Below are 115,343 nucleotides of genomic sequence, written 5' to 3' on the forward strand. Positions count from 1 at the left end.
TGGTTTTGGCGTGAATCATATTTCAAGCTACGCTTTAACGGTAGAACCTAAAACGGCATTAGCTACTTTTATTAAAAAAGGAAGTTATCCACCAATAGACGAAGAGCTAGCATTAGAACATTTTAATCATTTGGTTGCCGAAACCGAAAAGCAAGGTTTTGTGCATTATGAAATTTCAAACTTCGGTAAACCCAACTATTTTTCTAAGCATAATACAAGTTACTGGCAAAGTAAAAGCTATTTAGGTATTGGTCCGTCGGCACATTCGTTTAACAAAACACAACGTAGTTGGAATGTTGCAAACAATACCAAATACATACAATCTATACAAAACAAAAAACTACCAAATACAGTAGAAATCTTAAGTGTTCAAGACCAATATAACGAATACGTAATGACAGGATTACGTACTATTTGGGGTGTTTCCTTACAAAAAGTAGAAAACGATTTTGGAGTAGATTATAAAAAATATTTATTGCAGGCTTCACAAAAATATATTGACGAAGGATTACTTGTCACTTCGAGTGATTTTGATGCGAATCAAAATAGTATCGAGAAGTTAAAAACAACGCAAAAAGGTAAGTTTTTAGTAGACGGAATTGCTTCGCAGCTATTTATGATTTAGTATATTTGGGTATAAAAATTAAAAATCACTAAAAAAAGAATTTATTAGATGATGGAATTATCTCAGACTAATTTAAAGTCAATTTATAAAAATGAGTAAAAAAAATTATTCAAAATTATCTATTATAATTTTTACTTTACTAATCTTTAATTGTAGTTCATCCCACGATAAAGATAATGAAAGTGTTTTAACCATTTCTAATAAAGCAAGAATTGCAGGTGTTTGGTCTGAATTTGGTCAATGTCAAGATCAAAATAGTTTTATGTTTAATGAAGATTTAAGTTATCAACTTCTAAATTCAGGAAATATAGATTGTAGTAATAATGAAACGAGTACTTATAAATACACAGGTACTTATAATATTGTAGATAATGAGTTATTTTTTTATCAATTAACCGATGGAATTATTATTCAAGGCAATGGCGTTTCTGTACAAGAATTTGAATTGTTTGCTTCTAGAAAACAGACAATAGAAGTGTTAGATGATTCATTTTTACAGATTAAAACGACTATAGTTACAGATTCCGGAGTAGCAACTTTTAGCGATGTTTATGAACGATAAAAAAGAATAAATGATAGCAACCATAGAAACCAATTCAAAAAAATATAAAATAGATTTTTCTAAACCATTAGATATTTCTATTCCGCTAATAGCATCTGTAAAAAATGTAAATGCATGGTATTTAAAGGAACCGACAATAGAGCCAGTTCAAGATAACGGTTGGATAGCAAGTGTAAAAGAAGGTGCAAGCATCAATTTTAATAATATATGTTTCAATCCGCATGCGCATGGTACACATACTGAATGTGTTGGTCATATTGTAGAAAAAGTACACTCTGTAAATACAAGTTTAAAGAAGTTTTTCTTTCTAGCGGAAGTCATTACTGTAGCTCCAGAAAAACTAGGTGACGACTTTGTAATCTCTAAAAAACAGATCCAATTTGCCTTAGGAAACAAAAAACGAAAAGCGGTAGTGATACGTACGTTGCCAAATACAAGTGAGAAATTGTCTGCGCAATATTCACATAGCAATCCGCCTTATTTATTAGAAGATGCAGCAGTTTATTTAAGAGAAAAAGGCGTGGAGCATTTACTTATAGATTTACCAAGTGTGGATAAAGAAAAAGATGAAGGCAAGCTTTTAGCGCATAATGCTTTTTGGAATACCAAAGGAAAAGTGCGATTGAGCGCAACCATAACCGAATTTATTTTTGTACCAAATAATGTGGAAGATGGCACGTATTTTCTTAATTTACAGATAGCTCCTTTTGAAAACGATGCTTCACCAAGTAAACCAATTTTATACGCACTTTTAAACGATTAATTTTTGGTACATTAATTGCTTATTATAGAATAAAACCAATCAAATAAATGGAAGCCTTTTTAGGAATTATTATAGGAGTATTAGCAAGTTTAGGTGTTGTTACTTATTTTAAATCGTTTAAAAATAAACAACTTGTAAACTCGCAATCGCTACTATTATTAGACAAAGTAAAAACAGTTTGTAAATTTATAACTGTGGAAGGCGATTTCGCTGAAATTTACCATTACGAAGATGTGAAAGAACGTTTTTTAAAAATGGTAAATAGTAAGAAGAAAGCATTAATAGTAATAAACGCTAAGGCATATGTTGGCTATGATTTAAGTAAAATTCAATTGGAAGCAGATAATAAAAACAAACGGATTATTCTAGCACATTTTCCGCAGCCAGAAGTATTATCTGTAGAAACGGATTTGAATTATTACGATAAAAAAGACGGTTACTTTAATAAGTTTGAAGCTTCCGATTTAACCGGATTAAACCAAGAGGCTAAACAACATATTTTAGACAAAGTTCCCGAAAGTGGTTTAATACAAGCCGCACAAAAAGAAGCTTTACAAACCATCAATTTAATGGAAAGTATAGTAGAAACTATTGGTTGGAAACTCGATTATTCCGCGTTAAAACTAGAAGAAGCTCCTGTGAAAAAATTGAAAAATTAAAATTCTCCTTTTCGCTGGAAAGGCTGGTGTGTTATTATGAATATAGAACAACTTCGAGAATATTGCCTAGCTAAAAAAGGAGTTACAGAACATTTTCCTTTTGATGAAACAACACTGGTATTTAAAGTGCTAGGTAAAATGTTTGCCTTAACTTCTTTAAAAGGTTGGGAAGTCGGTACGCAATCTATAAACTTAAAGTGTGATCCAGAGTATGCACAAGAACTTCGTGCAACATACCAAAGTATTGAACCAGGTTATCACATGAGTAAAAAACACTGGAATACCATACAAATACATACCACCGAATTACAACCTTCGTTTGTAATACAACTAATTAATCATTCTTATGACATGGTTGTTAAAGGGTTATCTAAAAAGCTTCGCGATTCTTTATCCTGATGTATGAATAATATTGCGATTTTTCGCATTCAACAATTTATACCGCAGTTCATCGAACATATTAGGTGTAACTAATAATAAATCACATATTTACAGAGATTGATAGCGCTTAATATTTTATAATTTAAAACATTTAAAAGATGGCACTAGAAATCACAAATTCACTTGACGCGTTTATAGTTACAGGAATTCTTAACAAAACAAACGTAAAAAAATTTCAAATTTATTTCAAAAATATATTTAGCACCACGAATGAATTGGTGATAAATATTGACGAACTTAAAAGTATAGATAATGAAGGCGTCTCTGCTTTCGAAGATATCTACAAACAATCCTTAAAAGCACATAAACCCTTTTTCATTACAGGTTTAGGTAGTAAAGAAATATTCGATCATATCACCACTATTGACGCAGCGTAATTAATAGTAAGTATTCGATTATAGCACCAAATTCTATTACTAAAAAACAAAACCATGAAACTTATAATTACAAATAATGACAATATATATAGGGTAAAAGGAAACCTGATAAAGATGAATATATCCATTTTTAAAAACGGATTAAAAGATATTTTTAATCAAGCAGATGATGTTATCTTAAATCTACAAGAATTAAGTGCAATAGATAATCAGGGCGTAGTTGCCATAGCGCAATTACATAACGAAGCACTTTCTAAAAACAAAAAACTCTCTATAGTTGGCTTGGGTAATGGTCAAGTATCCAATCGCTTTAAATCAAGTCAAGTGGCTTAACACCATTTCTTCTTGCTGTATTGTTGGAATAAACGTACTTTTGTTTTTCAAAAATTTACTGAAATGAGTTTAGAAAGAGAATTAAATAAACGAGCAGATGGCAAGTGTGAATTATGCCAAAATGAAGAGCATTTACAACTATATACTTTAGCGCCTAGAAAAGATCAAAGCCTAATAGAAACACTTACAGCTTGTAAAACATGTGTAGATCAAATAGAAGATCCAGAAAGTACAGATCCTAATCATTGGCGTTGTCTAAATGATAGTATGTGGAGCGAACACCAAGCAGTCCAAGTTGCAGCATGGCGAATGTTATCCCGTTTAAGAAAAGAAGGATGGCCACAAGATTTGTTAGACATGATGTATCTGGAAGAAGACGTTTTAGAATTTGCTAAATCTACAGGTGAAGGAGAAGATGAAGAAGGAAAACTAATTCACAGAGATGTAAATGGGGTTGTTCTAGAAACTGGAGATTCTGTAGTGTTAATAAAAGACCTTAAAATAAAAGGATCTAGCCAAGTTGCTAAACAAGGTACTGCTGTTAGAAATATACGTTTAGACCGCGATAACGAAACCTATATTGAAGGTAAAGTTGGTCCAACACTAACCGTTATAATTACAGAGTACGTTAAGAAAATATAATAGTATGACGTTAGCTTTTGCAATCCTACAAGGTGAAAAAATCTTGTAGGATTACAAAACGTCAGGCTATCTACTATATCTTTTTTACGAGTTCTCCATACCTTTTGTATTGCAAACACAAAACATGCGAACTAACCTGAAAAAGGCTAGAACTATCTATGGATAGTCGAATTTCTATTCTTAACGTAAATAGATTGTTATATATAAGTAAGTTAGAAATTAGACGAAGTTCTCTTTTCTAATACTTCCTAATTGTTTTTATTGCTTTTTAATTGCGACGGACTTTTTCCTTTTATCGCCTTAAACTGTCGGTTGAAATTCGAAATATTATTAAAACCCGAAAGCTCTGCTATTTCTGTAGTCGAATACCTGTTTCCTGAAAGTAAAAGTTTGCTCGCATGTTCAATGCGCAATTCATTTAAAAACTGAAAATACGTTTTATTCGTTCTCTTTTTAAAATACTTACAAAAGGCATTTTTGGTCATATTGGCAACTTCAGAAATAGAACTTAAAGTAACCTCTTTATTAAAATTATTCATCGTGTATTCAAAAACATTACGCATTCTATAGCCTTCATTGTCGCTATATTTCTTGTCATAAATAAAAGAAGATAAACTTTTGTAATTAGCTTTCGATGTAATTTCTAGTAGCTGAAATAGTGCAAGAAATCTATTTAGTTTCGATGCGTTTTCTAGTTGCAAAAACAAAGCCTTTATTTGCTCCTGTTTCGAGGTAACTCTAAAACCATGCCTTGCGCGTTTAAAAAAATGCTGTAGTTCTTTTAACTCTTCCAATTCAAAAAAAGGAGCACCAAAAGACTGTTTCGTGAAAAATAAAGAAAGCATATGTGATTTTTCAGATACCTTCGAATCGCTCTTAAAAACATGTGGAATATTGCTTCCTATAATTAAAATATCATCCTTCATATAATAGTTCACAGTATCTCCTACTACCAAAGTTCCTTCGCCTTCTACAATAAAACTTAACTGAATTTCTTCATGTTGGTGTAGCTTATCATAAAAAGATTCTCCTGCATCGATTTGAAAAATTAAAGCATCTTGCTCCGGTTTCGGTATTTTAAAAGGTAGTACTTTCATAGTACAAATATACGCAAATACTATTCCTATATAGTTTAAACATTTACAAATAGAATAATATAGTATCATATATGGATAAAACCTTATCAATAAATACAAACGTATTCTAGTAATTTCACCACTTTAAAACGTAGAAATTATGAGTATAAAATGGGAAGGCGCAATGCCAGCAGTAACGACAAAGTTTACAGAAAACGACGAGTTAGATCTTAAAACTTTTAAAATTAATATTCAGGCACAACTAGATGCAGGAGTACATGGTATTGTACTTGGTGGTACTTTAGGAGAAGCAAGTACTTTAACCGATAGTGAAAAAAGAATCCTAACCAGAGAAACCGTAGCGTTTGTGAATGGTAAAGTTCCAGTGCTAATAAATATTGCAGAACAGACTACAAAAGACGCTATTCAATGCGCGAAAAAAGCAGAAGAAGATGGTGCGCAAGGTTTAATGCTTTTGCCACCAATGCGTTATAATGCGGGAGATAGAGAAGTTGTAGAATACTTTAAAGCAATTGCAAATAGCACGAAACTTCCTATAATGATTTACAATAATCCTGTAGATTATAAAATTGAAGTAACGTTAGATATGTTCGAAGAACTTCTAGCAAGTTGTCCAAATATTCAAGCTGTAAAAGAATCAACTAGAGATACCACTAATATTACAAGAATTAAAAATCGCTTTGGAGACAGATTAAAAATTATGACAGGCGTAGATACAATCGCTCTAGAAAGCTTGATTCTGGGAGCCGATGGTTGGGTCGCAGGTTTAGTATGCGCATTTCCGGCCGAAACCGTTGCTATTTATGAACTCCAAAAAGAAGGAAGAATTCTAGAAGCCATAGAAATATACCGTTGGTTTATGCCATTATTAGAGCTAGATATAAATCCTAAATTAGTGCAAAACATTAAACTCGCCGAGGTGGCAACCGGAATAGGTACAGAAAACGTTAGAGCACCAAGATTACCGCTTCATGGCGAAGAGCGTATACACGTATTAAAAGTAATTGAAGAGGCACTAAAAAGTAGACCAACATTGCCAGATTATAAAAATTTGTAAAGGGTTTTGGGTGTTCCCAAACTTCGCTTAAGCTGCGTTTGGTCAGGCTTTACGCTATATCTTTTTTTGCCATATATGGCAGCAAAAAAAGGATGCCGCTGCAATCCTTAACACAAATACAGAACATGAAAGAAGCAAGTTAACAAACATAAAATAATGCTAGAAATAAGACCAACCTGCGAGAATTGTAATAAAAAACTACCATTCGATGCGCAAGATGCCATGATATGCAGTTTCGAGTGTACGTTCTGTAAAGAATGCGTAGATACTATTTTAGAACATGTTTGTCCGAATTGTGGTGGCGGATTTGAAAAACGACCAATCCGTCCAGAAGCAGTATTACAAAAATATCCAGTATCTACTAAATTGGTTCACAAACTAGTAGATATAGAAGCACATTTAAAACGAATGAATAACTAAAAGAAACCTTCCTTTTTTGGGAGATTTATAAGGGATTATGATAACAGGAAAAAACTACATAGGAAACAAACAGTCTGCATCTGGAGATAAAACATACAGAACATTTAATCCGCAATTAAATGTTGAAAATAAACATGTTTTTACAGAAGCAACTCCAGAAGAAATAGAGGAAGCAGTAACTTTAGCATCCAATGCTTTTAAAACTTTCCGAAATACTTCAGGAGAAAAAAAAGCAGCATTCTTAAATGCCATTGCCGATGAAATTTTAGCGTTAGATGACATATTAATTCAAACCTATTGTTCTGAAACTGGATTGCCAGAAGGACGTGCAAAAGGAGAAAGAGGCAGGACTGTTGGGCAATTGCGCAGTTTTTCAGACTTGGTAAAAGAGGGTTCTTGGGTAGAAGCAGCAATAGATACTGCGCAACCAGAACGTCAACCAATGCCAAGATCTGATATTCGTAAAATGCTAGTACCTTTAGGACCTGTAGTTGTTTTTGGTGCAAGCAATTTTCCGTTAGCATATTCTACTGCTGGTGGAGATACTGCAGCAGCATTTGCAGCTGGTTGTCCAGTACTTGTAAAATCGCATCCAATGCACGCAGGAACTGGAGAATTAGTGGCTTCTGCAATTCTAAAAGCAGCACAAAAAACAGGAATGCCTAATGGTGTTTTTTCCAATTTAAATTCTAGTGGTATCGAAGTCGGACAACAATTAGTAAAGCATCCTGGCGTAAAAGCGGTTGGCTTTACTGGTAGTATTCGTGGCGGACGTGCTTTATATGATTTGGCTGCAAAACGCGAAGAACCAATTCCTGTATTTGCAGAAATGGGAAGTGTCAATCCCGTAATAATACTTCCGGAAGCATTAAAAAATAGACAAGAAGGTTTAGCAAAAACATACGCAGGTTCTATCACTTTAGGAACAGGGCAATTTTGTACAAATCCTGGTTTATTACTTGGTATTGAAAGCGAAAATTTATCCAGCTTTATTCAGAATTTGTCCAATGAAATTATAAAGATAGAACCATCCGTAATGTTACATCCAAACATTAGTGCTGCGTATGAAAGCAATAAACAAAAAGCAATTTCACAAGCCGAATTAACGGTTACAGCGAATTATGGATCCGAAGTGAAAACTAATTATGCAAAACAAACGGTTACAACCGTTTCTGGTACAACATTTTTAGAAAACCCAACCTTGCATCAAGAGGTTTTTGGACCGTATTCTATAGTTGTACAATGTGAAAATGCCGAAGAATTAGAAACTATAATTTCTCAATTAGAAGGACAATTAACGGGGACTTTAATTGCCGATTCTGGAGAGGCTTCTAATTATCCTAAAGTAATTGCAGCATTACAAAATCGCGTCGGACGTGTTATTTTTAACGGTGTTCCAACAGGAGTGGAGGTTTGTCCTTCCATGGTACATGGCGGTCCATATCCATCCTCAACCGATAGTCGTTTTACAGCAGTTGGGATACATTCCATAAAACGTTGGGTACGACCTTTTAGCTATCAAGATTGGCCGAATGAATTACTACCAAACGAACTAAAAAATGAGAATCCGTTGCAGATTTCTAGATGTATAAATAACGAGCAAACCAAAACTTCAATCTAAAATTTCCTCATAGAGGAAGGTTAGGAAGTGTTATAAAAAATTATGAAAAATACATTTGTTTGTATTGATGCACATACTTGCGGAAATCCAGTACGCGTTATAAAAAGTGGTGGTCCAAATTTAATTGGAAATACCATGAGCGAAAAACGCCAGCATTTTTTAAAAGAATACGATTGGATTCGTAAAGGATTAATGTTGGAACCGCGCGGACATGATATGATGAGTGGAAGTATTTTATTTCCGCCGCATAACCCGGAAAATGATTTTGCAATTCTGTTTATAGAAACTTCTGGCTGCTTACCAATGTGCGGCCATGGCACCATCGGAACGATTACAATTGCTATTGAAGAAGGTTTGGTGGTGCCTAAAATACCAGGAAAAATTAAAATGGAAGCTCCTGCAGGTTTGGTAGAAATAGAATATCAGCAAACCAATAATAAAGTAGATTGGGTAAAACTTACCAATGTGAAAAGTTATTTAGCAGCTCAAGATTTAACGATTGAATGTCCAGAATTAGGAGAAATAATTTTTGATGTTGCTTATGGTGGAAACTATTATGCCATCGTAGATCCGCAAAAAAACTTTTCTGGAGTACAAGATTATACAGCTTCTAAAATCATTCAATATTCGCAAATAGTTAGAGATAGAATCCGTGAGAAATACCCTAATCAATTTATACATCCAGAAAATAAAACGATAAAAGATGTTACACATATGCTTTGGACAGGTAGTCCAATTGATGTAACTTCATCTGGCAGAAATGCTGTGTTTTATGGTGATAAAGCAATAGATAGAAGTCCTTGCGGAACAGGAACTTCTGCAAGGTTAGCACAGCTTTATGCAAAAGGAAAATTAAAAATTGGAGAAGCATTTGTACACGAAAGCTTTATAGGAAGTAAATTTATAGGGCGCGTGGAAGCCGAAACTCTTTTAGATGGCAAGAAAGCGATAGTGCCAAGTATTCAAGGTTGGGCAAAAGTATTCGGGTATAATACCATTACTATTGATGCTGCAGATGATCCATATGCGTTAGGATTTCAAGTGATTTAATTCTTCAGATCTTCGTGATTTTTTAAACGATAGAAGGTCTCTAAAAGGATACACTTTAAAAAAGTATTTTAAAGAAATGAGAATAAACAAGAGTGAAATTTTAGAAAAACATTGTTATACAGAATTGGTGTATCAAAGAATTAATAAGAAGCTGGGAACCCAATTTTCAAAAGAAGAAAGTGAGACGCTTATAAAAAAAGTGTTAAAAGAAACCGATCTAGAATACTATAAAAAAATAGGAAAGAACTTCTATATTTCAAATACCCAACATCAGATAAGAATCACAATAAATTCGAATACGTTTAGAGTGATTACTGTCGATAAAATTAAAAATAACGTAGCTTAAAATAAGGTAGCAAATGTCAAAAAATGTAGTGATTATTGGTGGCGGAATTATAGGTTTATGTTCTGCATATTATCTTCAAAAAGAAGGTTTTCAAATAACGATAATAGATCAGTCTAATCTGGATTCTGGTGCGTCCTATGTAAATGCTGGTTATTTATCACCAAGTCATCTTGTACCACTTTCGGCACCTGGAGTTATGAAAAAAGGCCTGAAATGGATGTTTGATTCTTCTAGTCCGTTATATATAAAACCAAGATTAGATGTCGATTTTTTTAAATGGACTTTAGCTTTTAATAAATCGTGCAACGCTAATCACGTTAAAAAAGCAATTCCAGCAATAAAAGAAATTACGCTATTAAGTCAGGATTTGTATGATGCTATTAAGCGTGATGAAAACTTTACATTCCATTATGAAAAGAAAGGATTACTAATGTTATGTCAAACGGAAGCGATGCTAGAAGAGGAAATGAAAACAGCGCATTTAGCAAAAAAGGAAGGTTTAGACGCCAAGGAATTGTCTATAGAAGAGTTGAAAAAAATAGAACCCAATGTAAACTTAAATGTAAAAGGAGCAACCTATTATCGATGTGACTCGCATACAACACCACAGGAATTTATGGAAGAAATGAAAGCGCATTTAAAAAATGTTGGCGTTACGTTTTATACCAATGAAAAAGTGGAAGATGTAAAAGTTTTAAACGGACGTATTTCGGAACTAAAAACAAATAAACAAATAGTAAAAGCAGATGAATTTGTGCTGGCTGCAGGTTCATGGAGTCCTATTTTAAGCAAGAAATTAGGAATTAAATTACTAATGCAAGCGGGAAAAGGGTACCGAATAAATACAACACAGCAAACAGGAATTACAATGCCGTCCATTTTGGCCGAAGCAAAAGTTGCTGTAACGCCAATGCGCGGTTTTACGCGTTTTGCAGGTACTATGGAGATTGCAGGAATAAATCACACTATTAATAAAGTTCGGGTAGATACTATTGCCAATGCAGCGACTCGTTTTTATCCAGAAATAAAACTCACGGAAGAAGAGAAAAACAGTGCAGCTGCTGGCTTACGACCAGTATCACCAGATGGATTGCCGTATATAGGTAAATCTACCAAATGTAACAATTTATCTATAGCTACAGGACACGCAATGATGGGTTGGAGTATGGCGACAGCAACGGGAAAATTAGTTTCCGAAATTATTTCAGATAAGAAAACTTCATTAAATTTACATTCTTTTCACCCAGATAGAAAATTTTAATATGAAATACCAACCAATTCCGAATACTTTATTCCAAAAAAATAGAAGTCATTTTATTTCTAAAATGGAACCAAATACAATTGCTATCCTAACATCCAATGACGTTAAGCATAATAATGCAGACGATGTTATGGGCTTTACACAGAACAATGATTTGTTTTACCTTTCGGGAATAGATCAAGAAGAAACCATTCTGGTTTTATATCCAGATGCGCATAAAAAAGAGAACAAAGCCATTCTTTTTGTCAAAGAAACCAATGAGCAAATAAAAATTTGGGATGGTGAAAAACTAACGAAAAATCAAGCAACGGATATTTCCGGGATTTCTCGAGTAGAATGGGTGCAAGACTTCGAAATGCTTTTACAATACATGGCTTTTGAAGCAGACGGTTTTTATCTTGGGCATAATGAATATTTAAAGCGTGCCACAAAAGATCAAGAAACCCAGCAAGATCGAATGATTCAATGGTGTAAAAAGAAATATCCTTTACACGCGTATCATAGAGCGGCAAAAATAACGAGAGATCTGCGTCCAATAAAATCGGAAGTAGAAATTGCACAAATGCAAAAAGCTGCAGATATTAGTGTTGTTAGCTTTAAGCGCGTTTTAAGTTCGTGTAAACCAAACATGATGGAATACGAGTTAGAAGCAGAACTAATCTATAATTTAGTGAAGTCTGGAGCTGTAAGACATGCCTTCAAACCTATTGTAGCTTCTGGTAAAAATGCTTGTGCGTTGCATTATAATACCAACGATGCTGTTTGTAAAGATGGTGAGATGATACTCATGGATTTTGGCGTTTGCTATGCGAATTATAATAGTGATACCACACGCTGTTTTCCGGTAAATGGCAAATTTAGCAAAAGACAAAAAGAAGTATATAGCGCTGTTTTACATTGTTTAAAAGAAGGATCTAAGCTTTTAAAACCTGGAGTACTTCCTGCAGATTACGAGTCTCAAATGGTAAGTTTAGTAGAAGTGGAACTGATAAAACTGGGATTGTTAGATGCAGATGCAGTAGCAAATCAGGATCCGGAAAAACCATTGTATAAAAAATATTTTATGCATGGTACTGCGCATCATATCGGATTAGATGTACATGATGTTGGCTTGTATTCTCGTCCGTTAGAAATAGGAATGGTACTTACTTGCGAGCCTGGGATTTATATTCCAGAGGAAGGAATTGGTTGCAGATTAGAAAACGATTATGTAATTACTGAAAACGGAAATAGCAATTTAACGGAAGCAATGCCAATAGAAATAGAAGACATTGAAGCTTTAATGAATAATAAAAAATAGTATGATAGGAATAGGAGGATCTACAATAAAAGCAGAATTAGCTGCAATTAAACCGACAGCGCATTTAGTACAGCCCATTCAAAAGGAAGAATTTCAGCAACGAATGGACAAAGCGTGTCGGATGATGCAAGAGCAAAATGTTCCTGCGTTGTATCTAAATGCGGGTACCAATTTATTCTACTTTACAGGAATGAAATGGAATGCAAGTGAGCGTATGGTTGGTGCTCTATTATTTCCAAATGGAAAGCTCATTTATATTGCTCCGGAATTTGAGAAGGGAACTATTTTCGATTTTATGTTAATAGAAGGAACGGTGCATGGTTGGGAAGAACACGAATCTCCTTACCAATTATTTGCAACACTTTTAGAGGCAAACGGCGTAGCGTCTGGAGCTATTGCTATGGATGAAGCAACACCATTTTTTGTTTTTGATGGGATTAGAAGTTGTCAAGATGCTTATGAATTAGTGAGTGCGAAAGCTATTACTGCAGGTTGTAGAATGATTAAATCGGAAGCAGAAATTGCTATTATGCAACATGCTATGAACATCACTTTAGAAGTACATAAAGCAGTAGCAAGAATTTTATACGTAGGAATTTCGGCAAAAGAAGTAACCGATTTTATTAACGATGCACATATAAAATATGGAGCGACTTCCGGATCTTATTTCTGTATTGTACTGTTTGGAGTAGATTCTTCTTTTCCGCATGGTGTAAAAACCCCAAAAGATCTAGAAGAAAACGAGGTGGTTTTGGTAGATACAGGTTGTATGCTGCATGATTATATTTCCGATATTACAAGAACTTATGTTTTTGGACAAGCAGATGAAGAACAAAAACGTATTTGGAACATTGAAAAGGAAACACAGCAAGCTGCTTTTGATGCTGCGCAATTAGGAAATACTTGTGCGGATGTGGATAATGCTTCTCGAGTGGTTTTAGAATCTCATGGATTAGGGCCAGATTATAAATTGCCAGGATTACCACATAGAACAGGACATGGCATCGGCTTAGGAATTCATGAATGGCCATATATTGTTAGAAACGACAAAACCGTTTTAGCAGCAGGAATGACTTTTAGTAATGAACCAATGATTTGCGTTCCAGACAAATTTGGAATCCGATTAGAAGATCATATTTACATGACTAATGATGGTCCGAAATGGTTTACAAAACCAATGCATAGTATCGATAATCCGTTTGGTATTTAGAGAAATCGGAAGAAAATGTATCGCTACTCATTTTCTACCTTATTCTTTTAACCAACCATCAATAATGCTGTAAATTTTAGTTTTGGTTTCCGGATCAAAACTTTTAATTCTTGTAGTGTGACTTCCTTTTGGATTTACAAATTTATAAACTTCTCTTTGGGAAGCATCTTTAGTAAGTTCCACAGCAGTTGCACTCCAAGAATCATATTCACCATAAATAAACAACATGTCTTCTGCAGAAGTATCTAAAAAAGATTTAATTTCTTGCATCGGTTTTAGATTGTAGTTTTTGGAAACGCCTTCCGGAAAAGCCCAATCAAATTTGTAAATTTCTTCGGTGTTTAAATAGGTTTTAAAAGGAGCGGTTTCATAACCATAAATCCCTTGTTCTGTTAAAGCAGCCCAAAAATAAGGTTGTAAACCTTCCACAGATTTTTCATCAAAAAAACCATAACCTACAACATCTATTAAGTGGTTGTAGATGTTTTCAATAGTTAGATTTTCGGTAGGAATACTATCTATTGGAGTTCCCCATTGCCAAAAAGCAAATGCGTATTCCAAGATGGTATAATCTATTGCTTTTTCTACACCAAACTCCCAAGTCATGCCTTTTTCTTCTCCAACATTTTTCATCCTTTCTAAAAGGGCGCTTCTGTTTTCAAAGCATACTTTTTGAAAGGCTGTAATCTTTTCACGAGCTTCTTTTGTGCCTACATTTTTTAGAAACGAATACACTCTAGGATCTTCTCTTTGGTAATTTAAAGGACCAACATAACAGACACTTGCATCTACATTTTTCGGAAAATATCTTCGGTGTGCCATCGTCGTTTGGCAACCTTTAGAAATTCCTGTCGTAACAAATTTGGCCTCAGGATATATTGCGTTTTTTATGGAAGTAATAATATATTCTTGGTCTTTCGCAGCGTTCGCAATGGTTAACGTATTCCAATCTATATTTTCAGGACGCGAATTATTAAAGTATCGATGTTCAATAGCTAATTGATTTGCTTGGTAATGATCTGCTAGTTCGCCGGCTTTTTCTGAGCCAATTCCGTAACCACGAAGCTCTACAATTACAGGTTTGTTTTTGTCTTCAAAACCTAAAAATACACGTTGTTTAAATGTGCCTTTAGATACGTCGTTATGGTCTATTGGTTGCTGAAACCAGATTTCGTAATTTTCATCAAAATGACTGGATTGCTCATGCTTTTCAATACTTACCACATTTTTTATGGAAGCCAATTTTTCGAAATTTGAAACTTCGATAGCAATTGCAGTCGGAGTTTTATCTGCAACTTGCGAAGTTTTACAACTAATAAATAATATTACTAAAGATATTAAAAAGTACGATCGAATATATTTCATGTTAGTCTTGTTTTTAGTTTTTCAGAAAATTAGCAAGAAGTATCTGCTACAATTTTCCATTCCCCATTTATTTTTTTAAATATAATCATAAAAACACCATTGGCATCTCCTACTTTTCGTTTTAAATAGTATGCTCCCATAACCCAATAATTGCCATTACTAATTTTTGAAATATCCTTTATTGTAAAGGTTAAAGTCCCAGCATGTTCTTTTGTAGGGTATCCTTTTTTGTAGTTGTCTAAAGTCTGTTGCCAACCTTTTGTGATACCGTTACTACCATAAAATTTTAAAGAATCACTTTTCCAATAGCCTTGCATAAAACCTTCCAAGTCATTATTCGACCAAGCTTTTTCTTGTAGTTTCATAACTGCTACAATAGCTTCTTGGTCTTCTTTTACCGTAGTTTGAGAATTACAAATGGTAACACTAATTAGACAAAGTAAAAGAATTATTTTTTTCATAGTTTGAAGTGTTATTTTAAAATAAATCCATCTTTCATGGGATCTTTAGGATCTACTAAAAAAGTTTGTATTCCTGTTGTATATGCGGTTCCTTCTACTTCTGGAATTACAGCTTTGAAAGTCGCATAATCTTCTTAAGAAATTATAGAACCTTTAAAAACAGAATCTGTAATACTTTCAATGGTACTAGTTTATCCGCCAGTAAACATTTCAATGGTTTTTAGATACACCAATTTTCGGGCGGAATAAAATCCGTTTTCCAAAGTGTATTTGGATATGCTTTATGCATTTGTAAATTTATTATAATAATAATTAGCGGCAGCTAAATCTTCTATAGCATGTCCAACAGATTTAAAAACCGTAATTTCATTTTCGTTCTGTCTGCCTTTGGTTGTGTTAGAAGTTAAGCCGAATAAATCGCCTTTTATGTCTTCCTCTTTAAGCGTGCCATTTTTTAGTGGAATAACAATGTCACCGCTTTCTTTTAATCCGCCTTGAAAAGTATCTACATAAACGGAAGCTTTTTTAATGGTAGCATCATCGGCTTCGCGCATGTCTACTTTATAAGCGCCAACTAAATCAATATGTTGTCCTTTTTTTAAATATGAACCTAAAATTAATGGTGTTTTAGAAAGTGTAGCACAGGACACAATATCTACATCCGCTATTTTTTCTTCTATAGTTTGGACGGCCTGAACGGTGAAGTTTTCATTTTTTAAGCTGGAAGCAATTGCTTTCGCTTTTTCATAATTTCTTCCCCAAATATAAACGGTTTGTATAGGCCTTACGGAAGCATGTGCTTGAATTAGATTAGCGGATAAAGCACCTGTTCCAATCATTAGCATGCTACTTGCATTTTGTTTGGATAAGTAAACGGATGCCAAAGCCGAAGCCGCTGCTGTGCGCTTAGCAGTTAAGCTTTTTGCTTCTAATATTGCCTTGATATTTCCTTTAATGGCATCTAAATAAATATAGACACCTTGAATAGCAGGTAAATTAAATGGACCGTTTTCTGGACTAACTGTAACTATTTTAACTCCAGCATTTTTATCGGGATTCCATGCAGGCATTAATAAAAGTGTAGAGTCTTTATGTACCGAAGGATTTGGAAAATCATGATGGTGACGCATAGGTACCATAATGCTCTTATTGGAAAAGCATTGTTTTATTTCTTGAATCAATTCTGTAAAAACAGTATTTTGTTCCATGAAATCCCCATCGATTTGTAGTATGTTTTTCATAACTTTAAAAGTAATGAAATCTTAAATTTTAATCACTATATATTCGGTAATCGAATAAAATTCTATTTATTATGGTTAATATAGTATTAGTTGGTGTTTTCTATTTTATAATATCTTCGTTTGTTTGGCATAAAAAGCATCTTGTTGTTTTTTCATAAGCTCTCGAGCGATTTCCTTTTTGTAAGCATAAAGTTCTTCCTCTTCTGCAATGTCTTTATACACTTTATCATTTAGCAGATTGTCTGCATGAAGCATTCTTTTTTCTTGGTTTACTTGCTGTGTGGTCCAGGTTCTAATTTTATGTTCTTCATTCTCAAACTTAAAGTCGTATTCTCCTTTTGGTGATAGTAATTTTGCGATAATAGGAGAGGTTTCAATTGCTAAAAACAATAAGAATATGAATAGACTTGGTAGCCATGGCAATTGATTTAATGCGTTTACTCGTGCCATTAAACCATCAAAACCATCAATAATAGGTTGTGTGTTTGTTACTTGTGTTTCGTAATCTGTTTTAAGCTGAACTATTTGCGTTTCGGTGGTTGCTATTTTTTCTTTGTTTGCAGTTTTTAATTCTTGTAATTCTGCTAAAGCAGCATCGTGCTTATCTCGCTTTTCTTTGTACACAGGACCTTTTCCTAAAAGCTTGGTTCCTGCTGTGCCTTCTGCTTCGTTAATAAAAATGGCATACAACGTGTTTACTGCTGCTTCTTTGGTTTCTATTTCTGTTTGTAGCGTTTTGATATTGCTTTCTAAAGCTTGGACTTCTGGAGTAAATTGTAAAGCAATCTGGTCTTGATTGGCTAGCGTAAGTTCGTTTTTTTGTTCTAAAAGGACTTGATTAATTTCCTTTTCGAAAATCTTTAATTCTAGCGGTTTTGAGATTACAATAGCGATGATTAATGCCAATACAATTCTTGGTGATGCTTGGGTAAATTCATCTATAAAACGTTCCCTTTTCTTTATGGTAGAAACAATAAAACGATCTAAATTAAAAATGAGTAATCCCCAGATTAAACCGAAAAAGATGGCAGCATATAGGTTATCGAAAACAGTAAAAAGTGCATAACTAGAAGCTATAAAAGCCATAACTGCTGTAAAAAACACAGTGGCTCCAATTCCTGCGTATTTGTTTTGCTCGCCATTCGAGCAGTCTTTTAAGATGTTGGTGTCTGCGCCAGAGCATATAATGAAAAATTGTTTTAACATGATTGGATTGATTTTGATGGATTGATGATTGTCTATTAGAACGCTAACTATACTATTTTGTTACAGTTTTTATCAAAAAAAAGACCCTTCAGGTTTTTAAAACCTGAAGGGTCTGCATATTAAAATGGATACCTCTAGTTTAAAAGCACTCCTTTTTCATTTACTTTTTTTCCATATCTATTGAAATAGGTGATTTTTTTGTTTTTAACCGTGTAGAAATAAGAGGTGCCATTTATGACTACATAGCCATTTCTGTTTTTCTGTGTATTCGATTTAACTTCTTGTATTGTTTCTACTTTAGTAATTACTTTTCCGTTATCATCGGTGATTACAGGTTGTGTAGTAATATTTACCATTGGTCTTTCTACATTTTTAGTTTGTGTAGAAATACTTAAGTCGTCATCATTTTTCACTATTTCAATGGCTTCATCGGAGGTTATTTTCTTTCCTTCATAATAAAAATCAGCATTTTCTTTTGCCATTTCTATAACGTGATCGATAGGTGATTTTGGTGGTGGAGGCGGAGGTGGTATTTGCTCTCTTACTCCTCCATTTTCTATGGTGTACTTCTTATTATATTCCTCATGAATCTTTTCATATTTCGCTTTTTGTTCTGGAGTTGCATTACTTGGAACTGGCGGTGGCGGTGGCGGAATAAGAGAAGCTTCTCCTTTTTTTACTTTAGGAGGATTTGGTGGTGGCGGAATATCGCTAATTTCTCCTTTTTTAACTTTTGGAGAATTAGAATAATTTTTGTCCCCTTTAGCTAGTAAATGGATTAGTATGGGTTGGAAACTTTCAGTTGTCGTTTTAATACTAAATAACTGAACCATTGTTCCTTTTTCTAAATCCTTTAATTGAATTTTTGCGCTTTTATTTAAGCTGTTTCCTGTTATTTTTACTGTTGGTTTTCCAGCAATTTTAAATAGGAAACTCTTTATTTCTTGATTGGTAGTTGTGCCCAGAATCAGGTTTTCTATTCCTTCTTTAGATAGATTTACAGTGCAACCATCACACGGAATTTTGTTTATAGTTGGTATTGTTTGTTGTTTTTCACTTGCAGTATTAGTTGAAGTAATATTTATCTTCGAATATCCAGCTCTTCTAAGCTTTTCTTTTACATCTGTTAAAAATCCCATTTCCAAATTATCTTCCAATTTAATGGTAACTACAACTGTTTTTTGTTTGTCTTCAAAAGTGAGTTTAGGATGAAATTCTTTAAGCGTGTTTTGTAAATTTTCTAAAGTTGTAGGTTTATTATTTACAAAAATATTCAGGTCTTTGGTGATAAATAATTCTAAGTCTTCGGAATTATGTATTACCTCAAAAGATATTTGATCATTTGTGTCGGCCTCTTTTTCTACTTGCTTTGTAGTACTAAAACTAAAAATTAAGATAGCTAATAATGGCAGTAGTAATAAACTACGAAGCCAAAAGGTCTGTTTGGATGTTTGTGTTTTCATAACTGTAAATCGTTTTTTGATGGATGAATAATTGATTGCGTGTTCTAAGGTTAATTCTTGCTGGTTTGATGAGAACGATAGCAAGGTTTTTTGATACGTTGTACTTTCTATTCCTTGATTTATAACAGCTTGGTCTGCTAGAAATTCATGGTTTAGTTTGATGTCTTTTTTTAATAAATATACTAATGGATGAAACCAAAATATAATTTGGAGCACCTCTATAAAAAGTATGTCTGCACTGTGTTTTTGTAGTGCATGTGTTTGCTCATGAAGTAAAACTTCTTTTGGGATTTCATTATTTTCAAATTTGATTTTGTTTAAAAATATGTAGTTGAAAAAAGTGTGCGGTATTACCAAATCTTTTAATAATACACTTATAAAACGCGAAGTTTTCTGTTTTGGATTGCGCTTTATTTTTATTAAAATTCCGGTGAGACTGTATATAAATCGGATGGAGAATAGCAATACACCAATTCCGTAAATACACCATAATATGATTGGTATATAACTAGTAGATTCTATTAAATCCGGATTTTGTATTTCCTGAAAAGGAGGGAATCCCGTAAAATTATTTACAATATTTTGTGGTTCTATATATTCTATAAAAGTGATAAAAGGAATTCCTACGGAAACCAAAACAACTCCTATTAAATACATGCGTTTAAAATGATGGTTGCTGGTTTGCTCTAAAAACACTTTATAAAAAGCGATAAATGCCAATAGACAGAGACTAGATTTTAAAAGCGCTATTTCCATAATTATTTAATGTGTTGATTCTATTTTTAACGATAAAACTACTGTGGTTTGTTTTCTATTTCTTGATCTATAATAGCTCTTAAATCCTCTAATTCTTTTTTAGAAAGGTTGGTTTCTTTGGTGAAAAAGGAAGCGAATTGCGAACTGCTATCGTTAAAAAAGTTTTTTATTAGTCCGTTTACATGTTTAGAGAAGTAGTCTTTTTTCTTGACTAGCGGAAAATATTCGCGGGAATTACCATAAAGTGTATAATTAATAAACCCTTTACCAGTCATACGCTTTAAAAGTGTTGCAACCGTAGTATTTGCAGGTTTAGGTTCTGGATACGCTTCTAGTAAATCTTTCATAAAAGCTTTTTCTAATTTCCAGAGGTGATTCATTAGATCTTCTTCTGTTTTTGATAATTGCATCTCTACATGTTTAGATTGTTCTCTACAAATGTAGAGAATAAAATTCAATTCTACAAGTGTAGAGTTGGAATATTTTTAATTGCATTACCTTTACTCTAAAAATTAGTGCATTTTATTTTATGAAAAAGGTATACTTTATTTTATGTTCTCTATTAATGAGTTCTTTTGTCAATGGTCAAACTATTACAGAAGTAATAAACCAAATGGATTTAGATTCTTTGCAACTTACTTTAAGAGAGTTTGCGGGAGAACAAGCAACAATTATTAATGGGGATGCGGTAACAATAACTAGTAGAGTGCATTCTAATAATGATTTGGCTGCAGATTATTTATATGAAAGATTAGATCGGTTGGAGAATCTTTCTGTGGCTAACCAATTAATTAATGGGGAAGCAGGAAGAAGAAATATTATAGCTACACAATTAGGAAAAACAAATCCGGATAACATATATATTATTTGTGCACATTATGATTCTGTTGCTCGTTATTGCGCAGATGATAATGCATCTGGTACAGCAACGGTTTTAGAAATTGCTAGAATATTATCAGCGCAATGTTTAGATAATACCATTGTATATGCGCTTTGGGATGAGGAAGAGATTGGCTTGGTTGGCGCTTCTCATTATGCAAATTTAGCTGCTGCTAACAATGACAATATTTTGGGTGTTTTAAATATTGATATGATGGGTTATGATGGAAATAATGACAATAATTTTGATATCGATGTTAGAGATATTGGCAATTCTTTAGCTATGAAAGATGATCTTATTTCTATTTTAAATAACCCGGATTACGGATTCACATTAGACGTTAATGTAGTAAACCCAGGAACTACAGCTAGTGATCATTCTAGATTTTGGAATCAGGGATTCTCTGCAGTGTTGGTAGGAGAATCTTGGGAAACCAATGACCAAACCCCTTTTTATCATAGTTCGGATGATAAATATAATACTTTAAATTTTCCGTATTATCATGAGCTTTCTAAGTTGATTATGGGATATATGGTAACCAAAGCTGGTCTTGTAAATGTAGATAATACAGTAACTCAAACAGGAAATACGTTAATTTCTAATCAAAATGCAGCTACTTACCAATGGGTCAATTGTGATACTAATGCAAATGTGACTGGAGAAACAAATCAAAGTTTTACTCCTTTAATAAATGGGAATTATGCGGTGGAAATAACTTTTGGATCCTGTGAAGAAAAGAGTACTTGTTTTGTGTTTGATGCGCTTGGATTAGAAGTGTTTGATGCAGATGAAATTACGTTATATCCTAATCCAGTGCACACAAATCTAGTTATGGAAAGGGTTTCTGTTTTAGAGGATGTAACTATGGAGTTGTATGATATTACAGGAAAAATTATATTAAATAAAACTTCTTCTGAAAGTAAAATAGTATTAGATGTAAGTGCTTTGAGCAATGGTGTTTATTTCATTAAAGCACGTTCTAATAATAAATATAGTATTACTAAAATAGTAAAAAACTAATCGTTCTTTTTGTTTTTAGAACGTACACTTTCTATAATAACAGTCGCTAGTATTAAAGAACCACCGATGTAGGTGTTAAATGTAGGTATTTCGGTTAGGAAAATATAGGCCAAAAGAATTCCGAAAATTGGTTGCGTACTACTAATAATACTTGCGGTACTCACACTAAAATATTTTAGCTTTTTAATAAATAGGGTATGTCCAATTGCTGTGGTTATGAAGGCTAGCATAATGACATAAGGATATTCTGTTTTTATGGTACTAGTGTCTTTGAAAAATAATACTGGCGCCAATAATACCGTGAGTATTAATAATTGATACACCATTAATGTAGTGCCATCATATTTAGCTACATGTTGTTTTAATATTAGAATTCGTAAAGCATAAAAAACAGCAGAAAGAAGACCTAAAAAGACTCCTTTTACATTTGAGTTTTCTAGATTAAAATCTGGGGCAAGAATATAAATACCCAAAAGCACCAGTATTCCTAATAGTATATGTATTGGATCGAATTTTATTTTAATAAATAAAGGTTCTAAAAGAGCAATTATAACAGGAAAAGTATACAAGGAAAGCATGCCTAAAGCTACATTGGATAATTTGAGCGCATAGAAATAGGAAATCCAATGTGCTCCCATAAAAAAGGCGCTTAGAATAAAAGGAAGCCTGTCTTTTTTAGAATGCAATTTTAGGTCTATTTTTTTATACCTGCAATACGTAAAAAGGATTATAAACGCTAATGCACTTCGCCACCAAACAAGCACTTCGGTAGGCATGTCTATATATTTACCTAAAACACCAGAAGTACTTATAAAGCAAGTTGCTAATGTAAGTTCTAATAGATGTTTAAAGTGACTATTCTTCATATAATAGTATGTTTGTTGCTGTGTTAGCAATTGCAATGGCATCCTTTTTTGTGAAGCTCTTATTCTTGAAATTTAAACATTTTAGTATTAATAAATTTATGTGTAAGATCCCAAAACAAGTTTGGGACTGCTTCGCAGAAAAGATATAATGAAAAGTGCGACCTCCTTATGCTTATTAAAAAAGCAGAAGGAGGTAACACCCAAATACTATTTATTTAATGCTGTAAAATAGTGGTAGAAATAAGGAATCGTTTCAATACCTTTTAGGTAATTCCATACGCCGAAATGCTCATTTGGCGAGTGAATGGCATCGCTGTCTAAACCAAATCCCATTAAAATAGTTTTACTTTTTAGTTCTTTTTCAAAAAGTGAAACAATAGGAATACTTCCTCCGCTACGTTGTGGAATTGGCGTTTTTCCAAAGGTTTCTGTATAGGCTTTACTTGCCGCTTTATAACCAATACTATCGATTGGTGTTACATAACCTTGTCCGCCATGATGCGGCGTCACTTTCACAGTCACCCCTTTAGGAGCAATACTTTCAAAGTGTTTTTTAAAGAGTTGGGTGATTTCTTCCCAGTCTTGATTTGGTACTAAACGCATCGAAATTTTAGCAAATGCCTGACTTGCAATTACCGTTTTTGCACCTTCACCTGTATAACCACCCCAAATACCGTTGACATCTAAAGTTGGTCTTATTGAGTTTCTTTCGTTGGTAGAATATCCTGCTTCCCCATAAACGGCATCAATATCTAATGCTTTTTTATAGTTGTCTAAAGAGAAAGGTGCTTTCGCCATTTCTGCTCTTTCTTCGGTACTAAGTTCTTCTACATTATCATAAAAACCAGGAATGGTAATATGATTGTTTTCATCATGTAACGAAGCAATCATTTTGGTTAATACGTTGATTGGGTTTGCAACTGCTCCACCATAAAGACCAGAATGTAAATCTCTATTCGGACCAGTAACTTCTACTTCTACGTAACTTAAACCACGTAACCCTGTGGTTATAGAAGGTGTGTCTTTGGCAATCATTCCAGTATCGGAAATTAAGATAACATCGTTACTTAGTTTTTCATGGTTTTCTTTTACAAAATCGGCAAGACTTGCACTACCAACTTCTTCTTCTCCTTCTATCATGAATTTCACGTTACAAGGCAATTGGTTGGTTTGCGTCATAAGCTCCATGGCTTTCACATGCATGTACATTTGTCCTTTGTCATCACAAGCACCACGAGCAAAAATAGCACCTTCTGGATGTAGTTCTGTTTTCTTGATTACAGGTTCGAATGGAGGAGAATCCCATAAGTTAATAGGATCTGGTGGTTGCACGTCATAATGACCATAAACGAGCACTGTTGGCAAGTTTTTATCTATAATTTTATCGCCATATACGATAGGATATCCTTTAGTTTGACAAATTTCTACGTTTTCACAGCCTGCTTTTTCAAGACTGGACTTAATTTCGTCTGCTGTTTTTAAAACGTCTTTCTTGTATGCGGAATCTGCGCTAATAGACGGAATTTTAAGTAGTTCGATCAATTCGTTTAAGAATCTATCCTTGTGCTGATCGATATATTTTTTAATGTCTTTCATAATAAATTTACGGTTTTTGTAAAAGTACAAAAAAGAGGTATAATTTTCTTTATTTAGATGTTATGAATATTAAAAGTATTGTTTATATTTGCAATCCGAAATTATCGGAATAAGTTGCAGGCGTGGTGGAATTGGTAGACACGCTAGACTTAGGATCTAGTGCCGCGAGGTGTGAGAGTTCGAGTCTCTCCGCCTGTACAGAGTAAAAAAGCTGACTTTAACGAGTTGGCTTTTTTGTTTTATAAGATTTTTGAAAGTATGGAGACGAGAAGTTTATGGGGAGCGCAGACGAAGTGAGTCTCTCCGCCTGTACATAATAGAAAAGCTAACTTTAACGAGTTGGCTTTTTGTTTTATAAGATTTTACAAGAAATGAGTATTTCTTTGGTTGAATGAAGCAAAGCAGATTTATAGCGCTTATTTAATTTTACGCTAATATTTTTAATATTGGATATTTTGACCAAATACTTGCAATAGTATGACTCTAAATTAGTTTATTTACAACTGAAATAGTAGGTGATTTGTTGGATAGCAATTCCATTATCACGTTATTTCCTTAAAATCACAATTCTGAATAATTATATTTATAAAAAAACAATATGTATCATCAAAGCATAACAAAGCAGTTCACTTATTTTTTTCTAATTTTATTTCTTTTCTCCACAGTGTATAGCTGTAAAAAGGGAGAGGATAAAAAATTATCTGAACCCGAAGCTGAATTTAAGCCAATTTCAAAAATCGAAGCACCTGAAGGAATGGTTTGGGTGCAAACAAAAACCTTTTTACAAGGAGCAAAAGAATCTGACAATTATGCCATGCCAAGAGAAAAACCAGCGCATATGGTAACTGTAGATGGTTTTTATATGGATATTACGGAAGTTACCAACAAGCAATTTAAAGCATTTGTTGCGGCTACAGATTATATTACCATTGCAGAACGCGAGATAGATTGGGAAGAAATGAAAAAAGAATTACCTCCGAATACACCAAAGCCGCACGATTCTATTCTACAACCAGGGAGTTTAATTTTTAATAAAGATGTAAATGCTGTGGTAAATATGGAAAACTATGGGCAATGGTGGGCATGGGAAACGGGAGCTGACTGGAGACATCCGGATGGGCCAGCATCTACTATTGAAGGGAAAGATGATTATCCTGTAGTTCATGTGGCGTACCAAGATGCTTTAGCGTATTGCAAATGGGCCAACAGACGATTACCTACTGAAGCAGAGTGGGAATCTGCTGCGCAAGGGACTAATGCCAATGCCATTTTTACTTGGGGAAATGATCCTACCCGTTTAGATGCTAATGCAAATACTTGGCAAGGTGTATTCCCTACTAAAAATGATTCTAAAGACGGATTCGAATTTATTTCTCCGGTAAAATCGTATCCTCCAAATAGTATTGGTTTATATGATATGGCTGGAAATGTATGGGAAATTACCAGTGATTTTTTCAGTGTAAAATATTATCGTGAATTAGATACTTCTAAAACTATTGTAAACCCTAAAGGAGCGGATGCGCATTTTAATCCTGATAATCCATATCAAGTAGAACACGTAATGAAAGGTGGGTCTTTTTTATGCCATGCTTCTTACTGTGCTAGTTTTAGAATTTCAGCAAAAATGGGTGTTTCTGAAGATTCTGGATCCGATCATATGGGCTTTAGAACGGTTGCTACACCAAATATGTTAGCGACTGAAGAATAATAAAGCTTTTGTATATATAACTAAAAAAAGGGAAAGTTGACTTTCCCTTTTTTTTATATTATAAAAATATTGGTAATACATAATAGGTATCACCATCTCTAAAACGGTTAGTCTATCAAAGAGAATTCTTTGGATACTCTTGTAACTCTCATATAAAAAGCACCCCAATCCACATCTTCATCCGTTGTAAACCAAGCACTCAAATCTGTTTCTCCTTTAGTGAAATTACCTTTAAAGGTTAATGCTTTAGCATCTTTTGTTACATCCATAGTTTGTTCCCAAGCACCAATTTTCACACCACCAGATTTGAAGTTCATTGTTCTACCTTCAGCAATAGCTTCGGTAGAAATAGTTCCTTCTTTTCCTGCTACTGCAGCATTAATGGCTAGGTCAGATTCGAATGGCCATCTGCTTAATTCAATAGTATACGTTCCAGACTGCTCAAATGCTACTGTAAATTCACCACCTATTGGATTCTTTTGTGCTTCTCTAATATAATTCTGATTCCACGGAATTTTTGAATCGTGAACATGTGTATCATGACAAGTTAATTCTATAGGATTTTGATTATCGGAACCTAAAACAATGATAGGAAACTGATTAAATTCTGTAGAAACAGAACTCCACCATGCATTATAATAGCCTCGCATTTGTTCTACTTTTTCAGGAAACTGCGCTGCTAGATCATTTTCTTGACCTGGATCTTTAGAAACATCGTACAATTCGGTACCATTAACCAATCTCATTTTGTCTGACATCACCGCACTTTTTCTCCATTTTATTGGACTTTGAACACGTTGCGAATCGGTGATAAGATAGTCTCTACCAATGGTTTCTTTTGTTCCTAAAATCAGTGAAGAAATATCGGAACCATCCATTGCTTTTTGTCCTTCAGGTAATTCTAAATTACATAAGGTGGCTAAGGTTGGTAAAATATCTAAATGTGCTGTTAAATCAGTCACATCTTTACCGCCGTTAATATTTTTTCCAGGATAGGATATAAAAAATGGCACGCGATGTCCACCTTCATATTCACTATTTTTAGTGCCTTTCATTCCTGCATTGAAACCATATAATTTACCTCCTACTGTTTTGTACCCAGAAGCTGTTCCATTATCCGTCATAAAAATAACAATCGTATTATCTGCAATTTTTAAATCTTCCAATTTCTTTTGAAGCTTCGCAAAGTTGTCATCGACATTGGTAATCATTCCATAAAATATTTTTTGAAACTCTGGAATGTCTAAATCTTTGTATTTGTTATAATAGGCTTCTGGCACATTATAGGGTAGGTGAGGTGCATTCAGAGAAATATAGGTGAAGAATGGTTCATCTTTCTTGTCTTCAATATATTTTATAGCTTCATCAAACCAAACATCTGTACAATACCCTTCAAACTTTGTAGGTACCCCATTTTTAAAATAAGTGTCATCAAAATAATCATTATCCCAATAATCTGGTGTCTGACCAACGCCACCACCACCATGTGTAATGGTGTATTTAAAGCCTTTGTCTTGCGGTCTAGAAGGGTAGGTGTCTCCTAAATGCCATTTCCCGAATATTGCGGTTTCGTAGCCATTTTCTTGAAACACATCTGCCATAGTAACTTCATCTTCTCTTAAAATAGAAACACCACCAATCGTGTGCCAAACACCAACTCTATTTGCATAACGTCCAGTCATTAAACCGGACCTTGAAGGCGCACAAGTTGGACCAACATGAAAGTCTGTTAAACGAACAGATTCATCATGAAATTTATCCAAAGCAGGAGTTTTTACTAAGGTGTTACCATGCGCACCTAAATCGCCATAACCTTGGTCATCTGTAATGATAACAATAACATTAGGCTGCTTTGTTTTTTCGGTCGTAACTGTTTTTGTTGATTGAGAGGTACATGAAAATGTAAATCCCATAAGTGCCATTAATACTACTATTTTTTTATTCATTTTAATGTTATTTATTGATACTAATCTATTTAGGTAATTCTTTTTTCCAATCTTTCCACAGACCTTTAAGTTCACTTACTCGTTGCTTATTAGTGTCTGCTATATTCGTTTTTTCAAATGGGTCTTTGGTAATATTGTAGAGTTCTTCTTTATTAATGTCTTCATTAAATAAAAGTTTCCAATCGCCTTTTCTAACAGCTCCTTGTGCCCAATGATCTGTTTTTACTTTTGGAAAACGCCATTCCCAAAATAAAGGTTTTGTTCGTGTAAAGCTATTATTTTCTAAAATAGAACTTATATTTTCGCCATCAATATTATAATTTTTTGGCAATTCGGTTTGAGCTAAGCTTGCAAAAGTTGGTAATAAATCTACTGTAGAAAGTATACTTGTAGAATCTACTTTATTTTCTTGAACGTGATTTTTCCATTTTACAATAAAAGGCACGACCACGCCTCCTTCATAAATATCCACTTTTCTTCCTTTTAAACCTGCTGTAGAACCAGCTTCCTTAGAAGGTCCCCATCCTGCAGGACCGTTATCACTTGAAAAAATAATTAATGTGTTGTCATCTAATCCCATTTCGGATATGGATTCTAATAATCTTCCAATATGAAAATCGGCATCTTTTAAAACCGCATAATACGTTTCTTTACTAGGTGATAAATCTTTAAAAGATTTGCGTTGTTCTTCGGAAGGCCACAAAGGTGTATGTGGATCTTTTAACCAAAGGTTCACAAACATGGGTTTTTGGCCTTTATTTCGTTTTATAAAATCGATCGTTTCATCTACAGCAATTCGACTCGAACTTTGTACCCAAAGCGTATCGGTATCCATAAATCGCGTGGTTGGCCATTTTTGATCTCCTTTCCAAGTTGGTCCATTTCCGTTCCAAACTCTGGTTTCGTCATAACCATATACTTTAGGTTCTGGTGCTGAAGGATCTCCATGAGGTTTGCCACCACCTCCTAAATGCCATTTACCAAAATGTGCGGTTTTATAACCCGCTTTTTGCATAGTTTGCGGTAGATAAGCAGGTAAAGAATCATTTAAATAATTGGGCATGTTACGTTTTGCGTTCACTTCATTTCCTGCAAAATGCCCATGAACTTGATGTCTTGCTGGATAGTGACCTGTTAACACCGAAGATCTGCTTGGAGAACACACACCACTTGTGACATGAAACTGTGTAAATCGTGTTCCTTCAGAAGCCATTTTATCTAGGTTAGGAGTGACCACTTCTGTATTTCCATACACTCCTAAATCTCCATAACCCCAATCATCTGCGAAAATAAAAATGATGTTTGGCCTAGTATCTTCTTGCGCTACTATAACTTCTTTTTTAGCGTTATTGCAAGAAAACAACATAATTGCAATCCCTAAAAGTGCGATATGTTTTAATAGACTTATTCTCATTTCCATATTAATTTTCAAACGTTTCTTTTTTCTGTTCCTTACTTAATACTGTTGCCAACTCATTGACTTTTTTAGGAAATTGACTAGCTAAATTAGTCTTTTGCCCAATATCATCTTTAAGGTTGAAAAGTTGTATGGTATCCTTATCGGTTTCAAAACGTTGCCCTTCTTTAAACCATTTTGGTATTCTAGCGTGATAACCATCTTTATTATTAATGTACAACCAATCGCCTTTTCTAACGGCGTATTTGGATGTATAGGTATTATGAATAATATTTTCTCTAACAGCCTTATTATTTTCAGTTAACCACAACTCAGAAAAATTATAACTATCATGATGAAAACCTTTTGGTAACTGACTATTTGTAATAGACGCTAAGGTATTTAGAATATCTATCTGACTAAATAATTGTGTGCTTTTCGTTCCTGGTTTAATGTTGTTTGGCCATTTTACGATAAAGGGCACATGATGTCCACCTTCATAAACATCTCTTTTTACACCTCTAAATGGATGCGAACTATCGTGATCGTAATTTTTAATACGATTATAGGCATAATGCTCAGAGCCATTATCTGATGTGAAAATTACAATGGTATTTTCATCAGCATTAATAGCTTTTAGGGCATTTAAAATTTGTCCAACAGCATCATCGGTTTGATACACCCAATCGCCATAAGGACCTGCATTACTTTTTCCTCTAAATTCTTCATTCGGAATTATTGGTGCATGCGGAGAAGGGAAAGCCATATATAAGAAGAACGGCTTTTCTGCTTTTTCTTGATTTTTTATAAAAGTGACAGCAGAACTTGTAACCGTTGGTAAAACATTATAAAAATCCCAATCCTTAACTGCTGGTCCTGGTCGTAATTCCCAATTGCCCTCTAATGCGAAATCTTCTTTTGGATGTTGTAAAGTCTCTGTTGGTGCTTCTTTAACTTTATCATTTTCTATCCAAGTATATGGTGGGAAATTAATAGTACCATCACCAAAATAGGAATCAAAACCAATAGATAAAGGTCCGTTAGGAATCCTTTTATTCCAATCATAAGCTTGCGCTGGCCAAATTTCGACGTCCTTCTTTCCGTGTTTCGCTTTTACTTTTTGCGTGAAATCTTTTTTTCGAATAGCTTCCCAGTTCCAACCTAAATGCCATTTTCCTATAGCTGCTGTATGATAACCGTTTTCTTGAAGAATTTTAGGTAAAGTCACCTGATTTTCTTTAAAAACAGATGCACCCATTGCATGTACAATGTCATTAAAATCTCTCCAATGATATCTACCCGATAAAAGCGCATATCTACTTGGCGTACAAACGCCAGAAGAACTATGGGCATCGGTCATTAAAAGACCTTCTTTGGCTAGTTGATCTAAATTTGGAGTTGGTATTTTGGATTGTGGATTTTGAATAGCTAAATCGCCATAACCCATATCGTCAGCATAAAATAGGATGATGTTGGGTCTATCCTTTTTCTCGGTTGGTTTTGCTGATTTTGTTTGTTGTTGACAAGCGGTTAAGCACACCAATATTAAAATATAAAAGTAGGCGCTTATTTTCATGGTTTTAGCTTTGTTTTTTCCAGTCAATGGTTGCTTTCTTATTTTCTAAATCGACCCAAATACTAGCATGCTCGTAATTTCGGGTTAAAATCCATTCATTTACCTGCATATCGTCTAAAGGTTTCCCTAAAGGTTGGTCAAATTCTGGATACCATAAAAGGGATCCCATATGTAAGCGATACCCCCAATTGTAACTAATATAAGAATGTTTTTGTGCTCCAGCTAAAAAAGAGGCTAATGCAAAAGTTAGATGTTCTTTAGAAAGTTTCTCTTTTTCTTTTTCAGATTTAGCCATAAATTTTTTGTCTACCCATGCATTCTCTGGCCATGTCTTAAACACTACAATTTTACCACTTTTACCTGCTTTTTCCATTTCTTGGATATCCTTAAGCATACTTTCTTTCGTTTTGCTATTAAAATATCCAAAATGTTCAATCATGATGGCATCTGTATAATCTGGAAAATCATTTCCGCTATTCCTAATTGGTGTGGAGCGTATTCCGTTATAAACGATCAATTTTTCCTCTCCAATTTTAGCTCTGGTTTCTTGAATTAAATCTTTTAAGCCTTGCTGAATGGCATCAAATTTTTCAGCTCCCCATAATTGTTTATTTCCTGGATTAGTTACTTGCACTAAGCCATCAAAGAAAACACCATCGATGTTTTTATTATTTAAATTGTCTTTAGCTACCTCTGACCACCAATCTCTAACTTCTGGATTAGATAAATCATAGCGCTTTATTTTTTCATTTTTTAAATCTAATTCGCCTGTTTTTGTTTTAAGCCACCAATCTGATTTTGTTTGATAGTCTTCATGCGCTTTATACATACTGTAATCTAAAAACGCATTCCAATAGAATACCACTTTCATATCTGGATTTAGATGCTTTAATACTTTCGCATCGGCAGCAATCGATTCTTCAGAATGTTTATATTTAGGAAAACCATGCGCCTTTTCTAATACCGTAAAGTTAGAATGAGACGCTATAAATTTTGCTTCCGATTTGGTTAAGAGATCCCCTTTTTTTCCGAAGTGAAAAGCTACAGGAACCTTGTCCCAACTAAATTCTGGAAAATGGGTATCACTTTGAGAAAAGGCTGTTTGAACTAAAAACAAACCAATTAAAAATAGACTTTTATGTAGAGTAGGGGACTGCATATGGTTACTTTATTGGTAAGATTTTAATAGACTTTAGACTTGATGTTTTTGAATCGCCTTCAACTAATGACGTTTTGATGATGTGATTACCAGCCGTTTTAAATTCTAAAATTCCCATTCTGCGATACGCGTATTTATCGGTTGCCGCTTGCTGGTTTTGAATTTTAACACCTTCATCTGTAGTCGTTTTCCATACTAAACGTCCTTCCCCTTTATATTCTAAATCTAAATAATAATAGCCAGGTTCTTGCACATTAACTTCCCAAGTCACTGTACCGTCTTTTTCCCAATTACTTACTTGGTTAGCATGTTTCCATTCCCCAAATTTTTCCATCCAACGCACGTTTTCTTGTACTGCGCCTTCCGCTTTTCCAAATTCGGTTAATAATCTAGTAGGTACATTTGGATAAATGCCCAAATGCGTTTCTACAATAGGTTCTGCATCTTCCAATGCAACCTGAATAACAGAAATTAATTCTTCTGGAGCTTTATAAGGCACATCGATAACTAACCAATCGTTGTCTTTAGAAAATTTAAGTGGACTACTTTGTGAGCCATCTAAAAGCGATATTTTTTTCACCTTTGATTTTAAACCTGGTACGTATAATTTACCATCCGTTGGCCATTCGCTTACAGACAAATAAAGAGAATTATTGTTTGTTGTAATATCTCCCCAAGGTAATGCATAACCCCAAGGGGAACTACCTGCATCATAAATTACTTGCGGATATTTTTGGATCCAACGACCAGATTCTTGTAAAAACTCTATTCCAATGTTTGGAATTGCTCCATTACTATCTGGACCTACATTAAATAAATACGTACCACCTCTAGCCACGGTTTCTATAACACGACCTAGAATTTTTTTAGGACTTTTAAAGTTGTTATCATACCAAGCATAAGACCAAGAATCGTTGTTTGTATCACAAGTTTCCCAAAGCCCTTCAACATTTCTAGTTGGTACTTCCATATCTCCAATACTCGCATAGTCACCCAAGCCATTAGGTTTTAAGGCAGGAAGAAAAGGAGTGTTTCAGGAGTGGCAAGTCTTAACAACTAAATTGAAAGAAGAGAAAGGGATTTCGCTTAATTCTGCCGCCGAAATGGCATATAACAGGTTGAGTTAATGAGGGAATAGGATACCGATTTCCATGAGGAAATGAAAAAAGTGGTAATGGATAGAATACACGAATGGGTAAACCTAATGTGGAAATATCAACCAGTGCTTCTTGTTGCAAAAAAAATAGAATAGTGCCTTTTAATACAGGACATTTATCCGTTGTAAAAAAAAATTATGGAATTAACAATTAACCCAAAATATCCATCTGTAGACGATTTACGTAAAAGAGCTATGGTGAAAATGCCAAAGTTTGCATTCGAGTACTTAGATGGAGGATGTAATGAAGATATCAATTTAGATAAAAATCGAACGGATTTACAGAAAATTGAACTAATGCCTCAATACCTGTCTAAGTTTGAGAAATCAGAAATGAAAACAGAGTTATTTGGACATACATATGATGCGCCTTTTGGAATTGCTCCTGTAGGTTTACAAGGATTGATGTGGCCAAATTCACCAGAAATTTTAGCTAAATCTGCAAAAAAAACATAATGTTCCATTTATTTTAAGTACGGTTACTACTTCCAGTATAGAACGAGTGGCAGAAATTACAGAAGGTAAATCTTGGTTTCAATTATATCATCCAGCTGAAGAAAAAGTAAAAAAAGATTTGTTAGATAGAGCTGCTGCTGCTGGTACAGATGTATTAGTTATTTTGGCAGATGTACCAACTTTTGGATACAGACCTAGAGATGTTCGTAATGGATTGGCAATGCCTCCAAGTATGAGTGTTAAAAATATTATTGAAGTAATGAAAAAGCCAGACTGGGCTTTACAGACTTTAATTCATGGGCAACCAAGTTTTAAGACTTTAGAAAAATATATGCCTAAAGGGCTTAATTTAAAAAAGTTAGGAGAATTTATGGATGCCACTTTTTCAGGGCGATTGAATGAAGATAGAATTGCTTCCATTCGTGATCAGTGGAAAGGTAAATTAGTTATTAAAGGTGTGGTTAGTGAAGAAGATGCTCAAAGAGCTATAAATTTAGGTGTCGATGGTATCATTGTATCGAATCATGGAGGTCGTCAATTAGACGCTGGACAATCTTCGATAGTACCAATGACTAATTTAGCTGAAAAATTTGGGAGTCAAACAAAAATCATGGTAGATTCAGGTTTACGAGGTGGTCCAGATATCGCTAGAGCAATGGCAAGTGGCGCAGAATTTACTTTTATGGGAAGAAGTTTTATGTATGGCGTTGGTGCTTTGGGTAAAAAAGGAGGAGATCATACGATATCTTTAATGAAACGAGAATTGTTGCAAGTTATGGAGCAAATTTGTTGTCAAAAAACAGGGGCTTTTAAACCGCATTTAATTAAATAAGTACCTGTTAATATGTAACGGGAATACTGAGGTGTCAAAATAATGATGGTGGTTTAATAGCAAATATTTATTCTTCCGAAGAACTTTTGAAATAACTTAAAAGTGGATTACTCCTTATAAAATGTAATCCACTTTTTTATGCTTGCAGGAATTTGATAAATTAATGTGGTTTTTAAGTCGATACATCTACAAAATAGGAGCTCAAAAGCCATGCGTTCTATGTGTTTTTTTTTACAAAGTGATAGATTAATGGACTGTTTTAGTTTTGATTTTAAAAGATATTAAGAGCTACTTTTGTTGTTTTCGGAAATTTGACTTCAACTTTATCTGACCCAAAAGGGTCTAGTTTCTTTCGGATTATATTTTGTTTTATGTCTTTGTTTATATGGGATTTAATAAGGGCTAAATGGTCATTACGGACGTTTCTGATAGTGAATGTTTATAGCTTAAGTATGTTATTCGTTTTTTCGAAAATACTGCATTATGTTATAGAAAGGAATAAAAGAAGTATTTTTGCAAAATAGTATAAATAATCAAATTCTAGTTATATGTCATCAAAAAGAACAACTTTAGCTTCTATTGCTCAAGCATTAGAGATTTCTGTATCTACAGTTTCTAAGGCGCTTTCCGATAGTTCAGAAATTGGTGCTGCAACAAAGAAAAGGGTTTTAGAATATGCTAAAGCAAATAATTATACGCCAAATAGCTTTGCTTCCAATTTTAGAAAAGGTACCACTAGTACCATCGGTTTAATAATTCCAAATATTTTAAATCCGTTTTATGCAAAAGTGCTAGTCGGCGTAGAAACGTATTTAGATGATAACGGGTATAAATTAATTACCTCCATTTCTAATGATTTAATTGAGAAGGAAACAAAAAATATTTCAGTAATGTCTAGTGGCTTTGTGGATGGGTTAATTATTTGCATATCTAAAGAAGCGGAACAGAAAAATGAACACCAACACATTAAAACCTTAATAGATAACGGTACTCCAATTGTAATGTTTGATAGGATTTGTGATGAATTGGAATGTGATAAAGTAATTACCGATGATTTTCAAGCAGCTTTTGATGCTACCGAGTTTCTTATAACAAATAGAAAATGTAAACATATAGTTATCACGGCTAAAACAAATAATCTACATCACTTAAATCTAAGAAGAAAAGGGTTTGAAGCGGCAATGAATAAACATATTGAGGATGTGAAATGTACGATTATTACAGATGAAAGATCTAAAGGATTAAAACAAAAACTTGGAGAATTATTAAAAGAAGACCCAAGTATTGATGGTGTTTTTGGTTTAAATGAAAAAAGTGTTTTGCACGCTATTTTATTAACGAACAAATTACAAAAAGAAGATAATGCAATTTCTATTGCAGGTTTTTGTAATGATATGCAATCGAAGTATGACGCTTCCCTTATTGTAATTAACCAAAACGCTAAGGAAATAGGTGTAACATGTGCCAAGCTTTTATTAGATAGAATAAAGAGTAAGGATAATACTAGTTTTCAAACAAAAACAATCGCTGTAAATCTATAGGTTTTAGTAATTTTAATATAATAAAAAAGCGCAATCAAGTATACTTGTTGCGCTTTTTTGGTTAGAACTTAAATTCTATTTAGGGATTAGAATTTAATTAGTTTAGTGGTACTTATTTGTTCTAACTGGTTTTTTACTTGTACTAAATACATACCTTTAGATAGTTCTGAAATATTGAAAGTGGCGTTTTTTGTAAAATCACCTTTGTATTCTTTTACTAGTTTTCCAGAGATATCAAATATTTGAAGATCTGTAATATCTTTATTTAATTGAAATGTATTGTCTGTTGGGTTTGGATATAGCGTTAGATTGGTAACCGTATCCAAATCCTCTATACTTAATGTAGGAGGGTTATTTCCAAAAATTCTAAACTGTCCGGCAGGAATAGTAATACTTGTTACTGTAGATTCTATGGTTGTATTTCCTGTTTCATCCATTAAATCATACCAAGTTCCACTTGTTGGAAAACTCGTGTTAACCGTTTGCGAAACCACATCAAAGTTTGCTAAAACAATAACATTTCTTAATGCTGTAGTTGGAATAGAAGTATCGTAAATATCGATTCTTGGTGTTAAGCTTCCTGAGTTAATAGTGTAATCTCCTTCAAAAACAGGTTCGTTTATTTTTAAATAATTCATTCTAGACCAATCTCTGTACACTTGACTTCTAGTAGCATCTGCTTCCCAGTTATCTGCCCATTGCGGTTGCGGTTTTGTATCTAATTTACAATCTCCATCTGTGCCACCTGGTTCATTTACCGTTCCGTTATTACAAGTAAATATGGAGTTTTCCATACCTAATTCCGCAAAGTGCCAAATCATTTTTGGACCAGGAATAGTTAAACTTACAGCGCCCAATGCCGACATTCTTGAAATTGCTACATTTAAATCCGTTACATCATGAGAAGCATTGGAAGCATTACCATATTGGAGGTTTTTATACATTAAACGTTCTTCATCATGGCTTTCTGCATAACCAACTAATCTCGGAGCATCAAAGCCTCTAGCAACATGGCCCATGCCGTCAAAATTATTATCCGAATTATAACCCATTGTTAATTGGTTATACGGATTAGTCAATTTCCCCCAAAGCATAATTCCTTTTGGTTCCGTATCGGTAAGCCTGTAGTTAGCCCATTCTGTTTCTTCTTGTGCGCTTCCGCCAAAACCTAAATGTTCAAAAATCACATAATGTGTTGGATCCAATGACCAAGAATAATCTGCATATTCTTTTAAAATAGCTACACGATCTGCTTGGTATGCGTTTGTTTGCGAATCACTACCGGTTGCATTTTGTGTAAATCCTTTAGTTAAATCCCAACGTAAACCATCAATTTTGAATTCTTCGACCCAATGTTTAACTACACGTTCCACGTAGTGTTGTGTTAATTCCGATTGGTGATTAAAATCGGAACCAACACTATAGCTATGTCTTGCTGTGGTGTTAAAATACGGGTTTTCTGTACTTGGTTCTCCCCAACCGTCGCCATCTGCATCGTTCATCCACATTCTATTCATAGGATTTCTACCAAAAGCATGGTTTAGAGCAACATCTAAAATTACTGCAATATCATTTTGGTGACATAAATCGATGAATTCTTTGAATTTGTCTTCCGTTCCATAAAACTTATCTAAAGCCAAGTGAAAAGAAGTGTTGTACCCCCAACTTTCATTACCTTCAAATTCCATTACTGGCATAAGTTGAATGGCATTCACGTTTAAATTTTTAAAATAATCTATTTTATCGATTAAGTCTTGATAGTTTCTATCGGCATCAAAATCTCTAATTAAAACTTCATAGATTACTAAGTCTTCTTTTTTAGGTTTTTCAAAATCTGTAACCACCCATGAATAATCTGTTTGTCCGGTTTGTAATACTGTTACTTCACGTTCTTGTCCAGCAGGATATGTTGGTAAGTTTGGATAAGTGGAAGCCGGAATCCATGGGTCATCAAAAGGTGATAATACTAAAGTAGAAAAAGGATCTGCTGTTTTTACCAAAGCAGGTGAATTAGCTATAGGAGATTGGTCCATAACCCAATATTGGTACGTTTCTATTTGATTAGGAGTTAAATTGGTAAGTTCCAACCAAAAGACACCAGTAGTTGGGTCTTTTTTCATTAAATCAGAATTAGTAGGTTGGTAGTTATTAAAACTACCGGCTACATATATATAATCTTTATTCGGAGCCTCTAAAACAAGAGTTGCTTTCGTGTTATCCGAAGTGTTGTAATTTATACCGTTGTCTAAGCCGTTAGGTACGTTTTCATTAACAGGTGTGGCATTTACTAGTGCCGAAAAATGTTTTATGATAGTATCAGAACCTTGGGTAATAGTTAAAGTATAGTACTGGTTTTCGGTAATGTTAGTATGTGTGAAATTATAGCTGGTCACGTCATTTAGCGTGTTTAAAACGCTACCGTTAGCGCTTAATATGTAGTTTGCATTTCCGTTTGTATTTGTAGCTTCTATATTTAAGTTACTTCCAGAGTTTAATTGTGTAATGCTATCTTCTAATGGAGTGGTTAAATTAACTTGAAATGTCCCTACATTATATATAAAGTCTGAACAACCATTATCTTTAAATTCTTGGCTTCCATTCTCATTTCTAAATACCATTCCCAATTTTGTGGCTGAAGATGCTTGTGCTGGAGATAAGGAATAATACGTTTCTGGGATAAAGGAAATACTCCAAGTACCATTTCCATTATTTGTCATTGCTCCAACACCATCGTCTTGTCCCCAGTTTCCAATGGCATTATAACCAAAGGCATTGGAGTTATCTCCAATTCCGGAGTGTAAATAAACGGTTGAAGGATTGTTAAAACCATTGCAATCTGTGTCTGTTGAGTTTGCATCTACAGTAATTGTAATGCTTTCATTTACATTAAAAGGAAGCGGTGAGATACTTACTTGAGCTTGCGCAAATAAAGAGACCAGCAATGCTAGTGAAAAGTAATATTTTTTCATTTTTAAAGAATTTTAAATGGAATAAAAAAGGCTTTGATAATATTCAAAGCCTTTAAAAAATAAAAGAGTATTAGTTTAAGGTTAAACTATAAGTGTAATTTCTTGGTGTGCTTAAATCTAAAACAATAGTGTAATTTCCTGCAGAAGGAACTGGAATATTTGTACTAGAATTTAATTCTAAAACACCATCACCTTCATCATCTCCGTAATTCCAATCCCAACCGTCATTCGATCTAAATTTAATTTCTTCGGCAGTTAAGTCCATAGTAAGTGTCCACGTAGAAGTTGCGCTATCGTAAGTCATATCTGTGTCATTATCCCAAGAACCTGTTGCAGAACCAATAACTCCCCAGTTATGGATTGTTTCTGAATATGTCAAAGCTTCTGTATCTGCTTGAATAAAGTAATATCCAGCACCATTTGGAGCACCAATATTACCTTCGCCATCTGCAATTAAAGCTTCTGTGTAAGTTCCATCTGCTCCAGATGCGTCACCCCAATCTGTATTTCCCCATTCAAAATTACCATCCGCATTGGTTGCGATAAATTTATGATCACCATCTAACCAAACATATCCTTCAAAGTCCGTTTCTCCATAAGCAGAAGCAAATAAACTAGGTGCTGTAGGTGCATCCCAACCTTGATGATTTCCAGGTACACCAATTTTCGGTGCTTCCGTTGTATATGGAGTAATAGATATAGTCACGATTTCTGAGAATACAGCTTCCGAACCATTAGTGCCCGTAGAAGATTTAATACGCATATCTACATCTCCAGGAGAAAAAGGAGTTAGACTTAGAGTCCCAACGGCTAGGCCATTTAGTTCTTCGTTAGTCCAAACTAAATAATTGGTGGTAGTCGTTGCTACATCAAAAGATGTTTCAAAATCTGTTCCTGCTGCGGCAAATTGTAATGTGTAATCTATGGCCGTTGGCACATTGTATACAGCATCTTCCCAAACTACAGTAGTTGCGGTGCCAGTAGGGTTTGCAATATCTAAAACAATGGAAGTTCCAGAAGTTGGTAAATTAATAATTGCGGCTCTTGATTCAGATGGAAGTATTTGAAAATTAGTATCATCTTCATCGCAAGAGTTAAAGCTAATTAATGCAATAGCTGCTATTAATACGATTTTTAAATTTTTCATTTTTATGTTTTTTAAATTAATAACCAAGATTTTGTGTTAGATTAGGATTTGCTTGTAAAGCGGTAGATGGAATAGGAAATACATTGTATGTGGAAGGAATAGAAGTACCATTAAGTGCGTTTCCTTTCCAAGGCCATAAGTAACTTCCTCCTGTAAACATACCAAAGCGTATTAAGTCGGAACGTCTATGTCCTTCTAAGTTTAGTTCTCTTCCTCTTTCATCTATTAAAAAGCTTAAAGTAAGATCACCCATTCCTACAGCATCTGCATTAGAGCGTGTTCTTACCATATTTACATAAGAAAGTGCGTCTGTCATACTTGCATTTGAAGCACCTCTAACAGCACATTCTGCATACATTAAATATGCATCTGCCAATCTAAATAGTGGAAAATCCGTACTTGAAAAAGAAGAAGGTAAGGAAGCACCACTAAAATTGGTGTTTCTAAATTTAATAGAAGGATAGCCATCCGTCCAAGTAGTGTAATCTGTCATTTCATATTCATGGCCGTCTGTCCAAAATAGACTTGCTCTTACATCATTTGAAGTAGATAAATCACCAAATAAACCATACCAGCCTTTGGAAGCTCTATGTCCTCCCCAACCTTCCGTTGCACCAAATTGGCTTAAAGGCATGGTATCCGAATTTAAATTTCCATTCACAATATAGGTTGTGTTTCCAAAACTCTGACTTACAACAGCATCGGCAATTAAAGGGAAAATGATTTCATTAGATGTATTATTATCTGCAGAAAACAAACTCACAAAATCATCTGCTAAGGTATGACTAGAAGCAATCACCACGTTTAAATAAGTAGCAGCATCATTGTATCTAGCAGTTCCTGTGTATACTTCAGCATTTAGATATAATTTAGATAGTAGCATGGCTGCTGCGCTTTCTGTAGCTCTACCATACGTGTTGGTTGCAGGTAAATCGGATTGAATAGCAAGTAATTCTGCTTCTGTAAAATCAAATAATTCTTGTCTTGACGCTTCTGGTAACGGATTTGTTTCCCCGAAGTTTTCCTGTGTTGCTAAAACACCTTTTCCAAATACATCAATTAGATAATAATATGCTAAAGATCTAATAAACCGTACTTCCGCAAGTATTTGTTCTTTATTTTCAACGTCTACATTTTCTAAAATAGAAAGTAGATTGTTACACTGAGGTATCGTAAAGAAAATTCTGTTATACATATATCTAAAAAACTTGTTTTCAGAATTCCAGTCAGAAGTTGTAGTTAATTGATCTAATCCATTATCTCCCCAACGGTTTTTCATACCATCAGCGGTAAAATCTTGTAGGTTCACAATTCCTCTTAAAAATGGAGATTCCCCCGGATCATCACTAATATCTGAACTTCCAGGTCCATCTGCACCAGAAAGTGCAAAAGATGCATAAAGTCTGGATAAAATACCTTCAACGGCATTTGGGTCTTGAGCTAATAGATCTTCTAAGGAAAGTTCTACTTTCGGCTCCGTATCTAAATCATTAGTACAACCTACAAAAAGCAGAATACTAAGACTAAATAAATATTTTAAAATGTTATTTTTCATATTTAATTTTTTAAAAATCAATGTTAACTCCTACATTATATACGGTTGCTCTTGGATAGAAATTGGTGTCAATTCCGCCAAAATTTTCAGGATCTTGTCCGCTATAATTTGTAATAATAAAAGCATTATTTACAGCGCCATATAATTTAATAGTTGTGTTTTTAAATAGGTTATTAGGAAGCGTATATCCTAAAACAATATTTTCACATCTTAAAAAAGCAGCCTTTTCTAAAAAGTAATCCGAATATTGCATAGGGTCTCTAATTTCGGTAAAGGCTAAATCTGCTTCCCCTGAATAATAGTCTAAAGTATTATTTAAAGATTGCTGATCTAAAGAAACTGCATTTTGAATAACTCCAGCAGTTAATCGTCTAGAATTATATACTTCTCCATCTAGCTGTCCTCTAAAACTAGCTCCAAGATCCCAGTTTTTATAATTCATATTTAAACCAAAACCAAAAGTCCAGTTAGGTTGTATTGCTCTATAGTATCTATCTTCTTCATTAATTTTATTATCCCCATTTAAATCTACAAAACTTCCAAGAATTGGACTTCCATCGGTGTCATATACTTGTTTTAATACCCACGCAGAACCTGCTTGTTCTCCAACGGCGTGTCTTAATAAGTTGTTACCTGTACCAATTGGTAAACCGCCACCTGCAGATATTTGCTCAATACCTTTTAAGTCGGTAACTTCATTTTTATTGTAAGAAATATTTCCGTTTAGGGATACTGCAAAATTATCGGTACTTATAGGATTTAAATTTAAACCTAATTCAAAACCTTTACTATCTGTAGAACCAACATTTTGTATTAATAAATCACTTAATGCTTGTCCTGGAGGCACATTCGTTACCACTAATAAGTCGGTTGTTTCTCTTTTAAAGATATCAAAAGAACCGCTTAAAAAGCTGTTTTTAAAGATGTCAAAATCTAAACCTACATTATAAGTAGTTGTTTTTTCCCAAGTTAAATCTGGATTAAACTCTTTAGCGTTATATAATGTTACGCCTTCTATAAATTGACTGTTTGGTGATCCAATTTCAAAAACAGGAATGGATGGGAAGAAACCTACTTGTCCGGAAACATCTTGGTTACCCGTTTTACCCCAACCTAATCTTACTTTTAAATCGTTGATAACGTTTACATTTTGTAAAAAAGATTCTTCTTTTAATTTCCATGCTAATGCAGCAGAAGGAAAATAACCCCAACGATTTTCTTCGGTAAAGAAAGAAGAACCATCCGCTCTCATCGATAGTGTTACTAAATATTTATCTCCTAAATTAATATTAGATCTTCCAAAGAAGGACTGTAAATTTAAAAGGCTGAAATATCTATTGTTAGGATTTGCAGTATCGATGTTTGGAATACGTACCCCAGAAACTTCATCGTTTCTAAATTCGTCTCTATTACCATCGTTTTTAAAATTTTGATAAGCATAACCTGCTTGCACATTATAGGAATTTATAAATCCATCTAAATCTTTGGCATAATCTAAATAAGATTCCCAAGTGGTATTCGTAATATGCTGACGTTCTCTACCTGCTACACCAGGATTAAAGATATACGTTCCTGTAGGTTCGTTGGGGTCTGGTACTAAAGTGTACGTTGCTAGGGCGTTCTCTTGAAAACTTTCTTTTGTTTTCGCTCTTGACGCTTCTAATCCAAAATTGGTAACCGCTCTTAATTCTGGTAGAAAATGAAATTTATAATCCAATTCTAAACTTCCTAAAATTCTATTTACACGTTGCGGGTTAGAACGTTGTTCTAATAACGCTAATGGATTACTCGATCCAACTCTTCCATTAGGTAAGTTAGTATCTGAAGCTGATAATATTTTACTGTAGTAACCACCAAAAATGGAGTTTGAATCGTAAACAGGTTTTGTTGGGTCCATAGAAATAGCTCCACCTAAAGCACCACCTTCGTCGATAGAACTTTTATTTACAAAAGTTCCTTTTGCATTAAAGTCAATCTTAAGGTGATCATCAAATAATTTTGGTGTTAATCTTAAGGAAGCGGTAACACGTTCGTAGTCATTTTCTTTTACAACACCTTCACTTTCATTGTAACCTACAGATGCTCTAAATGGTATTTTTTTAAATAAATTAGCTCTTACACCAAAGTTATAATCTTTATTAATTGCTGTTCTGTAAATAACATCTTGCCAGTTTGTATCATAAATTGCTCTAGGTCCATCAGGTGTATCAATAATTTGAGATACGTTTTCATTTGTAGAAACAGATCCAACAGGAACTCCTAAAAGACCAGTTTTTTCTGGGTAATACTCACTAATGAATCTAACAAAATTAGCGCTATCCATTACAGGTACATAGTTGTCATCACCAATATTACTTATAGATGTGCTAGCAGAAAAGTTGTATTTTACTTCGCCAGAGGTTCCTTTTTTAGTCGTAATAATAAGAACTCCATTAGATGCTCTCGATCCATAAATTGCCGTTGCCGAAGCATCTTTTAGAATACTAAAGCTTTCAATGTCATTAGGATTAATCAAGCTTAAAGGGTTTCCTACACCAGAAATACCGCCATTATCCATAGGAACTCCATCAATTACAATTAACGGGTCATTCTTTCCTCCTAATGATGTTCCTCCTCTAATTCTAATATTCGGAGAAGCATCTGGTTGTCCACCAGAACTTGTGATTCTAACACCTGCAGCTTTACCTCTTAAAAGCTGTTCTGCCGATTGAATGGAACCTTTATTGAAATCTTTTGAAGTGATAACTTCTACAGATCCCGTAAGATCTTTTTTCTTAACACTACCATAACCAATAACTACAACTTCATCTAAACTAGAAGGATCTTCTACTAGATTTACATTAATTGTTTGTTGTCCGTTATAAATAATTTCTTGCGCGATAAAGCCTATATAAGAAAAAACTAAAACGTCTCCGTTATTTACGTTAACTTGATATCTTCCATCAAAATCTGTAGCAGTTCCTCTAGATGTGTCTTTGATAATCACATTCACACTAGGAAGCGGTAAAGATGAGGATTGTTCAGTTACAGTTCCTTGTACCGTACTTTGTGCTATCATACACAAAGGAAAAACCAGTAGAAAAAACAATAAGCCATTTAACTTTGTTTTCATAAAATAATTTAATTAGTTATTAATTTAATTAGTTATATTTTCACTTCTCGATGTTAAAACTATGTAAATTTTATGTAAAGATTTAACCTAAGAAAAAGAAAACATTAGCGCAAACGTTTTCGTGTTGAAAACTTTTTGAAAAATGAGAGTTTTTACTAAAAAACACCTAAAAATTAACACTTTGCTAATTATTTAATACCTTAATTGCGCATTTAACAAACAATATGAAAAGAAAAGTAACCCTAAAACAAATAGCTAGAGAATTGGATGTATCCATTTCAACGGTTTCTAAAGCTCTAAGAAATAGTAAAGAAATTAGTGAAGATACTAGGCAAAAAGTACAAGCATTTGCTAAACTCTATAATTATAGGCCAAATAATATTGCACTTAGTTTAAAGAACCGAAAAACAAAAACGATAGGTATTATCATACCAGAAATTGTACATCATTTTTTCTCGAAAGTTATTCGAGGTATTGAGTTAGTTGCCAATAAACGAGGTTATAATGTTATTGTTGGGTTATCTAACGAGTCTTTCTCTAAAGAGGTTATAAATATGGAAATGCTTGCCAACGGTAGTATAGATGGTTTTATATTATCTATTGCAAAAGAAACGTTGCAACAGCAGGATTATCATCATTTTACCGAAACTATTAACCAAGGTATGCCTATTGTAATGTTTGATAGAGTTGTAAATGAAATAAAATGTGATAAAGTTATCGTTGATGATGCTGAAGGTGCCAAACAAGCAGTAACAAAGTTAATTAATAACGATTGTAAAGACATCGCGATTATTACAACAATGGATTATGTGAGTGTTGGTAAATTAAGAACCCAAGGCTATTTAGAAGCGCTAGAAGAACATAAAATCGATCCAAAAGCAAGTTTAATTTTAAAAGTTCATGACCAATTGTTATCTGAAGATCATTTAGATTCTTTAGAAATAGAAATAGAAAATTTATTTAAAAACAATAAAAATCTGGATGGTATTTTTGCAGTGAACGAACTCTATGCGCTTACCGCAATGAAGGTTGCCAGAAAGATGAATTTAAGAATTCCAGAAGACATTCAAATCATTGGTTTTACAGATGGTGTGCTCTCTAAACACGCGGTTCCTGCGCTAACAACTGTAAGTCAACATGGTCAAAAAATAGGAGAGAAAGCAGCCGAATTATTAATCAATAATTTAGAAAGAGAAGATGAAGAAGATATCTACGAAACTGTAGTTATTGAGACCGAATTGATAGAGCGAGAATCCACCAAATAAAAAAATAACACAGAATATTTAAAAACTTTTATATATTTACACCCAAATCAAAACTTATATTTTTACTTCTCAGGTAATTTAGTTTTGATAAGTAAAATGCTTGTCAGAATAGTATTAATTATAAAATATACTATTAATGAAAAAGCGCGCATTAGGTTTTTGGGAAATCTGGAACATGAGTTTCGGTTTCTTAGGAATACAATTCGGATTTGCACTACAAGGAGGCTTTATGTCTCGAATATTTCAAACGCTTGGAGCAGAAAAAGATGCCATTCCATTATTATGGATTGCTGCACCTTTAACTGGTTTATTAGTACAACCAATTATTGGTTATTTAAGCGACAGAACATGGAGTACCAAATGGGGAAGACGTAGACCGTACTTTCTAATAGGAGCAATTCTAAGTTCTATTGCATTATTCTTTGTTCCACACTCTCCAGCACTTTGGGTTGCCGCAGGATTTTTATGGATTCTAGATGCTTCCATAAATATTTCTATGGAACCATTTAGAGCTTTAGTAGCAGATAAACTGCCTGATTCGCAACGCTCTTACGGTTTTGTAATTCAAACCTTAATTATTGGTATTGGTACTTGGGTTGCAAGTAATTTACCGTGGATGGTTTCGCAACTTGGCGTTAGTAATTCTGCAGCTTCAGGTGTGGTGCCAATGTCTGTAAAAGTGGCTTTTGCTATTGGGGCTTTTGTGTTTTTAGCAAGTATATTATATACGGTTTTTACTACTACCGAATATCCTCCGGAAGACATGGAAGCATTCGAAAAAGAGAAAGCAAAGAAAAATCAATTCATTCCAGATATTTTAAATAATATAGGAAACATGCCACTAACTATGAAAAAGTTAGGTGTCATTCAGTTCTTTTCTTGGTTTGCTTTTTTCACGATGTGGAGTTTAGCAAATCCAGCACTAACAGAACATGTGTTTAACACACCAGCGCCGATTGAAAGTGCTTTCGATATGACAAATGCAGTACAAGCGGAAGCCTTTAAAATTGCAAACACCGCATTTCAAGAATCTTCCAATGCCGTTGGTTCTGCAATGGGTGTTTACGGATTATCCTCTATGGCATTCGCGTTATTATTAGTTTTATACACTGCCAAAAGACGTATCAATAGAAAATTAGTACATATGTCGGCTTTAATTCTAGGAGGCTTAGGTTTCTTATTAATGAGCTATACATCACCCGAAAATTTAAAATGGTGCTTTGTATTAATTGGTTTTGCTTGGGGAAGTATTCTTTCCATGCCTTATGCCATGCTATCTAGCTCTGTAGATCCCAAGAAAATGGGAGTGATTATGGGAATCTTCAATATGTTTATTGTAATCCCGCAAATAATTGCAGCACTTGGTGGAATTAATTTTGTTTCTGGATTATTAGGAGAGGAAGCAATAAATGCCATGACAGTAGCAGGAATAAGTTTAATCATTGCAGGACTTTGTAATTTACTTATTACCAATAAAAACGCCATTTCCTATCAAACAGAAGAGATTTAAAATGAGTAAAAAAGGATTCATATTCGACTTAGACGGTGTTATCGTAGACACTGCAAAATACCACTTTTTAGCTTGGAAAAAATTAGCTAATCAATTAGGTTTCGAATTTACAAAAGAACAAAACGAATTATTTAAAGGCGTTAGTAGAAAACGTTGTTTAGAAATTTTATTAGACATAGGAAAAAAAGAAGCTACACAAGAACAGTTCGATATTTGGATGATCGAAAAAAATGTAGACTACTTACAATATATAGAAAACATGGATGCTTCTGAGATTCTTCCAGATGTTCCTCGCGTTTTAGCGTTTCTAAAAGAAAATAACATTCCAATTGCATTAGGATCTGCTAGTAAAAATGCACGTCCCATTTTAGAGAAAGTAGATTTGCTACATTATTTCGATGCTATTGTAGATGGAAATAATGTGACAAAAGCAAAGCCTGATCCAGAAGTTTTTCTACTTGCAGCAGAACAGTTAGGAGTAAATCCGGAAGATTGTATCGTTTTTGAAGATGCAGTCGCAGGAGTAGAAGCTGCAAATGCAGCAAATATGATTTCCATTGGTATTGGAGAGCAAAACATATTAAAAGAAGCAAATTATATTTTTTCAGATTTTACAGAAATGGAAAACAGCTTCGTTCAAGAATTAATAAATAGATAATTAAGACGAAAGAAAAGAGAAGTTAGAAAAGAGAAATAAGATTTTTCTCATCGCTAATTCTTTTTTTAATCTTAAAATAAATTAAAGATCAAGAGTGAGTCTAGCAGCAAAGCGGTCTAGCATCTTTGTTCTAATATCTTAAAAAAAATGAATTTAGATTACATAAAACCAGATAATTGGTCCATTATTGAAGAAGGCTTTAACGCAGAAAATGTAAAGTCTTCAGAAAGCATATTTAGTATCGGAAATGGAGCAATGGGACAACGTGCTAATTTTGAAGAGCAGTATTCCGGACCAACATTTCAAGGTAGCTATATTGCAGGTGTTTATTATCCAGATAAAACACGTGTTGGCTGGTGGAAAAACGGGTACCCAGAATATTTTGCGAAAGTACTTAACGCACCAAATTGGATAGGTATTAATGTGCTTGTAAATAAGGAGCAACTGGATTTATTTGCCTGTAAGGAAGTGAAAAACTTTCGTAGAGAATTAAATATGAAAGAAGGTTGGCTTTCTAGAAGTTTTGTAGCAATGCTTCAAAATAATGTGGAAGTTGAAGTGACTACCAAACGTTTTTTAAGTCTAGATTTGGATGAGGTTGGTGCCATTAATTTCAATATTAAACCTTTAAATGAGGATGCCGAAATTACGTTTCAGCCGTATTTAGATGCAGGTATTACCAATGAAGACACCAATTGGGACGATAAATTTTGGAATACCCAAAACGTCAGTCAGGAAAATAATCAGGCTTTCATTCAAGCAACAACCATGAAAACGGATTTTCATACCTGTACTTTTATGGAATCTCATTTGTTTTTAAATAACGAAAAAGTAAGCATTACATCAAATATTAAACAAGAAGAGAATACCGTATCTTTTGCTTATACCAACCAAGTAAAACAAAATGAAACCTTTACTATTAACAAGTTTGGAGGTTATACAGTAGATAGAAATCATGATAAATCTGCTTTAGTTTCCGCAGCAAAAGAAGCATTACAAACAGCAACCGATTTAGGTTTTCAAGCTTTATTAGAAAATCAAAAACAAGCTTGGGCAAGTATCTGGAACATGTCTGATATTACCATCGATGGTGATGTAGAGGCACAACAAGGAATTCGTTTTAATATTTTTCAATTAAACCAAACCTATTTAGGTAAAGATTCTACTTTAAACATTGGCCCAAAAGGGTTTACGGGAGAAAAATATGGAGGAAGTACCTATTGGGATACCGAGGCATATTGTATTCCTTTTTACATGGCAACCAAAGACCAAAAAGTTGCTAGAAATTTATTAGAATATCGTTACAACCATTTAGAAAAAGCAATTGAAAATGCAGAGAAGTTAGGCTTTAAAAACGGCGCTGCTTTATATCCAATGGTTACTATGAATGGGGAAGAATGCCATAATGAATGGGAAATTACTTTCGAAGAAATTCATAGAAATGGTGCCATCGCTTTTGCTATTTATAACTACTACAGATATACTGGCGATTACAGTTATATTCCAGAAAAAGGATTAGAAGTCCTTATCGGAATTGCTCGTTTTTGGCAACAGCGTGCTACATTTTCTACAGATAAAAACCAATATGTTATTTTAGGTGTTACTGGACCAAATGAATACGAAAATAACGTTAACAATAACTGGTATACCAACTATATTGCACAATGGTGTATTCAATATGCCTTAGAAAATATTGCTAAAATCGAAAGCGAATATGCTTCCGATTATACCAGGATCATGAACAAAGCAAAACTTTCTAAAGAAGAATTAGAACAATGGAAAGCGGTTGCCGATAATATGTATTTTCCGTATTCGGAAGAGAAAGGTATTTACTTACAACAAGACGGATTTTTAGATAAAGAATTAATTACGGTTGCAGATTTACCAAAATCAGAAAGACCAATTAATCAAAAATGGTCTTGGGACAGAATTTTACGTTCGCCATATATCAAACAAGCAGATACTTTGCAAGGTTTTTATCTTTTTGAAGATCAGTTTACAGAAAAAGAACTAGAAAAGCATTTCGATTTTTACGAACCATTTACGGTACATGAAAGTTCGCTTTCTCCTTGTGTACATAGTATTCAAGCAGCGAAATTAGGTCGTATGGAGCAAGCTTATACTTTTTACTTACGTACTTCTCGTTTAGATTTAGATGATTATAATCATGAAGTAGAAGAAGGCTTACATATTACTTCTATGGCTGGAACTTGGATGAGTATTGTAGAAGGTTTTGGTGGTATGCGTGTTGTAGATGACAGCTTGTCGTTTACTCCAAAAATTCCAAAAAAATGGAAAGCGTATTCGTTTAAAGTAAACTTTAGAAATCGAATTTTAAAAGTGAATATCTGTCAGAATGATACCAAGTTTGAATTAGAAGGAGATCAAGATTTAGAGATTTTAGTAAATAATAAAAAGGTGACTATTACGCCAAACAATTTAGTGACAGTATAATTATATCCTGCAAGGCTTGTACCAAAATCGATTTGGTATCTAAACCTTGCAGGTATTTAGATAAGTAAATGAAAAAACTAATACTACTCTTTGTAATCAGTTTCTGTTTTTCTTGTAAAAAGGAAAAACCAGCTATTGCTTTGCAGGTTTCAAATACAAAATTGGAACGCGTAGAGCCACCGCATTGGTGGATTGGTTTTAAAGACGCAAAGTTTCAGTTATTGGTTAAAGAAGAAAACATAGGTAAAGCAATTCCCGAAATTATATACTCTGGAGTTACTATCGATGTGACGCATAAAGCGGATAGTCCTAATTATTTGTTTATCGATTTCAATATCGATAAAAATACGAAAGCAGGAAAATTCGATATTGTTTTTAATTTTGAAAATGGCGAACAGAAAACGCATACCTATGAGTTAAAAAACAGACAAAGAGATGCCGATGCATTTCAAGGTTTTGATAGTTCGGATGCTATTTATTTAATTACTCCAGATCGTTTTGCAAATGGTGATACTTCGAATGATATCTTTTTAGATACTTCCGGTATGAACGAAAATGGCGAAAAGGTTAGCCTTTTAAAAGAAGCGACCATCAATAGAAAGGATGATTACGCAAGACATGGTGGAGATATAAAAGGAATGATACAGCATCTCGATTATATAGAGGAGATGGGTTTTACGCAAATTTGGTCTTGTCCTTTGTTGACTAATGATATGCCAAAATCTTCGTATCATGGTTATGCGATGACAGATTTCTATGAAGTAGATCCTCGCTACGGAACATTAGAAGATTACAAAGCGTTTTCCGCGAAAGCGAGAGAAAGAAGTATTGGTGTCATCATGGATCAAGTAGCTAATCATTGCGGAAGCGGGCATTGGTGGATGCAAGATTTACCGTTTAAAGATTGGGTGAATCAACAAGGTAGTTTTGAGAATAACAAGCCATTAAAGAATTCCAATCACAGACGTACAAGTAATCAAGATCTGTACGCTTCCAAACGTGATAAAAAGGAAATGGCAGAAGGTTGGTTTGTATCGGAAATGCCAGATTTAAATCAGCGAAATCCGTTTATGTCCAAATACATTATTCAAAATAGTATTTGGTGGATTGAAACGCTAAACTTAACAGGAATCCGACAAGATACGTATCCATATCCAGATAAAGATTTTATGTCTAATTGGGCCGGAGCGATTATGAGTGAATATCCAAACTTTAGTATCGTTGGTGAAGAATGGAGCTACAATCCGTTACTAATTGCATATTGGCAAGATGGTCATGAAAATAAGGATGGTTATCAATCTAATTTAAGATCTACGATGGATTTTGCAATGCAAAGAAATATAGTGGACGCCTTAAATGAAGAAGAATCTTGGGATAACGGACTAGTTAAAATGTACGAAGGTTTGGCCAACGATTTTGCATACACATCACCAAAAGATATAATGATTTTCCCAGATAATCATGATATGAGTCGCATTTATACACAACTTAAAGGTGATGTGCCAAATACCAAAATGGCCTTAAGTTATCTGTTGACTTTACCAAGAATTCCGCAGCTATATTACGGAACAGAAATTTTAATGAACGACTTTGAAAAACCAGGAGATCATGGTTTGATTCGTACCGATTTCCCTGGTGGCTGGGAAGGTGACGCTATAAATGCTTTTACAGGAGAAGGATTATCCGATGCACAAAAAGACATGCAGCTTTTCCTGAAAAAAATATTGAATTACAGAAAATCAAGTGATGCTATTCACGATGGAGAAACCATTCATTTTGCACCTTTTATGGGAACCTATTTTCTCTTCCGAAGTATCGATGGAGAAACCGTAGTACATATTATTAATAAAAATAACGAACCAATTAGTTTAGATTTAAAACGTTTTGAAGAAGTTGGTTTGCATGGGAAAACATTAAAAAATATAGTAACTAATGAAACTTTTGTTTGGGAAGATGAAATAATCTTAAGCCAAAGAGGAAGTTTACTATTATCCACTAAATTATAACCTAAATGTCACCTCGAGCGTAGTCGAGAGGTCTCCAACGAAATGAAAAACATTATATACATACTATCTTTTTTGCTATTTCAAATAGCATCGGGGCAAGTAACCATTATTGTAGAAGCGCTACCAAAAGAGACTCCAAAAAACGCATCTATCTTTATTGCAGGGGACTTTGAAGGTTGGTCTGGTGGGAAAAAAGAATACCAATTAGAGCAAAAGAATGGTGTTTATCGCATTACGCTTCCAAAGGCAGAAGGACAAATAAACTTCAAGTTTACACAAGGTTCTTGGGAATCTGTGGAATGCACTAAAAAAGGATTAGAAATAGATAATCGCACCTATACTTTTGATCAACCAAACGACACGATTAAAGTGAAAATTGCTGGTTGGGATAATCTATTCGAAGTGAAAAATGCCGCAACAGCTTCTAAAAATGTTACTATTTTATCGGAAGAGTTTAATATTCCACAGTTACATAGAAAGCGTCGTATCTGGTTGTATTTGCCTGCAGATTATAAAACATCTAACGAGAATTATCCTGTGGTTTACATGCACGACGGACAAAATCTTTTTGATGGGAGTACATCTGGTTATGGAGAATGGAATGTAGACGAAACAATGGATAAATTATTTAAAGAGCAAAACTTAAAACTCATTGTTGTTGGTGTAGATCATGGAGATTCTAAAAGATTAGACGAATATTCCCCTTGGAAACACCCAGAATATGGAGGTGGAGAAGGCGATGCATATCTGGATTTTATTACGAATACATTGAAACCTTATATCGATGCGCATTATAATACCAAAAAAGATAAAAGCAATACTGCCATTTTTGGTAGCTCGATGGGCGGATTAATTTCACATTATGCAGCTTTAAAATATCCAAACATTTTTGGTAAAGTTGGTGTGTATTCGCCATCGTATTGGTTTGCTCCAGAAGCGGTAAATGCCTTTTCTAAAAAGCATGGTAATATTCAAGATACTAAAATGTACTTTTTGGCAGGTGGAAAAGAAGGTGCAAATACTTCGCGAACCGAAATTAGCCAAACAGTAACCGACATGAATAGTATGATCGGTCTTTTGCAATCCAAAGGATTTCCTTCAGAAAACATACAATCTAAAGTTGTTCCAGAAGGGAAACACAACGAAGCACTTTGGCGTAATAATTTTGAGGAAGCAATCACTTGGCTATTCAACGATTCCATTAAAAAGAGAACGTTCTTGGAAGCAGATTTTAATAACAATCAATTGCAAGTAAACGTTTCCGACGGAACATACAAAATGCAATTCTATTCCCCAGAAATTGTGGAAACAACATTTCTTCCAACGGGAGAAACGTATAATAAAGAGTCACATGCTGTTGTTTTAACAGAAGCTTTTTCTGAGGTTGCTTTTAAGGAAAGTGATTCGGAAATAACATATGCTACAAAAGAGTTGTCTATTAAAATTACGAAAGCACCTTTTCATATTTCTTATTGGTTCAAAGGAAAAGAAGTGACTTCCGAGAAAAAGGGCTATCAAAAAACGGATGCTTTTGAAACCATTCAATTTAATCTAAAACCAGAAGAGGTTTTATATGGTGGAGGCGCAAGAGCTTTAGGAATGAACCGAAGAGGAAATCGCTTAGAATTATACAATAAAGCGCATTATGGTTATGAAGATCGCAGTGCATTGATGAATTACACAATGCCAATTGTTGTGTCTTCCAATCAATATTTAATTCATTTTGATAATGCACCAATTGGTTTTTTGGATTTAGATTCTAAAGCAGATAATACCTTGACTTACGAAACTATTTCTGGCAGAAAAACCTATCAAGTTGTGGTTGGTGATTCTTGGTTAGATCTTACTAAAAACTATACCAAACTTACAGGAACACAACCTATGCCACCACGTTGGGCTTTGGGTAATTTTTCTAGCCGATTTGGCTACCATTCGCAACAGGAAGTCGAAGAAACTGTTCAGAAATTTAGAGAAGAAAATATTCCGTTAGATGCAATAATTATAGATATTTTCTGGTTCGGAAAAACCATAAAAGGCACGATGGGAAACCTAGCTTTTGATCGCGATTCTTTTCCAAATCCGAAGCAAATGATAAAAGGATTAAAAGACAACAACGTGAAAACCGTTTTAGTTACAGAGCCTTTTGTGTTAACCACTTCTAGCCGTTGGGACGAAGCAGTAAAAGAAGATGTTTTGGCCAAAGATTCTATTGGGAATCCGTTTACCTACGACTTTTATTTTGGTAATACTGGATTGATAGATATTTATAATCCGAAAGGAAAAGAATGGTTTTGGAACATTTATAAGGGCTTAGCCGATTTAGGTGTTTCCGGAATTTGGGGAGATTTAGGAGAGCCAGAAGTGCATCCTAAAAGTTTGCTACACGCAACAGGAACTGCAGATGAGGTACATAATATTTACGGACATAATTGGGCAGAATTAATTCAGGAAGGATACACAGCCAATTTTCCAAATACAAGACCCTTTATTTTAATGCGTGCAGGAAGTTCGGGATCGCAACGTTTTGGAATGATTCCTTGGTCTGGAGATGTAAATCGAACTTGGGGCGGATTACAATCTCAACCAGAAATTGCGCTACAAATGGGTATGCAAGGTTTGGCTTATATGCATAGTGATTTAGGCGGATTTGCTGGTGATAACTTAGACGATGAGCTTTATGCACGATGGTTGCAATATGGCGTTTTTCAACCAATTTACAGACCACATGCGCAAGAAGAAGTGCCTGCAGAACCAGTTTTTAGAAGTGATACAGCGAAAGCATTAGCTAAACAAGCTATCGAATTAAGATATAAATTATTGCCATATAATTACAACTTGGTATTTGAAAACAACCAATCTGGAGCGCCTTTAATGCGACCACTATTTTTTGAAGAAGATGATAATACAGAATTACAGACCGTGGCATCCACGTACCTTTGGGGAAATGATTTTCTAATCACGCCAATCGTAAATCCGAAGCAAACGGAAGTAGAAGTGTACTTTCCGAAAAATAATAATTGGTTTAACTTTTATACAGATAAAAAGGTAAAGGGAGGACAAACTTTAAGCATTAAAACAGAAGAAAATAATATTCCCACTTATGTTCGTGGTGGTGCATTTATTGCAACAGCAAAATCCATGCAAAGCACTACAGAATATGATGGAAACACTTTGGATGTGCATTATTATTTGGATGCATCTGTTACAAAAAGTGAACGCACACTATATAATGATGATGGAACAACTAAAAATGCTTTCGAAAAAGGAGTATTTGAGATTTTAGCCTTTAAAGCAGAAACGGGTAAACAATATGTAGAGATAAATTTTGAAGCGGAAACAGGTTCTAGCTATTCCACATCTACTAAAACAATGCAAGTTATTGTTCATGATTTTCCAAAGGATCCAAAGCGTATAAAATACGATGGCAAGAAACTAGATTTTGATTATAACCAAGATACCAAAGCATTACGCTTTAATTTACAATGGAATACTTCAAAAGGAGGGAACGTACAAATTAAATATTAAGTAAAAGATGAAAAAAAGCATACTTTTAATAGCTACTATAGTACTCGTTTTTAGTTGTAAATCAGATAAAAAAACGAATCTGGATATCGCTGAAAACCAAAAGCAAGACACCATGAAAACACCTTTTGTTTGGGAAGCAGCAAACTTATATTTTTTATTAACCGATCGTTTTAATAATGGTGATAAGGCCAATGATGTTAATTACGATAGAACAAAAGAAACTGGCGTTTTACGTGGTTTTGAAGGAGGAGATTTAAAAGGAATTACCCAGAAAATTGAATCCAATTATTTTTCAGATTTAGGGGTTAATGCTATTTGGATGTCGCCAATTGTTGAGCAAATTCATGGAGGAACCGATGAAGGTACTGGAATTACGTATGGTTTTCATGGCTATTGGACTAAAGATTGGACCAATATCGATGCCAATTTAGGAACCGAAGAAGATTTAAAAAACTTAGTAGCAGCGGCACATAAAAAAGGCATTCGGGTTTTACTCGACGCGGTGATCAATCACACAGGTCCTGTAACCGATAAAGATCCGGTTTGGCCAAACGATTGGGTTAGAACTGGTCCGCAATGCGACTACGAAAATTTTGACAATACCGTGACTTGCACTTTGGTTAAAAACCTTCCAGATATTAAAACCGAAAGCAATGAAGCCGTAGCATTACCACCTCATTTAATTGCAAAATGGAAAGCAGAAGGGCGATATGACCAAGAAGTTGCAGAGCTAGATGCGTTTTTTGAAGCGAATGATTATCCGCGTGCACCTCGTTTTTACATTATGAAATGGTTGAGCGATTACGTGAAAGATTTCGGGATTGATGGGTACAGAGTCGATACAGTAAAGCATACAGAAGCTTATGTTTGGCAGGAGTTTAAGGCAGTTTGTGATAACGCTTTCGCGGAATTTAAAGAGGGAAATCCAAACAAAGTGTTAGACGACACTGATTTTTACTTGGTTGGTGAATTGTATAACTACGGAATTTCATCCGGAATAGCTTTCGATTTTGGAGATAAAAAAGTCAACTATTTTGAAAATGCGTTTAATAGCTTAATCAATTTTGAGTTTAAATGGAATGCTGCGCAACAATCTTATGAAGAACAATTCAAGAATTACGATAGTATTTTAAATAGCACACTGAAAGATTATGGCGTTTTAAACTATTTAACTTCTCATGATGACGGGCAACCATTTGATAAGAACAGAGAGAAAACATACGAAACCGCAACGCGATTGTTACTGTCTCCGGGAACTTCTCAAATATATTATGGAGACGAGTTGGCAAGAGATTTAACTATAGAAGGTACTATTGGAGATGCGACACTTAGAAGTTTTATGAATTGGGAAGAAATGCCTGAAAAACAAGACTTGTTAATTCATTGGCAAAAATTAGGTCAGTTTAGACGTAACCATCCTTCGGTTGGAGCAGGGAAACATCAAATGATTAGTGATTCTCCTTACTTTTTTAGTAGAAGCTATACGAAAGGGGATTTTAAAGATGAAGTTATTATAGGTATCGATATTCCTAAAGGAGAACAAACCATTAATGTGTCTTCAGTTTTTAAAGACGGACAGCAAGTGAACGATTTTTATTCCGGACAAACGCTTGAAGTGAAAAACGGATCCATTACCATTAGCGTAGATAAGAATATCATTTTATTAGAAGAATTAAAATAAATAAACACAGGTAGCATCTGTTTTCTAGACTTGAAGTCGAAGGAATAAATATTGAGGATGTTCTATTTGAAATTAGAAAAAAAATAAAAACGAACACATGAAAAAACTAACGGTATTATTCGCACTACTTACCATATTTGCTTGTAAAGAAGAAAAGAAAAAAACAGAAGAAATAGCTGTTGTAGAAGAAAAAATAGCTCTTAAACCAATCTCAGATACAGATTTAGAAACAGCTGTGATTTACGAAGCTAACATTCGTCAATATTCTACAGAAGGAACTTTTGATGCTTTTACCAAAGACATTCCGCAGTTAAAACAATTAGGAGTAAAGGTAATTTGGCTGATGCCAGTTTTTCCTATTTCAGAAACAAAACGTAAAGCAACAGGAGGAGAAGATAGCAAGTTTGCAACCGATTTCCCAGAAGCTGAACAAGGGAAATATTTAGGGAGTTATTATGCGGTTTCCGATTTCACCAAAATCAACCCAGAGTTCGGAAGCATAGAAGATTTTAGAGCATTGGTAAACACAGCTCATGAAAACGGAATTTATGTGATTTTAGACTGGGTACCAAATCATACTGGTTGGGATCATACTTGGTTAAAAACCAATCCGGAATATTATACGCAAAACGATAAAGGGGAAGTGGTGCATCCAGCAGATACGGATTGGACAGATGTTGCAGATTTAAACTACGACAATCAAGAGATGCGTAAAGAAATGATTGCAGACATGAGTTACTGGTTAACAAATGAAGGTGTGGATGGCTTAAGATGTGATGTTGCGGGATCTGTACCAGCTGACTTTTGGGAACAAGCGATTCCTGAATTAAGAGCAAAAAAGGATATTTTCATGTTAGCGGAAGCTTGGGAACCAGCGTTATTAAAAGAAGGATTATTCGATATGGCGTATGCTTGGGATGGACATCATGCCATGAATAAAATTGCAAAAGGAGAAGAAAATGCAACGGCTTTTACGGAATACATGAAGAAACGAATAGAAACCTATGAAGCCGATGATATTCTTATGAACTTTGTAACCAATCATGACGAGAATTCTTGGAATGGAACCATAAAAGAACGCATGGGAAATGCTTCCGAAGCGATGACGGCTTTAAGTTATTTAACGCCTGGGATGCCTTTAATTTATTCGGGTCAGGAATACGATTTAGATCATAAATTATTGTTTTTTGAAAAAGATAGTTTTCCGCATACGAAAGGAAATACATGGGAATTGTTAGAAAAACTAGGGAAACTAAAAACGACAAGTTCCGCATTGCATGGAGGAAAAGATCCTGCTTCTTATGAAAAAATAGAAGTTGCTAATAAAAATATTTTAGCATTTACACGAAGCAAAAATGGTAGTGCCATTACTTATGTAGCAAATATGTCTGCAGAGCCATTAGAAGTACGTTTACCACAAAAAGGAAAGTACATCGATTATATGTCGAATACAGCATTGGAGCTTAATGGTGAAGCTGTTTCCTTAGGTGCTTGGGAATATAAAATATTAATGCAATAAACTTTAAATCCATGAAAAATATTTTATTGATATGTTATTTTTGCCTTTTTAGTACTGCGATTTTTGCGCAAGTAGGTGTTGGTACAACCACACCTAAAAGTACTTTAGATATAAATGGTAATCTCTCTGTAAAGCATATCACTTTAACGGGAAATGGGACTGCTACAGATATTGATGGAGGTGTTTATTTGTCTATCAATCCGCAAGCTACAGATCAGGAATTTAGACTTCCTAATCCGGTGACTTTTCCAGGGAGAGTATATATTATTAGAAATATTAATAATTCGAATACTGCAAAACTGACTACTATTGCTGGGTCTTTGTTTCCTAAAGGATCTACAACAGGAAGCTCAGAAATTTATATGTATGAAAATAATTTGAGAACCATCACGGTAATTAGCGATGGTGTAAATTGGACGTATATGGATTAAGTATATAATATATGCGCATAAAAAATCTCTTGGTGCATTACTACACTAAGAGATTTTTTGTTTTAAAATAGCGACGGAAACTATATTTTAATAATTTTTATTGTTTCACTAACCTGCGAAGCATTCTTTACCTGAATAAAATAAACGCCTTTTGAAAGTTTAGAAATATTAAAAGAATGCTCGTTACTAAAATCACCATGAAATACTTTTATGGATTTTCCAGTAATATCAAACACGTTTAATTGTGTGCTTTTTGTATTTAATTGGAATGTCGATTTTGTAGGATTTGGATATACCTTAAGTGTCTTTAAATCGTCGGGATTAGCAACAGATAAAGTTGGATTAAGTGTGCCTTCTAATGCAATATTTATCGTCGAATTGTTATTGTACGTTACTAGCACATTTCCGGAACTCATGTTTTGTGAAGTGTCATTTAAAACCGCTTGAATAATTAAATCCTGATTCGCACCTAAAAGTAAGTTGCTGTAGGTCGCATTTAAAGTGTAATTTGCTCCAGAAATAGTAATCGTATCAATATAAGTTCCTGTGGTACCTAAGTTATTGGATAGTGTAATAGGGATATTCACGGTACCATAACTAGCGCCATATTGAAAAGTTTTAGTGGTTTCATCTGCAACAAAAGTGCTATTCACATTAGGACTTCCTGTAGGGTTATCCATATTATAATATTCCATGTTTTTCATAGAAGTCCCACCATTAGAACCACCAATAACTACTATGCCATCACCAGAAACTAGCGCTTGAATACCATGCCTGTAATAATTCAGATTGTCTTTGGTTGTCCAAGTTCCTGTTAAAGGATCGAAAGCTTCTACAATATCACGTTGTCCATTGTTACCAGTAGCGCTACCAAAAGTAGTTTCGCCACCAATAACATATATTTCATTTTGAAATAAAACAGTTGCTGCTCCAGCTCTGGGAGTAAGAATATTGCTACTACTTGCTAAAGTAGTCCATAGATTGGTGTTCAAGTCGTAAACATCTACTTCGGGAACTTGAGGCGCAAATAATCCTCCAGCACCGCCAGTGAGTCTGCCGCCTAAAGCATAAAGTTTGTCGTTATGTACCACAGCATGAAAGTGGTCTCTTGCATGTGGTGCATCTGTTAAAGCCGTAAACATTCCGGTGAAAGGATCAAATACATCCATATACGCTACATAGCCTCCACCATGACCATATACATTTCCGCCAACCAAATAAAATTTATTGTTATGCATTGCCAAACCAGCTGCACCACGTTTTCTTGCGGTTGGTAATTCCATACCTTGAATCCATTGTTGGCTTGCGGGATTATACATATAAATATAATCTGCATTCAATTCTGGGTTAGGTTCGTTTGTTTTAAAAGCGCCAATGACCCAGATTAAACCTTCATAAGTAACTGCTTGAAAATGATTAAAGTCCACAGGAGCCATTCCTCCATTAGACCATGTATTCGAGGTGTAATCATATACATCTAATACGCGAGGGGATTCTCTGCCTCCAAAAAGGAAGAATTTATCTCCGGCTTGAGTGAATCCAAATTCATGCCTTGCAACATAACTTTCATCTTCGTTTTTATCTGTCCAAGTTTGTCCTAACAAATGAGGTGTGAAACTCAAAAAAGTAAAGAGTAAAAACCAATAATGTGGTTTGTGTGTAATTTTTTTCATGTGATTATTTTGATGTAATAGCTTAATACCTAGTAAATTTATTAAAATTAAGGGTTAAAAAGGGGAAAAAGGGATTTAATTGTTTGATTAGATTTTTTGTAGTCTATATAAATAAAACTTAATTTAATAACATGTTAAGCTTTCTCACTTACTACGACTAATCAATAAAATTGTATTTTTGCACAATAAAGTATTTTTAAATGAAATTAATTAGTCTGTCAGAATCCCCAATGCGTTTAAAGATTAGCTTTAATAAGCTACTCGAACATTATGAGGATTTAGCAACAAATTCGGATGAATTTCTTGCTAAAAAGGCGAAGCGTGTTTTGAAAACTGCTGCAGCTTACCCTATTCTTCGGGAAGGGTTTTCGGACTTGAAGTTACTAGAAATCCATAAAAATGAAATCCAAATTATTTTACAAGACTCGTTTAGTCCTGTATTAACTAAAAATGAAATAAAAACAGCTTCTATACCTTTTGAAGATATCGTTTTTAATTCTTCAGAACGTTTTAAATCCATAGTGGAAACAGCTGGAGAAGATTATGAATTGGAAATAAAAAACATGTCTGTAGATTACAAGTATATGTTGGCTTGTGTTACTATTTTAAATTATTATTATGGCTATTCCTTAGATTTTAAAAGACCTTTTTATTATGAAATTCCAGATAGAAATGGAATAAAAAAGTATTACAAAATATTATATAATGCAGACTTTGTTGAGATTATCCCAAACAAAAATGCACCAAAAATCACACAAGAAGATTACGATGAATTAATCGATAATTTTGAAAATATAGCTTTATGGAAGGCAAAGTTTCCGCCAAATAGCTATGACTTTAAAGGGTTTGTAATATCGAATATGTTTGATGTTACTAACGACCAATCTATTTCTAATATTAAATCTACTTTAATAGGCGAAAATAAAAGAAAGGATGCGTCTTTTATGGAAGGCTTCCATGAGATTTTTCGTTCCTTATTAGGACTAAAAGATATACAGGTTGGGTTTTCTATCTATAATCAAGAAGACGATACTTTTGATCGTGTGTATGGATCTGGAATGAATAGTTTTTTGTTAGATGATCAAGATACTTCGAAGTGTTGTGACACTTTATGTAAATGGTCTTACAATAGACTTTTAGTTGAAAAAAGATATTTTTCGGTGTCTAATGTTAATGACATGTTTGAAAAAACACAAGGAAAAATTCCGCATATAAGCGCGCTGCATAAACAAGGAATTCAAAGTGCTATTTTTGCACCTATTGCTAATGAGAAAGGGGTTATGGGAATTCTGGAAATAGTTTCCGAAAAACCAAAAATACTCAATAGCATTAATGCCAATAAACTGGCAGATATTATGCCTTTTATTGTTTCTGCAGTAGAGCGTTCTAAAAACGATGAAGAAAATTTAATAGAAGCTATTATTCAGCAGGAATGCACTTCTATTCATTCTAGTGTTAACTGGAGGTTTGTAAAGGAAGCTAAAAAGTTTATTAGGGCCCAAATAGAAGGAAAAGAGCCAAATTTTAGTAAAATAGCTTTCGATAATATTTATCCGCTTTATGGTCAAATCGATATTAAAGGTTCTTCCGAAGCTAGAAATTGGGCAACACAACAAGATTTAATATTACAATTAAATGCTGTAAAATCTATTTTAAAAAGCGCATCTAAAGTAGATAAGCTTCCTATCTATGATCAGTTTATCTTTCAAATAAATGAATATTTAAAAGATCTAGTGGATCATTTTCAAGTAGATAGTGAACAGCAAATAACTTCCTTTTTTAATCAAGATATAGAACCAGTATTAGAGCACCTTATTTCTGTAAAAACTTTAAAACCTGAAATAGAAACCTATTATGAAAGTATAGACGATACTGTCAAAGTAGTGTATAGTCATAGAAAACAATATGATGATACCGTGACTATAATTAATAGAGAAATGGCTTCGCTTTTGGATAAGAAACAAGTGAAAGCACAAAAAATGTATCCGCATTATTTTGAGCGTTTTAAAACGGATGGAGTGGAACACAACATGTACATTGGAGAGTCTATTACTAAAGAAGATAGCTTTAATCCAATCTACTTGTACAATTTAAGATTGTGGCAATTACAAGTGATGTGCGAAATGGAAAATAGCTATTACCAGATGAAAAATAATTTTCCTGTGGCCTTAGATGTTGCTTCGATGATATTGGTTTTTAATCAGCCATTATCCATAAGTTTTAGAATGGATGAAAAGCAATTTGATGTAGATGGTACGTATAATGCTAGATACGAAATTGTAAAAAAACGTGTCGATAAAGCATTTATAAAAGGTACTACAGAACGTATTACCCAAAAGGGAAAAATTACTATTGTGTATTCGCAAAAGCAAGACGAAATAGAGTATTTGCGTTACATTAAGTTTTTACAATCTAAAAATTATTTAGATACCGATGTAGAGATTTTAGAACTACAAGACTTACAAGCAGTAACCGGTTTAAAGGCTTTGCGCGTAAGTGTATTGTATCACAAAAACAAAGAGGATAAAGCGTTTTATACGTATAATGATTTAATGAAAGAGATTAAGGCTTAATGTTAATTCCTGCATACTGAAAAGCAACAGCAAATGCAATAACGCTACAGATAATACCAATCATGAAAACAGTGTAAGTAACACGTAGTATTTTATATTTTCTGTTTAAAACTAAACCTAAAAAGTAAAGGTCTTTTTTCATGGCAGAATATAAATAGTCTTTGTCTTTCATCATTTCTCCCATTGCCCATTCAAATTCTTCTAATTTCATTTTATGAAAATTCCCAAAGAATAATAAGTTTACTTTTTTATTGGCAACATCCTCTTTGGTGAATTCTCCTCTAGTTACATTTGGTCTTGTAGCTAAAACGGATAAAATCATGGAAGCAACAGTGAATAAAACAAAAACTACGGTTGGATAAATTAGGTAACCGTTAGAAGGATTATCTAGTTTAGGTAAAAGATTAGCCAACACTAGAGAAACTATAATCGCATTTACAGATAGTAATATATTTGCTTTGGTATCTGCAATATCACTTAAAGTAATGTGGTTTTTAAGGGTTACTCTAAACATGGTTTCTATACCACGTTCTGGAATTTCTATTTTATCTTTTTTAAATTGAAGCTCTGCTTTTTTCTGCTTTAACTTCGCTTTATTTGTTTTTTGTTTGTTTTGGTCTTTTAGTAGTTTTGCAAGATTTTTACTTTTGCCTTTCTCCCAAAGGGAAACCGCTAAGTCGCTACTAAAGGTATGCTTCTCGGTAAGGAAATTAATGTTTTCTTCTAGCCACTTTGTATTTGTTAATTCCTTTTGACTTGTTAGTTCTAGCTCTTTCTTTAAAAGTTGCGTAACATCTCTAAAATTCTTATTTCCAACATGCGCGCAATCGGCATCGCGAATAAATGCTTCTAGCTGTGTTTTTGGCACATAATTCATTTTAGTTGCTAGAATTAAATCGTTAACCACTTGAATATCTTCAGCAGTGGCATGGTGCTCTTTTAAAAATGCAGTAGCTATAGCTGCACTATGTGTTTCGTGGTCATCAATACTTTTTGTAAAACCAACATCATGAAACCAAGCGCTAATTATTAATTGTTTTTTTTGGGTAGGATCTAAGTTCGCTAGATCTGCTAATTCTGTTGCTTTTTTTACAACGTTTTGCGTATGCGTCAAATTATGATAAACAAAAGCATGGTCTAAATGTGTATTTAGAAGGGTAATAACATGTTTCTCTGCTTCAGCAATAAGATGGTCCATAAAAAGATATGATTTTGAGTAAAAATACTAAACTTTAATTAATGTTTAGTAAACGATTATTTTAGTCGAAAATTATAGAAATGCTTACCGTATTAATTTAAAGAGAATTCATATAAATTCCCACCTGCTCCATGTGCTTTTTCGTCGGTAATATAAACGGTGTTATTGTCTTTAAAAGAAATACCTTCTTTTTGTGATTCATAACCAAAAGGAAATTCTTTTATGGTGCCATTAAAGAAATCATTCCCTTTAAAGTTTGTAAAAAGTAAAACCGATTTCTGGTTTAGCAATACCATTTTTGTGCCATCCGGACTAATATCTGCCGCAGTTATCCAGCATCGTAAATCAGTACAATTAGAATATGTTCCTAAAAATTCGGCTTCATGCATTCCTGCGTTTGCAGGGATTTTATATAAACTAGTTTTTCCGAAATCGCCTTTTACGCGACTTTTAGTAAATAAATAAAAGCTGTTATTGCTATAAAAGAAAGCTTCACAATCGAAATACCTTTTTTTCTTTTTTGGTGGAAATTTTTCTTGTTCAGGATATTTAAAAGAAATACGCTCGATTTCTACCGAAGTATCGCTTTGTAAATCAGAAGCACTTACTTTTAAAATGGCTAAGTTTTTGCGTTTACTTTCGTTGTTTCCAAAATCGCCAATATAAATATTTCCTTCAGGGTCACTTGCTAAATCTTCCCAGTCATGGTTTTTAGCCTCGATTTCTAATTCTTTTTTGATTTCTCCTTTTGTGTTAAGTCCAAAGAGAATGGGTTTGTTACCACTATCGTTTACCATCCAGATTAAATCAGAATGCACAGCGATTTCTGTACCAGAGACTTCGTTTAAATCGGAAGGTAAATCTATTGCGCTTTTAAATTCTTTGGAACCGCAACTAGCGTATAAAAATATTATTAGGATAAGGAATTTATTCAAAGCAGTTTTTCATTTATTAATGTTAAATTTACGTGGTTTTTAAAAGATTATGAAACATCCATAACTAAAACCAGATAATCAAAGATAAGGATTAAATGGATGCTACATGTGACCTATGAAAAACAATAGAAATAAACACATGAAACAAAAAGATGTAATAATTATTGGTGGAGGTGCAGCAGGTTTTTTTGCAGCAATTAATATAGCAGTTCAAAATCCGGAATTAAAAATAGCAATACTAGAAAAAGGAAAGGAAGGTTTACAGAAAGTGAAAATATCTGGCGGCGGCCGTTGTAATGTCACGCATGCCGAATTCATTCCTCAAGAATTAGTTTTAAATTATCCTAGAGGCGAAAAAGAATTGCTTGGTCCTTTTCATAAATTTATGACTGGAGATACTATTGCTTGGTTTGAAGAGCGCGGCGTCGCTTTGAAGATAGAAGAAGACGGTCGTATGTTTCCAGAGTCTAATACCTCACAAACCATTATTGATTGTTTTTTAAACGAAACGAAGAAACATCAAGTGGAAGTTTTATATAGCCAAACCGTAAAGTCGATTATAAAAGATGAAAATTCTTGGACTGTCATCACACAAGCGGAAGAATTTTCAGCAAAAAAAATATTGGTAGCCACAGGAAGTAGCCCCAAAATGTGGAAGCTTATGGAGACACTAGATCATAAAGTGATTCTACCAGTACCTTCGTTGTTTACATTCAATATAAAAGATAAACGCATCCAAGATATTCCTGGAGTTGTGGCACAAAATGTAGAAATACAGGTTGTTGGTACACAGTTGTTTTCCGAAGGGCCATTACTTATAACGCACGTTGGTATGAGTGCGCCTTCTATTTTAAAACTGTCGGCTTTTGGTGCTTTAGAACTTGCCAAGTTAGACTACAAATTTACTATTGAAATCAACTTTATTAAAATCACTTTCGAAGATTGCTTAGATGTTTTAAAAGGTTTGAAACTAGATCTAGCTAAAAAATCAGTTTTAAAAGCACCGCAATTCAATTTACCAAAACGTTTGTGGCAACAGCTAGTTTTGGCTTCTGAAATAACGGAAGAAACACGTTGGGCAGATTTAAATAAAAATCAATTAGAAGCACTTGCAGCACAATTAACCAAAGCGCATTTTAACGTAGATGGAAAAAGTACTTTTAAAGACGAATTTGTAACCGCAGGAGGAATCGATCTAAAAGAAGTAAACTTTAAAACTTTTGAAAGTAAGATACATAAAAACCTATACTTTGCTGGTGAAATCATTAATGTTGACGCGATAACTGGAGGTTTTAATTTTCAAAATGCATGGACAGGAGCCTATATTGCTTCGCAACACATTTCTAAATAAAAATGGAAACATACGTTGTTTTATTAAGAGGGATTAATGTTGGAGGTCATAAAAAAGTACCCATGGCAACATTGCGTGAATTGCTAACCAAAACAGGTTTTCAAAATGTGCAAACCTATATACAAAGTGGTAATGTTGTTTTGCAGTCTTCCGAAGAAAACACAAAAATTATTGAGGATAAAATACATAAAGCCATACGGGCTCATTTTCAATTTGAAGTTTCTGTTTTAGTAAAAACAAAAGAAGAATTAGAATTGATTTTTAATAATTCTCCTTTTGAAGAAGAGAGAAAAGTAAAAAGCTATTTTATCTTATTGCAAGACACACCAAGTAAAGAGTTGATAAAAGAAGCTTCAAAAAAAGTATATAAATCGGAAGAATTTAAAATTACGAATACCTGTATTTATTTGTATAACCAAGCAGGCTACGGAAAATCAAAATGCAACGCTAATTATTTTGAACGCATGTTGGAAACGGTAGCAACAGCCAGAAACTATAATACGATGGTGAAGTTGTTATCTCTAAGCAAATAATTTATTCTCAGAATATTTTATAGCATCCCAGCAAGCTTCAATAGATTGGTCTATTTGTTTTGTATGCATTGGTACCTCTTCTTTAATTTTTAGTTTTACAACAGAAGATATAAGTCCGTAACATAATTTCATGATTAGAGTTTCGTCCATGTTTTTTACTTTTTTTTCTGTAATTCCTTTAAAAAAGAAGTCTGTTATTGTTTTATAGAATGGTACTGTTTTTTTTACAATTTCAGGAGAGATAATTGGAGGGACACCAACATATTCAATAAAATAAAAAGCTAAAGGATTGCTTGAGAAATAATTATACATGTTATACAACATGGTGGTAAATTGAGTTTTATAGGTAGCACTAGGTTTACTGTTTGTTAGTAGAACGATGCTTAAATCTTTATAAACCATCAAAAAAATAGCTTCAATAATTTTCTCTTTGGTTTCAAAATAATGATAAATGGTACCTACAGCAACATTGGCTTCTTTAGCAACCTGAGACATTGGTGTAGCATGATATCCTTGTTTAACAACAAGCTCTAACATGGTGAGTATAATACGTTGTTTTTTGCTCATCGTTAATCTTTAATTTGTCTTACAGCATCCCAAGAAGCATTTGCGGCTTCCTTAATCTGTGTATTTGTCATTGGTAAAACACCGTTTAATTTTAAATGAACAGCAGCAACAACATTACTATACGCTATTTGTACTAATAGTGTAATATGCATATCTTTAAGGAAACCTTCTTTTATCCCTTTCCAGAAAAAAGCGGCGTGCGGTTTATAGTGTATTTTTGTTTCTTCAATTAACTCTATGGGTATAATAGGGGCTTTAGCTATGTGTTCATAAAAATGAAAAGCATAGGGATTGCTAACATAATAATGAAATAAATCGACCCAGTATTTTTTAAATACTTCTTCAGGATTTTGGTTTTCTTCTTTTAGAATAAGAATAGTGCCAAAATCCTCTCTAATCATTTTATAGATTTGACAAAGCACGTCCTCTTTGTCTTTAAAATAATTATAAATGGTGCCTATTGCTACGTTAGATTCTTTAGCAACCTGATACATAGGTGTTGCATTTACACCCTGTTTTACTACAAGTTCTAACATTGTAATAAGAATTCTTTGTTTTTTATACACAGATAATTGATTGAATAGTCATTCGGTTTTCCAATCTACAAAAAATAAGGAATTCTACTATTTTTTTAAAAACAATTACGATGAAATACCTATTATTTTAAGTTTTTTGGAATAAAAGCTATACATACATGCTATGTAATAAGTTATATTTGCAGACTAATTTGCACATCATGGAAACCGCTTCGTTTATATTTTCTGGAAATAATAAAGTAATTAATGATGGACAATTTACTTGGTCTTCGCCTAGTAATATTGCCTTGGTTAAATATTGGGGAAAAAAGGAAAACCAGATACCAGAAAACCCATCTATCAGTTTTACTTTAGATGCCTGTAAAACAACGACAAGCTTAAGTTTTTCTAAAAAAGAAGATACCAACTCTTTTTCTTTTGATGTTATTTTTGAAGGCAAAAAGAATCAAGATTTTAAACCGAAAATCGAAACTTTCTTTAAACGTATTGAAGCATATCTACCTTTTTTAAAAGACTATCATTTTACAATTGAAACTGCAAATACATTTCCGCATAGTTCTGGTATTGCATCTTCTGCTTCTGGAATGAGCGCTTTGGCACTTTGTTTAATGTCTATAGAAAAAGAAATAAATCCCGAAATTACGCTAGAATACTTTAATCAAAAAGCATCTTTTTTAGCAAGATTAGGATCAGGAAGTGCTTGTAGAAGCGTAGAAGGTGATCTTATTGTTTGGGGAAAACATGAAAAGATAGAAACGAGCTCTGATCTGTATGCTGTAAAATATCCGTACCAAGTACATCATAACTTCAAGAACTATCAAGACACTATTCTTTTAGTAGATAAAGGCGAAAAGCAAGTAAGTAGTACGGTTGGTCATAATTTAATGCATAATCATCCTTTTGCACAACAACGTTTTACGCAAGCTAAAGAGAATATGACCAAACTTATGGACATTTTAAAAACCGGAGATTTAAATGCATTTATTGAAATTATAGAAAGTGAAGCCCTAACGCTTCACGCTATGATGATGACAAGCATGCCGTATTTTATTTTAATGAAACCAAATACCCTCAAAATAATTAATGCTATTTGGGCGTTTAGAAAGCAAACAGGATTGCATATTAGTTTTACCTTAGACGCCGGAGCAAATGTACACGTGCTGTATCCAGAAAAGGAAGCCGCAGAATGTATCGAGTTTATTAAAAATGAATTAGTTGCGTATTGCCAAAATGGACATTATATTTGCGACAGAATTGGCTTTGGTGCTAAACGAAAACAATAAAAATTACGTATATTTGATATAAGTTACTACTAATAATAGTTTGTAACGCAAAATATTTATGAAAGGACCCCTTTTTTACTCGAAAATTTTACTCTTTGGTGAATACGGAATCATTAAAGACTCTAAAGGATTATCTATTCCTTATAGTTTCTATAATGGTGCTTTAAAAATGGATGATAACCCATCGGAAGAAGCAGTTAAATCTAACGCTAGTTTAAAAAACTTTGTTTCCCATTTAAAAGAAATAAAAGAAGACGTTGTTGTCTTTAATTTAAATAAATTAGAAGAAGATGTTCAGGCAGGAATGTACTTTGATTCTTCGATACCACAAGGTTATGGTGTTGGTAGCTCTGGCGCATTGGTAGCTGCTATTTATGACAAATATGCACAAGGTAAAATTACCGTTCTAGAAAACTTAACACGCGAAAAACTATTGAAGTTAAAAAGCGTTTTTTCTGAAATGGAATCGTTTTTTCATGGTAAATCTTCTGGACTAGATCCTTTAAATAGTTATTTAAGCATTCCTATTCTAATACATTCTCAAGATAATATTGAAGCAACAGGAATTCCTTCACAAACCAATAATGGTAAAGGAGCTGTCTTTTTGTTAGATAGCGGAATTACTGGTGAAACTGCACCAATGATTAGCATTTTTATGGAGAACATGAAACAAGAGGGTTTTAGAAGTATGCTAAAAGACCAATTTACAAAACATACAGATGCTTGTGTAGATGATTTTTTAAAAGGAGATATAAAGTCCCTGTTTAAGAATACCAAGCAATTATCTAAAGTCGTGCTAAACAACTTTAAACCAATGATACCAATGCAGTTTCATGAACTTTGGAAAAAAGGAATTGAAACCAATGAGTACTACTTAAAACTTTGTGGTTCTGGTGGTGGCGGTTATATTTTAGGTTTTACAGAAAACTTTGAGAAAGCAAAACAATCGCTTAAAGGGTATAAATTAGAAGTGGTTTATAATTTCTAATACTTCATGAATTGTTCTACTAAACTTGATGAAGTGTAGTTATTAGAGTTTCATTAAATAAATTTATGCTTTCCAGAAAACAAAAACATATTTGGCTAAAATTTTTCAGCATGTTTTCTGTGGTTAGAGGCTACAATATCTTAATTGTAGTAATTGCACAATACGTTACCTCTATTTACATTTTAGCACATGATAAACCTTTACGCCAAGTAGTTTTAGATGTCAATTTACTGCTGTTAGTTTTAGCGTCTGCGGCAACAATAGCAGGAGGTTATATTATTAATAATTTTTACGATTCAGAAAAAGATCTAATAAATAGACCACAAAAATCTATGTTAGATAAACTGGTGAGTCAAAACACTAAACTATCCTTTTATTTTGTACTAAACTTTCTTGCTGTAATTATGGTAAGTGCAGTTTCGTTTAAAGCAGTAGTTTTCTTTTCGGTATATATTTTTGCTATTTGGTTTTATTCACATAAGCTAAAAAAGATGCCAATTATTGGTAATATCACCTCGGCAATACTAACCATAACGCCATTTTTTGCCATTTTTATGTACTACAGAAATTTCGAACATGTAATTTTTGTACATGCCGCATTTTTGTTTTTAATAGTATCTATGCGCGAATTAGTAAAAGATTTAGAAAATATAAAAGGAGATTTGGCACTTAATTATAAAACCATCCCTATTGTTTATGGTGTAAAATATTCAAAAGGCATGCTTACCATTTTAAGTGCTTTAACACTTATTCCATCCTATTTATTAGTCAGTAGATATCAAATTGGAAAAATGGATTATTTCTTTTATGTGAGCACCATATTATTAGGGGCGTTTCTAATATTACTCTTTAAATCGAATACAAAAACACAATATTTAATCTTACATAATATCTTAAAGTTTATAATAGTATCCGGTGTTTTTAGCATTTTACTAATAGATGTAGATTTGCTTTTAAATAAGCTCGTTTTAATATAAATTATGGCGTTTGCTACTACGTATAAACTACGTAGCAACGCGCTTTCCACTATATCTTTTTCTCGTATCTCAAAAAAGGATGCCGTTGCAATCGCTAACGCAAGAAAGGATGAGTATCAAAAATCGTTAATCCACAATCGTAAATCATAATATATACTATATCTTTGTAGCTTAATAAATTAAAATATTCCCATTTACTTGGGGAAAAATTATGAGTAAGCCAAGAGATAGTAAAAGCAAAGGGAAGCTTTCAGGACGTGGAAATACTAATACACGTAGCCAAAGCAATGAAAGAGGAAATGCTCCAGTAAAAAAGAAAGCAGCAGGAAATAAAACGCAAAAGCCGCAAAAAACACAGAAGCCACAAAAAGCATCTGATCCGGATCAAATGCGTTTAAATAAGTACATCGCAAATTCAGGTGTTTGTTCTCGTAGAGACGCAGATATGCATATTGCAACAGGTTTAGTTTCTGTAAACGGAAAGATAGTTACAGAAATGGGTTACAAAGTGAAACTAGAAGATGAGGTTCGTTTTGATGGTTCTAGAATAAATCCAGAGAAAAAAGCATACGTTTTATTAAATAAACCAAAAGGTTTTGCAACTACTACAAGTGAAGGTAAAGGACGTACGGTTATGGATTTAGTTGCCAATGCAACCAATTCTAGAATTAAGCCAATAGGTAGATTAGGTAGAAATAGTAAAGGATTATTGTTGTTTACCAATGATGATTTAGTTGCTAAAAAATTCACCAATTCTAAAAATGGTGTATCGCGTTTATTTCAAATAGAATTAGATAAAAACCTGAAGATAGAAGACCTTAAAAAAATTAGAGAAGGTTTTAGAATCGAAGGAAAACTAATCACTGTCGAAGAAATTAGTTATATAGAAGGCGCTTCTAAAAAAGAAATTGGTCTTAAAATTAAAAACACAGGAAATACCGTACTTCGTGCTATTTTTGATAGCTTAAAATACGAGATTGTAGCTGTAGATTGCGTGGCAATTGGACATCTTACAAAAAAAGATCTTCCTCGTGGTCACTGGAAACATCTAACAGAACAAGAGTTGAATACATTGAAAATGTTGTAGTATTTAATTTACTATTACAAAAGTCATATTACTATTAAAAATGCTTCGTTTCCCGGAGCATTTTTTTTGCTTTAATCTGAAAATAGCTTTATAAAATTTATAGCCTTTACAGATACCTGTTTATAAAGAATTAATGGTTTTTAAGGCAATCTTAAAATTGAATGAAAGGTTAGAAATAAAACGTAGTTTCCTTAAAGAATAAATTTGAAGAGGCCATTCTGCTACATCTATTTATAGGTGTTAAAATAATAGTGTTATAAAAAAAGAGGCGAAGGTTAAGGTGCCTTTTAATAAAGAACTAGTTAGCGATTTTAAAAATAATAGATGCATTTTAGCCGTATTGCAAACCTTATGGATTCTGTTATAAGTCTATTTGGAGGTCTGCATTTTGACTATTCTATTATTCCCGTAAAAATAAAAATATAGTACAAGCCTGTTAATACAAAAACGACACCTGCAACGGTTCGCATTACCTTTTCTATTTTGGTGATTTGGTTGTAAAATACACCAACTTTTCCAATGGTAAAAGCGATTAAATAGGTAAATAGAATTACAGGTAATCCAGTTCCAAAAGCAAATACTATTGGTAAATAAAGTCCGTTGGCAGATGCAATGGTCATTGGTATTAGCATTCCGAAAAATAATGCGCCACTATACGGGCAAAAGGCTAAAGCAAACACCACTCCAATTAAAAAAGAACCTAGTAAACCTTTGTCTTTAAATTTTTCGGATAGCTTTTCTTGAAAATTAAATTTCCCGAAAAAAGGCAGTTTAATAACATTTAGCATTATCAAACCGATTACTAGCAATAGCGGACCTAAATATTTTTCACCATTCTGATTAAAAAATCGAGCAATATGAAACTTGCTTGCTCCAAAATAAAGGATCAATCCAATGGTTGTGTAACTAAATCCTCTTCCAATAGAATATAATAATCCGCTAAATAGTACTTTCCGTTTACTCGAAATATTTTTAGAAATAAAAGCAGTTGCAGTTATATTGGTAGCTAAAGGACACGGACTAATAGCTGTCATTATTCCTAGGAGAAATGCAGATACAATAGGAATATTATATTGCTCTAAAAGGGACTGTAAAAAATCCATTTACAGCATTTTTAATTCCGTGTCAATTTTTGCCTTCAATTGTTTAGAAAAGGTTTCTTTGTCGTTGCCTTCCATAAAAGCAAATTCGGTTAAATCTATTTTAGTTTCTCTTCCGCTTTTTATCACATTCAAAATTAAGGCAGTTCCAGATGCTTCAAATTTTTCAGCAATTTGTTCGTTTTCCTCTTTATCTACATTTATTACTTGAAAGGTGATTTTGTCGGCTTTCATTTCCTTAGAAAAATAGGTGTCCAATGTATATTTTGTATTTGCTTCAATAGCATTACAAGTCATACATCTATGTGTAGAATGGAAATCTATTACTTCAATTTTAGCAATAGATGTATCAACAGATGCTACGTCCGTTTTGTTTTTACTATTACAAGAAGTAAGTGTAAAACCGATGGTTATAACCGCTAATAATTTAAATGTTTTGTACATGGTTTTCATTTTTTTGTTTTCGTTATTTTTTTATAATAAGAAGTTAAACAGATATCCGGAAAGGATAATACAAAGCGTTATTACAGCGAAAAATATGGCTATTAGCTTTAAAGACATTACCTTTTTTAGTAAGGTTGCTTCTGGAATGGACAAACCTACAGTTGCCATCATGAAAGCAATAGCAGTTCCTAATGGAACGCCTTTAGCAACAAAAACTTGAATTACAGGAACTATTCCTGCGGCATTGGCATACATGGGTACGGCAACTAATACTGCTAATGGAACCGTCCACCATTCGCCACCTCCCAAATAGGCATTAAAGAAGTTTTCTGGTACATAGCCATGCATTGCTGCTCCAATTGCAATTCCTATAATTACATAAAGTAAAACGCTTTTTACTATATCCCAAGCGCCACGTGTTATTTCAGGTAATCGTTGGTAGAAAGTTTGTTTTTCTTCTTGATAATTAGCTTGTTTCATTTTGTTTTCCAAAATCTTTTTTACCCAATCGGAAAGCAATGGCTCTAGATTAAATTTACCAAGTAGCCAACCACCAAGTGTACCTAATAAAATACCAGATATCACATAGATTAAAGTCGCTTTTATACCAAACATACCAATAAACATGGCTATGGCAACTTCATTAACTAAAGGAGATGTAATTAAAAAAGAAAAAGTAACGCCTAGCGGAATTCCTCCTTGTACAAAACCAATAAATAAAGGTACCGAAGAACAAGAGCAAAAAGGAGTTATTGCTCCAAACACAGAAGAGAAGAAGTATTCTAAACCGTAAAGTTTTTTTTTATGGAGATAATCTTTAAGTTTTTCAATTGGAAAATATGCATTTACAATTCCCATTATAAAAACGATGATAAATAAAAGGATCAGAATTTTTAGTGTATCGTACACAAAGAAATTCAAAGCAATTCCTAAATGGGATTCTGCTCCAATTTTTAAAACAGAATAAATCAACCAATCTGTAAAATGTTGTAACCAATCAAACATTTTTTATAGTGTTAATGGTACCAGAAATAGAACATGACAATTTTACGGTATTGTAGATAGTGCCAAATTTTTCAATGTTCTTTTTTAGTAGGCTTATATTGAGTTTTTCATCGTTGCTATAAATGGTTAAATTATAAATGATATTGTCCATTCTTGGCGGATTTTCTAGACGAGTCGCTTGCACTTCCAATGTCGCTTTTGAATAGGTGAATTTCATCATGCCTGAAAAACGTTCTACATTCTTCAACATGCATGCAGAGAATGATCCTAAGAATAATTCGGCAGGATTTGGTAAGGTTGTAGTGGTTTTAGAGGTTGTTCCAAAATCGATATTCGATTCCTTAATATGAATAACGGCATCCTGATTTGCAATGGAAGAAGCCTGTATCTGATAATTCATAATTCGTACTTTTAATTTAAAAGAGCCAATACTTCTGTTTTTGAAGGTACTCTACCTTTAATAGTAATAACATCATCTATTACTAAAGCGGGTGTTGTCATGATATTAAATTTCATGATTTCCATAATATCCTCTACTTTTTCAATAGTTGCATCTACATTGTTTTCGGTAATTACATCGGTAACAACCTTCGTCATAGATTGACACTTTGGACAACCTGTTCCTAAAATTTTAATTACTTTACTCATAATATCTCTGTTTGTTTATCGCCAATAGACGATGTGTTTTTGAAAAAATATCAATCAAAAAACTGCGCGAATAATGATTTTGCAATCTTCCAGTTTTCTTGATTAATACAATACTTTATTTTGGGAGGTTTCAATTCTCCTTGAATAAGACCAGCATTTTTTAACTCTTTAAGATGTTGAGAAATTGTAGACTGTGCCAAAGGAAATACTTCTACTAAATCGCCTGTACAACAACAAGATTGCTTTTCTAGATGTTTTAAAATAGCAATACGTGTAGGATGTCCTAATGCTTTTGCAAATTTAGCTAAAGATGCTGTGTCTTCTTTATAGGCTATATGTTCTAAACTTCTTTTCAAATGCTGATTTTTTATGGATTATAAAAATGCAATGGACTTCTTATCGTAAATGTACGATAGGTTTAGATGGAGAAATATGACTTTTATCATATTTGATTTTTTGAATAGCAAGAAATTAGTTTTTAGAATTTATAATCCGACAAGGATTTCCAGCAGCAAAAACATCAGAAGGCATATCTTTAGTAACAACACTTCCTGCTCCAATTACTGTTCTGTCTCCAATAGTAACTCCTGGACAGACAATTACGCCACCACCTAACCAAACATCTTCTCCTATAGTTATCGGTTTAGCAAATTCTAGCCCAGAAGCTCTTTCTTTAAAATCCATAGGATGTGTTGCAGTATATAATTGCACATTTGGGCCCATCAAGCTTCTGGGGCCAATCTTTATAGGCATAACGTCCAGAGCAATACAATTATAATTAAAGAACACACCTTCGCCAACAATTAAATTGTAACCATAATCACAATAAAAAGGAGTTTGAATCCAAAGGTTTTTCTCCTGATTCGGAATTAAATCTTTTAAGATTTCACCTCGTTTTTCTTTCTCGTCTTCCTTAAGGTCATTTAATTCTTTTATTAATAACCTAGCTTTCAAGCGTTCTTGGCTAAGTTCTATATCTAGGGCATTATAAAGCTTGCCAGATAACATTTTTTGCTTTTCTGTTTTTATAGGGTTACTCATTAGTTCCTGTGTTTTATGTTTTTAATGGGTATGATCATGTTTATAGCTAATTACTTAAAAAATAAAGACAAGAAATACCTTTAATCATTTTATTTTTATTGGTTTAAAGAGGTTGTTATTTCTTAGAGAGCGTTTCGTTGTTCTAGTATTTCTTTGAAAATGGAAACATAGTTTAATCCTGGTATACAAGTCAATCTGAGAAATGTTGTGTCCAATCTTATGTGGATAGATAAAATTGGTCTTAAAAAATAAGAACACAGAAGTATATAGCAGAAAGGAAAGAGGTTAAATACGCTTAAAGTGTTTTTTTAGTAATGGAGTTATTGTTTTTTAAACACGATTAACTTTATTGCTTTTTCTGAATCTTCCAAAATCATAATTTTATAATCCTTCCATTCTAAGGTTTGTTCTTTTCCATCATATTTACTTAGTGACATAAACGATATGGTCTTCTGCTCTTTCCCTGCTGATAACGAAATATTATAGGTGTTAAAAGAATCTGTCTGATTTCCATTTATATCCACAGATGATTCTCCAATATAATCTTTAAATAGAATGGTAAGGTTCCCAATAATAGCTGTTTGACCTAGATCTATAAATATTATTTTTTCAAAGTCTAATTTTTCAACAACTAATGTAACTTCCTCTTTATTGATTTTTAAATAAAAGGAATAGTTTTGATATGCTTTCGGATAGTTTGTTTTTTGACTACCACTAGACGCGCCATAATACCAGAGAAAAGTAGCATATTTACTATTGTTTTCAACTACATTTAATTCTAGTTGTATATGGGGAGAGTCTGTATTTATTGGTTTTGATTGCATAAATAGATTAGTAGGTTCTATAACTAAATTCTCAAATGGAGTACTAGGATTTTTTCCCTGTTTTAATGGAATTCTGATTGAATTATTTGTCATTTTGTTTTCTATTTGAGCATATCCTTGTAATGGAATGCATACAAGTAGTAGAATCCATATGGTAATTTTAATAATCTTCATTATTAGGTGTGTTTTAGTATAGTACTTACTATTTAATTCCAAGCGTAATTTATGATTAAAAAAGTTTATCTATTTTGAATGTCGATATATAATAAAGCATTCCTGTTGCAATCAATAAATGAACCCCAAAGCCTATATAATTTATAACTTTTACATACGTTTTTTTATGAAAACCTATTATGTAGAACAGGGCGAATATTAAAATACAGGCTTCCATCCCTATGACAAATAACGCTCTAAATTCGAAGATATGTTTTTTTATATTCAGCGTATAGATCATCCAAAAAAGAAATACACCTATCACTACAATTACATTTAAATATGAAATTAATAAAGTGGTTTTTTGAGTTTTACACCCAATAGTAATGGTTGCTAAATGGCAAATCAAGAAAATAATCACTGCAGCGCTTATGCTTGTATCATGCATCACTTATGGGTGTTTTATTTGGTTGCTATTGTAGGTGTTGTTCTTAATCTCTTTGAATGACTTATATCAGACATTAAACAAGTTAGTATTTTTCTTAGAAAAGCAAGTAGTAAATAGCCTTAAAACCATTTCAAAAAAAAAATAAAAAATTTTTCAAAAAAACATTGCAATTCAAAAAAAAGCATTTCATTTGTATTGCATTTAGCTGAACAAATTGAACACTGTTTCTATGTTCGGGCTTTTGGAAATTAGGAAGTCATATTCAAAAGCAGCTTACAGATTAAGCGACCGAATTTTAAAGCTAACTTCCGAGTATACTACCATCGGTGCTAGTCAGCATCAATACGGCTTTGTGCCTACTACAGAACTAAAAATTCAAGTTTGAATTAATTCATAACCTTTTTTATAACAGTGTTTTATGCGCTGTTATCCGATTTATATTTCAATATTTTTTTTAAAAATAAAGGCTATAATATTTTAAATAAACTTTAGAATGTTATAATTTACAATTAAAGCAAAACACACAAACATGAATACCAAGTATTTTGATCTAATCAATCAAACTTTCGATTTTCCTCAAGAAGAATTTAAACTAGAGGACAATAAACTAAGCTTCCATGATATCAACCTTATGGAGCTTGTTGAGCAATATGGAGCACCTTTAAAATTCACGTATTTACCGCAGATATCTAACAATATTCAGCGTGCAAAAAAATGGTTTGCAGAAGCTATTGAAAAACATGATTATAAAGGGAACTACAACTATTGCTATTGTACAAAAAGCTCGCATTTTAAACATGTGTTACATGAAGCGTTACAAAATGATATTCATATTGAAACCTCTTCGGCTTTTGATATTGATATTGTAGAAAACCTTAAAAAAGAAGGGAAAATTACGAATGATACTTTTGTAATTAGCAACGGTTTTAAACGTGCGCAATACGTAACAAATATTGCGAGACTTATTAATGAAGGGCATAGAAATGCAATTCCTATTATCGATAATTATGAGGAAATAGAATTGCTTTCCGAAGAAATAAACGGGAAATTTAATGTAGGGATTCGTATTGCTTCCGAAGAAGAACCAAAGTTTGAATTCTATACCTCGAGATTAGGAATAGGTTATAAAAATATTGTACCATTTTATAAAAATCAAATTGCAGATAATAAAAAAGTGAACCTTAAAATGTTGCACTTTTTCATTAATACTGGAATTAGAGACAATGCGTATTATTGGAATGAATTGCAAAAATGTTTAAAAGTGTACACAAGCCTTAAAAAGATTTGTCCAACATTAGATAGTTTAAATATTGGTGGAGGTTTTCCTATAAAAAACTCGCTTGCCTACGATTTTGACTACGCTTATTTAGTAGACGAAATTGTAAATCAAATTAAAACGACTTGCGAAGAAGAAGGTGTAGATGTACCAAATATTTTTACAGAATTTGGAAGTTTTACCGTTGGTGAAAGTGGTGGCGCTATCTATGAGATATTGTACCAGAAACAACAAAATGATCGTGAAAAGTGGAACATGATAAACTCGTCTTTCATTACAACATTACCAGATACTTGGGCAATTAATAAACGTTTTATCATGCTGCCATTAAATCGTTGGGATCAAGGTTATGAACGTGTTTTGCTTGGCGGGTTAACTTGCGATAGCGATGATTATTACAATAGTGAGCAACACATGAATGCCATTTATTTGCCAAAATATAATAAAGATAAACCACTGTACATTGGCTTTTTTAATACAGGAGCTTACCAAGAAAGTATAGGAGGATTTGGTGGTTTACAACACTGTTTAATTCCGTCACCAAAACATATATTAATAGATAGAGATGCCGACGGAAAAATCTCTACTAAACTATTTAGTGAACAACAAAAAAGTGAAGACTTACTTAAAATTTTAGGTTATGCAAACTAAAACGTATGCTGGTATTCCAGAAGATTTAGCAAAATTAGACAAAGCGAAAATTGTACTAATACCTGTGCCTTATGATGGTACAAGTACATGGCAAAAAGGAGCAGATAAAGGTCCAGAAGCATTTTTAGATGCTTCAGCAAACATGGAACTTTATGACATTGAAACAGGAACTGAAGTATACCATCAAGGTGTGTATTTGGCAGACGCTGTAACAGAGAACAGTTCGCCAGAAGCTATGGTAGAAGCGGTTCATCAAGCAACAAAAAAGTACATTAAAAGAAATAAATTTGTAACCATCTTTGGTGGTGAGCATTCGGTTTCTATTGGTACGGTTCGCGCTTTTAATGAAATGTATCCAAGCTTAACTGTTTTACAATTAGATGCACATGCAGATTTACGTAAAAGCTACGAAGGATCTACGTGTAACCATGCTTGCGCAATGTACGAAGCGAGTCAGAATACCAATTTAATTCAAGTGGGTATTCGTTCTATGGACGTGATGGAAAAAACGGTTATGGATGAAGATAAAACGTATTTCGCTCATGAAATGGCTGTAGATGATACTTGGATGGATGCTGCTATTGATCAAATGACAGAAAACGTTTTTATAACTATAGATTTAGATGTTTTTGATCCTTCTATTATGCCAAGTACAGGAACTCCAGAACCTGGAGGTTTGCTATGGTATGAAACGATGGAGTTTTTAAAACAAGTTTTTGAAGAGAAAAACGTAGTAGGTTTTGATATCGTAGAACTTTGTCCAAATAAAATAGATAAATCTTCCGATTTTCTTGCGGCTAAATTATACTATAAAATGTTAAGCTATAAGTTTAAAAATGAAGAAGCAGAAGAGGTGTATGACAACTCTTTTGACGATGATAAAGTAAATAAAAATAACAATACTAAATTTCAAGATGAAGATGCGTACTAAAGGACCAATTTCACAGTTTATAGAAAAACACTATTTACACTTTAATGCGGCAGCTTTAGTAGATGCAGCAAAAGGGTATGAAGCACAATTAGACAGTGGTGCAAAAATGTTAGTTTCTCTGGCAGGAGCGATGAGTACTGCAGAGCTTGGTAAAAGTTTTGCGGAAATGATTCGCCAAGACAAAGTACAAATCATTTCTTGTACAGGAGCAAATTTAGAGGAAGATATCATGAATTTAGTAGCGCATTCGCATTATAAACGTGTGCCTAATTATAGAGACTTAACGCCTCAAGACGAATGGGATTTATTAGAGAAGGGACTAAATAGAGTAACGGATACTTGTATTCCAGAAGAGGAAGCTTTTAGACGTTTACAACAGCATATAGTAAAAATATGGAAAGATGCGGAAGCAAATGGAGAACGTTTTTTACCACATGAATACATGTATAAAATGTTGTTATCAGGAGTATTAGAGCAATATTACGAGATTGATTTAAAAGATTCTTGGATGTATGCTGCTGCTGAAAAAAACCTACCAATTGTTTGTCCGGGTTGGGAAGACAGTACCATGGGAAACATTTTTGCTAGCTACGTGCTTAAAGGAGAATTAAAAGCAAGTACTATGAAATCTGGTATTGAATATATGACGTTTCTTGCAGATTGGTACACCGATAATTCACAAAAAGGAATTGGTTTCTTCCAAATTGGAGGAGGAATAGCTGGAGATTTCCCTATTTGTGTGGTGCCAATGTTATACCAAGATATGGAAAGACCAGAAACACCATTTTGGAGTTATTTCTGCCAGATTAGTGATTCTACAACAAGTTATGGTTCGTATTCTGGAGCAGTTCCAAACGAGAAAATTACTTGGGGAAAACTAGATATTGATACCCCAAAATTTATTATTGAAAGTGATGCAACTATTGTTGCTCCTTTAATTTTTGCTTATCTTTTAGATCAGTAATGGACACAAATAAAATTGATAATATAGAGCTTAAGTATTTAACGGTTAATGATTTTGAAGAGCTAAAAGAAGCTACTTTAGAATCGTATGGCGGTGTGCTTAATTCGTACTGGAAAAAACATCATATAGAAGAATTAACTTCTATGTTTCCAGAAGGTCAAGTGGTTATAAAAATCGATGGAGACATTGCAGGTTGTGCATTATCGCTCATCGTAGATTATGATTCTATTGATGATGAACATACGTATGAAGATATTATTGGTGGAAAGTCTTTTAAAAATCACGATCCAAATGGCGATGTGCTTTATGGTATTGATGTGTTTATAAAACCACAATACAGAGGTTTACGTTTAGGTAGAAGATTGTACGATTATAGAAAAGAGGTTTGCGAAAACTTAAATTTAAAAGGAATTGTTTTTGGAGGAAGAATGCCAAACTTTCATAAGCATACCGATTTAACACCTAAACAATACATTGAAAAAGTAAAGCGTAAAGAAATTCATGATCCTGTTTTAAACTTTCAAATTTCTAACGACTTTCACCCAGTTCGTGTATTAAAAGGATATTTGGAAGGAGATACAGCCTCCAATGAATATGCCGTTTTAATGGAATGGGATAATATCTATTATACCAAACCAAACAAAAAAGCAAGTTCTGTAAAAAGTATTGTAAGACTTGGTTTGATACAATGGCAAATGCGTCCGTATAAAGGTATGGATGAGTTAATGCAACAAGTAGAATATTTTATAGACAGCGTTGCTGCTTATCGTTCTGATTTTGCTGTGTTTCCAGAGTTTTTTAATGCGCCTTTAATGGCAGAATTTAACCACATGCATGAGCCAGATGCTATTAGAGAGTTGGCAAAATTTACAGAAGTTATTGTAAAGAAAATGCAACAGCTTTCTATTTCCTATAACATCAATATTATTACTGGTAGTATGCCCGAACTGGTAGACGATAAGTTATTTAATGTGGGTTATTTATGCCGAAGAGATGGAAGTTTAGAGCGTTATGAGAAAATTCATGTAACGCCAGACGAAGCGAAAGTTTGGGGTATGCAACGTGGAAACAAATTGCAAACCTTTGAAACCGATGCGGGTAAAATTGGAATCTTGATTTGTTATGATTCTGAATTCCCAGAACTATCTCGTTTGTTGGCCGATGAAGGTATGGATATTTTATTCATTCCTTTTTTAACAGATACGCAAAATGGCTATTCTCGTGTTCGTTTATGTGCACAAGCTCGTGCTATAGAAAATGAATGTTATGTGGCTATTTCAGGAAGCGTTGGTAATTTACCGAATGTTAATAATATGGATATTCAATATGCGCAATCTGCCGTATTTACGCCATGTGATTTTTCATTTCCAAGTAATGGAATCAAAGCAGAAGCGACTACAAATACAGAAATGATTCTAGTAGCAGATGTCGATTTAAGTCTGTTAAAAGAATTGCATTCTTTTGGAGCAGTAAAAAATTTAAAAGATAGACGAAAAGATTTTTACGATGTTATTAGAATTAATAACAATAAATAATATATTTAAACTTTCAAACATTAATTATAGGATTAGATTTTCGCTTTCGCGGAAATGAAAATACATTTTAAATGGCAAATAAAAGAGACAACCTAAAAAGAGTAATTGTAGATTTTAAAAAGCTAACACCAGAAATTTTAGCTTTATTAGTAGAAAGATATCCTGATGGTTATGATGATGACCAAGTAGTGTCTTTTAGAAATGCTAAAAATGAACTAATTGAAGCAATTGAAGTAACTACAGAAGACACCAAGTATTTGGTTAAAGTCAGTACAAAACTGGAAGTTACCATGGAGAATTATGACGAAGATGATTATGAAGATTTTGATGAAAGCGATCCAGAAGCTGTTCAAGATCCAGAATTATCAGATGAAGACACTGAAGATTTAGACTAAAAAACGAAATCGTATGCTTTTATTTTGTAACTTAATATAACTAAGTTATAACTTTAAAATCAAGTGTATGGAAACGTCATTTCACATGTCATTACCATGTTTAAGTGTAACAAAAACGAAAGATTTTTACACGAAAAGTATTGGTGCTTCCTTAGGAAGAATGACTAAAAATTGGGTAGATATTAATTTGTTTAATCATCAGTTAACGTTTATTAAAGCCGAGAAGTTTCATTTCAATAGTCCTAATTATGTGTTTGAAGGTAAAATATTACCATCCTTTCACTTTGGTGTTATTGTAGATGTAGATACTTGGGCTAAAATTTACGAAAAACTAAAAGAACAAAAATTAGAAGTAGTTACACAGACTACTTTTTTAGAAAACAAACCAGGAGAGCATGTATCCTTTTTTGTAAAAGACCCAAATGATTATATGTTAGAATTTAAGAGTTTTAAAGACCAAAAACAAATGTTTATCTCATAATGTACAAAGTTGTTGCTTATCAAGTAGCAAACACTATCCAAATAAAAGCTAGTAAACAGCAATTGCAATGGCAGTTGCTGTTTCAAGATAGTGACGAGCTGTATTATAAAAGCTCAGAAAATAAATTTATCTATATTTTTCACTACGGAATGGTTAGTTTTTTTAATATGAATGCTACAGAAATAGCATCGGTATTAGAAGAAATAAAACCATTTTGTAATACCTATATTTCCGAAAAACTTTCCGAAGATATTCAAATAGAAGTCCGAGAGAATTTCTTAAAAGTAGAATATAATAACGTTATTTTACCAGAACTGAATGATGAAATGATTCGTTTAGTGATGTTAAATACTTCGCAATCTGTAGCATTAGATCGCTATGCAGATATTACCGAAGAATTACTTATTGAAACACATGAACATACCAAATACCTCGAGAATAAAGGGAAATTGGATATTTCAGGAAATAAGTTAAAACGTTTTATAGGAAGAGTATTGAACATTAAAAATAAGATTTCGGAGAATCTGTATATTTTTGATTCCCCCGAAAGTACTTGGGAAAATGAACAACTTAATAAGCTAAATCAGGAGCTTAAAATTTCTTTCGATTTAAAAGATAGATACCGATTAATTCATGACCGAATAGAAATTATTAAAGAGAATTTAGAGCTCTTTAAAGATATTATGGATCATAAAGAAAGTAGCAGATTAGAGTGGATCATTATTATTCTAATTGTTATTGAAGTAATAGATATGTTTATTTTAAAATTTAATTAATCCTAAAGCGAATTTGAAACGTATATAGAAGAAATACATTGTACTACCACTGTTTCCTAGGTTGAAATGGTTTAAGTAATTCGGACTTTAGGTAGAAATTTTTCCGATACATATTTCTAACTTTTAAATATTTATCAAAAATGAAAACAAAAATCACATTAGTACTTGCTGTTTTATGTATTGCTTTAACCAGTTTTACAACGATGAATCAAGATCGAATTACTGTAGATGGACAGTATGACGGAAACGATGCTTATGGCTATAATTTTATAGTTTTTAATGCCGATGACGAAGAAACTACGTTAACGCTTCATGAAGTAGAAGAAGATGTATTAGCCGATTATAATTTAGATACGGAAGATGTAATAGGATCTCATTTCCAAATTACCTATACGGTGTTAACAGAAACTGTTTTAGATGACAATGGTGAAGAGCAAGAGGAAGAAAAATTGACTATTGTAGCTTTAAAACCTATAAACTAAATTAAGTATTCCATTATAATAAAAAAAAGAGGCTATCTACAGATAGCCTCTTTTTTTATAGAATAATTTTTAATAAATCATAATATTCTTTGGTGATATGTAAGCCATTATGTCCAGCATCCGTAATGGGATGGATTGTGATATTTTCTGGTTGTAAAGCGTATAGTTTTTTGGTGTTTGTTTCTGGGTTTATTAAAAAATCACGCGTACCATAACATATATGTATTGGGCACTTTACTTCTTGTACAAATTGATAGGAAGGAATATCATACCGAATTAAAAATTGAGGCACTGGAGGCGCAATCTCTTCCGCAATTAGTGTTTTCCAAGAGTAATAAGGTGCGTTTAAAATGAGCATTTTAGGATTGTTTTTAGATGCTACATAACTAGCTATTCCTGTGCCTAAAGAAAAACCTAAAACGGTAATCTTGTCTTCGCTATAGCGGGTTTTAGTATAATCGTAAACTTTTTGCGCATCACTAAAAAGCTCATCGCTATTACGGTAATGACCATCACTTTTACCATAGTTTCTATAATCTACAAAAAGCACATCATAATCGTTTTCTAAAAATAAATGTGCGCGTTTTCCCCAATCATGAATCGCTCCGGCATTACCATGAAAGTATAAAATAACACCTTTAGGTGCTTCGGCTTTAAAAAGGACAGCGTTTAAAAAAACATCTTTTTCTACTTCGATATTTACTTCTTCAAAAGGTTCTTTAAACTGAAAAACATAATCTTTCTCTAAGTGTTTCGGATTAAAAAAGAAGCGTTCCTGTTTGAAATATAAAAACACCAACGAGAAAAGATACAACAGTATTAGCGCTACAACAGTTCTTTTTAAGCGTCTTAATATTTTTTTAAAATTAATTTTCAATAGATTTTCTTTTTATGAGCTCATACAAAAATACACTAAAAACAATAAGATACTCCAATGCAATAATATATAGGTTTTCTGACTTGTCTGCTTTGTCAATTTGTATGTATGCCAAGTAGCTTAGAATGATAGCAAAACTCCAAACTAAAGGGAATTTGTAAGTCGTAAATACAGATAGAATTAATAAGGTTGCTATATACCAAGGATGTATGGTTGTGCTTAGAAATAAGTAAAAAGCAAATGCAAATAGCATCGATTGTAAGAGTTGTTTTGTGCTTGTATTCTTTTTGAAAAATGCCAAGAATAAAATAAACAAGAGTACTAAAACAGGAAGGGTTTTACCAATAATTGCAATTTCGTTATAGCCTCTAAACCAATAACCGATTTCTCTAGCAATGTAGTAAACACTGGCATTAAACTCGAAATTCTGAAACCATAAACCAACTGTTTGTGCATAATTGTTTATAAATTCGGAAGAATAAAAAGGAAGAAATAATAGTAGCGTTACCATGCCTATTATTGCATAAAATGATATAAGCTTTGTCATACTTAGTGCAGTCGAAGTATTTTTGTTTTCTAAAGATTGCTTCGTTGTGCCTGCAAGGACGTTTCCTTTCTTGAAATATTTAAATAATAAAGGCAAAAATAGCAACGGAATTAATTTCACCGAAATCGAACAAGCAAAAACTACAGCAGCTTGTTTCCATTTATTAATATGTAATAGGTATAAACTCCAAACTAGAAAGAAAATCATAACCCCTTCAAAGTGTAAATTTCCTGTAAGTTCTATAATTATAAAAGGATTTAAAATGTACCAAAAAATATTTTCTACAGGTAGATTTAGTTTTTCGAGAAGCTTTTTTCCGAAGTATAGCGTTCCAAAATCAGCCGCAATAATTAGTAGCCTTAAAACCATAGCTGCACCTAAAATACTTTTCCCACCAAATATTCCTGCAATCACAAAGCAGAGTTGGTTTATTGGTGGGTAGTTTGTGAAGTGGCTTCCGTTGAGGGTTCCCATTCCAGCATATAATGCTTCCGCTTGATGGACTGGTAATTCGTTATATGTTAAAAAAGATTCAGGTGTGTATAAATACGGATTAAAGCCTTCCAAAATCATGCGTCCGTCCCAAATAAAGCGATAAAAGTCTTGCGACAGATTAGGAATGGCAAGAATAAATACGGCCCGAAATATAAAGGCAATCCAAGCTAAAAATTTAAAATTGTTTCTGTGGATACGAACCAATTTATAAAACAGGATAAACAATACAACATACAGTGTAATTAGCTTTATGTAATCTGTTCTTACTAAATTATAGGCAAAAGAAAAGTAGAATAATATACATGCTAATACCAATAAAATGGAAGGTTTTTTGAGTTTTAAAAAAAAGGTATTGTAAAGCATGGCTCAAATATAAATATTATTTGTTTGTCGGCTTTAAAGGTTTGAAATTACTATTGGATTTAAAAATATACGGGTTCGTTTTTTTCTTTTTAAATGTTTTTACGACAAACATGGCTTTGTTTTTAGAAAATGCAGCGTATCGAAATTCTATTTATACGAAACAATTTCCAACTGGTTCTTGGCTTGGTGTTAAAGAATTGGCAGTGCCAGAATTCATGATTGAAATCGAACTAGAAGTGCATAAAACGGAGTAATGAACTGCGTTAGCGATTGATGCGGCATCCTTTTTTGGCGTCTGTTCGAGTGCATTTGTGAAGCATGAGCAAATTGGTATCGAGAACAAGGGAAAAAAGATATAGCGGAAAGCGCGACTTTTTATGATCCTGCAAGGTTTTGGAAACCTGGCAGGATTATAAAAAGAAACGCCCAAATTATAACTAGGCTTTAGAGGTTAAAGATTTTAAAAATACAAATCCGAAACCTAAGAAAAGCATCAGATGAAAAGGGAATAATCCAAAATCACCACCTTGATCACCAACTACAAAAGCGCTGTATAGACCAAAGGCAAAATAGAGCATAAGCATACCTTCAATAATTACGTGAGCAGAAATATTTTTCTTTAAGTATTTATTGCCTTTCCAACTATCTGTTACGCTATTTATATTAAACTTTGGTGTACGTATGAAATCACTTCGTTTACCCAAATGACCTTCTAAAACGGCAATCGAATTATGTAGTGAAAAGCCCATTGCTATAGAGAAAAAGGTGAAAAATAATACAATGTATTGCAGGAAATTTTTCGCACCACTTCCGTAGGTTTTCTTGTACATATACCAGTAGCAAATAAAGAAAATAAGCGTACTAATAACAAAGAAACTCATGACATAAAAGTACGGTTTTAAGTGCGCGTATTCGTTTTTAATGTAAAGCATTGGAATGCTTAATATAGCAACAATAAGTACGTTTAAAAACATGGTAGAGTTAAGTAAATGCAGTAAACCGTGTACTTTTGTTTTAGTAGAAATGTTTTTGCTTCTAACCACTTTAAGCATCATTTTTCTGAAGTTTTCTGCGCCACCTTTGTTCCATCGAAACTGTTGCGAGCGTGCAGCACTAATTACTACAGGTAATTCTGCAGGAGTTTCTACATCTTCTAAGTATTTAAATTTCCAGTTTTTTAATTGTGCTCTGTAGCTTAAATCTAAATCTTCGGTTAGTGTGTCACCTTCCCAATTTCCTGCATCTAGAATACATGTTTTTCGCCAAACGCCTGCGGTACCATTAAAATTGATAAAGTGCCCTTTGCTATTTCTACCAACTTGCTCTAAGGTGAAATGCGCATCTAAAGCAAAAGCTTGAATTTTTGTTAGCGTAGAATAGTTTCTATTAATATGTGCCCAACGGGTTTGTACCACACCAATTTGTTTGTCTTTAAAATATGGAATGGTTTGTTTTAGCCAGTTTTTATTTGGGAGAAAATCGGCATCAAAAATAACGATGAATTCTCCTTTAGCCATTTTTAAACCTTCCTTTAACGCACCAGCTTTAAAACCTTGTCTATTGGTTCTACAAATATGTTTAATGTCTAATCCTTGTGCTTTTAGTTTTTCAATTTGCAATGCGGTAGTTTCTACGGTTTCGTCTGTAGAATCGTCTAGTACTTGAATTTCTAATTTGTCTTTTGGGTATTCTATTTTTGCAATATTGTCCAGCAAACGTTCCATAACATACAACTCGTTGTACACTGGAAGTTGTATGGTTACTAATGGGGTTTCATCTGCGTTTTTTAAATTGAATTTTGGCGAATGATCTTCCTTTTTTTGTGCAGCAATATAATTAAACAGCAAGTTTAATTGTGCCAGAGCATAAAAGAAAATCAGCAATAATGCAGTGGAATATATAATGATAATTGTGGTTTCTAAAATCATTTCATATGCTGATTTTAATTGTTTTATTAATGGTCATGTGTAATTCGCTATTAAAATTTATTATAGTATTAGGAGATTGTTTTATGCTCATTTCTTAAAGCTGTATTTAAAGATCCATCCAAGGATTTTAATTCCTGCAAAAACGCTTCCTTTTACAGTTCCTGAAACTTTAGAAACACCAATTCGGTTTCTGTAGTTTACAGGTATTTCTAGGTATGTTAATTTTTGTTTTAAAGCTTTTAATTGCATTTCTACAGTCCAACCATAGGTTTTGTCTTCCATGTTTAAGTTTAAAAGCGTATCGTATTTAATAGCTCTAAATGGTCCTAGATCTGTAAATTTTGCTCCAAAAAACAGTTTCATTAAAAAGGTTGCTAACCAGTTTCCAAAAACTTGTTGTGGTGTCATAGAACCTAATTCACGAAGAGCTTTTACTCTTGCTCCAACCACAAAATCAATATCATCTTCTATAATTGGTGCTACTATTTTGGTTAACTCTTCTGGGTAATCGCTATAATCGCCATCTAGAAAAACAATAATATCTGGTTTACTTTCTAGTTTTGAAATGTAGTCCATTCCTTTTAAGCAGGCATAACCATAGCCTTTTCTGTTTTCTTTTAAAACGGTTGCTCCGGCATTTTTTGCATTTGCCTCTGTGGCATCTGTGGAGTTATTACTAATAACAATTACTTCATCTACCATTTTAGGAATGTCATGAATAACATTCGCAATAGAGTCTTGTTCGTTATAAGCAGGTATTATTACTTTTATTTTGGGCATTTACTTAAGATCACTTAATTTATTTTCTCTTTTAAAAGCGGCCAAATCGGTCCACGTTTTAATCTTTTTTCCTTCTGAAAATTTACTGGCGGAAACTAGCTTTTCGTTTTTATACATCAAGCAATAGCCGTTTTTCTGATTGTCTTTTAATTGACATTTATGATTTACATTTCCTTTACTATCATAAAACAACCACCAATCTGATTTTTTACCGTTAATAAAATGGCCTTCTTTTTCTTTCGTGCCATTGTTTTTATAAAATGTCCAGTATTTGGTTTCTAGTCCAGATTTGTAATCCCCCGTTTTTTCTTGTTTTCCGTTATCGAAATAAAACGTCCAAAAACCATCTTCTTGTCCGTTTTTAAAAAGACCTTCCGATTGGAGGTTACCGTTATTGTGATAGTTTTTCCAATATGCTATTGGTTTTCCGTTTGCAAAGTTACCTTCTTTTTTTAGGATACCATTAAAATGATAGAATTTCCAATAATTATTAAAAAGGCCTTTGCTGTAATTGCCTTTGCGCATTAGGTTTCCATTGGTATGATAGCTTTGCCAACAACCAGTTTCTAATCCGTTTTCATAATTACCAAACTTATTTCGCGTCTTATCTGGATAGAAGTAGGTCCAAAAACCAGATCGTTTTCCGTTTAAAAAATGACCTTTGGCTTCTAGGTTTTTATTTTCGTAATAAAACGTCCAAAAGCCATCTTCTAAATCTTTATTAAAGACGCCTGCTTTTTCTATGTTTCCGTTTAGATGATAGAATTTCCAGTATTCGGTTTTAAGGTTGTTTTCTGTCCAACCTTTCGCTTTTATTGAACCATTCTTATAATATGTTTTGGAGTACGTTTTTTCCGCGAGTGCGTTACAACTTACAAGCAATATTAATAAGTATAGTATTTTTTTCATGGAAAAGTTAAATTCGGATCCCGTGTAAATACAAGAACTTAATTTTTATTTAATAAGTCCATAAGGTCTACATCGTTACCTAATAACACTTCAGTCGGATTAATTCTTCCATCCATACTATCATTCTCTAATTTTAATACACCTCTTGGGCAAACCGCGCTACAAACACCGCAACCAACACAACTGGAGCGTACAATATTTTCTCCTTTTTGCGCATAAGCACGAACATCGATCCCCATTTCACAGCTATTAGAACAATTCCCGCATGAGATACATTGTCCGCCATTGGTTGTAATTCTAAATCTTGAGAATAAACGTTGTTGTATTCCCATAATAGTTGCCATTGGACAACCCATTCTACACCAAGTTCTGTTTCCTAAAATAGGATAGAATCCAGTACCGATAACTCCGGAGAATATAGAGCCAATTCCGAAACCATAAAAGCTTCTTAATGCGCTATCAAAATTATAGGTGTTTTGGTTTAAACCGAAAGAGAAATAACTGGCATTAATTTTTATCTGACTTAAGTCGAAGAAAGAAAAGAATACCAAGAAAGCAATCGTTAAAATATAAAAACCAATGGCACCTTTAAAGGCACTTTTATTTAATTCTTCTCTTTTAAAATAAAGGATTCCTGCTAATAATACGGTTAAGAATACGCCAATACTGATTAGAAATACATTTTTTGTAAACCAGTATTTTTCGGAATCATAACCTAAATATGTGGATATTACGGCCACTGTTGTTACTACGGAAAATACAAGGACACCATTAATCATCCATCTTTCCAGTTTCCATGCTTTCGTACCTTTATCACTTAGGTGTCTAAAAGCATCTCCTGCAGTTTCTGCTAAACCACCACAACCACAAACCCAAGAACAATACCAACGTTTACCGTATTTGTAGGTTAAGAAAGGTGAAATAACAAAAATCATTACTACCCCTAAAATTAAGAAAAACATTCCTACGGTTTGTGCATTTATAAATTGATCTACGCGCCATTGATCAAAAGCATAGTAGTTTAAAGGCCACATGTTTTTAAGATCATTATATGGCAAGGAGAAATCGTCTGAATTTAATCGCGCCATTAATTCTGGAATCACAAAGGCAAATGCCGTTTGAAAAAACATAACCGATGCGGTACGCAATTGTTGGTAGCGGTTGTGTCTATATTTTAACATGAACTTATATCCGAAAGCTAAAATAGCGACGGTGTATAAGGTTCCATATACAAACCATTGGCTAGCATTATTACCGCTTAAAAGATTGCTTAACGGATCGAAAAGAGCTACTAAGCCAGTATTTGCTGCGCCATCCACTCCTAGTCCTAAATAGGTAGGAAAGAAATAAAGTACAATATAAAATGCCGTTAAAATAATACCTAATGCCCAACCTAAAACGCCTCTTGAGGATAACGATTTAAACCAAACACCATCATTTTTTATACCTTCTAATTTGGTAAGGTATGCTTCTCTAGAATATATAATGGTGCCGCCAATAACCAAACCTAAGGATATGGCTAAGAAAACGGCTCTATTAGGAAAGTCTACATTAAATATAGCGAGTACTAGTATAAATAACCCGACCAAGCCAGTTGCTAAAGCTATTTTTTGTTTGGTAGTTATGTTTAAAGCATCTGGTGTTGCCAAAGACATACTGTGATCTATTTTATTGCTCATTTATTTTAGGGTTATACTGTTTGTAGTTGGTTATTGTAAGCAGCTAGAATGTCTTTTTCAAAATGCTTGTAAAATTCTGGATCGAAATTCGCTTTAGGTAGATTTTTTATTACATAATCTACATCGCGTTTTTCGGTTAGCCAACGATCAAATATTTCGTGACGCATTCTTATCCCGAAAGTATTAATTCCTAAAAAGGTATTTGTTTCGTTATGGTAAGCTACGGTAATACATTTGGTGTCATCTTCGTGTATCCAGTGAAAATGTTTTTCATATTCTGGACGACCGCGATCTGCAAATACCCAACCATAAGTTTGGTATTCAATATCTAAGAATTTAGCAGAATTAAACCAATGGCCTGGTTTATACTCCATCGTGTTTCCACAAATGGTTTGCGCTAATACTTCTCCCATCATTCTGCCCGTATACCAAACTGCTTCAATAGGTCTGCGTTGTCCAATACCACCATCACGTTGCTCTGCGCAATCGCCAATAGCATAAACATCTGGTATGTTTGTTTCTAATTTTCTATTCACTAAAACACCTCTATTCGTTTCGATATCGGAAGATTTTATAAAATCAATATTTGGAGTAACACCAGCAGTTAAACCAACAACGTTACATGCTATTTCTTCTCCAGTTTCTGCGATGACAATCGATTTTACGTTTCCATTTTCGTCCGATTTTATTTCTTGTAAATTAGTGGATAAACGTAAATCGATATGGTGATTTTTAATATGTCTATTTATCATAGCACTTTCACCTTCTGGTAAAACACCATTCCAAAAACTATCTTCTCGTACTAAAAAAGTTACAGGAATACTTCTGGAGTTTAGCATTTCGGCTAATTCAATACCTATCAATCCGCCACCAACAATTACAGCGCGTTTACATACTTTGTTATTTGGTGCATTACGTTCTATACTATCTAAATCTTGTTTGCTATATAAACCTTGTGCTCCTTCTAGATCTTGCCCTGGCCAGCCAAACTTATTAGGTTTACTTCCAGTTGCAATTACTAAGGTGTCGTATTGTAAGCTATCACCTTCTGCAAATTGCAGTGTTTTAGAGGTTGTTTCTATAGATTTTACAAAGCCCTTTTTTAATTCGATGCGATTCTTTTTCCAAAACGAATTTTCATAAGGTTGTGTATGTTCAAACTTCATGTGTCCCATGTATATGTACATTAAAGCAGTACGTGAGAAAAAGTAATCGGTTTCGGCAGATACGATAGTTATTTTTTTATCCGAATTTTTTCGAATATGTCTGGCTACGGTTACGCCGGAAATGCCATTTCCTATAATAACTACATGTTCCATATTTTAGTTTGGTTTTTTAATTCTATTCTGATTAGGTCGTGATACAAGATAAAAACTTAATCGGTAGTAAGTATTTAGAATAGATATAAACTACGCAGACTTGTAAGGTTTTTTCAGGCAATGAGACGAGAAATTTTCTAATATTTTTTTGAAAGTTTTTACATGTATTATAGACTTAACCGAAAGTTATACCGATTTGGATGTGAATTTTATCTGAATTTTTTCGGAATAAAAGAAAAGAATTAAACCATATTAAAATGAAAAAAATAATAGTAATAGCATTAATTTTATTAGGCCATTTTTCCGCGAAAGCGCAAAACTTAGAAACCTTTTTTACACAAGCAGATGCCTTTTTTAAAGTAAATGTTGTAGACGGAAAAGTAGCTTACGATGCAATTAAAAAAGATACGAAATCTTTAGATGCAGTTTTAAAAATAGCAGAAGGAATAACCGTTTCTAAAACAGATGCTACAAATTACCAAGCCTTTTGGATAAACGCTTATAATTTATCGGTGATTAAAGGATTGGTAGATAATTATCCAACAAAATCTCCATTAGAGGATAGTGGTTTTTTCGATAAAACAATATATCATTTGGCAGGCAAGAAAGTAACCTTAAACACTATTGAAAACAAATTGCTACGCGCAGAATTTAAAGATCCTCGTTTTCATTTTGTATTAGTTTGTGGCGCTGTTGGTTGTCCGCCATTAATTAGTAAAGCATACTTGCCAAACACATTAGAAGCGCAATTACAAAAGCAAACCCAATTGGCTTTAAATGGGGATTATTTTATAAAAGTGAATGCGAAAAAGAAAAGTGTTTCTGGTTCTAAAATATTAGAATGGTATAAAGAAGATTTTATTGCGAATGGACAAACAGAAATAGAATATATAAATACCATTAGAACCGAAAAAATACCAACAGATTATAAGCTAACGTATTTTGAATACGATTGGAAAATAAACAAACAATAACACACGAATTAACTAACTAAGAATAAATAAAATTTAAAAATGAAAAAAGTAATTGTATTAGTAATAGCCTTGGTAATAAATTTTGTTGGGTTCGCACAGGAGGAAAAAGAGCCAACAAGGAGTAATGTTCAGGAATTTACACCAAGTAAATTATTAAACAAAGGACAATGGGATATTAAGTTTTTTAATAGTTTGTACACGCAAACCAAAAAAACAGGAGAAGGAACAGGGAAGTCTTTTGATGTGGATAGAGAGAATTTTTTCACCAATACGACAGAAATTTATACTGGAGTTAGTAAAAATGCAAGAATCAATGTTGGTTTGATTATTCAGGTAAGAGCCAATAATTATGGTGGTCAAGACGCTTTTAGTGTTTTCGATTTTGAAAACAATGGTGTAGATTCTAGAAGTGGTTTAACAACCATAGCACCTTCTATTAGAGTGCAGCCTTTTGCAAGTGTGCCTAACTTTTCTTTTACAAGTTCTGTGTATTTACCAGTTTTTAAAGACAAAGATGTTCCTGCATATTTAGATAAAAGAAGTACGTTTTGGGAAACAAAATTCTTCTATGATAAAACTTTTGGTGGTGGCGATTGGCAAATATTTACCGAGGCTGATTTCGGATTTAATTTTGGGGAATCTACTTCAGACGCTATTAAAAGCGGAGATGCTGTTAACATAGGAGAGCGTTTTGCGAATAACAGTTTATTTCTTCCAGTAAGTGCTTTTTTAAGTTATTTTCCGTCATCTAAATCGACCTTGTTTGTAAATGCGCAACAAGCATTTTTAATGGATTTAGGAAACGACTTTGAACAAAATTATACGCAATTAGGTTTTGGTGGTAAATACCAATTAACCAAAGTATTAAATTTGGAAGCTTCTTATGGTAAAATTGTAAGAGGAAATAATTTTCAAGGATTAGGAAGTACTTTCAGTTTAGGACTTAGAGCATTACTATAAAGAAAAGAACATTTTTAAAAGTGTATAGAAAAGGATCCCGCCGTATTAGCGGGATCTTTTTCTTATATTTCGTGAATAATTGAATAGAATGAAATACATCAAGCTTCTTTTTATTGCTGTAATCTGTACGTTACAATCCTGCTCATCACAAACAAAAATTAATGGTGTAAGTTTTGTAGCATCTAGAACGGCTGTAACCGAAGAACATGTAAATCCGGTAAAAGATATTAATGCCAATTTTGCTGCAGTAATGCCTTTTGGGTTTATTAGAGAACTGGAACATCCCGAAGTTGTTTACAATACGGAGAGACAATGGTATGGAGAAAGTAGAGTAGGCGCTGAACAGTATGCAAAAAGCTTAGAAGCAAAAGGCATCAAAATAATGATTAAACCGCAAATTTGGGTTTCTCGAGGACAATTTACGGGGTATATAAAAATGGAAACCGAAGCCGATTGGCAAATATTAGAAACTTCGTATTCTAGTTTTATTTTAGAGTATGCAAAATTAGCCCAAGAAATTAATGCCGATATCTTTTGTATTGGTACCGAATTAGAACAATTTGTAACCAACAGACCTGCATATTGGAGTGCTCTAATTGTAGAAATAAGAAAAGTGTACAAAGGAAAACTTACCTATGCCGCAAATTGGGATGAGTTTAAAAGAACTCCTTTTTGGAATGCATTAGATTATATTGGAGTAGATGCTTATTTTCCAATTAGTGCTAGTAAAACACCAACGGTTGCAGAATGTTTGGAAGGTTGGAAAACGCATAAGTCCGTGATAAAAGAGATTTCAGACAGACATAAAAAACCAATTTTATTTACAGAGTTTGGTTATAGAAGTGCCGATTACGCAGGAAAAGAACCTTGGGATTCTGAAAGAGGTTTGGATGTTGTAAATTTTGAAGCACAGAATAATACCACCAAAGCACTGTTCGATACCTTTTGGAAAGAAGATTGGTTTGCGGGAGGATTTATATGGAAATGGTTTCATGACCATGCCAATGTTGGTGGTGAAAAGGATAACCGGTTTACACCTCAGAATAAGCCTGTAGAAAAAATAATTAAAGCGTATTTTCAAGCCTAAAAAAGATGCTTCATAGAAAAATAGTTATACTAATTATTGCTTTTATATCTACTATTGCTGTGGGTCAGGATAAAATGATTTCGGACTTAAAAATTCAAGGAAACAAAAAGCTAAAAACGTCCCTAGTTAAAAAAATCTCTAAAGCCAAAGCAGGAAAAGTTTTAGATTCCACTATTTTAGAAGAAGATATTAAACGATTAAAACGTTTGCCAGCTGTTGCACATGCGTATTATCAAGTGTTTCTTTCGCATGATAATAGTTATAATGTGTTTTATAATATAGAAGAGAATTTTACCATTATTCCGTCGGTAAGTATTTATACCACAAATGATGACGAGTTTGCTTATCGTTTGGGTGTTTATGAGTTTAATGCATTAGGTCAGAATATTATTTTTGGCGGGTTTTATCAGAAAGATATCTTTAGTTCCTATGGTATAAATTTTAGAGCACCTTTCCTGTTTAGTAGAGCATTTGGTTTAGCAATCAATCATCAAAACTTAAATACGGAAGAACCGGTTTTCTTTGATGGAACTACTGCTAATTACAAGTACAAGAATAAATCGTATGAAGTTTTAGCATTGTATCAACCTAATTTTAAAAACCGCTTTGAAGTTGGTATAAATTATTTTCTAGAAGAATATAAATATATAAATGGCGCTACTAATCCTTCCGTGCCACAAGAATTGTCTATTAATAAAGTACTCTATAAAGGTATTTATGAATTTAATAGTCTAGATTATGATTACCAGTATGTATCCGGATTTAGAAGCTTGTTTAATTTTCAATATGTAACTGCAACTAGTCCAGATGGCTCTGATTTTGTAATTGGATGGAATGATTTACATTATTACAAAAGAGTAGGAAATAAAGGAAATTGGGCAAGTAGATTGCGCGTTGGTTTAGCAACTAATGATGAAACGCCATTTGCTCCTTTTTCTGTAGATAATAATGTCAATTTAAGAGGTGTTGGTAATACCATTGATAGAGGTACAGGAGCTATCGTTGTGAATACCGAATATAGACACACGCTATTAGATAAAGATTGGTTAGCCATTCAAGGGAATGCTTTTATAGATGCTGGTACTTGGCGAAATCCTGGTGGTGGTTTTGGCGATTTTGGGGAATCCAAAAATATTAGAGTATATCCTGGGTTTGGTTTTAGATTTATACATAAACGCATCTTTAATGCTATTTTTAGAATAGATTATGGCTTCGGAATTACTAAAGGTGAAACACAAGGTTTAGTTTTTGGTATTGGGCAATATTTTTAGCGGATATGCTTTATGTAATAGGCATATAAATCTTCCGCGGAAGCACCCAAAGCCTTCTTTATATAAATAGCCAAGAAGTGATATTGTAATTTCCAGATATTAACTTGAATTACTCGATACTTTTAAAATCTTTAATTGCTTGATTTGGTTCTATTACGTTATATCCTTTCCAGAAATCAGGATCGTAGTGTGGTAAATAAGTTGGCTTTATAGCTGCTTTTTCTTTAAAATTATTAAAAGTCTCTTTGGTAATATTATCGTTTTCAAAAACAACTAATTCTTTTTTGTTAATGTTTGTTATTTTTAAATTTATGTTTGCAGAAACCTCATTTTGTTTACGTCTTCCTTTTACATTTTTATTCTTTTCTATAATCCTTATTGGTCTTTTAATTCCAACATTCTCGCCATCCACAATTTCAAAATATTTTAATGCATATTTATCTGCTTTGTTTTTTTCGTAAATGATTATACCTCTTTGCAAGTAATGGTTTATTGATACTCCCAATAGACTAAAATCTCGAAGTGCTTTTGCGTTTTCATAATCTAAACGAATAATAGCGAAATCATCTGTATTAACATACATCGTGCCTTTATAATCTTCACCTCGTTTTGGTTTAAAAGCAATTTTATAAACAAAATTACCATTTAAAAAAGCATAGTCTAATAATTCAAATTCGTATCGATTTGACTTGTGAATGATGTTTAGGTTGGAGTCTTCATTTAAAAATCCTTTATTTTCTAAATTAGATATTGTTATTTTTCTGTACTTTAAAAAGTTTTCTTTACGCTCTTTTTCTTCCTTTTTTTTAGCCTCTAAATATGCTACAGATTCTTTGTCTTCTGGAGTTTCAAAAAGGGAAGAATCTATTTCTGTTTTTGTTCCAAACCAACCTGATTTTATTTTAAAATAAGAGTCTCTTTTTATATGTTTTCTTGCAATGGCATTAAACTTTTCTTCGAGTTTTTCTGAATCTATTTCATTGTTTTTATCGTATAATTCGGAAGCTTTTATTATATCTAATTTACTAATAGCATCTGTGTCATTATTTTTATAAAGTACTCCTAGGATTTCTGTGTAATTACTCGATTTTTTAGGTAATACTCGTAATATACTATCTATGAAATTTTGATTGAATTCTGGAATGGTTGTTTTTTCAATGACAACATTATTTTTTACAATATTCGAGTGGTATGATTGTCTGAAAAATAGTTTGCTTTTTTGTAGATCATGACTATAGTTTGTTGGTAAACTGTCTTTTATGTGGTCTATAATCTCATCCATGGAATAATTTTTATTGCTAATTAAAACCTCGTCTAAGTCAATAGATTTCGGACTTAAAGCAATAATACTATCTGTGACGCTTTGAATAGATAGTTGTTTCGTTTTATAACCTAAACAACTAATGAATAAGGAGTCTGTTTTAGTGAATTTTTTATGGATATTTAAATGAAAAACCCCAAAATCATTACTTATAACTCCGCTTGTGTTATTTAGCGAAATTGTTGCATAAGGTATTGGGTTTTGGGTTATAGAGTCTATTATTTTTGCTGCAATTAAATCTTGCGCATGAGAAAAGTTTATAATGCCAAAGAATAATAAAAGGCTGAAGTAGAGGTGTTTCATCTATATTTTTTTACGAATATATATATTGTGAATACCTAAACATTAATTTTAATTTAATCTTAAGTAAATTTTATTACTTTTTAACATTTATGTAATTGTTGTAATACGCATATAAATCTTCCGCACTTGCACCAAACCATTTCTTAATATAAATCATCCAAAAATGATATTGTAATTTCCAGACGCCATGTATTTCATATAGCCTTGCTGAGGTTTGAATCTTTGCATTAATGACTACAAATTCCTTCCTCGCGTAGAGCGCATTAATTAAAATATAGTCTTCGTAGATAGTGAAGGTCTCATTGTAACCACCAATTTCTTGGAATAATTTTTTGGTGATAAACTGACTTTGGTCGCCACCACGACAAGCTTTCCAATTAAATTTAGTAAACCAACTCGCTAAACCTAACCACCAATGATTACTTTTAAACTGAAGCCTAAAACAACCGGCAGGATTTCCTTTTTCAACTTCATTTAGTAGTAGTTGATCAAAGTTTTTCGGCGGAAAAGAGTCTGCATGTAAAAAGTATAAAAGATCTCCGGAAGCTGCTTTTGCTCCAAGATTCATTTGTTTAGCTCTTCCTTTTCCGGAATTAATTAGGTAGATGTTTGGTGGAGCGCAGTCGAAACCTATTGGAGTCCTTTCGGCTTCGCTCGAGGTGACAACAGCCCCAAAATTAGTAACGATTTTTTGCGAACCATCTGTACTTCCGCCATCCACTACAAGTATTTCTGCAATATTTTTGGGAGTACTATTTTCCAATAGATGTGCCAGCAGATTTTTAATGTTTTCTGCTTCATTTAACATTGGAATAATAATGGAAATTTTACTCATTCAAATCCCAGTTATAATCTTTATAGCTTTTTTTAGCGTTGGAAGAAATGTCTACTTCGGAATACGTATTTAAGAAATCAATAAGATCTCCATCTTGTTTAAAATCTTTTGAAAACCATTGAAAAATCTTCGAGATTTTAATTTTATCGGAAGCTATTTCATTTCTATTCGAATCTCCCAAAAATGCTTTGGTAGCATTGGTTAGTTGTTCCTCTAATTTGGAAGCGGTAAAGGCTTCGTTTTGTAATTTCGGACAAGAAAAAGAGGCGCAAACAATAGCGAAATGAATTCTAGGTTCATTCATTTTACGTAAAATTTCATGCTCAATTTCGTTTAGATTGTACCACTTTTCACCAAGTTTCCATAAGCGTTGGTCCCAAGGATCTTTAATGTCTTTGATGCTTTTTACAGGATAATTTCTAATAATTAAATCTACGGTTAATGCGTTGTAGGCGTTAATCCAATAGGCAAGTTTGTCTTGACTGTTCCAATTTTCTGTAGGCATATTCGCTGCCAAAGAATCGATGTAAGCACGTAATGCTGTTGGATTGTTTTTAAAATCTAGGTAGTTTACATTACCAGATTCCGTTACATTTTTTTGTAATAAAGTATGCCATGAGTGATGATTAAAAGCTTCAGGAGCATAATCGTCAATAGCATCTACCACTTCTATTTTAGGAGCTTGAGGTGGCTCTGGTATTTCTTTTTCTATAACTACTTCTGCGTCTGTTTTCGGTGATACATCCTCAGTTTCAATAGCACTAATTTCTTCTTTTTTTACTTCATTATTGGGTATTACTTGTTTGGTAGAAGAACAAGAGCTGATTAGAATTGCAAAAAGAATAATACTAAAGTATTTCATGTTATTTGTTTATTTCTTTGTCAATTCTTAGTACTTTCCCTTACATAAGAAGCTCATTATTTAGAAGTGTTTTTCTTTAAAGGATATAATTCTTGATGAATAAAATCTTTTGGAAAATCTTCATCTCCTTCAAATCCAAGTTCTATGTCTCTGCCGTCATAAGGTATGTGGTTGGTTTTAAAAAGATAATCCCAAATACTTAAAGTAATGCCGTAGTTAATACCATGTGTAGCTCCTTCCGGAAGTTCTTTTACATGATGCCAAATATGCATTTTCGGATTGTTAAACACATATTTTAAAAAGCCATAATCCCAACCTAAATTGGCGTGGTTTAAATGGCCGATAGTAATCGCGAAAAAGTGAACTATTGCCACATCTTGCGCATCAAAACCACCAATAATTGCGATAGGAATATATAGTATAGATTTGTAGATTACAGGTTCCATCCAATGGTAACGTAAGTGTGCTGCAAAGCCCATTTCTTTCACCGAATGATGTACTTTATGGAAGTTCCAAAACATAGGAACACGATGTAATAAACGATGCGTATTCCATTGCATAAAGTCGCTAACCATAAAGAAAATAAATAGGCCTAAAACTCTTGGCAAATTATCTACATCAAACAACTGGAAGCTAGAAATGGATAAACCGACTATGCCTAAAATATCATTAAAAAATGTTGCAGCTGTATTGGATAAAGCAATAAGTACAATGAGGTTAAGTATAAAGAAATTGAAAAACATATAAAAAGTATCCAGCCAAAAATCTTTTCTAAAAATAGATTGATTCTTTCTCCAAGGGAAAGCAATTTCTAAACCCCAAACAACTAAAGAAATTACGATCAATCCGTAAAAATAATTATCCCAATGGTTAAGCGTAATTAGCTCGTTCTTTAGATAATTGAAATATCCCGAATAGGAGTTTTTTATGATGTCTATGTATTTTTCCATGTTATTTCCTGCGAAGGCAGGAATCTTATTTATAATAAATTATTTCTTTTAAGGTTTTCGACTACACTCAAAATGACACTAAATATATTATGCATTTATTTTAGTTTTATTCATGAGATTCCTGCTTTCGCAGGAATGATATTATCGCCTAACAACAACCGCCACCATCATAATGGAAAGTAGATTCTGAAAAATAAATATCATCTCTGTTTAGTGCTTGTAATGCATTTGCAGTTTTATCGCAAATTGCCAACGGTTGATTTTTTAATAAGATATGTCCTTCTTTATCATCAAAATAATCTTGGTCGCCATAATAAATAGCAGCTTTTCCAGTAAAAATACAAGGTCCGTCTTTAGGCATTGGATCTTTTATAGCAGCAACTTCGATAGATTCAATATAAATCAATTCGTCTGTTGGGTAATTTTTAGGGTCTAGAATTCTATATGGTTTTCTAGCGCGAATTTCAATAGTTCCAAAACCAGCATCGGTTAGTGCTTTTACGTATTCGGCAATTGGTAAGCTTCCACTTAGGCATAAAGCTCTTAGTCTTTCGTCGTTACGCAAAGTATCATTCATTGGTTGCTCACAAGTAGGATCACTCATCACCAGTTTTCCATGTGGTTTTAAAACACGATACATTTCTTCTATGGCTTTCTTTAAATCTTCCGCTTTAAAAATATTGAATAAGCAGTTTTGCGCAGCAACATCGATAGAGTTATCTGCTACATTAAGGTTTAATGCATCTCCTTTTACAAGGTCTACAAATTCCGATTTAAACCAAGGATTTTGTGCTTCGGCTTCGATAAAGTTTTTACGAGAAGCTTCAAGCATTTCGTCTACAACATCAATACCTACAACACCACCTTTTTGGCGATTAAAATATGCGAATTGTAAAAGTTCCATTCCGCCACCAACACCAACATAAAGCATTTTTGGGTTATTGGTTAAATCACGAGCATGTACCGTAGAACCACAGCCGTAATTCATCTCTTGCATGATTTTCGGGATTTTTAATCCTGGTAATTCCCAAATCGGGTTAGTGGTGCAGCATAATCCAACATCTGGTGTTAATGCTGCTTCTTTGTATACGTCGTGTGTGGTTTCTAGGTAACTCATGTTTTCATTCCTGCGTAGGCAGGAATCTTTTTATTAATTATTAATATTATTTTATATTCTGCATTTCAATGGTCAATGCTTAGGCATTGATTTGGGACTTGATTTTTTGCCTTTAAAAGTCAAATCCTATGTTTTTTTCATCCTAGTAAGCGCGTTAAGGATTGAGGCTTTGTTGGAGCTCCTCGCAGAGAGCGACTGCCGAAAGCCTGACCCTTGTGGTAACGCCCTAATTATTTTACTAAATACTTTTTATCAATTCTTTAAATAATGTAATCATGTCTGGTTCTGCTTTCGCAGCCATGGCAATGATTTCATTAATATTTACAGGTTTTAGGTTGTTTGGGTCGCATTCATCTGTTAAAACAGATACTGCTGCTACTTTTAATTTTAAATGATTGGCAACAATAATCTCTGGAACGGTACTCATACCAACAGCATCGGTACCAATAATTTTAAGCATTCTGTATTCTGCTCTTGTTTCTAATTGCGGACCAACAACACTTGTGTAAACACCTTCGTGCAATGTTATATTGTTTGCTTGTGCAATAGCTTTAAAGCTTGCATTGATTTTTGCATCATAAGGAGCGCTCATATCTGTAAAACGCTCTCCTAAATCGGAAACCCCTTTAAATGCCAAAGGAGAACCACCTTGAAGATTAATATGATCTTCAATTAACATTAATTCCCCTTTTTTATAGTCCGTGTTTATTGCTCCAGAAGCATTAGAAACCAATAAGGTGGTGATGCCTAATTTTTCCATAATACGAACAGGATAGGTTACGTCTTGTAATGAATATCCTTCATAAATATGAAAACGCCCTTGCATAACCACTACTTTTTTTCCTGCTAAAACGCCGTAAATAAGTTTTCCTTTATGGAACTCTACGGTTGCTGTTGGGAAATTTGGAATATGATTATAGCTTGCTTCTGCAAGTATATCTATTTCATCAATGAGTTTTCCAAGTCCAGTACCAAGAATAATTCCTACTTCTGGTTTGTCGAAACCCTTTTCTTGAAGGTATGCTACAGTTTCGTTTATAAATTTAATCATTTGTAATTATTAGTTTTTTTAAAGTGGAATTATGCTCCATATCTTCAAAAGTATCAATATCATTTAACTTTTCTAGTTGATGAATTTTAAATTTTTGTAAATCTTTCATCGTGTCTTTAAAAACGGATGAAGTTCCCCATGCTTTGTTGTCAAAAACTTCGGTATGCACTGTTTTCATTCCTAATAAATAGTAACCACCATCTTTTGCTGGGCCGATAACAACATCTCTGATTTCTAATTTTTGAAATGCTTCGTCTATGTGTTTTTCTTTTAAGTCGAATAAATCGCTACCAACAATAAGTACTTTTTCGTATCCGTTTTGGAAGGCGTTTTGAAATGCATGAAGCATTCGCTCTCCTAAATCATCTCCTTTTTGTTGGTGTTTTTGGTATGCGGAATTATCCCAAATATCTTGATCTCTAACTTTTTCTGAATAATAAACTGCTTTGTCGCTATCTATGTTTCTAATCGTTTTTTCGGTGTGTTCTAATAAAAAGCTATAAATATGTAATGCAGAAGCGTCTCCAATAGTTTTTGCTAAACGTGTTTTTACTTTCCCGAGTTCTGGGTTTCTTGTAAATACAATTATGAGGTTTTTGTTTTTCAAATTAGTTGTTTTGTTAGCAGTTATCAGTCGTTATATATTTTATTCCCTTTTAAAAGCCATTTGCTCCATGCTTTAGAAAATGTATGTATGTCTTCGGTTTCTTCCTCTTCCATATTGTATACAATGAAGTTGTTGTTTTTCCATTCAAAAATTCCGCCATACAAATTAAGAACGTTTGTATATCCGGCTTTTTTAAGTTGTTCTGCGACTTTTTCAGAACGAATGCCTAACGAACAATATACAACTATTTGTTGCTGCTTGTTCTTTAAACGCGTTGTTGTTTCATTTAAATTGAAGTGATCATAACCTACATGCAAAGCGTCTTTAATATGACTAACCTTATATTCTTCTATTTCTCTTGCGTCTAAAATAATGGCTTGCGTTTTAGGCATCGCTAGCTCTTGAACAGAAACATAGGGAACACTTTTGGTGTTATGCCGGATAAGAAGTTCTTTAATGGTTTCTTGGCTATGTGCCGAAAAACTTAAAAGTAAAATAGATAATATAAAGAGTTTTCGCATTTTTAATTAGTATAAATAATATGTAGAACCTTACAATTCAATAGGTTTTCCTTGTAATTGTCTTTCTGCTTCTGGTAAAATTTCCATGTTGTCCCAAATACCGGAAACAATTGTTTTCGCATACGATTCTGGTAATAATCCGTTTTGCATGAATGTGCTTGTTAATATATGGTTATAATCTAGCCTATGGAAATGAACACGGAAAGGTTTTGTGGTATCTTCTAAAATACTAAACCAAACGCTTGGCGCTCCATCATTAGCAGGCATGCCAATTACGCCAGGGTTTATCCAGTGTTTATTGTTGTTTTTAGTATGGAATGGTAATCCGCAATGACCAGCAATTATAAGGTCGCTTTGGGTAGCTTCAAAATTTGGGGCTTTGTTTTCCCAAGGAGTGGAGTGGAATATAAATTCGGAAACATTAAAAAAAGAACCATGTACCACTGTTATTTTTTGATTGCCTAAAGAAAAAGTAATGTGGTCTGGAAGCGTTTGCAAGTAATCCATAGAATTTTTAGAAAGCATCCTTTGGGCATACGGATACCATTGTTGTGAGAAATTATCACATCGCGAACCTTCTTTAAAATCACAACCACAATCTTCTTGCGCATCCCGTAATTGTATTTCAACATTACCAACAATACTCTTCGCTTTCCATTTTATAAAGGTCTGTAGCGTTTCTTCCGGTTGCGCGCAATAGCCAATAATATCTCCTGTACAAATACAGTTTTCTGGCGGAATACCTTCGGTTTTGGCTACAGCAATTAAGGCTTCTAATGCTTGTAGGTTGCTATAGACACCACCAAATAGCAGTACTTTTCCTGATAATTTTCCTATGTCAACGATATTCTTGTTCATGTCATTTTTTGCAAAAGAGGAGATCGTATTATTTATCTAGCTGGATCCATTTCGGAATGAAATATAAAATAGTACAACTTAAAATCCCCCAAATATTAACCCAAAGTAAATCGGCATACTTTCCTTTAGTAAAAATTAAAGCTTCTGGGAAAATATTAAAAACCAATACAAAACCAAATAATAATCCGGTAATCACGCTAAGATAGAAACTTATTTTTGGGACTTTAATGTTCCAAAATAGAAATAATGGCGTTAGTCCAATAACCATCGTTCCCGATATGGTGGTTGCCGAAAGTATTTCGATATTAAAAAAAACAGGTAACGTACCTAAAATGGCTATTGCTGCCATGGAAGCTCTTCCAAAAGTTAGGTCTTTTAAGAAACCTAAATCTATAGAAAGTAATTTTGAAAAAGAGGAAAAAGTAGAGTCTAAAGTAGATGCTGCCGAGATTATCATTATAAAATTAATTACTAATAAGATGATAATACCAAATGCTTTACCGACTTCTACTGCTGCTTGTCCTTTTAAACCTTGAGTTCGCGCGTAGACGCCTATAATACTAAAAAGTATAATGCAAATTGCTCCTAATACGCTTGCCCATAAAAAGCTTTTTCGTGTTGCTTTTGACGTACTTATAAATGCTCTGTCTGTTAAAACAGGATCGTGAAACGGATAACTAAACGATTGAATAATGGCTGCGAAAAATAGATTTAAACCCATTTCAAAACTCCAAGTACCAGAAGTAATAACGTCTGTTACGCTAAAGCTGTCCATGGAAAAGATATGCCATAGAATGATCAATAATAATATACCAAATAATACCATTTGAATACTATCTGTAAAAATAGAACTACTCAAGCCACCTTTAATGGCATAGGCCAAAGTTAATGCTGTGAAAACTATAATTGCCCAATAGTAGTTTGTACTGCCTGTTTCTCCAAAATAAGTCCCAATTACCATGGTGTTACTCCAAACTTCATTAAACAAACGAATAGCAATTAATACAGAAAACAAAACCATCGCTCCCTTGCCAAATTTGGTGGTTAAAAATTCATGAATACTTTTAAACCCGCCAACTGTACGTATTTTATAAATAAGTATACCAGCTACTGCGAAAGATAAATAATATCCAGCATAGGCTACACCGCCAACAATACCATAATCTAATCCTAGGTTCGCGGCATTGGTAATGCTCTTGGCAAAAATCCAAGAAATAATAAGACTTCCTGTAAGTACCAATGTGCTTGGCGCCTTCTTTTTGTGGATCGCTTTAAAAAAAGCATCTGTAGTTTTAGCTAACGGAGATAGGAAAAAGAGAACTAAGCTCGATATTAGAATCAATGCCCATTGGTAGTCGATTATGTTCATTGAAATTTAAAAAGTATATATTTTATGCAACTACGCCTTGACAACTACTTCCTGCTCCAGCTGTACAGCCATAGCAATGTTGCGAGATGATAATATCACGTCCTTCCAATAATTCTTCATTAAAGTCTGAAATGTGTTTCGATGTGCTATTAACTGGTAATTCTAACATTTGATTAAAATCGCAATCGTATAAATAACCATCCCAACTTACGGAAATAGTATTGGTACACATTACGTTTGCTACTGCGGAAGGATTATACGCTTCGACTAAAGAATACATGTAATCTTCGTAGTTTTCGGAAGCTATAAGATAATCTAAAAACCTGCTAATTGGTAAATTAGTAATAGCAAATAGATTGTGAAATTGAATACCAAAATCTTGATCTAAGGCCTTTTTAAAATCACTTTCTAATGCTGCTTGATCTCCAGGTAAAAATGCTCCGGAAGGATTGTAGACCAAATCTAATTTTAAATCGCTGTCTGGCATTCCATAGCCTACAGCGTTTAGTTGTTGTAAGGCTTGTATCGATTGACTAAACACACCTTCACCACGTTGCTTGTCTGTTTTTCCTTTAGTCCAATGTGGCATAGAAGAAACGACATGCACATTGTGTTTTTTGAAAAACTCTGGTAAGTCATAATATTTTTTGTTTGCTCGAATAATAGTTAGATTAGAACGAACAATGAAATCTTTAATTCCTGCTTTGGATGCTTCTTCTACAAACCATTTAAAATTCGGGTTCATTTCTGGTGCGCCACCTGTTAAGTCTAAAGTATGTGCTCCTGTAGTTTTAATAACCTCAAGACATTGTTTCATGGTATCTGCCGTCATGATTTCTTTTCTGTCTGGACCAGCGTCTACATGACAATGCGTGCATACTTGATTGCACATATAACCAACATTAATCTGAAGTATTTCTAGTTTTTTTGCGCGTAAAGGAAACTGATTTGTCTCTTTTATTTTTTTTGCAAAAGTTGGTAACTCTCCATTTTGAAATATTCCGTTAGAGAGTATTTCTAATTGTTTGTTAGCAACTGCTAGTTCGCTTTCTTGTTTATGAAGGGATTGTGTTTTTGATTTCGGCATATGTATTCCCCACGAAGGTGGGAATCTTTTTATTATTGCTACTTGTTTTCATGAGTTCCTCGCTTGGTGAGGCTTTCTGCGTTAGGGATTAAAAAGGAAATCCTTTTGCTTTTTTGCAAAAGATTGTATTGGAAAGCCCGACACTACGTAGTTTTTACGGAGTAGTGTAACGCCCTAATTTTAACCATCTAATTTATTGACTTTATTCATCATTTGAACGCCGTGTACTAAGGTTGCGCCGCTTTTAATTGCTGCGCCAACATGTATTGCTTCCATCATTTGCTCTTTGGTGATGCCACGTTGCAAGCCGTCTTTGGTGTAGGCGTCAATGCAATACGGACATTGTTCGGTGTGAGCAACAGCCAAGGCTATCAGTGATTTTTCACGTGCTGTTAATGCGCCTTCTTCAAATACTTTTGTGTAATAATCGAAGAATTTATTTCCTAATTCTTCACTCCATTCGGTGATTTTACCAAATTTTTTTAAATCGGAAGGATCGTAATATGTTTTTTGCATCTTGTCGTTTTAAAATGTATTCCTAAAAAAAGGAATATACAGTTTATGTCGATAAAATGTGGGGAACTTAACAAAAAAATAAATTTATTTGAAGTTGGTTTTTAAAAAAGTTTCGGCATTTAAAAATAAGAGGCGATCTATTATTTTTTGTCCTGAAATCTGGTTGATAGGAATTAAATTTTGCTTGTGATCTTTTAAATACGCATCGGCTCTTTCTACCAAATAGGGTTCTATGTCTTTGATGTTTTCGCTGGTCCAAAGTCCTTTTATCGGATTTACGATACCGTCAAAATCGGATCCTATGGCTAGCGTTTCCCAACAAAAAATATTGTTCTTGTTTAGTATTTCTGCGGCATGTTGTAATTGGTTCCAGATGAGTTCAGATTTGTTTCGTAATCGACTTTTTTTGTTTGGCATATAAATTCTGGAACTCTTTACTGCTTTTTTGCTTCCTATGCGTCGTTCGTCTAGTTGCAAGCCAAAGATTCCTTTAGATTTTGCTATACGAAGGATTTCGGAATCATAAAAATTAATATCTAAATCACTAAATGCTCCACTTAAAGCGGAATCTTTTTTGTCCCATTCTTCAATAGAGCGTTTTCCATTTGCAGCGCCATGACTTACTATTATTGGAATATTTTGATCTGCATAAGTAGTTTCTAGTAAATTATAATAGGTTTTTCTTGCAGCGGTGCTCATGTGTTTTACGTCTATGAGTATGCGTTTGTTATTGGTTTTGTCTAAAAGTTTATCTATTACTTTAAAGCCTAACTCGGTAATGTCTGTATTTAGTCCGCGGTTTTGATTGTCTTTTATTGCGCCAATATTAATGCTTCTTGCATGTCCGCAAATTTCATTATAAAAGTGATGTGCTAAGGTGATAAAAAGTGGTTTGTGTGCCCAGTTTTTTACTTCTTCTATATTGCTTAAAACGGTTTGCTCGTCCGCCATATTTTTGTCTAAAAGTAATCCGGTTTCAAAAGCATGAGCGCCTTCTATAGTTGGTATGAGACTAATTATTTTTCTAGTATCTGTAGATTTTTCTATGTTTTGTTCTACTTCAGAAAAACTATTCGTCATTCTGTAGGTGTAGGTAATACCATCTATTTTTTGAGCAAAATTATCAAGCTGTAAATAGTATTCATATTCAAAATTTAAATCTTGGAAGTAACTTTTATGACTTCTAATATTATCAATTCTGGAATGACTTACGCCAGCGGCGAGGTTTGTTAAAATATCAGAAATGAACTTAAAACCTAACATTCTATCCTTTAAAAAATGTTTTTCAAATGGATATAATGAAATCACAACGACTTGGCAATTCGCTTTTGCCAAAGCACTTAAATCTGTCTGTGTGAATTTAGTTAAGGTTAATATTTTATTTACTTGACGCTCTAGGAAGTTTGGTGGACTATAATGCCAAATAGAATTTTTTCTTCCCGCATTTAAGTGGTTTTGTTTTGTTGGTTCGTATTTATAACTCTTGCCATACGGTTTTAAAGCTGGATGACAATGCAAATCTATATATGCCCTTTTCATTTGTTTCTATGTATTGTTTTTATTTCCACATGCTGTTCGCTATTAAATATTTGTTGGTGTAATGCGTTATTAGCATGCTCGTTTCTTAATATGGAATTAATGATAGTTAAAAGATATAAATTTTTAATTTAGCAATAAATATAAAATCTATGGATTATTTCGTAATCACCTCTGTATTAGTGCTTATGTCTGCTGTTTTTGGCTATATAAATGTACGGTTTTTAAAAATGCCAAACACTATTGGCTTAATGCTAATTACAATTCTGTTTACTTTTGCCGTATTTGTACTAAGTTATTTTGATGATACTTTACTAAATGCAGAAAAATTTATCATTACACAAATCGATTTTAAAGCCGTTTTATTAGATGTAATGTTGAGTTTTTTGCTTTTTGCGGGAGCTTTACATACCAACTTTGAGCAGCTCAAAGTGCAGCGATGGCCCGTTTTAGCATTTGCTACATTTGGTGTTTTAATCTCTACGTTTTTAGTTGGGGTTATTATGTTTTATGCACTGCCAATTGTTGGGTTACATGTGGATTTTATTTACTGTTTGTTATTTGGTGCTTTAATATCACCTACAGATCCTATTGCTGTTTTAGGAATACTAAAACAAGCAGGAGCGCCAAAAAGATTGGAAACCAAGATTGTTGGAGAGTCTTTATTTAATGATGGTGTTGGCGTTGTAATATTTTTAACCATTTATAAAATTGCCGACTTAGGCATTGAAAATGTTAGCGCTTTAGAAGTCGTTGAATTATTTGGTTTAGAAGTTATTGGTGGTATTGCTTTAGGTTTAATTTTAGGATGGATTACGTATAGATTGATGAAGTCTATTGACGATTATGATATTGAAGTAATTATCACATTAGCAGCGGTTATGGCAGGAACGGTATTGGCGCAAAAGTTGCATATTTCTGCCCCTTTAGCAATGGTCACTGCTGGTTTAGTTGTTGGTAATGACACCGTTAGAGATAACGCAATGTCGGAAACCACAGAAGCCTATGTAGATAAGTTTTGGGAGCTAATCGATATTCTTTTAAATACGATTCTATTTGTTTTAATTGGAATGGAAATGCTTGTTTTAACTTTTAAAATGGAATATTTATTAGCAGGGTTAATAGCAATACCTTTGGTGTTATTGTGTAGATATATTTCCTTATTAGTGCCTATAAAATTCTTTGAAAAGAAATTGGATTTCGTGCCAAAAACCAATTTAATTATGACTTGGGGAGGCTTACGTGGTGGAATTTCTATCGCATTAGCTTTAGGTCTTACGCAAGTTATGGAACGTGATTTATTTTTAGTAATTACCTATGTGGTTGTTGTGTTTTCTATATTATTTCAAGGGATGACCGTTGGTAAGCTGATTAAAAAATTAGAAGTCAAATAAACTTTATGCAAAACTGGATTACGCTTTTAGCCGAATTTAAACAAAAACATATACCTGTAGCGTTTATTACCGTTACTAAATGTTTAGGGTCAACGCCGTGTGTGGTTGGTTCTAGAATGCTGGTTACTAAAGATAAAGCAATCCACGGAACCATTGGAGGTGGAAAGCTAGAGTATAAAGCAATTGATGAAGCGATTATTGCATTAAACGAAAATAGAATTATAGAATCCAGTTACACTTTAGGTCCAGAATTTGAACAATGCTGTGGCGGAAAAGTAGAATTTATCATAGAACCCATGAATCAATCCCCAGAATTATTTTTATTTGGAGCAGGACATATCGGAGTGGAAATTTGTAAGCTTTTAGTCGGTACACCTTTTAAAGTGAACCTAATAGACTCTCGTGAGAATTGGTTTTCTAATTTAGATTTAGACGAAAGTATTACCGCATATCAAACTACTGAAACCGATTTTAAAACGTTTAGTGACGCGGTGAATTGGGGAAGTAATTGTTACGTTTTAGTGTTAACGCATAACCACGCTATCGATTTTGATATTATTTCGATGGCATTACAAAATGAAACTAAATTTCTAGGATTAATTGGTAGTAAAACCAAGAAAGTACGTTTTAATAACATGCTTATTAAAGAGATGGATATTCCAGAAGGTATGACCAATGTGGTTTGCCCAATCGGATTAGATATTGGAGGAGATACACCAAAAGAAATTGCTATTAGCGTAGTTGCACAATTA

The 115,343-nt window shown here is 33.4% G+C and carries 102 protein-coding genes, 1 tRNA gene and 1 pseudogene (2 of these 104 cut by a window edge); 52 read left to right on the forward strand and 52 right to left on the reverse strand.

What is annotated here, in order from left to right; all coding sequences use genetic code 11:
• The 8 genes from hemW to ACVCZW_RS10420 all read left to right on the forward strand — a co-directional run.
• A protein-coding gene (gene hemW, locus ACVCZW_RS10385; RefSeq protein WP_452232631.1) for a radical SAM family heme chaperone HemW crosses the window boundary here: on the forward strand, positions 1 to 625 show its 3' portion. The gene continues 527 nt to the left of window position 1, outside the view; the window shows 625 of its 1,152 coding nt (coding positions 528-1,152); its start codon lies off the left edge, out of view; its stop codon occupies positions 623 to 625.
• Between the two features lie 91 nt (positions 626 to 716).
• Positions 717 to 1,187: a hypothetical protein gene (locus ACVCZW_RS10390; RefSeq protein ID WP_452232362.1), complete on the forward strand. Its 471-nt coding sequence runs from the start codon at positions 717 to 719 to the stop codon at positions 1,185 to 1,187.
• Between the two features lie 10 nt (positions 1,188 to 1,197).
• Positions 1,198 to 1,950 (forward strand): cyclase family protein, encoded by a 753-nt coding sequence (locus ACVCZW_RS10395; RefSeq protein WP_452229639.1) that lies wholly within the window; start codon positions 1,198 to 1,200, stop codon positions 1,948 to 1,950.
• A 47-nt stretch (positions 1,951 to 1,997) separates the two neighbouring features.
• Positions 1,998 to 2,609, forward strand: a complete 612-nt coding sequence (locus ACVCZW_RS10400) for a DUF4230 domain-containing protein (protein ID WP_452229640.1) — start codon at positions 1,998 to 2,000, stop codon at positions 2,607 to 2,609.
• 36 nt (positions 2,610 to 2,645) lie between these two features.
• Positions 2,646 to 3,008 (forward strand): MmcQ/YjbR family DNA-binding protein, encoded by a 363-nt coding sequence (locus ACVCZW_RS10405; protein WP_452229641.1) that lies wholly within the window; start codon positions 2,646 to 2,648, stop codon positions 3,006 to 3,008.
• 140 nt (positions 3,009 to 3,148) lie between these two features.
• Positions 3,149 to 3,427, forward strand: a complete 279-nt coding sequence (locus tag ACVCZW_RS10410) for an STAS domain-containing protein (protein WP_452229642.1) — start codon at positions 3,149 to 3,151, stop codon at positions 3,425 to 3,427.
• A gap of 54 nt (positions 3,428 to 3,481) precedes the next feature.
• Positions 3,482 to 3,760, forward strand: coding sequence for an STAS domain-containing protein (locus tag ACVCZW_RS10415; RefSeq protein WP_452229643.1), 279 nt, complete (start codon positions 3,482 to 3,484; stop codon positions 3,758 to 3,760).
• Positions 3,761 to 3,823: 63 nt separating this feature from the next.
• Positions 3,824 to 4,402: a PhnA domain-containing protein gene (locus ACVCZW_RS10420; protein WP_203460054.1), complete on the forward strand. Its 579-nt coding sequence runs from the start codon at positions 3,824 to 3,826 to the stop codon at positions 4,400 to 4,402.
• Positions 4,403 to 4,650: 248 nt separating this feature from the next.
• On the opposite strand, the gene ACVCZW_RS10425 is transcribed toward ACVCZW_RS10420, so the two are convergent.
• The gene (locus tag ACVCZW_RS10425) at positions 4,651 to 5,499 is read right to left on the reverse strand and encodes an AraC family transcriptional regulator (protein WP_452232363.1); all 849 of its coding nucleotides are present in this window, start codon (positions 5,497 to 5,499) and stop codon (positions 4,651 to 4,653) included.
• A gap of 139 nt (positions 5,500 to 5,638) precedes the next feature.
• Between ACVCZW_RS10425 and ACVCZW_RS10430 the strand changes: the two genes are divergently transcribed.
• The 8 genes from ACVCZW_RS10430 to ACVCZW_RS10465 all read left to right on the forward strand — a co-directional run bounded on the left by ACVCZW_RS10430 (position 5,639) and on the right by ACVCZW_RS10465 (position 13,764).
• Positions 5,639 to 6,556: a dihydrodipicolinate synthase family protein gene (locus tag ACVCZW_RS10430; protein ID WP_452232364.1), complete on the forward strand. Its 918-nt coding sequence runs from the start codon at positions 5,639 to 5,641 to the stop codon at positions 6,554 to 6,556.
• Positions 6,557 to 6,712: 156 nt separating this feature from the next.
• Positions 6,713 to 6,976, forward strand: coding sequence for a DUF1272 domain-containing protein (locus ACVCZW_RS10435; protein ID WP_452232365.1), 264 nt, complete (start codon positions 6,713 to 6,715; stop codon positions 6,974 to 6,976).
• Between the two features lie 37 nt (positions 6,977 to 7,013).
• Entirely contained in the window at positions 7,014 to 8,597 is a 1,584-nt protein-coding gene (locus ACVCZW_RS10440) for an aldehyde dehydrogenase (NADP(+)) (RefSeq protein WP_452232366.1), read from the forward strand.
• 39 nt (positions 8,598 to 8,636) lie between these two features.
• Complete coding sequence (locus ACVCZW_RS10445; RefSeq protein WP_452232632.1) at positions 8,637 to 9,647, forward strand: 4-hydroxyproline epimerase; 1,011 nt, start codon at positions 8,637 to 8,639, stop codon at positions 9,645 to 9,647.
• 76 nt (positions 9,648 to 9,723) lie between these two features.
• Positions 9,724 to 9,993, forward strand: coding sequence for a DUF3781 domain-containing protein (locus ACVCZW_RS10450; RefSeq protein ID WP_452232367.1), 270 nt, complete (start codon positions 9,724 to 9,726; stop codon positions 9,991 to 9,993).
• A 13-nt stretch (positions 9,994 to 10,006) separates the two neighbouring features.
• Positions 10,007 to 11,254 (forward strand): NAD(P)/FAD-dependent oxidoreductase, encoded by a 1,248-nt coding sequence (locus tag ACVCZW_RS10455; RefSeq protein WP_452232368.1) that lies wholly within the window; start codon positions 10,007 to 10,009, stop codon positions 11,252 to 11,254.
• 1 nt (position 11,255) lies between these two features.
• On the forward strand, positions 11,256 to 12,554 hold the full coding sequence (locus ACVCZW_RS10460; RefSeq protein ID WP_452232369.1) for an aminopeptidase P N-terminal domain-containing protein: 1,299 nt from the start codon (positions 11,256 to 11,258) through the stop codon (positions 12,552 to 12,554).
• A 1-nt stretch (position 12,555) separates the two neighbouring features.
• Positions 12,556 to 13,764 carry a M24 family metallopeptidase gene (locus ACVCZW_RS10465; protein ID WP_452232370.1) on the forward strand — a complete coding sequence of 403 codons (1,209 nt, stop codon included), beginning with the start codon at positions 12,556 to 12,558 and terminating at the stop codon, positions 13,762 to 13,764.
• 39 nt (positions 13,765 to 13,803) lie between these two features.
• On the opposite strand, the gene ACVCZW_RS10470 is transcribed toward ACVCZW_RS10465, so the two are convergent.
• The 7 genes from ACVCZW_RS10470 to ACVCZW_RS10500 all read right to left on the reverse strand — a co-directional run bounded on the left by ACVCZW_RS10470 (position 13,804) and on the right by ACVCZW_RS10500 (position 20,666).
• A complete protein-coding gene (locus tag ACVCZW_RS10470; RefSeq protein ID WP_452232371.1) occupies positions 13,804 to 15,129 on the reverse strand; it encodes a S28 family serine protease in 1,326 nt (441 codons plus the stop codon).
• A 29-nt stretch (positions 15,130 to 15,158) separates the two neighbouring features.
• A complete protein-coding gene (locus tag ACVCZW_RS10475; protein WP_452232372.1) occupies positions 15,159 to 15,590 on the reverse strand; it encodes a YybH family protein in 432 nt (143 codons plus the stop codon).
• An 11-nt stretch (positions 15,591 to 15,601) separates the two neighbouring features.
• Positions 15,602 to 15,697 carry a hypothetical protein gene (locus ACVCZW_RS10480; RefSeq protein WP_452232633.1) on the reverse strand — a complete coding sequence of 32 codons (96 nt, stop codon included), beginning with the start codon at positions 15,695 to 15,697 and terminating at the stop codon, positions 15,602 to 15,604.
• A 174-nt stretch (positions 15,698 to 15,871) separates the two neighbouring features.
• Positions 15,872 to 16,831, reverse strand: coding sequence for an ornithine cyclodeaminase family protein (locus ACVCZW_RS10485; protein ID WP_452232373.1), 960 nt, complete (start codon positions 16,829 to 16,831; stop codon positions 15,872 to 15,874).
• A gap of 105 nt (positions 16,832 to 16,936) precedes the next feature.
• Positions 16,937 to 18,037 (reverse strand): DUF4407 domain-containing protein, encoded by a 1,101-nt coding sequence (locus tag ACVCZW_RS10490; protein ID WP_452232374.1) that lies wholly within the window; start codon positions 18,035 to 18,037, stop codon positions 16,937 to 16,939.
• A 134-nt stretch (positions 18,038 to 18,171) separates the two neighbouring features.
• Positions 18,172 to 20,256: a M56 family metallopeptidase gene (locus ACVCZW_RS10495; protein WP_452232375.1), complete on the reverse strand. Its 2,085-nt coding sequence runs from the start codon at positions 20,254 to 20,256 to the stop codon at positions 18,172 to 18,174.
• A gap of 38 nt (positions 20,257 to 20,294) precedes the next feature.
• Positions 20,295 to 20,666: a BlaI/MecI/CopY family transcriptional regulator gene (locus ACVCZW_RS10500; protein ID WP_452232376.1), complete on the reverse strand. Its 372-nt coding sequence runs from the start codon at positions 20,664 to 20,666 to the stop codon at positions 20,295 to 20,297.
• 155 nt (positions 20,667 to 20,821) lie between these two features.
• Here ACVCZW_RS10500 and ACVCZW_RS10505 point away from each other — a divergent pair, with 155 nt between their 5' ends.
• Complete coding sequence (locus ACVCZW_RS10505) at positions 20,822 to 22,156, forward strand: M28 family peptidase (protein ID WP_452232377.1); 1,335 nt, start codon at positions 20,822 to 20,824, stop codon at positions 22,154 to 22,156.
• On the opposite strand, the gene ACVCZW_RS10510 is transcribed toward ACVCZW_RS10505, so the two are convergent.
• Together ACVCZW_RS10510 and ACVCZW_RS10515 are read right to left on the reverse strand one after the other, a co-directional pair.
• Complete coding sequence (locus tag ACVCZW_RS10510; RefSeq protein ID WP_452232378.1) at positions 22,153 to 23,022, reverse strand: DMT family transporter; 870 nt, start codon at positions 23,020 to 23,022, stop codon at positions 22,153 to 22,155. The genes ACVCZW_RS10505 and ACVCZW_RS10510 overlap by 4 nt on opposite strands.
• Positions 23,023 to 23,229: 207 nt before the next feature.
• Positions 23,230 to 24,618 carry a dipeptidase gene (locus ACVCZW_RS10515; protein WP_452229660.1) on the reverse strand — a complete coding sequence of 463 codons (1,389 nt, stop codon included), beginning with the start codon at positions 24,616 to 24,618 and terminating at the stop codon, positions 23,230 to 23,232.
• 116 nt (positions 24,619 to 24,734) lie between these two features.
• On the opposite strand from ACVCZW_RS10515, the gene ACVCZW_RS10520 reads away from it, so the two are divergent.
• Positions 24,735 to 24,816 (forward strand) — tRNA-Leu (locus ACVCZW_RS10520).
• A gap of 400 nt (positions 24,817 to 25,216) precedes the next feature.
• Complete coding sequence (locus tag ACVCZW_RS10525; protein ID WP_452229661.1) at positions 25,217 to 26,326, forward strand: formylglycine-generating enzyme family protein; 1,110 nt, start codon at positions 25,217 to 25,219, stop codon at positions 26,324 to 26,326.
• Between the two features lie 107 nt (positions 26,327 to 26,433).
• Here the strand turns inward: ACVCZW_RS10525 and ACVCZW_RS10530 are convergent, their stop codons facing one another.
• The 5 genes from ACVCZW_RS10530 to ACVCZW_RS10550 are packed head-to-tail and all read right to left on the reverse strand — an operon-like array spanning position 26,434 to position 33,400.
• Positions 26,434 to 28,272 (reverse strand): arylsulfatase, encoded by a 1,839-nt coding sequence (locus ACVCZW_RS10530; protein WP_452229662.1) that lies wholly within the window; start codon positions 28,270 to 28,272, stop codon positions 26,434 to 26,436.
• Positions 28,273 to 28,297: 25 nt separating this feature from the next.
• Complete coding sequence (locus ACVCZW_RS10535; RefSeq protein ID WP_452232379.1) at positions 28,298 to 29,686, reverse strand: sulfatase family protein; 1,389 nt, start codon at positions 29,684 to 29,686, stop codon at positions 28,298 to 28,300.
• 7 nt (positions 29,687 to 29,693) lie between these two features.
• Complete coding sequence (locus ACVCZW_RS10540; RefSeq protein WP_452229664.1) at positions 29,694 to 31,244, reverse strand: sulfatase family protein; 1,551 nt, start codon at positions 31,242 to 31,244, stop codon at positions 29,694 to 29,696.
• 4 nt (positions 31,245 to 31,248) lie between these two features.
• Positions 31,249 to 32,403: a putative glycoside hydrolase gene (locus ACVCZW_RS10545; RefSeq protein ID WP_452229665.1), complete on the reverse strand. Its 1,155-nt coding sequence runs from the start codon at positions 32,401 to 32,403 to the stop codon at positions 31,249 to 31,251.
• Between the two features lie 4 nt (positions 32,404 to 32,407).
• A complete protein-coding gene (locus tag ACVCZW_RS10550; protein WP_452229666.1) occupies positions 32,408 to 33,400 on the reverse strand; it encodes an alpha-L-fucosidase in 993 nt (330 codons plus the stop codon).
• A gap of 297 nt (positions 33,401 to 33,697) precedes the next feature.
• On the opposite strand from ACVCZW_RS10550, the pseudogene ACVCZW_RS10555 reads away from it, so the two are divergent.
• Both ACVCZW_RS10555 and ACVCZW_RS10560 read left to right on the forward strand, forming a co-directional pair.
• Positions 33,698 to 34,847 (forward strand): annotated as a pseudogene (locus ACVCZW_RS10555) (alpha-hydroxy acid oxidase).
• 548 nt (positions 34,848 to 35,395) lie between these two features.
• Complete coding sequence (locus ACVCZW_RS10560; RefSeq protein ID WP_452232380.1) at positions 35,396 to 36,388, forward strand: LacI family DNA-binding transcriptional regulator; 993 nt, start codon at positions 35,396 to 35,398, stop codon at positions 36,386 to 36,388.
• Between the two features lie 86 nt (positions 36,389 to 36,474).
• On the opposite strand, the gene ACVCZW_RS10565 is transcribed toward ACVCZW_RS10560, so the two are convergent.
• The 4 genes from ACVCZW_RS10565 to ACVCZW_RS10580 form a co-directional block, all read right to left on the reverse strand.
• Positions 36,475 to 39,357: an alpha-amylase family glycosyl hydrolase gene (locus ACVCZW_RS10565; RefSeq protein ID WP_452232381.1), complete on the reverse strand. Its 2,883-nt coding sequence runs from the start codon at positions 39,355 to 39,357 to the stop codon at positions 36,475 to 36,477.
• 70 nt (positions 39,358 to 39,427) lie between these two features.
• Positions 39,428 to 40,504 carry a SusE domain-containing protein gene (locus ACVCZW_RS10570; RefSeq protein WP_452232382.1) on the reverse strand — a complete coding sequence of 359 codons (1,077 nt, stop codon included), beginning with the start codon at positions 40,502 to 40,504 and terminating at the stop codon, positions 39,428 to 39,430.
• A 16-nt stretch (positions 40,505 to 40,520) separates the two neighbouring features.
• A complete protein-coding gene (locus tag ACVCZW_RS10575; protein ID WP_452232383.1) occupies positions 40,521 to 42,059 on the reverse strand; it encodes a RagB/SusD family nutrient uptake outer membrane protein in 1,539 nt (512 codons plus the stop codon).
• Between the two features lie 10 nt (positions 42,060 to 42,069).
• Positions 42,070 to 45,171, reverse strand: coding sequence for a SusC/RagA family TonB-linked outer membrane protein (locus tag ACVCZW_RS10580; protein ID WP_452232384.1), 3,102 nt, complete (start codon positions 45,169 to 45,171; stop codon positions 42,070 to 42,072).
• A 224-nt stretch (positions 45,172 to 45,395) separates the two neighbouring features.
• Between ACVCZW_RS10580 and ACVCZW_RS10585 the strand changes: the two genes are divergently transcribed.
• From ACVCZW_RS10585 to ACVCZW_RS10625, 9 genes are all read left to right on the forward strand, one after another.
• Positions 45,396 to 46,436, forward strand: coding sequence for a LacI family DNA-binding transcriptional regulator (locus tag ACVCZW_RS10585; protein ID WP_452229673.1), 1,041 nt, complete (start codon positions 45,396 to 45,398; stop codon positions 46,434 to 46,436).
• Positions 46,437 to 46,572: 136 nt separating this feature from the next.
• Positions 46,573 to 47,946, forward strand: coding sequence for an MFS transporter (locus tag ACVCZW_RS10590; RefSeq protein WP_452229674.1), 1,374 nt, complete (start codon positions 46,573 to 46,575; stop codon positions 47,944 to 47,946).
• 1 nt (position 47,947) lies between these two features.
• Entirely contained in the window at positions 47,948 to 48,604 is a 657-nt protein-coding gene (gene pgmB / locus ACVCZW_RS10595) for a beta-phosphoglucomutase (RefSeq protein ID WP_452232385.1), read from the forward strand.
• Between the two features lie 147 nt (positions 48,605 to 48,751).
• Positions 48,752 to 51,058 (forward strand): glycoside hydrolase family 65 protein, encoded by a 2,307-nt coding sequence (locus tag ACVCZW_RS10600; RefSeq protein WP_452232386.1) that lies wholly within the window; start codon positions 48,752 to 48,754, stop codon positions 51,056 to 51,058.
• A 68-nt stretch (positions 51,059 to 51,126) separates the two neighbouring features.
• Positions 51,127 to 53,064 carry a glycoside hydrolase family 13 protein gene (locus ACVCZW_RS10605; protein ID WP_452232387.1) on the forward strand — a complete coding sequence of 646 codons (1,938 nt, stop codon included), beginning with the start codon at positions 51,127 to 51,129 and terminating at the stop codon, positions 53,062 to 53,064.
• 42 nt (positions 53,065 to 53,106) lie between these two features.
• On the forward strand, positions 53,107 to 56,589 hold the full coding sequence (locus ACVCZW_RS10610) for a TIM-barrel domain-containing protein (RefSeq protein ID WP_452232388.1): 3,483 nt from the start codon (positions 53,107 to 53,109) through the stop codon (positions 56,587 to 56,589).
• 7 nt (positions 56,590 to 56,596) lie between these two features.
• Positions 56,597 to 58,270, forward strand: a complete 1,674-nt coding sequence (locus tag ACVCZW_RS10615; protein WP_452232389.1) for an alpha-amylase family glycosyl hydrolase — start codon at positions 56,597 to 56,599, stop codon at positions 58,268 to 58,270.
• A gap of 97 nt (positions 58,271 to 58,367) precedes the next feature.
• A complete protein-coding gene (locus ACVCZW_RS10620; RefSeq protein WP_452232390.1) occupies positions 58,368 to 59,789 on the forward strand; it encodes an alpha-amylase family glycosyl hydrolase in 1,422 nt (473 codons plus the stop codon).
• Between the two features lie 11 nt (positions 59,790 to 59,800).
• Positions 59,801 to 60,220: a hypothetical protein gene (locus tag ACVCZW_RS10625; protein ID WP_452232391.1), complete on the forward strand. Its 420-nt coding sequence runs from the start codon at positions 59,801 to 59,803 to the stop codon at positions 60,218 to 60,220.
• An 80-nt stretch (positions 60,221 to 60,300) separates the two neighbouring features.
• On the opposite strand, the gene ACVCZW_RS10630 is transcribed toward ACVCZW_RS10625, so the two are convergent.
• A complete protein-coding gene (locus ACVCZW_RS10630; protein WP_452232392.1) occupies positions 60,301 to 61,893 on the reverse strand; it encodes a Kelch repeat-containing protein in 1,593 nt (530 codons plus the stop codon).
• A gap of 200 nt (positions 61,894 to 62,093) precedes the next feature.
• On the opposite strand from ACVCZW_RS10630, the gene ACVCZW_RS10635 reads away from it, so the two are divergent.
• Positions 62,094 to 64,466 carry a GAF domain-containing protein gene (locus ACVCZW_RS10635; RefSeq protein ID WP_452232393.1) on the forward strand — a complete coding sequence of 791 codons (2,373 nt, stop codon included), beginning with the start codon at positions 62,094 to 62,096 and terminating at the stop codon, positions 64,464 to 64,466.
• Here ACVCZW_RS10635 and ACVCZW_RS10640 read toward each other — a convergent pair.
• Together ACVCZW_RS10640 and ACVCZW_RS10645 are read right to left on the reverse strand one after the other, a co-directional pair.
• The gene (locus ACVCZW_RS10640; RefSeq protein ID WP_452232394.1) at positions 64,456 to 65,664 is read right to left on the reverse strand and encodes a Pycsar system effector family protein; all 1,209 of its coding nucleotides are present in this window, start codon (positions 65,662 to 65,664) and stop codon (positions 64,456 to 64,458) included. The two genes, ACVCZW_RS10635 and ACVCZW_RS10640, sit on opposite strands and share 11 nt — an antisense overlap.
• A 92-nt stretch (positions 65,665 to 65,756) precedes the next feature.
• Positions 65,757 to 66,599 carry a hypothetical protein gene (locus ACVCZW_RS10645; RefSeq protein WP_452232395.1) on the reverse strand — a complete coding sequence of 281 codons (843 nt, stop codon included), beginning with the start codon at positions 66,597 to 66,599 and terminating at the stop codon, positions 65,757 to 65,759.
• Positions 66,600 to 66,738: 139 nt separating this feature from the next.
• Here ACVCZW_RS10645 and ACVCZW_RS10650 point away from each other — a divergent pair, with 139 nt between their 5' ends.
• Positions 66,739 to 67,950 carry an NAD(P)/FAD-dependent oxidoreductase gene (locus tag ACVCZW_RS10650; RefSeq protein ID WP_452232396.1) on the forward strand — a complete coding sequence of 404 codons (1,212 nt, stop codon included), beginning with the start codon at positions 66,739 to 66,741 and terminating at the stop codon, positions 67,948 to 67,950.
• A 2-nt stretch (positions 67,951 to 67,952) separates the two neighbouring features.
• Positions 67,953 to 68,483 (forward strand): DUF1697 domain-containing protein, encoded by a 531-nt coding sequence (locus ACVCZW_RS10655; RefSeq protein WP_452229687.1) that lies wholly within the window; start codon positions 67,953 to 67,955, stop codon positions 68,481 to 68,483.
• Here the strand turns inward: ACVCZW_RS10655 and ACVCZW_RS10660 are convergent.
• Positions 68,472 to 69,050, reverse strand: a complete 579-nt coding sequence (locus ACVCZW_RS10660; protein ID WP_452229688.1) for a TetR/AcrR family transcriptional regulator — start codon at positions 69,048 to 69,050, stop codon at positions 68,472 to 68,474. The two genes, ACVCZW_RS10655 and ACVCZW_RS10660, sit on opposite strands and share 12 nt — an antisense overlap.
• 2 nt (positions 69,051 to 69,052) lie before the next feature.
• Positions 69,053 to 69,586, reverse strand: a complete 534-nt coding sequence (locus tag ACVCZW_RS10665) for a TetR/AcrR family transcriptional regulator (protein ID WP_452229689.1) — start codon at positions 69,584 to 69,586, stop codon at positions 69,053 to 69,055.
• Positions 69,587 to 69,786: 200 nt separating this feature from the next.
• On the opposite strand from ACVCZW_RS10665, the gene mvaD reads away from it, so the two are divergent.
• The 4 genes from mvaD (at position 69,787) to ACVCZW_RS10685 (ending at position 73,921) form a co-directional block, all read left to right on the forward strand.
• Positions 69,787 to 70,869 (forward strand): diphosphomevalonate decarboxylase, encoded by a 1,083-nt coding sequence (gene mvaD / locus ACVCZW_RS10670; protein ID WP_452229854.1) that lies wholly within the window; start codon positions 69,787 to 69,789, stop codon positions 70,867 to 70,869.
• A 58-nt stretch (positions 70,870 to 70,927) separates the two neighbouring features.
• Positions 70,928 to 71,857 (forward strand): mevalonate kinase family protein, encoded by a 930-nt coding sequence (locus ACVCZW_RS10675; RefSeq protein ID WP_452229690.1) that lies wholly within the window; start codon positions 70,928 to 70,930, stop codon positions 71,855 to 71,857.
• Positions 71,858 to 71,922: 65 nt separating this feature from the next.
• A complete protein-coding gene (locus ACVCZW_RS10680) occupies positions 71,923 to 72,834 on the forward strand; it encodes a geranylgeranylglycerol-phosphate geranylgeranyltransferase (RefSeq protein WP_452229691.1) in 912 nt (303 codons plus the stop codon).
• A gap of 211 nt (positions 72,835 to 73,045) precedes the next feature.
• Positions 73,046 to 73,921 (forward strand): pseudouridine synthase, encoded by an 876-nt coding sequence (locus ACVCZW_RS10685; RefSeq protein WP_452229692.1) that lies wholly within the window; start codon positions 73,046 to 73,048, stop codon positions 73,919 to 73,921.
• Between the two features lie 392 nt (positions 73,922 to 74,313).
• On the opposite strand, the gene ACVCZW_RS10690 is transcribed toward ACVCZW_RS10685, so the two are convergent.
• From ACVCZW_RS10690 to ACVCZW_RS10725, 8 genes are all read right to left on the reverse strand, one after another.
• The gene (locus ACVCZW_RS10690) at positions 74,314 to 75,024 is read right to left on the reverse strand and encodes an aromatic aminobenezylarsenical efflux permease ArsG family transporter (RefSeq protein WP_452229693.1); all 711 of its coding nucleotides are present in this window, start codon (positions 75,022 to 75,024) and stop codon (positions 74,314 to 74,316) included.
• A complete protein-coding gene (locus ACVCZW_RS10695; RefSeq protein ID WP_452229694.1) occupies positions 75,025 to 75,465 on the reverse strand; it encodes a nitrophenyl compound nitroreductase subunit ArsF family protein in 441 nt (146 codons plus the stop codon).
• A 30-nt stretch (positions 75,466 to 75,495) separates the two neighbouring features.
• On the reverse strand, positions 75,496 to 76,470 hold the full coding sequence (locus ACVCZW_RS10700; RefSeq protein WP_452232397.1) for a permease: 975 nt from the start codon (positions 76,468 to 76,470) through the stop codon (positions 75,496 to 75,498).
• The gene (locus ACVCZW_RS10705) at positions 76,463 to 76,870 is read right to left on the reverse strand and encodes an OsmC family protein (protein ID WP_452229696.1); all 408 of its coding nucleotides are present in this window, start codon (positions 76,868 to 76,870) and stop codon (positions 76,463 to 76,465) included. Before ACVCZW_RS10705 ends, ACVCZW_RS10700 begins: the two co-directional genes overlap by 8 nt.
• A gap of 11 nt (positions 76,871 to 76,881) precedes the next feature.
• Positions 76,882 to 77,118: a thioredoxin family protein gene (locus ACVCZW_RS10710; protein WP_452229697.1), complete on the reverse strand. Its 237-nt coding sequence runs from the start codon at positions 77,116 to 77,118 to the stop codon at positions 76,882 to 76,884.
• 50 nt (positions 77,119 to 77,168) lie between these two features.
• Positions 77,169 to 77,474, reverse strand: a complete 306-nt coding sequence (locus ACVCZW_RS10715) for an ArsR/SmtB family transcription factor (RefSeq protein WP_452232398.1) — start codon at positions 77,472 to 77,474, stop codon at positions 77,169 to 77,171.
• Between the two features lie 115 nt (positions 77,475 to 77,589).
• Positions 77,590 to 78,159: a sugar O-acetyltransferase gene (locus tag ACVCZW_RS10720; RefSeq protein ID WP_452232399.1), complete on the reverse strand. Its 570-nt coding sequence runs from the start codon at positions 78,157 to 78,159 to the stop codon at positions 77,590 to 77,592.
• A gap of 320 nt (positions 78,160 to 78,479) precedes the next feature.
• The gene (locus ACVCZW_RS10725; protein ID WP_452232400.1) at positions 78,480 to 79,076 is read right to left on the reverse strand and encodes a hypothetical protein; all 597 of its coding nucleotides are present in this window, start codon (positions 79,074 to 79,076) and stop codon (positions 78,480 to 78,482) included.
• A 1,037-nt stretch (positions 79,077 to 80,113) separates the two neighbouring features.
• Between ACVCZW_RS10725 and ACVCZW_RS10730 the strand changes: the two genes are divergently transcribed.
• The 8 genes from ACVCZW_RS10730 (at position 80,114) to ACVCZW_RS10765 (ending at position 87,075) form a co-directional block, all read left to right on the forward strand.
• A complete protein-coding gene (locus tag ACVCZW_RS10730; RefSeq protein WP_452229701.1) occupies positions 80,114 to 81,511 on the forward strand; it encodes an arginine decarboxylase in 1,398 nt (465 codons plus the stop codon).
• Positions 81,501 to 82,442: an agmatinase gene (gene speB / locus ACVCZW_RS10735; protein WP_452232401.1), complete on the forward strand. Its 942-nt coding sequence runs from the start codon at positions 81,501 to 81,503 to the stop codon at positions 82,440 to 82,442. Before ACVCZW_RS10730 ends, speB begins: the two co-directional genes overlap by 11 nt.
• A complete protein-coding gene (locus tag ACVCZW_RS10740) occupies positions 82,432 to 83,406 on the forward strand; it encodes a deoxyhypusine synthase family protein (RefSeq protein WP_452232402.1) in 975 nt (324 codons plus the stop codon). The genes speB and ACVCZW_RS10740 overlap by 11 nt, the downstream gene beginning before the upstream one ends.
• A complete protein-coding gene (locus tag ACVCZW_RS10745) occupies positions 83,406 to 84,941 on the forward strand; it encodes a bifunctional GNAT family N-acetyltransferase/carbon-nitrogen hydrolase family protein (RefSeq protein ID WP_452232403.1) in 1,536 nt (511 codons plus the stop codon). The genes ACVCZW_RS10740 and ACVCZW_RS10745 overlap by 1 nt, the downstream gene beginning before the upstream one ends.
• A 71-nt stretch (positions 84,942 to 85,012) precedes the next feature.
• The gene (locus tag ACVCZW_RS10750; protein WP_452232404.1) at positions 85,013 to 85,336 is read left to right on the forward strand and encodes a hypothetical protein; all 324 of its coding nucleotides are present in this window, start codon (positions 85,013 to 85,015) and stop codon (positions 85,334 to 85,336) included.
• 67 nt (positions 85,337 to 85,403) lie between these two features.
• Complete coding sequence (locus ACVCZW_RS10755) at positions 85,404 to 85,817, forward strand: VOC family protein (RefSeq protein ID WP_452232405.1); 414 nt, start codon at positions 85,404 to 85,406, stop codon at positions 85,815 to 85,817.
• Positions 85,817 to 86,593, forward strand: coding sequence for an RMD1 family protein (locus tag ACVCZW_RS10760; RefSeq protein WP_452232406.1), 777 nt, complete (start codon positions 85,817 to 85,819; stop codon positions 86,591 to 86,593). The genes ACVCZW_RS10755 and ACVCZW_RS10760 overlap by 1 nt, the downstream gene beginning before the upstream one ends.
• A 140-nt stretch (positions 86,594 to 86,733) precedes the next feature.
• A complete protein-coding gene (locus ACVCZW_RS10765; RefSeq protein WP_452232407.1) occupies positions 86,734 to 87,075 on the forward strand; it encodes a hypothetical protein in 342 nt (113 codons plus the stop codon).
• A gap of 55 nt (positions 87,076 to 87,130) precedes the next feature.
• On the opposite strand, the gene ACVCZW_RS10770 is transcribed toward ACVCZW_RS10765, so the two are convergent.
• Together ACVCZW_RS10770 and ACVCZW_RS10775 are read right to left on the reverse strand one after the other, a co-directional pair.
• Complete coding sequence (locus ACVCZW_RS10770) at positions 87,131 to 87,952, reverse strand: alpha/beta hydrolase (protein ID WP_452232408.1); 822 nt, start codon at positions 87,950 to 87,952, stop codon at positions 87,131 to 87,133.
• A complete protein-coding gene (locus tag ACVCZW_RS10775; protein ID WP_452232409.1) occupies positions 87,942 to 89,357 on the reverse strand; it encodes a mannosyltransferase in 1,416 nt (471 codons plus the stop codon). Before ACVCZW_RS10775 ends, ACVCZW_RS10770 begins: the two co-directional genes overlap by 11 nt.
• 110 nt (positions 89,358 to 89,467) lie before the next feature.
• On the opposite strand from ACVCZW_RS10775, the gene ACVCZW_RS10780 reads away from it, so the two are divergent.
• Complete coding sequence (locus tag ACVCZW_RS10780; protein ID WP_452232410.1) at positions 89,468 to 89,611, forward strand: hypothetical protein; 144 nt, start codon at positions 89,468 to 89,470, stop codon at positions 89,609 to 89,611.
• Between the two features lie 183 nt (positions 89,612 to 89,794).
• Here the strand turns inward: ACVCZW_RS10780 and ACVCZW_RS10785 are convergent, their stop codons facing one another.
• From ACVCZW_RS10785 to ACVCZW_RS10805, 5 genes are all read right to left on the reverse strand, one after another.
• Positions 89,795 to 91,285: a cellulose synthase family protein gene (locus tag ACVCZW_RS10785; protein WP_452232411.1), complete on the reverse strand. Its 1,491-nt coding sequence runs from the start codon at positions 91,283 to 91,285 to the stop codon at positions 89,795 to 89,797.
• A gap of 87 nt (positions 91,286 to 91,372) precedes the next feature.
• Positions 91,373 to 92,065, reverse strand: a complete 693-nt coding sequence (locus ACVCZW_RS10790) for a glycosyltransferase family 2 protein (protein ID WP_452232412.1) — start codon at positions 92,063 to 92,065, stop codon at positions 91,373 to 91,375.
• On the reverse strand, positions 92,066 to 92,974 hold the full coding sequence (locus tag ACVCZW_RS10795) for a toxin-antitoxin system YwqK family antitoxin (protein ID WP_452232413.1): 909 nt from the start codon (positions 92,972 to 92,974) through the stop codon (positions 92,066 to 92,068).
• Between the two features lie 38 nt (positions 92,975 to 93,012).
• The gene (locus tag ACVCZW_RS10800; RefSeq protein ID WP_452232414.1) at positions 93,013 to 94,653 is read right to left on the reverse strand and encodes a 4Fe-4S binding protein; all 1,641 of its coding nucleotides are present in this window, start codon (positions 94,651 to 94,653) and stop codon (positions 93,013 to 93,015) included.
• 11 nt (positions 94,654 to 94,664) lie between these two features.
• Positions 94,665 to 95,972 carry an NAD(P)/FAD-dependent oxidoreductase gene (locus ACVCZW_RS10805; RefSeq protein ID WP_452232415.1) on the reverse strand — a complete coding sequence of 436 codons (1,308 nt, stop codon included), beginning with the start codon at positions 95,970 to 95,972 and terminating at the stop codon, positions 94,665 to 94,667.
• A gap of 257 nt (positions 95,973 to 96,229) precedes the next feature.
• Here ACVCZW_RS10805 and ACVCZW_RS10810 point away from each other — a divergent pair, with 257 nt between their 5' ends.
• The 4 genes from ACVCZW_RS10810 to ACVCZW_RS10825 all read left to right on the forward strand — a co-directional run bounded on the left by ACVCZW_RS10810 (position 96,230) and on the right by ACVCZW_RS10825 (position 100,264).
• Positions 96,230 to 96,946 (forward strand): DUF547 domain-containing protein, encoded by a 717-nt coding sequence (locus ACVCZW_RS10810; RefSeq protein ID WP_452232416.1) that lies wholly within the window; start codon positions 96,230 to 96,232, stop codon positions 96,944 to 96,946.
• 39 nt (positions 96,947 to 96,985) lie between these two features.
• Positions 96,986 to 97,906, forward strand: coding sequence for a hypothetical protein (locus ACVCZW_RS10815; RefSeq protein WP_452232417.1), 921 nt, complete (start codon positions 96,986 to 96,988; stop codon positions 97,904 to 97,906).
• A gap of 88 nt (positions 97,907 to 97,994) precedes the next feature.
• Complete coding sequence (locus ACVCZW_RS10820; RefSeq protein WP_452232418.1) at positions 97,995 to 98,993, forward strand: glycoside hydrolase family 113; 999 nt, start codon at positions 97,995 to 97,997, stop codon at positions 98,991 to 98,993.
• Positions 98,994 to 98,998: 5 nt separating this feature from the next.
• On the forward strand, positions 98,999 to 100,264 hold the full coding sequence (locus tag ACVCZW_RS10825) for a POTRA domain-containing protein (RefSeq protein WP_452232419.1): 1,266 nt from the start codon (positions 98,999 to 99,001) through the stop codon (positions 100,262 to 100,264).
• 109 nt (positions 100,265 to 100,373) lie between these two features.
• On the opposite strand, the gene ACVCZW_RS10830 is transcribed toward ACVCZW_RS10825, so the two are convergent.
• The 13 genes from ACVCZW_RS10830 to ACVCZW_RS10890 all read right to left on the reverse strand — a co-directional run bounded on the left by ACVCZW_RS10830 (position 100,374) and on the right by ACVCZW_RS10890 (position 113,200).
• Entirely contained in the window at positions 100,374 to 101,888 is a 1,515-nt protein-coding gene (locus tag ACVCZW_RS10830) for a carboxypeptidase-like regulatory domain-containing protein (RefSeq protein ID WP_452232420.1), read from the reverse strand.
• Between the two features lie 73 nt (positions 101,889 to 101,961).
• Positions 101,962 to 102,723, reverse strand: a complete 762-nt coding sequence (locus ACVCZW_RS10835) for a TIGR04283 family arsenosugar biosynthesis glycosyltransferase (protein ID WP_452232421.1) — start codon at positions 102,721 to 102,723, stop codon at positions 101,962 to 101,964.
• Positions 102,716 to 103,585, reverse strand: coding sequence for a DUF547 domain-containing protein (locus ACVCZW_RS10840; protein WP_452229722.1), 870 nt, complete (start codon positions 103,583 to 103,585; stop codon positions 102,716 to 102,718). The genes ACVCZW_RS10835 and ACVCZW_RS10840 overlap by 8 nt, the downstream gene beginning before the upstream one ends.
• Before the next feature lie 56 nt (positions 103,586 to 103,641).
• Complete coding sequence (locus tag ACVCZW_RS10845) at positions 103,642 to 104,535, reverse strand: sterol desaturase family protein (protein ID WP_452232422.1); 894 nt, start codon at positions 104,533 to 104,535, stop codon at positions 103,642 to 103,644.
• A 148-nt stretch (positions 104,536 to 104,683) separates the two neighbouring features.
• On the reverse strand, positions 104,684 to 105,652 hold the full coding sequence (gene arsM / locus ACVCZW_RS10850; protein ID WP_452229724.1) for an arsenosugar biosynthesis arsenite methyltransferase ArsM: 969 nt from the start codon (positions 105,650 to 105,652) through the stop codon (positions 104,684 to 104,686).
• A 238-nt stretch (positions 105,653 to 105,890) separates the two neighbouring features.
• Positions 105,891 to 106,703, reverse strand: a complete 813-nt coding sequence (locus ACVCZW_RS10855; protein WP_452229725.1) for a purine-nucleoside phosphorylase — start codon at positions 106,701 to 106,703, stop codon at positions 105,891 to 105,893.
• On the reverse strand, positions 106,696 to 107,310 hold the full coding sequence (locus ACVCZW_RS10860; protein WP_452229726.1) for a TIGR04282 family arsenosugar biosynthesis glycosyltransferase: 615 nt from the start codon (positions 107,308 to 107,310) through the stop codon (positions 106,696 to 106,698). Before ACVCZW_RS10860 ends, ACVCZW_RS10855 begins: the two co-directional genes overlap by 8 nt.
• Positions 107,311 to 107,333: 23 nt before the next feature.
• Positions 107,334 to 107,831 carry a rhodanese-like domain-containing protein gene (locus tag ACVCZW_RS10865; RefSeq protein WP_452232423.1) on the reverse strand — a complete coding sequence of 166 codons (498 nt, stop codon included), beginning with the start codon at positions 107,829 to 107,831 and terminating at the stop codon, positions 107,334 to 107,336.
• 30 nt (positions 107,832 to 107,861) lie between these two features.
• Positions 107,862 to 108,689, reverse strand: a complete 828-nt coding sequence (locus tag ACVCZW_RS10870; RefSeq protein ID WP_452229728.1) for a metallophosphoesterase family protein — start codon at positions 108,687 to 108,689, stop codon at positions 107,862 to 107,864.
• Positions 108,690 to 108,717: 28 nt separating this feature from the next.
• Positions 108,718 to 110,058 (reverse strand): sodium:solute symporter, encoded by a 1,341-nt coding sequence (locus ACVCZW_RS10875; protein WP_452229729.1) that lies wholly within the window; start codon positions 110,056 to 110,058, stop codon positions 108,718 to 108,720.
• Positions 110,059 to 110,080: 22 nt separating this feature from the next.
• Complete coding sequence (gene arsS / locus ACVCZW_RS10880; RefSeq protein WP_452229730.1) at positions 110,081 to 111,145, reverse strand: arsenosugar biosynthesis radical SAM (seleno)protein ArsS; 1,065 nt, start codon at positions 111,143 to 111,145, stop codon at positions 110,081 to 110,083.
• A 180-nt stretch (positions 111,146 to 111,325) separates the two neighbouring features.
• Complete coding sequence (locus ACVCZW_RS10885) at positions 111,326 to 111,661, reverse strand: arsenosugar biosynthesis-associated peroxidase-like protein (protein WP_452229731.1); 336 nt, start codon at positions 111,659 to 111,661, stop codon at positions 111,326 to 111,328.
• An 84-nt stretch (positions 111,662 to 111,745) separates the two neighbouring features.
• Positions 111,746 to 113,200 (reverse strand): membrane dipeptidase, encoded by a 1,455-nt coding sequence (locus ACVCZW_RS10890; RefSeq protein WP_452232424.1) that lies wholly within the window; start codon positions 113,198 to 113,200, stop codon positions 111,746 to 111,748.
• A 149-nt stretch (positions 113,201 to 113,349) separates the two neighbouring features.
• Here ACVCZW_RS10890 and ACVCZW_RS10895 point away from each other — a divergent pair, with 149 nt between their 5' ends.
• Both ACVCZW_RS10895 and xdhC read left to right on the forward strand, forming a co-directional pair.
• Positions 113,350 to 114,591 carry a cation:proton antiporter gene (locus tag ACVCZW_RS10895; RefSeq protein WP_452232425.1) on the forward strand — a complete coding sequence of 414 codons (1,242 nt, stop codon included), beginning with the start codon at positions 113,350 to 113,352 and terminating at the stop codon, positions 114,589 to 114,591.
• A 5-nt stretch (positions 114,592 to 114,596) separates the two neighbouring features.
• Positions 114,597 to 115,343, forward strand: partial view of a xanthine dehydrogenase accessory protein XdhC gene (gene xdhC / locus ACVCZW_RS10900; RefSeq protein ID WP_452232426.1) — the 5' portion only. 42 nt of this gene lie beyond the right edge of the window; the window shows 747 of its 789 coding nt (coding positions 1-747); it begins with the start codon at positions 114,597 to 114,599; its stop codon lies beyond the right edge, outside the window.

The sequence above is a fragment of the Lacinutrix sp. MEBiC02595 genome, from assembly GCF_053601555.1.

Coding starts and splice junctions, on each gene's coding strand:
- ACVCZW_RS10805 (WP_452232415.1), bottom strand. CDS start 95,972: ATGGAACATGTAGTTATTATAGGAAATGGCATTTCCGGCGTAACCGTA.
- ACVCZW_RS10790 (WP_452232412.1), bottom strand. CDS start 92,065: ATGCCCAAAATAAAAGTAATAATACCTGCTTATAACGAACAAGACTCT.
- ACVCZW_RS10590 (WP_452229674.1), top strand. CDS start 46,573: ATGAAAAAGCGCGCATTAGGTTTTTGGGAAATCTGGAACATGAGTTTC.
- ACVCZW_RS10655 (WP_452229687.1), top strand. CDS start 67,953: ATGGAAACATACGTTGTTTTATTAAGAGGGATTAATGTTGGAGGTCAT.
- ACVCZW_RS10430 (WP_452232364.1), top strand. CDS start 5,639: ATGAGTATAAAATGGGAAGGCGCAATGCCAGCAGTAACGACAAAGTTT.
- ACVCZW_RS10765 (WP_452232407.1), top strand. CDS start 86,734: ATGAAAACAAAAATCACATTAGTACTTGCTGTTTTATGTATTGCTTTA.
- ACVCZW_RS10775 (WP_452232409.1), bottom strand. CDS start 89,357: ATGCTTTACAATACCTTTTTTTTAAAACTCAAAAAACCTTCCATTTTA.
- ACVCZW_RS10570 (WP_452232382.1), bottom strand. CDS start 40,504: ATGAAAAATTTAAAAATCGTATTAATAGCAGCTATTGCATTAATTAGC.
- ACVCZW_RS10710 (WP_452229697.1), bottom strand. CDS start 77,118: ATGAGTAAAGTAATTAAAATTTTAGGAACAGGTTGTCCAAAGTGTCAA.
- ACVCZW_RS10835 (WP_452232421.1), bottom strand. CDS start 102,723: ATGAGTAAAATTTCCATTATTATTCCAATGTTAAATGAAGCAGAAAAC.
- ACVCZW_RS10420 (WP_203460054.1), top strand. CDS start 3,824: ATGAGTTTAGAAAGAGAATTAAATAAACGAGCAGATGGCAAGTGTGAA.
- ACVCZW_RS10750 (WP_452232404.1), top strand. CDS start 85,013: ATGGCAAATAAAAGAGACAACCTAAAAAGAGTAATTGTAGATTTTAAA.
- ACVCZW_RS10500 (WP_452232376.1), bottom strand. CDS start 20,666: ATGCAATTATCAAAAACAGAAGAAGATCTAATGAATCACCTCTGGAAA.
- ACVCZW_RS10540 (WP_452229664.1), bottom strand. CDS start 31,244: ATGAAAATAAGCGCCTACTTTTATATTTTAATATTGGTGTGCTTAACC.
- ACVCZW_RS10885 (WP_452229731.1), bottom strand. CDS start 111,661: ATGCAAAAAACATATTACGATCCTTCCGATTTAAAAAAATTTGGTAAA.
- ACVCZW_RS10440 (WP_452232366.1), top strand. CDS start 7,014: ATGATAACAGGAAAAAACTACATAGGAAACAAACAGTCTGCATCTGGA.
- ACVCZW_RS10815 (WP_452232417.1), top strand. CDS start 96,986: ATGAAAAAAGTAATTGTATTAGTAATAGCCTTGGTAATAAATTTTGTT.
- ACVCZW_RS10875 (WP_452229729.1), bottom strand. CDS start 110,058: ATGAACATAATCGACTACCAATGGGCATTGATTCTAATATCGAGCTTA.
- pgmB (WP_452232385.1), top strand. CDS start 47,948: ATGAGTAAAAAAGGATTCATATTCGACTTAGACGGTGTTATCGTAGAC.
- ACVCZW_RS10660 (WP_452229688.1), bottom strand. CDS start 69,050: ATGAGCAAAAAACAACGTATTATACTCACCATGTTAGAGCTTGTTGTT.
- ACVCZW_RS10740 (WP_452232402.1), top strand. CDS start 82,432: ATGCGTACTAAAGGACCAATTTCACAGTTTATAGAAAAACACTATTTA.
- ACVCZW_RS10515 (WP_452229660.1), bottom strand. CDS start 24,618: ATGAAAGACATTAAAAAATATATCGATCAGCACAAGGATAGATTCTTA.
- ACVCZW_RS10600 (WP_452232386.1), top strand. CDS start 48,752: ATGAATTTAGATTACATAAAACCAGATAATTGGTCCATTATTGAAGAA.
- ACVCZW_RS10760 (WP_452232406.1), top strand. CDS start 85,817: ATGTACAAAGTTGTTGCTTATCAAGTAGCAAACACTATCCAAATAAAA.
- ACVCZW_RS10490 (WP_452232374.1), bottom strand. CDS start 18,037: ATGTTAAAACAATTTTTCATTATATGCTCTGGCGCAGACACCAACATC.
- ACVCZW_RS10730 (WP_452229701.1), top strand. CDS start 80,114: ATGAATACCAAGTATTTTGATCTAATCAATCAAACTTTCGATTTTCCT.
- ACVCZW_RS10465 (WP_452232370.1), top strand. CDS start 12,556: ATGATAGGAATAGGAGGATCTACAATAAAAGCAGAATTAGCTGCAATT.
- arsS (WP_452229730.1), bottom strand. CDS start 111,145: ATGCCGAAATCAAAAACACAATCCCTTCATAAACAAGAAAGCGAACTA.
- ACVCZW_RS10820 (WP_452232418.1), top strand. CDS start 97,995: ATGAAATACATCAAGCTTCTTTTTATTGCTGTAATCTGTACGTTACAA.
- ACVCZW_RS10870 (WP_452229728.1), bottom strand. CDS start 108,689: ATGAACAAGAATATCGTTGACATAGGAAAATTATCAGGAAAAGTACTG.
- mvaD (WP_452229854.1), top strand. CDS start 69,787: ATGGAAACCGCTTCGTTTATATTTTCTGGAAATAATAAAGTAATTAAT.
- ACVCZW_RS10690 (WP_452229693.1), bottom strand. CDS start 75,024: ATGGATTTTTTACAGTCCCTTTTAGAGCAATATAATATTCCTATTGTA.
- ACVCZW_RS10525 (WP_452229661.1), top strand. CDS start 25,217: ATGTATCATCAAAGCATAACAAAGCAGTTCACTTATTTTTTTCTAATT.
- ACVCZW_RS10705 (WP_452229696.1), bottom strand. CDS start 76,870: ATGAATTATCAGATACAGGCTTCTTCCATTGCAAATCAGGATGCCGTT.
- ACVCZW_RS10620 (WP_452232390.1), top strand. CDS start 58,368: ATGAAAAAACTAACGGTATTATTCGCACTACTTACCATATTTGCTTGT.
- ACVCZW_RS10585 (WP_452229673.1), top strand. CDS start 45,396: ATGAAAAGAAAAGTAACCCTAAAACAAATAGCTAGAGAATTGGATGTA.
- ACVCZW_RS10395 (WP_452229639.1), top strand. CDS start 1,198: ATGATAGCAACCATAGAAACCAATTCAAAAAAATATAAAATAGATTTT.
- arsM (WP_452229724.1), bottom strand. CDS start 105,652: ATGAGTTACCTAGAAACCACACACGACGTATACAAAGAAGCAGCATTA.
- ACVCZW_RS10825 (WP_452232419.1), top strand. CDS start 98,999: ATGCTTCATAGAAAAATAGTTATACTAATTATTGCTTTTATATCTACT.
- ACVCZW_RS10400 (WP_452229640.1), top strand. CDS start 1,998: ATGGAAGCCTTTTTAGGAATTATTATAGGAGTATTAGCAAGTTTAGGT.
- ACVCZW_RS10415 (WP_452229643.1), top strand. CDS start 3,482: ATGAAACTTATAATTACAAATAATGACAATATATATAGGGTAAAAGGA.
- ACVCZW_RS10720 (WP_452232399.1), bottom strand. CDS start 78,159: ATGAGTAACCCTATAAAAACAGAAAAGCAAAAAATGTTATCTGGCAAG.
- speB (WP_452232401.1), top strand. CDS start 81,501: ATGCAAACTAAAACGTATGCTGGTATTCCAGAAGATTTAGCAAAATTA.
- ACVCZW_RS10460 (WP_452232369.1), top strand. CDS start 11,256: ATGAAATACCAACCAATTCCGAATACTTTATTCCAAAAAAATAGAAGT.
- ACVCZW_RS10435 (WP_452232365.1), top strand. CDS start 6,713: ATGCTAGAAATAAGACCAACCTGCGAGAATTGTAATAAAAAACTACCA.
- ACVCZW_RS10685 (WP_452229692.1), top strand. CDS start 73,046: ATGAGTAAGCCAAGAGATAGTAAAAGCAAAGGGAAGCTTTCAGGACGT.
- ACVCZW_RS10455 (WP_452232368.1), top strand. CDS start 10,007: ATGTCAAAAAATGTAGTGATTATTGGTGGCGGAATTATAGGTTTATGT.
- ACVCZW_RS10800 (WP_452232414.1), bottom strand. CDS start 94,653: ATGAGCAATAAAATAGATCACAGTATGTCTTTGGCAACACCAGATGCT.
- ACVCZW_RS10635 (WP_452232393.1), top strand. CDS start 62,094: ATGAAATTAATTAGTCTGTCAGAATCCCCAATGCGTTTAAAGATTAGC.
- ACVCZW_RS10470 (WP_452232371.1), bottom strand. CDS start 15,129: ATGAAATATATTCGATCGTACTTTTTAATATCTTTAGTAATATTATTT.
- ACVCZW_RS10725 (WP_452232400.1), bottom strand. CDS start 79,076: ATGACAAATAATTCAATCAGAATTCCATTAAAACAGGGAAAAAATCCT.
- ACVCZW_RS10530 (WP_452229662.1), bottom strand. CDS start 28,272: ATGAATAAAAAAATAGTAGTATTAATGGCACTTATGGGATTTACATTT.
- ACVCZW_RS10630 (WP_452232392.1), bottom strand. CDS start 61,893: ATGAAAAAAATTACACACAAACCACATTATTGGTTTTTACTCTTTACT.
- ACVCZW_RS10830 (WP_452232420.1), bottom strand. CDS start 101,888: ATGAAACACCTCTACTTCAGCCTTTTATTATTCTTTGGCATTATAAAC.
- ACVCZW_RS10785 (WP_452232411.1), bottom strand. CDS start 91,285: ATGATTTTAGAAACCACAATTATCATTATATATTCCACTGCATTATTG.
- ACVCZW_RS10485 (WP_452232373.1), bottom strand. CDS start 16,831: ATGAAAAACATACTACAAATCGATGGGGATTTCATGGAACAAAATACT.
- ACVCZW_RS10450 (WP_452232367.1), top strand. CDS start 9,724: ATGAGAATAAACAAGAGTGAAATTTTAGAAAAACATTGTTATACAGAA.
- ACVCZW_RS10650 (WP_452232396.1), top strand. CDS start 66,739: ATGAAACAAAAAGATGTAATAATTATTGGTGGAGGTGCAGCAGGTTTT.
- ACVCZW_RS10505 (WP_452232377.1), top strand. CDS start 20,822: ATGAGTTCTTTTGTCAATGGTCAAACTATTACAGAAGTAATAAACCAA.
- ACVCZW_RS10890 (WP_452232424.1), bottom strand. CDS start 113,200: ATGAAAAGGGCATATATAGATTTGCATTGTCATCCAGCTTTAAAACCG.
- ACVCZW_RS10745 (WP_452232403.1), top strand. CDS start 83,406: ATGGACACAAATAAAATTGATAATATAGAGCTTAAGTATTTAACGGTT.
- ACVCZW_RS10755 (WP_452232405.1), top strand. CDS start 85,404: ATGGAAACGTCATTTCACATGTCATTACCATGTTTAAGTGTAACAAAA.
- ACVCZW_RS10780 (WP_452232410.1), top strand. CDS start 89,468: ATGGCTTTGTTTTTAGAAAATGCAGCGTATCGAAATTCTATTTATACG.
- ACVCZW_RS10840 (WP_452229722.1), bottom strand. CDS start 103,585: ATGAAATACTTTAGTATTATTCTTTTTGCAATTCTAATCAGCTCTTGT.
- ACVCZW_RS10390 (WP_452232362.1), top strand. CDS start 717: ATGAGTAAAAAAAATTATTCAAAATTATCTATTATAATTTTTACTTTA.
- ACVCZW_RS10865 (WP_452232423.1), bottom strand. CDS start 107,831: ATGCGAAAACTCTTTATATTATCTATTTTACTTTTAAGTTTTTCGGCA.
- ACVCZW_RS10675 (WP_452229690.1), top strand. CDS start 70,928: ATGAAAGGACCCCTTTTTTACTCGAAAATTTTACTCTTTGGTGAATAC.
- ACVCZW_RS10625 (WP_452232391.1), top strand. CDS start 59,801: ATGAAAAATATTTTATTGATATGTTATTTTTGCCTTTTTAGTACTGCG.
- ACVCZW_RS10640 (WP_452232394.1), bottom strand. CDS start 65,664: ATGGACCATCTTATTGCTGAAGCAGAGAAACATGTTATTACCCTTCTA.
- ACVCZW_RS10475 (WP_452232372.1), bottom strand. CDS start 15,590: ATGAAAAAAATAATTCTTTTACTTTGTCTAATTAGTGTTACCATTTGT.
- ACVCZW_RS10580 (WP_452232384.1), bottom strand. CDS start 45,171: ATGAAAACAAAGTTAAATGGCTTATTGTTTTTTCTACTGGTTTTTCCT.
- ACVCZW_RS10680 (WP_452229691.1), top strand. CDS start 71,923: ATGCTTTCCAGAAAACAAAAACATATTTGGCTAAAATTTTTCAGCATG.
- ACVCZW_RS10510 (WP_452232378.1), bottom strand. CDS start 23,022: ATGAAGAATAGTCACTTTAAACATCTATTAGAACTTACATTAGCAACT.
- ACVCZW_RS10565 (WP_452232381.1), bottom strand. CDS start 39,357: ATGAAAAAATATTACTTTTCACTAGCATTGCTGGTCTCTTTATTTGCG.
- ACVCZW_RS10810 (WP_452232416.1), top strand. CDS start 96,230: ATGAAAAAAATAATAGTAATAGCATTAATTTTATTAGGCCATTTTTCC.
- ACVCZW_RS10575 (WP_452232383.1), bottom strand. CDS start 42,059: ATGAAAAATAACATTTTAAAATATTTATTTAGTCTTAGTATTCTGCTT.
- ACVCZW_RS10610 (WP_452232388.1), top strand. CDS start 53,107: ATGAAAAACATTATATACATACTATCTTTTTTGCTATTTCAAATAGCA.
- ACVCZW_RS10695 (WP_452229694.1), bottom strand. CDS start 75,465: ATGTACAAAACATTTAAATTATTAGCGGTTATAACCATCGGTTTTACA.
- ACVCZW_RS10615 (WP_452232389.1), top strand. CDS start 56,597: ATGAAAAAAAGCATACTTTTAATAGCTACTATAGTACTCGTTTTTAGT.
- ACVCZW_RS10425 (WP_452232363.1), bottom strand. CDS start 5,499: ATGAAAGTACTACCTTTTAAAATACCGAAACCGGAGCAAGATGCTTTA.
- ACVCZW_RS10795 (WP_452232413.1), bottom strand. CDS start 92,974: ATGAAAAAAATACTATACTTATTAATATTGCTTGTAAGTTGTAACGCA.
- ACVCZW_RS10560 (WP_452232380.1), top strand. CDS start 35,396: ATGTCATCAAAAAGAACAACTTTAGCTTCTATTGCTCAAGCATTAGAG.
- ACVCZW_RS10495 (WP_452232375.1), bottom strand. CDS start 20,256: ATGGAAATAGCGCTTTTAAAATCTAGTCTCTGTCTATTGGCATTTATC.
- ACVCZW_RS10665 (WP_452229689.1), bottom strand. CDS start 69,586: ATGTTAGAACTTGTAGTAAAACAGGGTGTAAATGCAACACCTATGTAT.
- ACVCZW_RS10700 (WP_452232397.1), bottom strand. CDS start 76,470: ATGTTTGATTGGTTACAACATTTTACAGATTGGTTGATTTATTCTGTT.
- ACVCZW_RS10545 (WP_452229665.1), bottom strand. CDS start 32,403: ATGCAGTCCCCTACTCTACATAAAAGTCTATTTTTAATTGGTTTGTTT.
- ACVCZW_RS10535 (WP_452232379.1), bottom strand. CDS start 29,686: ATGAGAATAAGTCTATTAAAACATATCGCACTTTTAGGGATTGCAATT.
- ACVCZW_RS10410 (WP_452229642.1), top strand. CDS start 3,149: ATGGCACTAGAAATCACAAATTCACTTGACGCGTTTATAGTTACAGGA.
- ACVCZW_RS10895 (WP_452232425.1), top strand. CDS start 113,350: ATGGATTATTTCGTAATCACCTCTGTATTAGTGCTTATGTCTGCTGTT.
- ACVCZW_RS10845 (WP_452232422.1), bottom strand. CDS start 104,535: ATGGAAAAATACATAGACATCATAAAAAACTCCTATTCGGGATATTTC.
- ACVCZW_RS10605 (WP_452232387.1), top strand. CDS start 51,127: ATGAAAAAACTAATACTACTCTTTGTAATCAGTTTCTGTTTTTCTTGT.
- ACVCZW_RS10855 (WP_452229725.1), bottom strand. CDS start 106,703: ATGATTAAATTTATAAACGAAACTGTAGCATACCTTCAAGAAAAGGGT.
- ACVCZW_RS10405 (WP_452229641.1), top strand. CDS start 2,646: ATGAATATAGAACAACTTCGAGAATATTGCCTAGCTAAAAAAGGAGTT.